Source organism: Thioalkalivibrio nitratireducens DSM 14787, from assembly GCF_000321415.2.
Taxonomy (GTDB): Bacteria; Pseudomonadota; Gammaproteobacteria; order Ectothiorhodospirales; family Ectothiorhodospiraceae; genus Thioalkalivibrio; species Thioalkalivibrio nitratireducens.
This window is the reverse complement of record NC_019902.2, coordinates 2,443,546-2,558,888: the sequence shown is the minus strand read 5'-3', so window position 1 is coordinate 2,558,888 and position 115,343 is coordinate 2,443,546. Positions and strand designations below refer to the sequence as shown.

At 66.2% G+C, this 115,343-nt stretch carries 92 protein-coding genes, 3 pseudogenes and 1 CRISPR repeat array (1 of these 96 running past the window's edge); of the genes and pseudogenes, 55 read left to right on the top strand and 40 right to left on the bottom strand.

Annotation, left to right across the window (positions count from 1 at the left end; genetic code table 11):
- The first annotated feature begins 55 nt into the window (after positions 1-55).
- Positions 56-235 carry a hypothetical protein gene (locus tag TVNIR_RS20760; protein ID WP_083499451.1) on the top strand — a complete coding sequence of 60 codons (180 nt, stop codon included), beginning with the start codon at positions 56-58 and terminating at the stop codon, positions 233-235.
- Between the two features lie 86 nt (positions 236-321).
- On the opposite strand, the gene cydB is transcribed toward TVNIR_RS20760, so the two are convergent.
- Together cydB and TVNIR_RS11655 are read right to left on the bottom strand one after the other, a co-directional pair.
- Positions 322-1,320, bottom strand: coding sequence for a cytochrome d ubiquinol oxidase subunit II (gene cydB, locus TVNIR_RS11660; protein WP_015259235.1), 999 nt, complete (start codon positions 1,318-1,320; stop codon positions 322-324).
- Positions 1,321-1,335: 15 nt separating this feature from the next.
- On the bottom strand, positions 1,336-2,736 hold the full coding sequence (locus tag TVNIR_RS11655) for a cytochrome ubiquinol oxidase subunit I (protein WP_015259234.1): 1,401 nt from the start codon (positions 2,734-2,736) through the stop codon (positions 1,336-1,338).
- 192 nt (positions 2,737-2,928) lie between these two features.
- On the opposite strand from TVNIR_RS11655, the gene TVNIR_RS11650 reads away from it, so the two are divergent.
- From TVNIR_RS11650 to TVNIR_RS11615, 7 genes and pseudogenes are all read left to right on the top strand, one after another.
- Entirely contained in the window at positions 2,929-3,129 is a 201-nt protein-coding gene (locus TVNIR_RS11650) for a (2Fe-2S)-binding protein (RefSeq protein WP_015259233.1), read from the top strand.
- A gap of 90 nt (positions 3,130-3,219) precedes the next feature.
- Positions 3,220-3,696, top strand: a complete 477-nt coding sequence (bfr, locus tag TVNIR_RS11645; RefSeq protein WP_015259232.1) for a bacterioferritin — start codon at positions 3,220-3,222, stop codon at positions 3,694-3,696.
- A 31-nt stretch (positions 3,697-3,727) separates the two neighbouring features.
- Positions 3,728-4,680 (top strand): annotated as a pseudogene (locus TVNIR_RS21300) (energy transducer TonB).
- Between the two features lie 37 nt (positions 4,681-4,717).
- A complete protein-coding gene (locus TVNIR_RS11630; protein WP_015259229.1) occupies positions 4,718-5,461 on the top strand; it encodes a MotA/TolQ/ExbB proton channel family protein in 744 nt (247 codons plus the stop codon).
- A gap of 3 nt (positions 5,462-5,464) precedes the next feature.
- A complete protein-coding gene (locus TVNIR_RS11625; RefSeq protein WP_015259228.1) occupies positions 5,465-5,878 on the top strand; it encodes an ExbD/TolR family protein in 414 nt (137 codons plus the stop codon).
- Entirely contained in the window at positions 5,878-6,081 is a 204-nt protein-coding gene (gene hemP / locus TVNIR_RS11620; protein ID WP_015259227.1) for a hemin uptake protein HemP, read from the top strand. Before TVNIR_RS11625 ends, hemP begins: the two co-directional genes overlap by 1 nt.
- Positions 6,082-6,752: 671 nt before the next feature.
- Positions 6,753-8,894 (top strand): TonB-dependent receptor family protein, encoded by a 2,142-nt coding sequence (locus TVNIR_RS11615; protein ID WP_015259226.1) that lies wholly within the window; start codon positions 6,753-6,755, stop codon positions 8,892-8,894.
- A 285-nt stretch (positions 8,895-9,179) separates the two neighbouring features.
- Here TVNIR_RS11615 and TVNIR_RS11610 read toward each other — a convergent pair whose 3' ends face one another.
- On the bottom strand, positions 9,180-11,384 hold the full coding sequence (locus TVNIR_RS11610) for a sensor domain-containing protein (RefSeq protein WP_015259225.1): 2,205 nt from the start codon (positions 11,382-11,384) through the stop codon (positions 9,180-9,182).
- A 638-nt stretch (positions 11,385-12,022) separates the two neighbouring features.
- Between TVNIR_RS11610 and TVNIR_RS11605 the strand changes: the two genes are divergently transcribed.
- From TVNIR_RS11605 to TVNIR_RS11595, 3 genes and pseudogenes are all read left to right on the top strand, one after another.
- Positions 12,023-12,307, top strand: a complete 285-nt coding sequence (locus TVNIR_RS11605) for a cupin domain-containing protein (RefSeq protein WP_015259224.1) — start codon at positions 12,023-12,025, stop codon at positions 12,305-12,307.
- A 242-nt stretch (positions 12,308-12,549) separates the two neighbouring features.
- Positions 12,550-13,111: pseudogene (locus TVNIR_RS11600) on the top strand (Uma2 family endonuclease).
- A 75-nt stretch (positions 13,112-13,186) separates the two neighbouring features.
- Positions 13,187-15,547: a Tex family protein gene (locus TVNIR_RS11595; RefSeq protein ID WP_015259222.1), complete on the top strand. Its 2,361-nt coding sequence runs from the start codon at positions 13,187-13,189 to the stop codon at positions 15,545-15,547.
- 358 nt (positions 15,548-15,905) lie between these two features.
- Here the strand turns inward: TVNIR_RS11595 and queD are convergent, their stop codons facing one another.
- Both queD and TVNIR_RS11585 read right to left on the bottom strand, forming a co-directional pair.
- On the bottom strand, positions 15,906-16,364 hold the full coding sequence (queD, locus tag TVNIR_RS11590; RefSeq protein ID WP_015259221.1) for a 6-carboxytetrahydropterin synthase QueD: 459 nt from the start codon (positions 16,362-16,364) through the stop codon (positions 15,906-15,908).
- 238 nt (positions 16,365-16,602) lie between these two features.
- Positions 16,603-16,941: a cupin domain-containing protein gene (locus tag TVNIR_RS11585; RefSeq protein ID WP_015259220.1), complete on the bottom strand. Its 339-nt coding sequence runs from the start codon at positions 16,939-16,941 to the stop codon at positions 16,603-16,605.
- A 71-nt stretch (positions 16,942-17,012) separates the two neighbouring features.
- On the opposite strand from TVNIR_RS11585, the gene TVNIR_RS11580 reads away from it, so the two are divergent.
- Positions 17,013-18,371: a TlpA family protein disulfide reductase gene (locus TVNIR_RS11580; protein WP_015259219.1), complete on the top strand. Its 1,359-nt coding sequence runs from the start codon at positions 17,013-17,015 to the stop codon at positions 18,369-18,371.
- A gap of 246 nt (positions 18,372-18,617) precedes the next feature.
- Positions 18,618-19,292: a microcompartments protein gene (locus TVNIR_RS11575; RefSeq protein WP_015259218.1), complete on the top strand. Its 675-nt coding sequence runs from the start codon at positions 18,618-18,620 to the stop codon at positions 19,290-19,292.
- Between the two features lie 72 nt (positions 19,293-19,364).
- On the opposite strand, the gene TVNIR_RS11570 is transcribed toward TVNIR_RS11575, so the two are convergent.
- Positions 19,365-19,763, bottom strand: coding sequence for an HIRAN domain-containing protein (locus tag TVNIR_RS11570; RefSeq protein ID WP_015259217.1), 399 nt, complete (start codon positions 19,761-19,763; stop codon positions 19,365-19,367).
- A gap of 615 nt (positions 19,764-20,378) precedes the next feature.
- Between TVNIR_RS11570 and yjgA the strand changes: the two genes are divergently transcribed.
- Positions 20,379-20,924, top strand: coding sequence for a ribosome biogenesis factor YjgA (gene yjgA / locus TVNIR_RS11565; RefSeq protein ID WP_043739681.1), 546 nt, complete (start codon positions 20,379-20,381; stop codon positions 20,922-20,924).
- On the top strand, positions 20,921-21,145 hold the full coding sequence (locus tag TVNIR_RS11560; RefSeq protein ID WP_015259215.1) for a hypothetical protein: 225 nt from the start codon (positions 20,921-20,923) through the stop codon (positions 21,143-21,145). The genes yjgA and TVNIR_RS11560 overlap by 4 nt, the downstream gene beginning before the upstream one ends.
- Here the strand turns inward: TVNIR_RS11560 and TVNIR_RS11555 are convergent.
- Together TVNIR_RS11555 and TVNIR_RS11550 are read right to left on the bottom strand one after the other, a co-directional pair.
- Positions 21,120-22,883, bottom strand: coding sequence for a hypothetical protein (locus TVNIR_RS11555; RefSeq protein ID WP_015259214.1), 1,764 nt, complete (start codon positions 22,881-22,883; stop codon positions 21,120-21,122). The genes TVNIR_RS11560 and TVNIR_RS11555 overlap by 26 nt on opposite strands.
- On the bottom strand, positions 22,880-24,070 hold the full coding sequence (locus tag TVNIR_RS11550) for a C45 family autoproteolytic acyltransferase/hydolase (protein WP_052316639.1): 1,191 nt from the start codon (positions 24,068-24,070) through the stop codon (positions 22,880-22,882). Before TVNIR_RS11550 ends, TVNIR_RS11555 begins: the two co-directional genes overlap by 4 nt.
- A gap of 1,010 nt (positions 24,071-25,080) precedes the next feature.
- Between TVNIR_RS11550 and TVNIR_RS11545 the strand changes: the two genes are divergently transcribed.
- Together TVNIR_RS11545 and TVNIR_RS11540 are read left to right on the top strand one after the other, a co-directional pair.
- Positions 25,081-25,365 carry a dual-action ribosomal maturation protein DarP gene (locus tag TVNIR_RS11545; RefSeq protein ID WP_052316638.1) on the top strand — a complete coding sequence of 95 codons (285 nt, stop codon included), beginning with the start codon at positions 25,081-25,083 and terminating at the stop codon, positions 25,363-25,365.
- Positions 25,362-25,829 carry an alpha/beta fold hydrolase gene (locus tag TVNIR_RS11540; protein ID WP_015259212.1) on the top strand — a complete coding sequence of 156 codons (468 nt, stop codon included), beginning with the start codon at positions 25,362-25,364 and terminating at the stop codon, positions 25,827-25,829. Before TVNIR_RS11545 ends, TVNIR_RS11540 begins: the two co-directional genes overlap by 4 nt.
- A gap of 10 nt (positions 25,830-25,839) precedes the next feature.
- On the opposite strand, the gene TVNIR_RS11535 is transcribed toward TVNIR_RS11540, so the two are convergent.
- A complete protein-coding gene (locus TVNIR_RS11535; RefSeq protein ID WP_157092271.1) occupies positions 25,840-26,103 on the bottom strand; it encodes a hypothetical protein in 264 nt (87 codons plus the stop codon).
- Positions 26,104-26,382: 279 nt separating this feature from the next.
- Between TVNIR_RS11535 and cas1f the strand changes: the two genes are divergently transcribed.
- The 8 genes from cas1f (at position 26,383) to TVNIR_RS11495 (ending at position 40,948) form a co-directional block, all read left to right on the top strand.
- Positions 26,383-27,360 (top strand): type I-F CRISPR-associated endonuclease Cas1f, encoded by a 978-nt coding sequence (gene cas1f, locus TVNIR_RS11530; RefSeq protein ID WP_015259210.1) that lies wholly within the window; start codon positions 26,383-26,385, stop codon positions 27,358-27,360.
- Complete coding sequence (cas3f, locus tag TVNIR_RS11525; RefSeq protein WP_015259209.1) at positions 27,357-30,722, top strand: type I-F CRISPR-associated helicase Cas3f; 3,366 nt, start codon at positions 27,357-27,359, stop codon at positions 30,720-30,722. Before cas1f ends, cas3f begins: the two co-directional genes overlap by 4 nt.
- A gap of 272 nt (positions 30,723-30,994) precedes the next feature.
- Positions 30,995-32,260 (top strand): type I-F CRISPR-associated protein Csy1, encoded by a 1,266-nt coding sequence (gene csy1 / locus TVNIR_RS11520; RefSeq protein WP_015259208.1) that lies wholly within the window; start codon positions 30,995-30,997, stop codon positions 32,258-32,260.
- Complete coding sequence (gene csy2 / locus TVNIR_RS11515) at positions 32,253-33,248, top strand: type I-F CRISPR-associated protein Csy2 (protein ID WP_015259207.1); 996 nt, start codon at positions 32,253-32,255, stop codon at positions 33,246-33,248. Before csy1 ends, csy2 begins: the two co-directional genes overlap by 8 nt.
- 17 nt (positions 33,249-33,265) lie before the next feature.
- Entirely contained in the window at positions 33,266-34,306 is a 1,041-nt protein-coding gene (csy3, locus tag TVNIR_RS11510; protein ID WP_015259206.1) for a type I-F CRISPR-associated protein Csy3, read from the top strand.
- A 3-nt stretch (positions 34,307-34,309) separates the two neighbouring features.
- Positions 34,310-34,870: a type I-F CRISPR-associated endoribonuclease Cas6/Csy4 gene (cas6f, locus tag TVNIR_RS11505; RefSeq protein WP_015259205.1), complete on the top strand. Its 561-nt coding sequence runs from the start codon at positions 34,310-34,312 to the stop codon at positions 34,868-34,870.
- 132 nt (positions 34,871-35,002) lie between these two features.
- Positions 35,003-38,698: direct repeats of the CRISPR family, unit length 28 nt; unit sequence GTTCGCTGCCGCGCAGGCAGCTCAGAAA.
- A 135-nt stretch (positions 38,699-38,833) separates the two neighbouring features.
- Positions 38,834-39,499, top strand: coding sequence for a DNA adenine methylase (locus TVNIR_RS11500; RefSeq protein WP_015258526.1), 666 nt, complete (start codon positions 38,834-38,836; stop codon positions 39,497-39,499).
- A gap of 15 nt (positions 39,500-39,514) precedes the next feature.
- Entirely contained in the window at positions 39,515-40,948 is a 1,434-nt protein-coding gene (locus tag TVNIR_RS11495; RefSeq protein WP_015259201.1) for an IS66 family transposase, read from the top strand.
- Positions 40,949-41,828: 880 nt separating this feature from the next.
- On the opposite strand, the gene TVNIR_RS11490 is transcribed toward TVNIR_RS11495, so the two are convergent.
- From TVNIR_RS11490 to TVNIR_RS11485, 3 genes are all read right to left on the bottom strand, one after another.
- Positions 41,829-44,144 (bottom strand): IS4 family transposase, encoded by a 2,316-nt coding sequence (locus TVNIR_RS11490; RefSeq protein WP_015259200.1) that lies wholly within the window; start codon positions 44,142-44,144, stop codon positions 41,829-41,831.
- Between the two features lie 566 nt (positions 44,145-44,710).
- Positions 44,711-45,823 carry a hypothetical protein gene (locus tag TVNIR_RS19820; RefSeq protein ID WP_157092270.1) on the bottom strand — a complete coding sequence of 371 codons (1,113 nt, stop codon included), beginning with the start codon at positions 45,821-45,823 and terminating at the stop codon, positions 44,711-44,713.
- 725 nt (positions 45,824-46,548) lie between these two features.
- The gene (locus TVNIR_RS11485; RefSeq protein ID WP_043739680.1) at positions 46,549-46,974 is read right to left on the bottom strand and encodes a MerR family transcriptional regulator; all 426 of its coding nucleotides are present in this window, start codon (positions 46,972-46,974) and stop codon (positions 46,549-46,551) included.
- 120 nt (positions 46,975-47,094) lie between these two features.
- Between TVNIR_RS11485 and TVNIR_RS11480 the strand changes: the two genes are divergently transcribed.
- A complete protein-coding gene (locus TVNIR_RS11480) occupies positions 47,095-48,183 on the top strand; it encodes an SO_0444 family Cu/Zn efflux transporter (protein ID WP_015259198.1) in 1,089 nt (362 codons plus the stop codon).
- A gap of 190 nt (positions 48,184-48,373) precedes the next feature.
- On the opposite strand, the gene mgtE (TVNIR_RS11475) is transcribed toward TVNIR_RS11480, so the two are convergent.
- Both mgtE (TVNIR_RS11475) and mgtE (TVNIR_RS11470) read right to left on the bottom strand, forming a co-directional pair.
- Positions 48,374-49,735, bottom strand: coding sequence for a magnesium transporter (gene mgtE / locus TVNIR_RS11475; protein WP_015259197.1), 1,362 nt, complete (start codon positions 49,733-49,735; stop codon positions 48,374-48,376).
- Positions 49,736-49,748: 13 nt separating this feature from the next.
- Positions 49,749-51,113 carry a magnesium transporter gene (mgtE, locus tag TVNIR_RS11470; protein WP_015259196.1) on the bottom strand — a complete coding sequence of 455 codons (1,365 nt, stop codon included), beginning with the start codon at positions 51,111-51,113 and terminating at the stop codon, positions 49,749-49,751.
- A 607-nt stretch (positions 51,114-51,720) separates the two neighbouring features.
- Here mgtE (TVNIR_RS11470) and TVNIR_RS11465 point away from each other — a divergent pair.
- The gene (locus TVNIR_RS11465) at positions 51,721-52,443 is read left to right on the top strand and encodes an ABC transporter ATP-binding protein (protein ID WP_015259195.1); all 723 of its coding nucleotides are present in this window, start codon (positions 51,721-51,723) and stop codon (positions 52,441-52,443) included.
- 37 nt (positions 52,444-52,480) lie between these two features.
- Positions 52,481-55,012 (top strand): ABC transporter permease, encoded by a 2,532-nt coding sequence (locus TVNIR_RS11460; protein ID WP_015259194.1) that lies wholly within the window; start codon positions 52,481-52,483, stop codon positions 55,010-55,012.
- A gap of 55 nt (positions 55,013-55,067) precedes the next feature.
- Here TVNIR_RS11460 and TVNIR_RS11455 read toward each other — a convergent pair whose 3' ends face one another.
- The 3 genes from TVNIR_RS11455 to TVNIR_RS11445 all read right to left on the bottom strand — a co-directional run bounded on the left by TVNIR_RS11455 (position 55,068) and on the right by TVNIR_RS11445 (position 58,229).
- Positions 55,068-56,483, bottom strand: a complete 1,416-nt coding sequence (locus tag TVNIR_RS11455; protein WP_015259193.1) for a c-type cytochrome — start codon at positions 56,481-56,483, stop codon at positions 55,068-55,070.
- A 2-nt stretch (positions 56,484-56,485) separates the two neighbouring features.
- Complete coding sequence (locus tag TVNIR_RS11450) at positions 56,486-57,598, bottom strand: lipocalin-like domain-containing protein (RefSeq protein ID WP_157092269.1); 1,113 nt, start codon at positions 57,596-57,598, stop codon at positions 56,486-56,488.
- 439 nt (positions 57,599-58,037) lie between these two features.
- Positions 58,038-58,229 carry a PA3496 family putative envelope integrity protein gene (locus TVNIR_RS11445; RefSeq protein WP_015259191.1) on the bottom strand — a complete coding sequence of 64 codons (192 nt, stop codon included), beginning with the start codon at positions 58,227-58,229 and terminating at the stop codon, positions 58,038-58,040.
- Positions 58,230-58,486: 257 nt separating this feature from the next.
- On the opposite strand from TVNIR_RS11445, the gene msrP reads away from it, so the two are divergent.
- The 15 genes from msrP (at position 58,487) to TVNIR_RS11370 (ending at position 79,203) form a co-directional block, all read left to right on the top strand.
- Complete coding sequence (gene msrP / locus TVNIR_RS11440; protein WP_015259190.1) at positions 58,487-59,422, top strand: protein-methionine-sulfoxide reductase catalytic subunit MsrP; 936 nt, start codon at positions 58,487-58,489, stop codon at positions 59,420-59,422.
- Positions 59,423-59,661: 239 nt separating this feature from the next.
- Positions 59,662-60,282, top strand: coding sequence for a protein-methionine-sulfoxide reductase heme-binding subunit MsrQ (locus TVNIR_RS11435; RefSeq protein WP_015259189.1), 621 nt, complete (start codon positions 59,662-59,664; stop codon positions 60,280-60,282).
- A gap of 47 nt (positions 60,283-60,329) precedes the next feature.
- Complete coding sequence (locus TVNIR_RS11430; RefSeq protein WP_043740596.1) at positions 60,330-60,938, top strand: hypothetical protein; 609 nt, start codon at positions 60,330-60,332, stop codon at positions 60,936-60,938.
- A gap of 132 nt (positions 60,939-61,070) precedes the next feature.
- The gene (locus TVNIR_RS11425; RefSeq protein ID WP_015259187.1) at positions 61,071-61,400 is read left to right on the top strand and encodes a putative signal transducing protein; all 330 of its coding nucleotides are present in this window, start codon (positions 61,071-61,073) and stop codon (positions 61,398-61,400) included.
- A 128-nt stretch (positions 61,401-61,528) separates the two neighbouring features.
- On the top strand, positions 61,529-62,083 hold the full coding sequence (locus TVNIR_RS11420; protein ID WP_015259186.1) for an NUDIX domain-containing protein: 555 nt from the start codon (positions 61,529-61,531) through the stop codon (positions 62,081-62,083).
- A 312-nt stretch (positions 62,084-62,395) separates the two neighbouring features.
- Positions 62,396-63,721, top strand: a complete 1,326-nt coding sequence (locus TVNIR_RS11415; protein ID WP_015259185.1) for a nitrate regulatory protein — start codon at positions 62,396-62,398, stop codon at positions 63,719-63,721.
- A 479-nt stretch (positions 63,722-64,200) separates the two neighbouring features.
- Positions 64,201-65,607 carry a CmpA/NrtA family ABC transporter substrate-binding protein gene (locus tag TVNIR_RS11410; protein WP_043740594.1) on the top strand — a complete coding sequence of 469 codons (1,407 nt, stop codon included), beginning with the start codon at positions 64,201-64,203 and terminating at the stop codon, positions 65,605-65,607.
- Positions 65,608-65,635: 28 nt separating this feature from the next.
- On the top strand, positions 65,636-66,607 hold the full coding sequence (gene ntrB / locus TVNIR_RS11405; RefSeq protein ID WP_083499449.1) for a nitrate ABC transporter permease: 972 nt from the start codon (positions 65,636-65,638) through the stop codon (positions 66,605-66,607).
- A gap of 8 nt (positions 66,608-66,615) precedes the next feature.
- Positions 66,616-67,410, top strand: a complete 795-nt coding sequence (locus TVNIR_RS11400) for an ABC transporter ATP-binding protein (protein ID WP_015259182.1) — start codon at positions 66,616-66,618, stop codon at positions 67,408-67,410.
- Positions 67,410-69,890, top strand: a complete 2,481-nt coding sequence (gene nirB, locus TVNIR_RS11395) for a nitrite reductase large subunit NirB (protein ID WP_015259181.1) — start codon at positions 67,410-67,412, stop codon at positions 69,888-69,890. The genes TVNIR_RS11400 and nirB overlap by 1 nt, the downstream gene beginning before the upstream one ends.
- A complete protein-coding gene (gene nirD, locus TVNIR_RS11390; RefSeq protein ID WP_015259180.1) occupies positions 69,887-70,294 on the top strand; it encodes a nitrite reductase small subunit NirD in 408 nt (135 codons plus the stop codon). The genes nirB and nirD overlap by 4 nt, the downstream gene beginning before the upstream one ends.
- Positions 70,291-73,077: a nitrate reductase gene (locus TVNIR_RS11385; protein ID WP_015259179.1), complete on the top strand. Its 2,787-nt coding sequence runs from the start codon at positions 70,291-70,293 to the stop codon at positions 73,075-73,077. Before nirD ends, TVNIR_RS11385 begins: the two co-directional genes overlap by 4 nt.
- 222 nt (positions 73,078-73,299) lie before the next feature.
- Positions 73,300-74,436 carry a response regulator gene (locus TVNIR_RS11380; protein WP_015259178.1) on the top strand — a complete coding sequence of 379 codons (1,137 nt, stop codon included), beginning with the start codon at positions 73,300-73,302 and terminating at the stop codon, positions 74,434-74,436.
- Between the two features lie 6 nt (positions 74,437-74,442).
- Positions 74,443-78,417, top strand: coding sequence for a PAS domain S-box protein (locus tag TVNIR_RS11375; protein WP_015259177.1), 3,975 nt, complete (start codon positions 74,443-74,445; stop codon positions 78,415-78,417).
- A gap of 393 nt (positions 78,418-78,810) precedes the next feature.
- Positions 78,811-79,203 (top strand): hypothetical protein, encoded by a 393-nt coding sequence (locus tag TVNIR_RS11370; RefSeq protein ID WP_157092268.1) that lies wholly within the window; start codon positions 78,811-78,813, stop codon positions 79,201-79,203.
- 126 nt (positions 79,204-79,329) lie between these two features.
- Here the strand turns inward: TVNIR_RS11370 and selD are convergent, their stop codons facing one another.
- The 3 genes from selD to senA are packed head-to-tail and all read right to left on the bottom strand — an operon-like array spanning position 79,330 to position 83,913.
- Entirely contained in the window at positions 79,330-81,594 is a 2,265-nt protein-coding gene (gene selD, locus TVNIR_RS11365; protein WP_015259175.1) for a selenide, water dikinase SelD, read from the bottom strand.
- On the bottom strand, positions 81,594-82,559 hold the full coding sequence (gene egtD, locus TVNIR_RS11360; RefSeq protein ID WP_015259174.1) for an L-histidine N(alpha)-methyltransferase: 966 nt from the start codon (positions 82,557-82,559) through the stop codon (positions 81,594-81,596). The genes selD and egtD overlap by 1 nt, the downstream gene beginning before the upstream one ends.
- A 49-nt stretch (positions 82,560-82,608) precedes the next feature.
- A complete protein-coding gene (gene senA / locus TVNIR_RS11355) occupies positions 82,609-83,913 on the bottom strand; it encodes a selenoneine synthase SenA (protein WP_015259172.1) in 1,305 nt (434 codons plus the stop codon).
- A 173-nt stretch (positions 83,914-84,086) separates the two neighbouring features.
- On the opposite strand from senA, the gene senB reads away from it, so the two are divergent.
- Positions 84,087-85,043, top strand: coding sequence for a selenoneine biosynthesis selenosugar synthase SenB (gene senB / locus TVNIR_RS11350; RefSeq protein ID WP_015259171.1), 957 nt, complete (start codon positions 84,087-84,089; stop codon positions 85,041-85,043).
- Between the two features lie 405 nt (positions 85,044-85,448).
- Here the strand turns inward: senB and TVNIR_RS11345 are convergent.
- Together TVNIR_RS11345 and TVNIR_RS11340 are read right to left on the bottom strand one after the other, a co-directional pair.
- Positions 85,449-86,665: pseudogene (locus tag TVNIR_RS11345) on the bottom strand (IS110 family RNA-guided transposase).
- A gap of 366 nt (positions 86,666-87,031) precedes the next feature.
- Positions 87,032-88,777 carry an IS1182 family transposase gene (locus TVNIR_RS11340; RefSeq protein WP_015259169.1) on the bottom strand — a complete coding sequence of 582 codons (1,746 nt, stop codon included), beginning with the start codon at positions 88,775-88,777 and terminating at the stop codon, positions 87,032-87,034.
- 483 nt (positions 88,778-89,260) lie between these two features.
- Here TVNIR_RS11340 and folE point away from each other — a divergent pair, with 483 nt between their 5' ends.
- The 4 genes from folE (at position 89,261) to TVNIR_RS11320 (ending at position 94,303) form a co-directional block, all read left to right on the top strand.
- Positions 89,261-89,833: a GTP cyclohydrolase I FolE gene (folE, locus tag TVNIR_RS11335; protein ID WP_418081358.1), complete on the top strand. Its 573-nt coding sequence runs from the start codon at positions 89,261-89,263 to the stop codon at positions 89,831-89,833.
- Between the two features lie 245 nt (positions 89,834-90,078).
- Positions 90,079-90,609: a hypothetical protein gene (locus TVNIR_RS11330; protein ID WP_015259165.1), complete on the top strand. Its 531-nt coding sequence runs from the start codon at positions 90,079-90,081 to the stop codon at positions 90,607-90,609.
- Between the two features lie 130 nt (positions 90,610-90,739).
- The gene (locus tag TVNIR_RS11325) at positions 90,740-91,456 is read left to right on the top strand and encodes a DUF1499 domain-containing protein (RefSeq protein ID WP_015259164.1); all 717 of its coding nucleotides are present in this window, start codon (positions 90,740-90,742) and stop codon (positions 91,454-91,456) included.
- A 96-nt stretch (positions 91,457-91,552) separates the two neighbouring features.
- Entirely contained in the window at positions 91,553-94,303 is a 2,751-nt protein-coding gene (locus TVNIR_RS11320) for a cation-transporting P-type ATPase (protein ID WP_015259163.1), read from the top strand.
- A gap of 254 nt (positions 94,304-94,557) precedes the next feature.
- On the opposite strand, the gene TVNIR_RS11315 is transcribed toward TVNIR_RS11320, so the two are convergent.
- Positions 94,558-94,749 carry a hypothetical protein gene (locus tag TVNIR_RS11315; protein ID WP_237251631.1) on the bottom strand — a complete coding sequence of 64 codons (192 nt, stop codon included), beginning with the start codon at positions 94,747-94,749 and terminating at the stop codon, positions 94,558-94,560.
- Positions 94,750-94,986: 237 nt separating this feature from the next.
- Between TVNIR_RS11315 and TVNIR_RS11310 the strand changes: the two genes are divergently transcribed.
- Together TVNIR_RS11310 and TVNIR_RS11305 are read left to right on the top strand one after the other, a co-directional pair.
- Positions 94,987-95,745 (top strand): sulfite exporter TauE/SafE family protein, encoded by a 759-nt coding sequence (locus tag TVNIR_RS11310; protein WP_015259161.1) that lies wholly within the window; start codon positions 94,987-94,989, stop codon positions 95,743-95,745.
- A 187-nt stretch (positions 95,746-95,932) separates the two neighbouring features.
- A complete protein-coding gene (locus tag TVNIR_RS11305) occupies positions 95,933-96,460 on the top strand; it encodes a DUF302 domain-containing protein (protein ID WP_015259160.1) in 528 nt (175 codons plus the stop codon).
- A 288-nt stretch (positions 96,461-96,748) separates the two neighbouring features.
- On the opposite strand, the gene TVNIR_RS11300 is transcribed toward TVNIR_RS11305, so the two are convergent.
- The gene (locus TVNIR_RS11300) at positions 96,749-97,480 is read right to left on the bottom strand and encodes a glutamine amidotransferase (protein WP_015259159.1); all 732 of its coding nucleotides are present in this window, start codon (positions 97,478-97,480) and stop codon (positions 96,749-96,751) included.
- On the bottom strand, positions 97,477-98,034 hold the full coding sequence (locus TVNIR_RS11295; RefSeq protein WP_015259158.1) for a DUF924 family protein: 558 nt from the start codon (positions 98,032-98,034) through the stop codon (positions 97,477-97,479). The genes TVNIR_RS11300 and TVNIR_RS11295 overlap by 4 nt, the downstream gene beginning before the upstream one ends.
- 310 nt (positions 98,035-98,344) lie before the next feature.
- Between TVNIR_RS11295 and TVNIR_RS11290 the strand changes: the two genes are divergently transcribed.
- Positions 98,345-99,682 (top strand): DEAD/DEAH box helicase, encoded by a 1,338-nt coding sequence (locus tag TVNIR_RS11290; RefSeq protein WP_043739676.1) that lies wholly within the window; start codon positions 98,345-98,347, stop codon positions 99,680-99,682.
- 152 nt (positions 99,683-99,834) lie between these two features.
- Here TVNIR_RS11290 and TVNIR_RS11285 read toward each other — a convergent pair whose 3' ends face one another.
- Both TVNIR_RS11285 and TVNIR_RS11280 read right to left on the bottom strand, forming a co-directional pair.
- The gene (locus tag TVNIR_RS11285) at positions 99,835-100,314 is read right to left on the bottom strand and encodes a DUF456 domain-containing protein (RefSeq protein ID WP_015259156.1); all 480 of its coding nucleotides are present in this window, start codon (positions 100,312-100,314) and stop codon (positions 99,835-99,837) included.
- Positions 100,315-100,487: 173 nt separating this feature from the next.
- Positions 100,488-100,832 carry a hypothetical protein gene (locus TVNIR_RS11280; RefSeq protein ID WP_015259155.1) on the bottom strand — a complete coding sequence of 115 codons (345 nt, stop codon included), beginning with the start codon at positions 100,830-100,832 and terminating at the stop codon, positions 100,488-100,490.
- 216 nt (positions 100,833-101,048) lie between these two features.
- On the opposite strand from TVNIR_RS11280, the gene TVNIR_RS21295 reads away from it, so the two are divergent.
- Both TVNIR_RS21295 and TVNIR_RS20755 read left to right on the top strand, forming a co-directional pair.
- Entirely contained in the window at positions 101,049-101,450 is a 402-nt protein-coding gene (locus tag TVNIR_RS21295) for a patatin-like phospholipase family protein (protein ID WP_418081042.1), read from the top strand.
- Positions 101,451-101,547: 97 nt separating this feature from the next.
- Positions 101,548-102,018, top strand: a complete 471-nt coding sequence (locus tag TVNIR_RS20755) for a hypothetical protein (protein ID WP_015259153.1) — start codon at positions 101,548-101,550, stop codon at positions 102,016-102,018.
- On the opposite strand, the gene TVNIR_RS11265 is transcribed toward TVNIR_RS20755, so the two are convergent.
- Both TVNIR_RS11265 and TVNIR_RS11260 read right to left on the bottom strand, forming a co-directional pair.
- A complete protein-coding gene (locus tag TVNIR_RS11265; RefSeq protein WP_015259152.1) occupies positions 101,981-103,450 on the bottom strand; it encodes a cryptochrome/photolyase family protein in 1,470 nt (489 codons plus the stop codon). The genes TVNIR_RS20755 and TVNIR_RS11265 overlap by 38 nt on opposite strands.
- 69 nt (positions 103,451-103,519) lie before the next feature.
- A complete protein-coding gene (locus TVNIR_RS11260; protein ID WP_015259151.1) occupies positions 103,520-104,512 on the bottom strand; it encodes a MerR family transcriptional regulator in 993 nt (330 codons plus the stop codon).
- A 160-nt stretch (positions 104,513-104,672) separates the two neighbouring features.
- Between TVNIR_RS11260 and TVNIR_RS11255 the strand changes: the two genes are divergently transcribed.
- Together TVNIR_RS11255 and TVNIR_RS11250 are read left to right on the top strand one after the other, a co-directional pair.
- Positions 104,673-106,565 (top strand): thioredoxin domain-containing protein, encoded by a 1,893-nt coding sequence (locus tag TVNIR_RS11255; RefSeq protein ID WP_015259150.1) that lies wholly within the window; start codon positions 104,673-104,675, stop codon positions 106,563-106,565.
- 147 nt (positions 106,566-106,712) lie between these two features.
- Complete coding sequence (locus TVNIR_RS11250) at positions 106,713-107,168, top strand: hypothetical protein (RefSeq protein ID WP_043739661.1); 456 nt, start codon at positions 106,713-106,715, stop codon at positions 107,166-107,168.
- Between the two features lie 155 nt (positions 107,169-107,323).
- On the opposite strand, the gene TVNIR_RS11245 is transcribed toward TVNIR_RS11250, so the two are convergent.
- From TVNIR_RS11245 to TVNIR_RS11195, 11 genes are all read right to left on the bottom strand, one after another.
- Positions 107,324-107,746 carry a DUF1841 family protein gene (locus TVNIR_RS11245; RefSeq protein WP_015259148.1) on the bottom strand — a complete coding sequence of 141 codons (423 nt, stop codon included), beginning with the start codon at positions 107,744-107,746 and terminating at the stop codon, positions 107,324-107,326.
- Between the two features lie 29 nt (positions 107,747-107,775).
- On the bottom strand, positions 107,776-108,414 hold the full coding sequence (gene nth / locus TVNIR_RS11240) for an endonuclease III (RefSeq protein WP_015259147.1): 639 nt from the start codon (positions 108,412-108,414) through the stop codon (positions 107,776-107,778).
- A gap of 30 nt (positions 108,415-108,444) precedes the next feature.
- Positions 108,445-108,882 carry a hypothetical protein gene (locus tag TVNIR_RS11235; RefSeq protein WP_015259146.1) on the bottom strand — a complete coding sequence of 146 codons (438 nt, stop codon included), beginning with the start codon at positions 108,880-108,882 and terminating at the stop codon, positions 108,445-108,447.
- 187 nt (positions 108,883-109,069) lie between these two features.
- Entirely contained in the window at positions 109,070-109,762 is a 693-nt protein-coding gene (locus TVNIR_RS11230; protein WP_015259145.1) for an electron transport complex subunit E, read from the bottom strand.
- The gene (gene rsxG, locus TVNIR_RS11225; protein WP_043739659.1) at positions 109,759-110,511 is read right to left on the bottom strand and encodes an electron transport complex subunit RsxG; all 753 of its coding nucleotides are present in this window, start codon (positions 110,509-110,511) and stop codon (positions 109,759-109,761) included. Before rsxG ends, TVNIR_RS11230 begins: the two co-directional genes overlap by 4 nt.
- Positions 110,504-111,547: an electron transport complex subunit RsxD gene (gene rsxD / locus TVNIR_RS11220; RefSeq protein WP_015259143.1), complete on the bottom strand. Its 1,044-nt coding sequence runs from the start codon at positions 111,545-111,547 to the stop codon at positions 110,504-110,506. The genes rsxG and rsxD overlap by 8 nt, the downstream gene beginning before the upstream one ends.
- Positions 111,547-113,112: an electron transport complex subunit RsxC gene (rsxC, locus tag TVNIR_RS11215; RefSeq protein ID WP_043740589.1), complete on the bottom strand. Its 1,566-nt coding sequence runs from the start codon at positions 113,110-113,112 to the stop codon at positions 111,547-111,549. Before rsxC ends, rsxD begins: the two co-directional genes overlap by 1 nt.
- A gap of 27 nt (positions 113,113-113,139) precedes the next feature.
- Entirely contained in the window at positions 113,140-113,724 is a 585-nt protein-coding gene (gene rsxB / locus TVNIR_RS11210) for an electron transport complex subunit RsxB (RefSeq protein WP_015259141.1), read from the bottom strand.
- 2 nt (positions 113,725-113,726) lie between these two features.
- Complete coding sequence (gene rsxA, locus TVNIR_RS11205; RefSeq protein ID WP_015259140.1) at positions 113,727-114,305, bottom strand: electron transport complex subunit RsxA; 579 nt, start codon at positions 114,303-114,305, stop codon at positions 113,727-113,729.
- A gap of 178 nt (positions 114,306-114,483) precedes the next feature.
- A complete protein-coding gene (gene mtnC, locus TVNIR_RS11200; protein ID WP_043739657.1) occupies positions 114,484-115,182 on the bottom strand; it encodes an acireductone synthase in 699 nt (232 codons plus the stop codon).
- A gap of 112 nt (positions 115,183-115,294) precedes the next feature.
- Positions 115,295-115,343: the 3' end of a methylthioribulose 1-phosphate dehydratase gene (locus TVNIR_RS11195; RefSeq protein WP_211263195.1), read on the bottom strand. The gene runs 572 nt beyond the window's last position; 49 of the gene's 621 nt are visible here — the last part of the coding sequence; its start codon lies beyond the right edge, outside the window; it ends in the stop codon at positions 115,295-115,297.

The window sequence follows — 115,343 nt, the reverse complement described above, 5'->3', positions numbered from 1 at the left end:
ACGTGAAAGAACCCGAGGTGGGGACGAGTCCCGTAGGGCGGAATAGCGCAGCGTCATCCGCCACACGGCGTTCGCAGTGCCCAGGCGCCCGCGGCATCCCGGGCGCCGGATGGCGGATGACGGCCTTCGGCCTTTTCCGCCCTACGCATCTTTCATCACCGGGGGTGGTCTCACGGGGCATGGAAGTCAACGTGAAATGATAGCCACGGAAGAACACGGAAATCACGGAAGATGAAACAAATCAAATCCTTATTTCCGTGTCTGTCCGTGCTTTCCGTGGCTCACCTTTTCATGTTGCAGGGTGGCCGCTGGCCATGAGAGCTAGTGATACCCCGCGTCGGCGCGGACCTTGCCCCGGAATACATAGTAGGTCCAGGCCGAGTACATCAGCACGAAGGGAATCACGAACAGTAGCCCGATCAGCAGGAACAGCTGGCTCTCCGGCGCCGAGGCGGCGTCGTGGAACGTGTAGTTCGGCGGGACCACGTACGGCCACTTGCTGAACAGCAGGCCGGCGTAGAACAACGCGAACAGGCCGATCGTGGCGATAAACGGCGTGGCTTCGTAGCAGCAGCTCAGCGAACGCCAAAGGCCAGCGGCGACCAGTACCGTGGCCAGCGGCAGCAGCCACAGCCAGGTCAGGTTGTGGAACCAGCGGCCGCGCACGTATTCGTCGGCCAGCGGCGTCCACAGGCTGACGATCACGAAGAACACCATCATCGCCGCCAGCAGCCGGTAGGCCCAGCGCCGTGCCCACTGCTGCGTCTCGCCGTCGGTCTTCAGCAGCAGCCAGGTCGCGCCGAGCAGTCCGTAGCCGACGACCATGCCGAGGCCGGTCATCACGGTGAACGGGGTCAACCAGTCGAGCGGCCCGCCCACATAGCGGAAATTCTCGGTCTCGAAGCCCTGGATGAACGTGCCTACGACCGCGCCCTGGGCGAAGGTCGCGACCAGCGAGCCACCGAAGAACGCCCAGTTCCAGAAGGCTCGCCGGCCGGGCGCGGACTTGAAGCGGAACTCGAACGCGACGCCGCGGAAGATCAGCCCCGCGAGCATCAGGAACACGCCGATGTACAGCGCCGGCAGGAATACCGTGTAGACCAGCGGGAATGCCGCCAGCAGGCCCGCCCCGCCCAGCACCAGCCAGGTCTCGTTGCCGTCCCAGACCGGGGCGACCGAGTTCATCAGGATGTCCCGGTCCTGCTCGCTGCGTGCGAACGGAAAGAGGATGCCGACACCGAGGTCGAACCCGTCGGTCAGCACATACATCAGCACGCCGAAGCCGATGATCAGTACCCAGAGATAGGTGAAATCAAACATGCCGCATTCTCCCTGTCAAAGCCCGGCCGATGAATCGAGCGGAGTGTCCGCCGCCGACAGCGGCCGCTTCGGGTGTCCCTGCGGGTCCTGTTGCTCTTCGTCGGTTTCCGGCATGCCCTTGCGCACGATTCGGGTCAGATAGTAGATCCCCGCGGTGAAAACCACCGCGTAGACGAGGATGTAGCCGATCAGCGTGAACAGGGCCATGCCACCGGTCAGCGCCGGCGTCAGGCCATCCTGCACCGTGATCACGCCGTAGAGCACATACGGCTGGCGTCCAACCTCGGTCACGAACCAGCCGGCCAGCACCGCCACGAATGGCAGCGGAATCATCCAGGTCAGCAGGCGCAGGTAGCCGCGGCTGTCGAGCAGGCGGCGCCGGTATAGCAGCCACGCGCCCCATAGTGCAGCCACAATCATCAATAGGCCGATCGCAACCATGATCCGGAAGGTCCAGAATACGATGCCGACCGGCGGACGTTCTTCCGCGGACCATTCCTTCAACCCCTGGACTTCGCCGTCCCACTCGTGGGTCAGGATCAGGCTCGCCAGTTTCGGGATTCCGATCTCGAAACGGTTGGTCTCGTTGGCGGCGTCGGGGATCGCGAACAGTAGCAGCGGTAGTCCCTCCTGGGTCTCCCAGGCACCCTCCATCGCCGCGACCTTCGCGGGCTGGTGCTCCAGCGTGTTCAGGCCGTGGAAGTCGCCGATCACGAGCTGGGCCGGAGCGGCGATCGCGAGCATCACCAGCGTCATCTTCAGTGCCCGCTTGCTGGCGGTGACCGCGTGTCCGCGCAGCAGGTACCAGGCGGAGATGCCCGCGACCACGAAGCCGCCGGTCAGCAGTGAGGCGATGGCCATGTGCACAAAGCGGTAGCCGAACGACGGATTGAAGATCGCCTCCAGCCAGCTCGTCACGTGCACGATGCCATCACGAAACTCGAAGCCTGCGGGCGTTTGCATCCACGAGTTCGCGGACAGGATCCAGAACGACGAGATGAAAGTGCCGAGCGCGACCATCACCGCGGCGAACAGATGCACGCCGGGCGGTACCTTCTTGCGGCCGAACAGCAGCACACCGAGGAACGCCGCTTCGAGGAAGAACGCGGTTACGACCTCATAGGCCAGCACCGGTCCGAGGAAATTGGCTGTGCGGTAGGAGAACTCGCTCCAGTTCGTGCCGAACTGGAATGCCATCACCAGCCCGGACACGACACCCATGCCGAAGACCACCGCGAATACCTTGATCCAGAACTGCGACAGGCGGGCCCAGTGATCATCGCCGGTACGGTAGGCGATCGCCTCGAGTAGCGCGATGTAGGTGGCGAGCCCGATGGTGAAGACCGGAAAGATCGCGTGGAAAGACACGACGAACGCGAACTGGATACGGGAGAGGAGTAGGGGATCGAATTCCATGACGCTTCCTGGGGTTGGCGGGTTCCAGCAGCCTGAGTGTAGGTGCGAATGCAGCGCTCTGCATGAGTATATAGGTACATGGCGAATCAGTTGAAGGGCGGCTACGCATTTGGGTGCAGGGAACGGTGTTGCAAACGATTCGCGTTACCAATATGATTGGTGGCCATCGTTCACCGGATGGGGTTGTGCCCGATGTACGTATGTGTCTGCAAGGCCGTTCGCGAGCAGGAAATCCTGTCCCTGGCGGATCTGGAATCGGGGCTGCGGATGCGCGATCTTCGCGAACGTCTTGGCGTATGCTCCGAATGCGGCAAATGCGGAGAACGGGCGCTGGGCCTGCTGCGCAGCCGCGGCCGGTCCTGCTGCGAGACGGGGCAGCAACTAAAGGCCTGAGGCCTCTCTGCCCGGCTTCGACAGGCTGGCGTTCATTGCGAGTAGAAGCCCGGACACACAGACACGACAATTCCCGAGGAGGACGACCAAATGAAGGGTGATTCCGATGTTCTGCGCTACTTGAACCTGGCGCTGAAGAACGAACTGACGGCCATTAACCAGTATTTCCTGCATGCGCGGATGTTCCGCGACTGGGGCCTGAAGAAACTCGACGAGTACGAGTACGGCGAGTCGATCGACGAGATGAAGCATGCCGATTCGCTGATCAACCGGATCCTGTTTCTGGAAGGCCTGCCCAACCTGCAGGATCTCGGGACACTGCGGATCGGCGAGAACACGAAGGAGATCCTGGAATGCGACCTGGCCATGGAGCAGGAAGCGATTCCTCTGCTTCGGGAGGCGATCGCCCACTGTGAAAAGGTGCAGGACTACGTGACCCGAGACCTGCTCCAGAGCATCCTCAACAGCGAGGAGGAGCATGTCGACTGGCTGGAGACCAACCTGGCCCTGATCGAGCGGGTTGGTCTCCAGAACTACGAACAAAGTCAGATGGGCAGCGCTGGCTGAGCGCCGCTGGCCATGCCCACCCCAATCCGTTATGCCGATTACCGACCTTCCCGCATCCCACGCGCCGCGCCGTTCGCGGCTAGCGCTCGGGATTCTTGCGAGCCTCGCGTTGCACGGGGCCGCGGTGGGCGGTCTGGTCGTTTGGCAGGCGAGCCAGGCGACCCTCGATCTCGGACGCGGGGGCATGCAGGCAAGCTGGATCGAGCTGGGGGACCTGACGCTTCCCCCGGCTCCTCCCGAGGATCTGCCGACCACTGACGAAATCGATAACGCACAACTCGGTTCCGAGCCGGAACCCGAGCCGGAACCCGAGCCGGAGCCGGAGCCCGAGCCGGAACCCGAGCCGGAACCCGAGCCGGAACCCGAGCCGGAACCCGAGCCGAAGCCGGAGCCGGAGCCGGAGCCGGAGCCGGAGCCCGAGCCGCGGAACCCGAGCCGGAACCCGAGCCGGAACCCGAGCCGGAACCCGAGCCGGAACCCGAGCCTGAGCCGGAACCCAAGCCTGAGCCGGAACCCGAGCCTGAGCCGGAACCCGAGCCTGAGCCGGAACCCGAGCCCGAGTCCAAGCCCGAGTCAATGCCGCGATCCGAACCGCGTACGCAGAGGCAGCAAGTCGCCACGCCCGAAGAGACTGCGGTCGCAGGGCCCAACGTGGCCGAAGAGCCGGTGCCCGTGGAGAGACTGGGTGAGGCCGACGAACCCTTTGAGGAGCCGGGTTTCGGCGCGGCCTACCTGAACAATCCGCCGCCGGAGTACCCGCGCCTCTCGCAGCGCCGGCGCGAGGAAGGGACGGTGTTGCTGTGGGTTGCGGTCGGAGCCGACGGGCGGCCGGTTTCCTGGCGGGTGGAGAAAAGCAGCGGACACGAACGGCTGGACAACGCGGCACTGGCCGCGGTCGAAGGCTGGCGGTTCGAGCCGGCGAGGCGGGGCACGCGCCCGGTGGCCGGATCGGTGATCGTGCCGATGGAATTCCGTCTGCGGTGAACGACTGAACACGACAACGCCCCGAGGGGCCGATCTTATGACCGAACTCGACATTTTCTATGTCTTTCAGCACGGCGATGTCGTACTGATCGGCGTCTTCCTGACCCTGCTCGTGCTGTCGATCGCGACCTGGGCGATCGCTGCAACCAAGGGTCTGAGCCTGATCGAGACACGTCGGGCGAACCGGCGCTTTCTGCAGGCATTCTGGAATGCGGGGAGCACTCGCGCCCTCCGTGATGCGGTTTTCGACAACCGCGGTCCGCTCGCCGAAATGGCGCGCGACGGCTGGCACGCGGTGGAAACCTATCCGGGTCGCCACGACACCAGTCCGAAGGGCGAACAGCGCCTGGACGATCACATGATCCGCATGATCCGGCAGTCGATGGATCGGCAGCAGTTGCGTCTGCAGGCCGGGCAGACGCTGCTGGCCTCGGTGGGCAGTCTGGCACCGTTCATCGGTCTGTTCGGAACAGTATGGGGCATTCACAACGCGCTGATCGAACTTTCGATCATGGAGAGCGTGTCGATGGATCTGGTTGCGGGTCCGCTGGGCGAGGCGTTGGTCGCGACCGCGGCGGGCCTTGCCGCGGCGATCCCCGCGGTCGCGTTCTTCAATATCTTCAACCGGTTCAACCGGCTGATGCAGCAGGACTTCGAGGCGTTTGCCCACGACCTGCACGCGTTTCTGATGCACTCCGATTACGCACCAGGGTTACACGGGCGGCGGATCGAGCAGCCGCTCCCCGCCAGCGACACGCGGCCATCGGCCGAGGGGGCCTGAGCCATGTCTTTCGGACGCCTGGGCGACACCAATGAGCCGATGTCGGAGATGAACGTGATCCCGCTGGTCGACGTGATGCTGGTGCTGCTGGTGATCTTCATCGTCACCGCGCCGGTGATTACGCATTCGGTGCAACTCGAACTGCCGCGCGCCAGCAGTGCGCCCAGCGAACAGACCATCGACAGCGTCACGCTCGCGCTGGATGCCGCGGGACAGTTGTACTGGGACAACGCCCCGATCGACCAGACGGTACTGGTTGGGCGCCTGCAGGAGGCGGTAGCGGCCAATCCGGACTTGGCGGTCTATCTGCGCGCCGACCGCGACACCCGTTACGAGGCGCTCGCCCGGATCATGGCCGACGCCCGCCGGGCCGGCGTCGCACGCCTCGGCTTCGTCTCGCAGCCGGAGGCGCAGTGATGGCAACGGACTCTGAGAACAATGGCCGGATACGCCGAACCGGCAACGACCAGACGCTGCACGCTGGAGGTTCGGGCCGGCCGATTCCCACCACGCGCAGCGACGTATTGCTAGGCTCGGCGCGGCAGCTCCGTATCGAGCACGAGGGCGAGTGGTATGTGCTGCGGCAGACCAACCGGAACAAATTGATCCTGACCAAGTAGTCCGTCGAACCCGACTCGGACGGGCTACGCGAACCCGGTTCCCCGCGTCGGCCGCATCCTGGTCAACGGCATCACATCGGCGAGGGCCGGAGGGGGTAAATTGATGCCTGATTATCACGGAAGCTCCGCAAGCTGGACTGGGCCATCTTCGAAACCAGCATCATCGCGAGGAGCGAAGCCTTTAGCCGCGAGCGCAGCGTGGCGGGACGTGGCGATCCAAACGGCGTTAGTCCTCCCCGCGCCGCCTGGATTACTCGCTGCGCTCGCCCTTCGGGCCAGCCTGTGGCTGTTCAATGCGCTATGCGCATTAGTGCCGCGCTACGCTCGCAATGACGACCGATGCCGCACGGCGTCGCACTCGCTGCGGAGTTTCGTGATAATCAGGTAGTTCGTTATCAGGCCCGCTCACTCTACCGACCCCAAACAATCTGCGAACGGGGTTGAAAATCGTTCGCATTCGCGATACCGTATGCTACACCCTTCGGGTGACCTCCAGTAGAAGCTGATCCTGACCAAAAAGAACCAGCGTTACATTGCCCGGGGTTATCGCCACGGCACCCGCCAGCCAGGGGACCTGTTCCCTCAGCCAGCCATTTTTTAGTTGTCATTTGAACTGCGGCATCTCACCGGTCGTGGAGGTGCGTTGTCGTGCACATTGAAGGGAGAAAGAAATGGCTCGCAAGACGATATTGGGGCGGCGCTCGGGTGTTGCCCAGATGCCGGTTCGTACCGGGAAGCTCGCACTGGCCGTTGCCGTGGCGATTTCCGGAATGGCTGGCACCGGGACTGTGAAGGCTGAAGAGTCCGATGCCGCTTCCGAAGAAAGGGCTTCGGTCGTGCTGCCACGGATCGACGTGGTGGCGCCGGGCCTTACCGACGTATCCGCAACACCCGGGGCGGTGACGATCGTAACCGAAGACGAGATCAAGGAGACCCGCCCGCGTTCCACCGAGGACGTGTTGCGCCGAGTGCCCGGCATGTACATCAAGCGCGAGGACGACAGCGCGATCGTCACCAACTACGGAGTGCGCGGTATCCCCGCCGATCAGTACAAGACGACGGTGCTGGAGGATGGTGTGCCGGTGCAGCCGGGCATCTTCGTCGGCAACCAGCGTTACTACAATCCGCGTGTTCAGCGCATGGACGGTGTCGAGATCCTCAGAGGCGCCGCTTCGCTCCGCTACGGCCCGGCCAGCAGTGGCGGTGTGATCAACTACCAGACCAGGACCCCGGACGATGGCCTCGCCGTCACCGGCACGGTGGGCTCGTGGAACACGCGCGAGGTGACCGTCGAGGCGGGGGGGAGTTCGCCTTCCGGCGACGCGCTGTTTGGTCTCGTCGTGACCGATGCCAGCAGCGATGGCTGGATGGACAAGGAATGGGACATGACGGATGTCATGATCAAGGTTGGCAGCGCCATCGGCGACAACCAGTTTCTCGGCGCGAAATTCTCCTACTACGAAAACGACGCCGCCATTTCGTATCGCGGCTATTTCCAGGACGCGTTCGACGCAGGCGCGACTTTCAACCCCGCGCCGGATGACCGCTTCGAGACCGAGCGCACGGCCTTCGACGTCAACCACGAGTGGGATATCAATCCCGATATGCGCCTGAAGACGGTGGCGTACTGGATGGAGACGAGTCGTGACTACTGGCGGTTCAATGTGGACGGTACCACCACCAATGCGGATGGCCATACCGTATGGAACTTTACCGACATCCTGGAGGGGCGGAACCGGGACTTCGAACGGATCGGGGTGGACTCTCGTTTGTTCCTGAACCACTCGGCATTCGGGATCAACAACACGGCGGAATTCGGCCTGCGCTATATGGAAGAGGAGATGCATGACACGAGGCCCCGAGCCACCCGGGCCGCACCCCGCAGCCCGATTGCCGTGGACGGCCAGGGACTGCGCCGAGACCGCCTTGACTCGGCCAAGAGCTGGGCAGGCTTTGCGGAGAACCGTTTCGACGTCACCGATCAGCTGTCGGTGACGGCGGGTTTGCGCGTAGAGACCTACGAGCAGAAGCGGAAGGATCGGCAGACGGGCGGTCCTGCGGATACGTTCTCCAATACCGAATTCTTGCCGGGTCTTGGGGCCACCTATCAGCTGAACCCGGCCTTGCAGTTCTATGGGAGCGTATACCGCGCCTTTCAGCCGCCCGTGGTCGGCAGTGTAATCGGAGCCGATGACGCGCCTACCGATGCTGAAACGTCCGTGAATCTCGAGTTGGGCATGCGGGGTGCCACCGGGCCGTGGAACTACGAAGCGGCGGCGTTCCAGATGGACTTCTCCAACCAGGTCGATCCCGGTATCTCGGGAATTCGCAATCCCAACGAGGGAAGTGCGCTGATTCAGGGGTTGGAAGCTGCTATGGGGTATGACCTTCCAGCAGGGTTCCGTCTGGATGGCAATGTCACCTGGGTTCCCACTGCTGAATTTCGTGAGGATCGCGTGGGAGGTATCGCTGCGGGGAATCGCCTGCCGTACTCGCCGGAGTGGGTTGCCAATGTCGCACTGTCGTATGAGCAAGGTCCGCTGAAGACGGCCTTGATGTACAACTACACCGGCTCGGTCTTTGGTACGGGCGATAACCGGCGGGAGATTGATCCGGAGAACCACGGTTTTTCGGGTCTGGTGCCCAGCCACTACACCGTGGATCTGACGGCGAGCTATGACTTCAATCCCCGTTTCGCCGTATTCGGTGCGGTCAAGAATCTCACGGACGAGCGTTACATCGCCGGGTTGCGTCAGGGCATCTATGCCGGACCCGAGCGCAGTTTCGAGATTGGGGCAAGATACGAGTTCTAGCCCTGGGTAAACGCGGATTCACCCGTCAGCGCGAGGCACGCCGCGTCATCCGTCGTTCCGCGTTTGCACTGCCCCGGTGCCTGAGGCAGGCCCGGCGTGGGAACGGCGGATGACGTCCTTCGGCCCCCTGTGCCCGGAGTATGGGTCGCATCGCAACCCTCGGTGCCAAAAGGCCGCTTTCTGGAGTGGGTATCGGCTGATACAGAAGGCATCAACGCTGGTGGTGTTTCACCGCCCGGTGTCGGGGCTTCACGGCCTTCACACGGGTGCGCGTTGTGACGACCGTCAGTCGGCGGTCACGCGCATGGAAGACAGCGTCGCTGTGCGTTCGAGCCAGGCTTCCGCGGGCTCCGGCCTTCCATAGAAATGTCCCTGGTGGACAGCCCTCGCCCGGGAATTCAGGAACGCGGCCTGTTCGGCGGTTTCCACGCCTTCGGCCACCACCGTGAGCCCCAGATCCTTCGCCACGTTCAGTATCGTTTCCACCAGTGCGGCGTCTTCTGGGTCGGTGGGGGCATCCTGGATGAAGCCCTTGTCGATCTTCAGTTCATGGATTGGCAGCCGCTTGAGGTAGGACAGCGACGAGTAGCCGGTGCCGAAATCGTCCACCGAGAAATGGATGCCGAGCTCCTGGAGCGCCGACATTCGGGCAATCACGTCGTCGAAGTTGTCGATCATCAGGCCCTCGGTCACTTCCATCGTCAGTGAATGACCGTCGATCCCTGTCGCCGCGATCAGATCACGCACCCAGGGTACGAAATGCGCTTCTTTGAAATGCCTGGGGCTGATATTCACGGCGATGCGGAGAGGGCGGCCCCGGGCCTTCTCGCGGGCGATCAGCTCGCATGTCTCGGTGAGCACCCAGACGCCGATCTCGACGATCAGGTCGGATTCCTCCGCCACCGGTATGAATGCATTCGGTAGCAGCAGGCCGCGCCCGGGGTGTTGCCACCGGACCAACGCCTCGAAGCCCACGATCTGCCCTTCGGCATCGACCTGCGGCTGAAGGAACAGGCGAAGCTGCCCGGCAGGGATTCCCTCGCGCAGTTCCCGTTCCAGGTGGAAACGCAGCTGCGCCACTTCCCCCATGCCGGCTTCGAAGAATGCGCTCTGGTTTCCGCCCGCACGCTTGGCTTTGTGCAGGGCGGTATCGGCACGGCGCAGGATTTCCTGCGGCGTGTCGCGCGCCGATGCGTTGGACCCGATGCGCGGGACAGCATCCTCGGGCCATAGAGTGATGCCGATGCTGGCAGTGATATTGACTACGTCCTGGTCCAGCGTGAACGGATGGCGCAGGGCGAGATGTATCTTCTCCGCTACCGAGAACGCGCTGCGGCTGGCGCTGCCCTGCTCCGGATCCAGGTTCTGCAGCAGAATCGCGAATTCGTCGGCACCGAGCCGGGCCACCGTGTCGCTCTCTCGGACCAGGGTGTCGAGACGCCGTGCGACGGCCTTCAGCAGCAGGTCGCCGGAGGCCTGTCCGCGGGCCTCGTTCAGAATCTTGAAACGATCGATGTTGCACAGGATCAACGCCGATCGCTGCGGATGGCGGGAACTGCTGGCCAGCGTCTGGGCCAGCCGGTCCATCAGCAGACTGCGATTCGGGAGTTCGGTCAGCCGGTCGTAGTTCGCGAGCCGGTGTACCTCCGCCTCGGCGTGCTTGAGTTCCGAGATGTCCTGCTTCAGTGCCAGAAAGTGGCTGATACGGCCGTTGTGGTCGCGCACCGGGGCAAGCGTGGCGAGTTCGGTGTACTCGTGCCCGTGCTTGTTTCGGTTGATCAGTTCCCCGCGCCAGATCTGCCCGCTGGTGACGGTGTCCCACATCTTTCGATAGGTCTCGGGCGGGGTGCGGCCCGACTGAAACACGCGCGGGTTGGCTCCGAGCAGTTCGACGCGCGAGTAGCCGGACTTGTTTACGCAGGCCTGGTTCACGTACTTGATGCGACCGTCGAGGTCCGTGATCACGATGCTCTCGGGGCTCTGGTCGACCGCCAGCGAAAGCTGGCGCAGCTGCGCCTCTGCGGCCTTGCGTTCGGAGATGTCGCTGAATGCGACCACCGCGCCGGTCACGTGGCCCGCCTCCACCATCGGGGTTACGATCATGTCAGCGGGAAACCCGGTACCATCCTTGCGCAGGAGCCAGCCCTCTTCATGACGGGTGCGGCCGTCCCGGACCGTCTGAAAGACCGAGGATTCCTCCCGGGCACAGGGCTGCCCGTCGGCGCACTGGTAGTGGAACAGGGTGTGCGGATCGCGCCCGATCACCTCCTCCTGGGTGAATCCCAGCATCTTCAGTGCTGCCGGGTTTACGAAAGTGCATTCGAAGTCGGCGTTGGTGCCGTACACGCCCTCGCCCAGCGCTGCGAACACGGCCCTTTGCCGAGATTCGCCGGCGGCAAGACGGTTTCCCTGCGAGCGCAGTTGCCGGTTGCTGCTGTACAGGACCATCACCGCCACGAGCAGTACCAGCACCAGTCCTGCGATGGCCACTGGGCGCAGTTCGTGCAGCTGCGATCCTGGAATGTTAGTACCGCCAGACGAAGCCGTCCGTACTGAAGGCGGGAGACTGGCCGCAGGCGAGGAATCTGTGGGACGCACGGGAATCTCTGCCAGACCCGGCAGCTGCGTCTTCGCCGCAAGGCCAGGATCTGCGGCAGGCGCAGGCCCGGCGACCGAGAGGATTCCGGCCGGTCCCAGGGCGAGAAGAATCCCGAGTGCTAGTGCGAAACACCGGTGTCTGTACATGGAAAGAAGTGCCTCGGGACGGGGCTATGCCAAGTATCTTTTTACCATTTTTTTCTTGGTTCTTGGACTCGACTTCTCAAAGGTCACTTTAACGTCCAGGACACGACGATCGCGGCGCAGCTTCATCCTCCTTTCGGCGTTCGCAGTGTCCCGGTGCCTGTTGCACCGATGACCTCGCATGATGCGCAGGTCGCTCCTGGTCCATGGCGCGGGTTCCGATCCGCCGGGGTCTCTCGACGCCCGCGGCACGGCCGGAGGGAGGGCGCGGGGACGGACGCGCCGAGGGGCGGCTTCCGCATTTTCCCCACCGGGCGCGGCAGACTTGGTCCTCGCCCCCCGGACGCGGCAACATGACGCGCAATCGCCACAGACAGGAGCGGGGCATGAACGACCAGGAAATCTTCTTCGAACGCAATCCGTCCCCAGCCAAGCTGGATGTCCTCGGCGTACCGGGCTGGCCCTACTGGAGCAAGGAGGCATCGACATTCCGGTGGACCTACGACCGTACCGAGGTCTGCTACCTGCTGGAGGGGCGGGTCACGGTGACACCGGACGGCGGCCGGCCGCAGACCTTCGAGCGCGGTGACCTGATCACCTTCCCGAAAGGCATGTCCTGTACCTGGGAGATCCACGAGGATCTGGAGAAGCAGTACACGTTCAAGGACTGAGGAAGGGATTCAAGGCCCGCTCCCCGAGCGGGATGGGCCGATACCGCAAGTCCACCGTCCCGGCCGCCAAGGCGTGTGGGCGAGCGCGCTTCTCGTTGCCCACCCCGCGTCCTCGGCAGCGTAGGCGCGGGGGCTGGCGACCCCACGCCGGCCGAAGGTCCGATCGCGGGTTCCGCGTTGGTGCCCCTGGTGCGCCCGGGGTAGCCTTGACGTAGCCGTTTTCGAGCAAGCACGAGGCAGCCATGAACGCACCCGCGACCCGCGCTTCAACCTACGAGGATCTGCTCCAGGTCCCGGAGAACCTCGTTGCGGAGATCATCCACGGGCAACTGGGCACGCATCCGCGTCCGGCACCGCGCCATGCGGTTGCCAGTTCCGCGCTGGGCATCGAGGTGGGTGGGCCGTTCGACAGGGGCCGCGGCGGCCCCGGTGGCTGGTGGATCCTGGACGGGCCGGAACTCCACCTCGGGCCGCATGTGCTGGTCCCCGGCCTCGCGGGCTGGCGCCGGGAACGTCTTCCGACCCTGCCGGAAACGGCCTGGTTCGAACGGCCACCGGACTGGATCTGCGAGGTGCTCTCACCGTCGACCGCCCGCGTCGACCGGGTGGAAAAGCTACCGATCTATGCCGGCGCCGGGGTGCGCCACGCCTGGCTGATCGATCCCGACCTGCGCACGCTCGAGGCCTTCGAGAACCAAGACGGCCGCTTGGCTGCTGCTCGGGGTGCAAGAGAATGACAATGCCATCCAGCTTCCGCCGTTCGACGCGATTTCGTTTCCGCTGAACGCACTCTGGGCCGACTGACCCGGGTGGGCACGGGCGGCCGCATTGCCTATCATGCCCGACGCCGTGCCCATCCTCCCAAAGGACCGACCGCCCATGTCGCAGCCGCGCCGCAGCATCGAAGCCATCATCGCCGACGAGATCCAGTGCCGCGAGGAGCAGGTGCGCGCCACCGTCGCCTTGCTCGACGAAGGCGCGACCGTGCCGTTCATCGCGCGCTACCGCAAGGAAGTCACCGGCGGGCTCGACGATACTCAACTACGCATGCTCGAAGAGCGCCTGCGCTACCTGCGCGAACTGGAAGAGCGCCGCGAGGCGGTGCTGAAGAGCATCCAGGAGCAGGGCAAGCTGACCCCGGAACTCGAAGCCGACATCCTCGCGGCCGACAGCAAGACTCGCCTCGAGGACCTGTACCTGCCATACAAGCCGAAGCGGCGCACCAAGGCGCAGATCGCCCGCGAGGCCGGGCTGGAGCCGCTGGCCGACGCGCTCTTGGGTGACCCGACGCTGGATCCCGAGGCCACCGCGCAGCAGTATCTCAACGCCGAGCACAAGATCGAGACCGCCAAGGACGCGCTCGACGGCGCGAAGCAGATCCTGATGGAGCGCTTCGCGGAGAACGCCGACCTGTTGACCCGGATGCGCACCTGGCTTTGGGAACATGCGCTGATCCGCGCGCAGGTGGCCGAGGGCAAGGCCGAGGAGGCCAGCAAGTTCCGCGACTACTTCGACCACGCCGAGCCGCTGGCGAAGACCCCGTCGCACCGGGCACTGGCATTGTTCCGCGGTCGCAAGGAGGGCGTGCTGCGCGTCGCGATGGCGCTTCCCGAGGAACTCGAGAACGCCCAGCCACACCCCTGCGAGGCGATGGTCGCGCACAGCATCGGCTGGGCACACCAGCGCCGCGCGGCGGACGACTGGCTGCAGGAAACGGTGCGCTGGACCTGGCGGGTGAAGCTCGCGGTGCACATGGAAACCGAGCTCCTCGGGCGTCTGCGCGAGCTCGCCGAGGCCGACGCGATCACCGTGTTTGCGCGCAACCTGAAGGCCTTGCTGATGGCGCCGCCGGCGGGCATGCGCGCGACGCTGGGACTCGACCCGGGCCTGCGCACCGGCGTGAAGGCGGTCGTGGTCGACCACACCGGCAAGCTGCTGGCCCATACCACGGTGTTCCCGCACGCGCCGCAGAAGCGCTGGGATGCGTCGCTCGCCGAGTTGGGTGCGCTGTGCCAGCAGCACGGCGTTGAATTGATCGCGATCGGCAACGGCACCGCCAGCCGCGAGACCGACAAGCTTGCCGGCGAGCTGCTGCGCAAGCTGCCCGCGCTGCGCATGCAGAAGATCGTCGTCAATGAGTCGGGCGCGTCGGTGTATTCGGCGTCCGAACTCGCCGCGCGCGAGTTCCCGGAGCTCGACGTGTCCTACCGCGGCGCGGTCTCGATCGCGCGGCGGCTGCAGGATCCGCTCGCGGAACTGGTGAAGATCGACCCGGGTTCGATCGGCGTCGGCCAGTACCAGCACGACGTCAGCCAGGTGCAGCTCGCGCGCAGCCTCGATGCGGTGGTCGAGGACTGCGTGAACGGCGTCGGCGTCGACGTGAATACCGCATCGGCACCGCTGCTCGCGCGCATCGCCGGGCTGAACGGCACGCTCGCGAGCAACATCGTCGCGTTCCGCGAACAGCACGGCGCATTCGGCAGTCGCAAAGCGCTGATGGAAGTGCCGCGCCTGGGCGAAAAGACCTTCGAACAGGCGGCGGGCTTTCTGCGCATCATGCGGGGCGACAACCCGCTCGACGGCTCGGCGGTACACCCCGAGGCCTACGTGGTGGTCGAGCGCATCGCTGCGAAGCACGGGCGCCGGGTCGACGACCTGATCGGCGACGCCGCGTTCCTGCGCCGGCTGAATCCGGCCGACTACACCTGCGAGCGCTTCGGTGTGCCGACGGTGAGGGACATCCTCGGCGAACTCGAGAAGCCGGGGCGCGATCCGCGGCCCGAATTCCGCGCCGCCGAGTTCCGCGAGGGCGTGGAAGACCTGAAGGACCTGAAACCCGGCATGGTCCTCGAGGGAACGGTCACCAACGTGACCAACTTCGGCGCGTTCGTCGACATCGGCGTACACCAGGACGGTCTCGTGCACATCTCCGCGCTGGCGGACCGTTTCGTGAAGGATCCGCACGAGGTCGTCGCGCCGGGTGACATCGTCAAGGTGAAGGTGCTCGAGGTCGATCTCGCGCGCAAGCGCATCGCGCTGACCCGGCGCCTGGAGGAGCCCGCCGAACCCGGCACCAGCCGCGGCCCGGCGAACCGGGATGCGAAAGCCCCGCGCGGGGACCGCAACAAGGCGGCCCAGCGACGCCCCGGCAAGCCGAAACCCGAGGCCGCGCCGACCGGCGGCATGGCCGCACTGTTTGCCGAGGCCCAGCAGGCCGCCCAGCGCAAGCGCCAGCGCTAACGGTCAAGGTTGGCTTGCACCTTCCCGTGATCGAAGGGTAGGGCGGAAAAGGCCGAAGGCCGTCAACCGCCAGCCGGCGCTGGGGTGCCCCCCGGCTCCTGGGCGGCATGAACGCCGCACGGCGGATGACGCTGCGCTATTCCGCCCTACGGGACTGATCGAACGGCAGGGCGAACGGTAGGGCGGAAAAGGCCGAAGGCCGTCATCCGCCAGCCGGCGCGGCCCCGAACTTCTGGCCGCACGAACGCCATGCGGCGGATGGCGTTGCGCCGTTCCGTGCAACGCGCCGCGCCAAGGGGCATCTCCTGGGCACCGGTGCTCGCGGTGCAACCTCTTTCCCCGCGATCCCCCGAGTGTGTTACCGGTTTTCCAGGTCTTCGCGCACCGCATCCGCCCAACAGTTCGGGGTTTCGTAAAGACGAACGCGGTCCAGACGCAGCTGATTGCCGTAAGTGTCCCGGTACAGCGGATCCAGGATCCGGAATGCCAGTTGGGCGAGATTCTCCGCGGTCGGCACGCAGTCCAGCACGACCGTTTTGTGGTCCGGCATGCTGGCCAGGAACTCCACGACTCTATGGTCCCCCCGGTAGACGAGGAATGCGTGGTCCCAGCGATCGACCAAGTGGGTCTTGGCGATGGCCTTGACGTCGGAGAAGTCCATGACCATGCCGTTCACGGGTTCCCCCGAAGCTTCGATGATCTCGCCGCGCAGGGTGATCATGATCGTGTAACGGTGTCCGTGCAGGTGTCGGCACTGGCTGCGATGGTCCGGGATGCGGTGGCCCGCGTCGAACTCCAGCTTTCGGGTGATACGCATGATCAACGGGTTCCCTGGGCAGCGTGGGAGTGTATCATCGCGAACGGACTGGCCGGATATCGACCCCGTTCCTGTCCCTTCTAGGCACCTGTCTCACCGGCTACCCAAGGGAGATCAGCCAGCCGCGGCAGCTTGTCGCTGGTACAGGGGTGTACGTCAGTGCCCGCCTGTTGGCGAAGTCACGCCGCTGTGTGGTTCAGGCACGCGTGGGCCCATACAGCGGGCAGGGGGCGCCGATTCAGTTGCCGGGATCGATGTGCACCGCAAGCCAGATGCACGGCGGTTCCGCGGAGGTACGCAGCACGCGGTGCGGCGTGTGCGCCGGGATGAACAGGTAGTCCCCGGCCTGCAGAGGCACACGCTCTTTGCCCAACTGCAGTTCGGCCTCGCCCTGCAGCAGGCACACCCACTCGTCCTGCTCCTGATCGTACAGGGTGGGCTCCGGGCGGCCACTGCTGACGATGCGCTCGATGCGCACCGGGTTGCGCCGCAACAGATCCTCGAACGCCTCACCCCCCGCTAGGGAAGGCAGCCCGCCAAACAGGTTTCCCCGCGTGCCGCCGCGCCACCCGCTCATGGATGCAGCCGCCGGCCGTCTGCGTCTAGACTCCAAACCCCGTTCCGAATCATCCGATGAGAGTGCGCGCCATGCCGATCCTTCGCAACCGCATCGTGAGCGTTTGCCTGTTGCTGCTGCTGGCGACAGGCACCCAGGCCGATTTCGCCGTCGATCTCGACAGCGGCGACCTGCTCGAGGTGTACGAGTTCGGCGGCGAGAACGACGGCCCGCTGTTCCTCTGGCTGGTGAATCAGTACGGCGAACTGGTGACCCCCAACGCGCTGATCGAAACCCTGGCGAGCCGTGGCGCGACGGTCTGGCGCACCGACCTGCTCGATTCGCTGCTGTTGCAGCGCAGCAGCGAGGCCATCCGCAGTCTGGATGGCGGGCCGGTGGCCGCGCTGCTCGACGCTGCGGTGGACTCCGGGCGCGGCCCGATCGTGCTGGTGACCTGTGACCGCATGGCGGTGCCGCTGCTGCGCGGCCTGCACGAGTGGCGTAAGCAGGGTGGTGATGCCGCCGGCGTTGCCGGCGGCATCCTGTTCTTCCCGAACCTCTACCGGGGAACGCCGGTGGCGGGCGAACAGCCCGAGTTGCTCGGCATCGTGGACGCCACCAACATGCCGCTGGCGATCCTCCAGCCCGCACTCGGCGCCAACCGCGATCGCCTGACTGAGGTGCTCGACGCGCTGCACGACGCGGGCAGCCCTGCCTATGGCTGGCTGGTCGACCAGGTGCGCGACTACTACCTGCTGTATTCCGAGGAGCCCGTGAATCGGGCCCTGGAATCCTCCGCCGGCATCATGCCGCCGGAAGTCCGCTCCGCGATCGCGGACACCCCGAACCAGCTGTTGATGGCGACGCAGCTGCTTGCCCGGACACCGCGCCCGGATGCAGTGCTGGCGTTGGACGAAGCGGCCGAGCAGCCGATCGCGCCCGCCTACGGTCTGATCGAGCGGCAGCCTCGCCCGGCACCCGATTACGATCTGGTCGACGCCCGCGGCACCCGTCATGCACTCGACGAAAGTCTCGGGCGCGTCACGCTGGTGAACTTCTGGGCGACCTGGTGCCCGCCGTGCGTGCACGAGATTCCGTCGATGAACCGGCTGGCGGGGGCCTACGATGAGGACGAGTTCGCGATCGTCTCGATCAACTTCCGCGAGGAACCGGAGCATATCCTCGAGTTCATGCGCGAGGTCGACGTCGACTTCCCGGTGCTGATGGACGAGAACGGCGCCGTCTCCCGCGACTGGGGCGTGTTTGCGTTCCCCAGCTCCTTCCTCCTCGACCGCGACGGGCGCATCCGCTACTCGGTCAACACCGCGATCGAGTGGGATACCGACGAAGTGCGCGAGGTGATCGACCGGCTGCGGTCCGAGGATCAGTACACCAGGCTCCCGCACCTGCCGGTTGCGCAGGGGCCGGCCGCAACGATCGAGGCCCGGTGACCGCGCGCAACGCCGCGGGAAGAAACCCTGCAAGTCGTGCTACACTCCGCGCGCATCGTCGATGCGGGCCACGGTCCATCGTGCCTTCCGCGGCTGCCTGAATTCGGGTTGACGCGGGCACAGCGCCCCCGCCGATGCATCGACGGAGCACGAAGCCGGCTGTGGGCAGGCACACCCCGGACGGCATCGCCATCGCACCCGCGGATGTTCCGCGTCCGAACCGACGAGACACCGATTCCAGCCCCCATGTTGCACGAGACGAGTTCACAGCGTACGCGCCCGCATGACCGCGATTCGGCGGTCATCGCGCTGCGTACCTTCGTGTACATCAACTCGCTGCAGCCGCAGCTCGCGTCGTACATGGGCACGGTTTCGCAGGGTTTCCTGCCGAAGCCGGGAGATTCGTGTGCCTGGCTGGAAGTGGAGCCGGGCATGGCGATCCACCGCCTGACCGACGTCGCGCTGAAGGCGGCGCAGGTGCACCTGGGCCAGATGGTCGTCGAACGCGCGTTCGGGTCGATGGTCATCCACCACCGCGACCAGAGCAACGTGCTCGAGTCCTCGCAGGTTGTGTTCGATCGCATGGGCACCACCGCGCGGGCACGCCAGCAGTGCCGGGTCGCCTGGCACGAGATCATCCGCGGCATCAGCCCCGACCACGCGGTGCTGATCAACCGCCAGAACCGCAAGGGGTCGATGATCCTGCCCGGTCAGAGCATCTTCATCCTCGAGACCGAACCAGCCGGCTATATCATCTATGCGGCGAACGAGGCCGAAAAGGCCGCGAACATCACGCTATGCGAGGCCCATGCGGTCGGTGCCTTCGGCCGGCTGACGCTCGCCGGGCGGGAGGCGGACATCGAGGTCGCCGCGCACGCGGCGCTGAGCGCCGTCGACCGCATCAACACACGTGTCGACTGACCGTCGTCCGCGCCTAGTGGGCCGATCTCTGGGGAAATAGCCCCCGCTGCCGGCCACCCTTGCGTACCCGTTTCATCGCCAGTGCTCCAGGTACACGTCCAGGTCGATGCGCGCCCACGGATCCCGGCTTTCGCGCAGGGTGTGGATGCGTGCGATCACCCGGGCACCGCGGTCCAGTAACCCCGCGGCCAGCGCATTGTTGACCCGCGGAAGGTAGCCCAACTGCTCCCCCAGCCAGGTGATCCGAACCGCGCGCGGATCCACCGGATTGCTCAGCTCCCGGCTCAGCAGCAATGCCTGCCCCTTGCGCAGGTATGGCCACAGGCGACCGGCGGCGTGGTGGTCGAACCCGGCCAGCGGCAAACGTTGCAGATAGCGCGCGGGCGGTGCTTCGGGCCGTCGGCGCCGGCGGGTGTATCCGCAGAGCAGCGGGGTGCGCAGGGCCTGGGGCGGACGACGAATCAAATGCATGGCAACCTCCTGGGACGTGGTTCGCTACCGTTATAGCCCGGGCGGTGGCTCAGAAAGTGATCCTGTGCGCGGCCCCTGCCGGCGAACGCCAAAGCTGCGGATCCCTTGAAATGCGCCGGTACGCGGTTCCAATGCTCCATCGCAGGGTGTTGGCATGCTGTGCGCCTTCGGTGACCGGCTCACGATTGGCATACTGCGGAACCGATCGCGTCCCTGTGGGAGCCGCTCAGTGATTTCTTGCCGGGCAGACTCGACCGCAATGATCGTTTCGGCACCGTTCCGGGCGCCAATGCGTGTGCATCCCGGGTCGATCCCGCACAGCCGGCCACGGGGTGGCGGGGGACGCGACCATGTCGTTGCCTGCAGCCGCAGACGGCCGCCGCAGTCGCAATTGCCCCGTTCGCCCGTAGACTCGACAATGCCAGCCTCGGCATCGGGCCGCGGCTTGATCGTTTGCGACCGCCGCGTCCGTGACAGGGATGACATCCCTCCGGGCAACTCGGGCGGGTAGATGCCCGTTCGATTTCAATCGACGCGCCGTCGTGGACGCGGCCTTTCTACAATGGGTCGGACAATGTCGGTCATCAGACGAACCCAACCCACCCGGTGGATTCCATGGAAAACAGCGACCCCGACGCCCGGCGCAGCAAGACTCAACTGAAGCGCGAGAGCCTTGGGCTGCAGAAGCTCGGCGCTGAACTGGTAAAGCTTTCGCCCGAGCGCCTGCGCCGGATAGACCTCCCCGAGAGCCTGCGCGCCGCGGTGCTGGACGCCCAGCACATCACCAGCCGGGGTGCACTGCGCCGGCAACTGCAGTACATCGGCCGGCTGATGCGCGGGGTCGACCCCGCGCCGATCGACGCGCAGCTGGCCGCCCTGCGCGGCGAATCGGAACGGGCGCGCGCCGATTTCCATGCGCTGGAACGCTGGCGCGAGCGCCTGTTGGCCGACGACGCCGCGCTGACCGAGTGGCTGGAAAGCCATCCGGCCGCGGACGCCCAGCACCTGCGTCAACTGATCCGCAACGCCCGCCGGGGAGCGGCCGAGGGCAGGCCGCCGCGCGCCAGCCGCGCGCTGTTCCGGTTCCTGGCGGCATCCCGGCCGGGCGGTGCGCAGGCTCTCGCCGAGCCCGATCCCGACAAGGAGCAGCGAGGCCGATGAAGATCCTTTTCCTCCATGGCTGGCAGTCGCTGCCCGGGGGCGTGAAACCAAGTTATCTGGCGCGCCATGGCCACCAGGTGCTGACCCCTGCGCTGGACGACCATGACTTTACCGCCGCCGTGGCGACCGCGCAGGCGGTGTTCGAGTGGGCCCGGTGCGGTGAGTCGCCGGCTCACGCCGTTGGGCCGGCGGGCCTCAATTCGCAGCGCCTTGCGCGGTGAGCGACGAAAGGGGCCGCATGGTCTCGTCCGGGCAGGGCACGGAATCGCCGCGCATCCGGATTTCGGCCAGGCCCAGCAGTGCATCCAGCGTCAGACCCTGGGCGATGCGGTCCTCGTGCGTGCTCGCGATGGCGGCCAACGGGCCGAAGCGCGCGGGGCAAACCTGGGTGACCAGGGCCATCCGCCGCCATCCGTCGCCCTCGACGGTGCGCACGTTGCTGCCGGGAAGGTGGCGGGACCGCCCCTCGGCGATCCACACCCTTTGACCGCCGAACACCTCTTCGCGCACCTCGAGCGGACCGTCGAACAAGTCGCGCAGAAGATTACGGACCTGTTCCTCGGTGGCACCCGTCACGCGTGTCCTCACAGAGGCATAGGGTACGCCGCGCGGTGTGTCGCTCAGCAAGAGTTCCTCATGGCGGATCCGGCCGTTTTCCGGCACCGACAGGCGCACCATACCTCCCATCAGATCAACGACCTCGCTGATCGGTGCGACCATGGGCGAGGGTGAGCCAAACCCGGACTGAGACACGGAGGCGAGCGTGCGAGCGATCGGTCGCCCGTCGAACAGCGCCTGCAGCGGTGCCATGTAGAGATCGGGGCAGGGTGCGGCATCGTCGGGGAGAGTCAGACGAGGCAGCTTCAGCAGATCCTCCTGGGCCATCGTTTGGTCGGGGCCGACCGCGGCCGACAGCACAACGGGGCCCGCACTCGGTGGGCACAATCGGGTGATCAGGCTGCGGCGCTGCCAGGCCGGACCGGCCTCGTCGCCCGATGCATCGGCGCCGGGCACGTTCAGCGCAGGTCCGTTCAACACCCAGACTGGAATCCCTTCGACCGTGCCTTCGGTGACCCGCGGCAGGACCGCGAAGCGGCTTTCGAGGAACAGCAAGGCGGCGTTCTCGAGTGGACCGAGTTGCTGCATGAGAAGCTCGGCGTGCAACGGACCCCGCCGCCCCTCCCGGAAGCGGATGCTGCCCGGACTCACCCAGCGTCCACCCGGCGGGACGCGGACCTGCACCAGACCCTCGAATTGGCGGGGATCGGGCATCCCGATCTCGATCCCGCCAATGGCATGCAGACTGGCGAGGATCGCCGCGTTCAACTCGGTTGCCCTGCGTTCGGAGAGATTCGTGTGCAGGATCGTCACCATGGGCAGATACCCCCACGAGTTCACCGTCCGCCCCAGATACACGCTCAGGCGGCGACTCGAGAGACCGAACAGCGAACGATCCTCGCCGGAGAGCACGTCGAAATGCTCCCCCAGCAGCGGAACCGTCTCGCCGGTGGCAGCCACGGTGAACGGAAATTGCCGTGACATCGACCGGGCCACCGCCTCGGGCGAGACCAGGCCCGCAACGGCCATCGTCTCGGGCCGCGTGAAATGCAGTCCGATCGCCGTGACACTGCGGAGGGACGCATCGGGATTGCCGAAATAGGCTGCCACCCCGCGGGATTCATCGACCTCGTCCGTCGGCGTGCGGGTAAACCCCTTCGGCAGACCGAGGCGCACACCAAACACCTCGTGCCAGTTCCATTCCTCGGGTAGCTCCGGGGATGACGCCGGTGACGGGATCGGTGCCAGCGGAAAGTCGAACCGGCCCGATGGATCGAAAGGTTTCACCTCCGGCGGGCTGCGCAGAAGCGGCAGGATCGACGCATCCTGCCCCTCGGCAGGTGGTGCTATGCCGACAACACCCACCAGCAGGAACAGCGAAAGAATGCGCATAGCGATCATTGGAAGTAATCGTTCAGGTCCACGTCTGTCCAGTCCTGGTGACCGGGCACCTTTATCCACAGCCTCAGGGTCTCAGGCTCGGCAATAACCTGGTACACTGTACGGATGTCCCCCTCCGGGGGCCAGGTAGCGCCTCCTTGCTGCATGGAAGTGTCCAGAATTTTCATCATTTTGCTGATATTGATTGTACCCTTGTTTTCCCGGCCCAACTTCAGAAGGTTGTCTCTTCTCTTTATCGATTTGAAGCCTGTACCGTCCTGGAGCATCAGTCCCCAGGATGGATGGGCGAAATGGTTGGTGGACACCAGCAGCCCATTTTCCTCGCCGGATCTTCTTTTTAGGCCGAAAGGCGGCCACTCGTAGGAAAAAGCCTTGTTCTGGTCAGCAATATTGATGATAAAAGAAAAGTTGGACCTGGTGCTGTGCATGGCGGCATCCACTTGTTCTATGGTTTCATAATCAAAAAGGAAGGCCAGAAGATTGATGACCGCATGCACCCTGTTAAGGTGAGTCAGCTTGCCGCCCGAAGGCAGGCCGTTGTTCAGTTCAATGAAGATTCCCTCCGAATTTATGCCGGTGGTGGCATAGATGACTCCGGCAAGGGTCACTATGGCGGCGGAGGTACCGGAATGAGGGTTGAACACCGTGAGTGTAAGCGAGCTTGCAAAATCGGTATAGCTTTCAAACCAGTCGTAGTTTCTTCCGGTAATCAGGGGGCTGCCTGCAGTAAAATCATTCCAGGCAAAGATTGCCGAGCAACCGGACAAGGTGCCGTAAAGCTCCAGAGCGTTGAGCATGATCTGCTCTTCCAGATCAAGGCCGGAAGTCTGGGCCATGCCCTGGATAAGGTCCTTGAAACGCCTGGGATAAAATTCGTACAGCCCTTTGGCTGTCTGCAGCATTGTTTCCCGGGAGAGGCCTTTTTTCTCCATGAAATAGTCAACCACAGCCTCCTGATACAGGTCCTGCAGGACATAGGACATGAGGTGACCGTACTGCCGGCCCATTTCTAGGTAAGTTCCCTCAAGCTGAAGCACATTTAGGGTACCCGGCCGGTACAGTTTGCCTCCCTGCCAGGTCTTTGCGGGCTCATTCAGGCTGGTCTCAACCTGTGATGCGGCGGCCTGCACAGGCAAGAACAGAAACAATACAGCAAACGCGACCGGCAGAATTATTTTGTTGAACATGACGTCCCTTGTGTGTTTGTATGGCGTGTTTCAGGACTGAAGAATTGCCGTTCTCCCGCGCCCGGCCATATCCTTGAGAACCACGCGAACCACGCGAACCACGCGAACCACGCGAACCACGCGAACCACGCGAACCACGCGAACCACGCGAACCACGCGAACCACGCAGCACGACGCGTGGACGGCCGACGATCTCCCTTGCCGCATTCCAGGCAGAAAAGTTTTATGGTGCCAGAAGCAGGCCGTGTCTAGTGCGTACAGTAGTCAGCGCATCGCCTTACATCTCTCATGTGGTCTTGCTTGCTGACATTCTCGCGAGCGAGGCCGTAGTTCTCAACTACTGCATCAGGCAAGTGGTCGACCAAGCACGGACGCCACCCCTTCCTGGGCGGGTGATTCGATCAGCTACACCGTCTTCGGCCCTGAGACGCAGGCACGAGGTGCCCATCAGGCAACGAAACAGCATCGCGATGCCGCCGACAAGGCTGCCTTATCCCGACCCTGAACGTCCACCGCGGCTGCCGTGGCGGGGCCGCGCAATGCCAGAAAGCGGTCAGAACTGCACAGACAATTTGGCGGTCAAGGGGTGGCCTGTATGCGACAGAGCGAGACCTGACCCCAGTGCGTTTGTGACCCCAGTGCGTTTGACCCCATTGCGTTGCCTGGCGCGGTCAGCGCCGAGAGGGACCGAATGGTCTTGTGCGGGCAGGGCGCGGAATCACCGCGCATCCGAAGTTCGGGCCGGCCAGCAGCGCCTCCAGCATCAGGCTCTGGGTGCTACGTTCCTCGTGCATGCTCGCGATGGCGAGCTGAAGTGGCCTCCGCTGCACCGACCATTGGGCGGTTAGGGGAAGCTGCATGCTACAGGGCGAGACCTGACCCCGGTGGTATGCGTTCCTCGTGCATGCTCGCGATGGCGAGCTGAAGTGGCCTCCGCTGCACCGACCATTGGGCGGTTAGGGGAAGCTGCATGCTACAGGGCGAGACCTGACCCCGGTGGTATGCGCGCGATGGATCTGCCCGACACCCTCCGCGCCGCGGTGCGCCGGCAACTGCAGTACATCGGCCGGCTGATGCGCGCGGTCGACCCCGCGCTGACCGAGTGGTTGGAAAGCCATCCGGCCACGGACGCCCAGCACCTGCGTCAACTGATCCGCAACGCCCGCAGGGAGGCGGCCGAGGGCAGGCCGCCGCGTTCCAGCCGCGCGCTGTTCCGGTTCCTGGCGGGATCCCGGCCAGCCGGTGCGCAGGCTCTCGCCGAGCCCGATCCCGACAAGGAGCAGCGAGGCCGATGAAGATCCTTTTCCTCCATGGCTGGCAGTCGCTGCCCGGGGGCGTGAAACCAAGTTATCTGGCGCGCCATGGCCACCAGGTGCTGACCCCTGCGCTGGACGACCATGACTTTACCGCCGCCGTGGCGACCGCGCAGGCGGTGTTCGACCGGGAACGCCCCGACGTGATCGTGGGCTCGTCGCGGGGCGGGGCGGTGGCGATGAACCTGGATTCTGGCGAGGTGCCACAAGTGCTGCTGTGCCCCGCATGGAAGCGCTGGGGGTCGGCAACGACGGTGGGTGCTGCGACCCGGGTGCTGCACTCGCGCGACGACGACGTGATCCCTTTCGCCGATTCCGAGGAACTCGTTCGGCGCAGCCGCCTGTCGCCCTCGGTGTTGGTCGAAGTGGGGAACGACCACCGCCTGGCGGACCCGGAACCCCTGCAAGCGATGCTGCGGGCCTGCGAGGCGCTTGTGGGCCGTTGAATGCGGACCATCACCGCAACGCGGGGCCGAGCGCGGGATCCCGGGCCCGGTGCGGCGGGTCGCCGGTGGACGTCGCAGCCCCGGCCGACCTCGGTCCGTAGCGCTTGGCGCGGTCAGCGCCGAGAGAGGCCGAATGGTCTCGTCCGGGCAGGGGCGTGGAATCACCGCGCATCCGGAATTCGCCCCGCCCCAGCAGCGCCTCCAGCGGCAGGCCGTGGGTGCCGCGTTCCTCGTGCATGCTCGCGATGGCGAGCTGAAGTGGTTTCCGCTGCACTGCGCATTGGTGGGTGGAGGGAGGCTGCATGCTACAGGGAGAGACCTGACCCCGCTGTCTCGTTTGACCCCGGTGTCTGCGTGACCCCGGTGTGTGCGTGGGGTCGACCAGCGCTGGGTTCGCCGGGTGATCCTCGTGATCCTGCCCCCCCGGCCATTCGCACTGTCGAGTAGTCGTCACTGGCTCACTCTCTGAGCCAGTGGGGGTGGTATGGTTGGGCGCACGTCTTGCAGAGTACCGCGATATTGATGCTGGATCCGCAGTCGGTGGGCAAAGGATATGGAACCGATACAGCCGTCGTCATTGAAGACGATCCTTCACTCGAAAAGAGCGAATCTTTACTACCTTGAGCACTGTCGGGTACTGGTGAAGGGTGGTCGCGTCGAATACGTGACCGAGCAAGGGAAAGAGTCCTTCTACTGGAACATCCCGATCGCCAACACCACGACCGTGCTATTGGGCACTGGAACGTCGATTACGCAAGCCGCGGTGCGCGAACTCGCCAAGGCGGGCGTGATGCTCGGGTTCTGCGGCGGTGGCGGCACGCCGTTGTTCAGCGCGACCGAGCTTACCGTTGAAGTCGCGTGGCTGTCCCCGCAAAGCGAGTATCGGCCAACCGAGTATCTGCAATCCTGGGTTGGGTTCTGGTTCGACGATACCCTCCGGCTGCAAGCGGCGAAGACCTTTCAGCAGGCCCGTCTACAGCGAATCGCGCAACACTGGAACAACTATCGGGAATTCAGGGATGAGGGCTTCGTGGTGCCTGCCGACCAGCTCGCCAGTACGCTCGATGCCTCGCGCCGCGCGGTTGAAGCAGCGAGGGATAACACCGATCTCCTGACCGAGGAGGCGCGTCTGACCAAGAAGCTGTTCAGGCTCGCTTGTCAGGCAACCGGCTATGGTGATTTTTCCCGCGCGAAACATGGCGGTGGAACCGACCCGGCCAATCGGTTTCTTGATCACGGCAACTATCTGGCCTACGGCCTCGGGGCGACGGCAACCTGGGTGCTGGGCATCCCCCACGGGTTATCGGTACTGCATGGCAAGACCCGGCGCGGGGGTCTGGTTTTCGACGTCGCTGATCTCGTCAAGGATGCGGTGATTCTGCCCCAGGCCTTCGTGTCGGCGGTGCGGGGCGATGAGGAGCAGGAATTCCGACAAGCCTGCATTGAACAACTTACACGCACCGAGGCGCTCGACTTCATGATCGACACCGTGAAGGCCACCGCACGGGTCGTGACGAGCGGTGGGCAGTGAACGTTCTCCTCGTTTCTCAGTGCAACAAGAACGCACTCAAGGAGACGCGCCGCATACTGGACCAGTTCGCCGAGCGGCGCGGAGAACGCACCTGGCAGACCTCGATTACCCAGGCCGGTCTGGACATGCTCCGAAAGCTGCTGCGCCAGTCCGCGCGGCGCAACACGGCGGTGGCCTGTCACTGGATACGCGGTCGTGATCGCAGCGAGTTGCTCTGGATTGTCGGCAATGCCAGCCGATTCAACTTGCGTGGTGCGGTACCCACGAATACCACCGCACGCGATGTGCTGCGTCGCGGCGACGAAAACGACTGGCACACCGGCGAGGATATCCGGCTGCTGAGCAGCCTGGCCGCTCTGCTGCACGATCTCGGCAAGGCATGCGTTGCGTTCCAGCAGCGTTTGACCGCGCACGGCAACCTCAGCCGGAACCAATACCGCCACGAATGGATCAGTCTGCGCCTGTTCCAGGCCTTTGTTGGCAATGACGATGATCGTGGCTGGCTTGAGCGGCTGAAGGATCTTCCCGCCGATGACGATCAGGCATGGACCGCTGCACTCCTGAAGGATGGCCTGGTCGAAGGGCTCGAATCACCATTCCGGACACTACCGCCACTCGCGGCCGCAGTGGGTTGGCTGGTCCTGACTCATCATCGGCTGCCATTGCTGCCCGACGATGACGGTCGTCCCACAGGCCGAGTGACCGGCTTCCGGGCCGAACGCCTCACGGGGTTGCCCGAGATCATTACGCCGAATTGGAACGAATGCCCCAGCGAGACCGCGCCAACAGTGCTCCAGCCGTATTGGCGGTTCGATTACCCTCTGCCGGTAACCACGTCCAAGTGGCGGGGTCGCGCCCGCAACCTGGCCGAGCGACTTCTGGGGCGACTGCCCAGCATGCCGGCTGCCTGGCTCGACAATCCATACGTGATGCATCTGGCGCGCATGAGCCTGATGCTGGCCGACCACCACTATTCCAGCCTCACCGATCCCAAGGATCGAGTGAAGGGCGAACCCGGATACGGTTTGTATGCCAATACGAACCGAGCGACCCGACAACTGAACCAACCCCTCGATGAACATCTGATCGGCGTCGAGGCCATCGCGCGTGCCATTACCCGTTCGTTGCCGGGGCTCGAGCGGCATCTCCCGCGTCTCGCCCGTCACAAGGGATTCCGCAAGCGGACGGCGGACCCGCGCTTCCAGTGGCAGAACAGCGCTTTTGATCTCGCCGCGTCGCTGCGCGAACGCACGACCGCCCAGGGTTTTTTCGGGGTGAACATGGCTTCGACCGGAAGAGGGAAGACCCTCGCCAACGGTCGCATCCTGTATGCCCTGGCCAATCCGGAACAGGGCGCCCGCTTTTCCATCGCGCTGGGTCTGCGAACGCTGACCTTGCAGACCGGGCAGGCTTTCCGGGAGTTGATGCACCTCGGGGACGACGAACTCGCCATCCGGGTCGGCGGTACCGCCAACCGCATCCTCTTCGAGCACTTCGAGGAACAGGCGGAGCGCCACGGCTCGGCGTCAGCACAGGACCTCATGGACGAGGACGGACACGTCTTCTACGAAGGTGACTTCGGCAACCATCCGGTTCTGAAGCACCTGCGGCACGACCCGGCGATCCGATCGCTGATCGCCGCCCCGATCCTCGCCTGCACGGTGGATCATCTGACCCCGGCCACGGAAAGCGTCCGCGGCGGGCGGCAGATCGCGCCCATGCTGCGTCTGATGAGCAGTGATCTGGTGCTGGACGAGATCGACGACTTTGCCCTGGAGGACCTGCCGGCACTCACACGCCTGGTGCACTGGGCGGGCATGCTCGGTTCACGGGTTCTGTTGTCCTCGGCAACGCTGGCGCCGGCGCTGGTGGAAGGCTTGTTTCTGGCCTACCGGGAAGGCCGCGCCGTATTCCAGCGCAACCGTGGCGAGCCGGGCCAGCCGGTCAACATCGTCTGCGCGTGGTTCGATGAATACGGAAAGCTGGCGCAAGACTGCGCGGACGGCCCCGAGCTTGCGGCAGCACACGGGCGGTTTGTGCAAGGCCGCCAGAAGCGCCTGGCGGCGGAGCAGCCTCGGCGCAGCGCCGAACTGGCTTCGCTACCCATCTCCCGCACTGGCTCGCAGGAAGAAATCCGGCAGGAATACGCCCGGCAGCTACGCGGCCATGCACTGGAACTGCACCGACGGCATTGCAGCGTGGACCCCGCAAGCGGGAAACGGGTCAGTTTCGGCCTGATCCGCATGGCCAATATCGAGCCGCTGATTGCCGTCGCGCAAACCCTGTTTCGGGACGGCGCCCCGGAGGGCCATCGCTTTCACCTTTGCGTGTATCACTCCCGTTTCCCGCTGCTGATGCGCTCGGAGATCGAACGGAACCTAGACCGGATCCTCAACCGGAAGCAGCCCGAGGCGGTATTCGAACTGCCCGTGGTCCGCCATCGTATCGATGCCGCGCCGGAGCCGGACCAGTTGTTCATCGTGATCGGCTCCCCCGTGACCGAGGTCGGGCGCGACCACGACTACGATTGGGCAGTGGTCGAGCCTTCGTCGATGCGCTCGATCATCCAGCTTGCCGGTCGCGTCCGGCGGCACCGCGAGCCGACCGACAAGGGTCCCAACCTCGTCCTGCCGAACTTCAACCTGAAAGCGCTCGAACGGCGTGGCCAGCCCGCGTACTGCCGCCCCGGATTCGAGAGTGAGGAATGGATGCTCCGCAGCCATGATCTTGGCGAACTTCTCCGCCCGGAGGAATACGCCACTATCGATTCGCGGCCCCGGATCATCGAACCGCAGCCCCTCGAGCCGGCGGACCGGTTGTTGGACCTGGAACATGCCCGCCTGCGCGATACCCTGCTGCCCCGCAAAGTCGACGTCGTCGCGCAGCCCCTTTCCCGCCGAGAACGCCGGGCGATGAGATCGCCAGCCACTCCGCGCCTGAACGCGGCTTCGTGGTACCAGCTTCCGCGCGCGACCCTTACCGGCACCTTGCAGAAAGTGCAGCGATTTCGCGATCAAACCGGCCAGAACGAAGTCGATCTCGTCCTGATGCCGGACGAAGCGGAAGAAGACTGGGTGCTGCAGAAAATCCACCGGGAACCCGGTAGCCGGGGCCAATCGGTCTACATCGACGTCGAGAAAAGCCTCATGCAGCGCCATAACCTCGAGGCCGTAATCGGGCCTCGTACAGGCGCATGGATTACCCGCCCGTACATGGACGCGCTGGCCCACCTCGCCGAGCAATTGGACATGCCGCTGGAGCACTGCGCCCGCCGCTTCGGCACCGTGTCGGTGCCGGACCGCGATAACGGCTGGAGCTACCACGACGCGTTGGGGTTCTTCCTGTCCCGAAATGACGCGTGAATTGCGACTGCCTGTTCGGCAGGTAAGTCCAAAAAGAAGAGGACAAGTTTCTGAGCTGGCTATGCGCCAGAAAACCTCGCGGGGCAGCCTGAAGTGTATCAGGCAGGCGCAAAGGAAGCGGATGGAGAGGGTTCGCAAGTGCAAAGACAAGGGGGAACTCGTGGGGAGTTTAAAAAAAGAGTACAAGGGATTGACATGAAGAGCGAAGGTCGTTACGGTCCAAGCTCGCCGGGGCAGCTGCCTCCGCTTACCACGAGCACGGAGACGCTCTAATGGGATACCTACTCCGCAATTCCGTTGAGGCCTTTTTGACGGCCCGATTTGAAGTCAAAGCAGAAAAGCTGGCACCCGACGACCCCAAGTATCTAGCGTTGCAACAGCAGTACCAACGCGAGAACTGGCTGGCGGACGCTGCTCGCCGCGTCGCGCAACTTCAGGTCGTCACGCATTCGCTAAAGGCGATTCACCCGGATGCGAGAGGGACCAACCTTTTTCGGCCGCCGACGGAGCTGCCGAAGCATCCGGAAGTCGGCAGCCATGTCCTGAGTTCCGGCTTCAACGAGGACGTGGTCGGTAACGCTGCCGCGCTGGATGTCTACAAGTTCTTGAAGGTGGAGCATGGCGGCCGAACGCTGCTGAGTCGCGTACTGGCGGACGACGACGAACTGGCTGCCGCATTCAGCGATGATCTCGATCAGGGCCGGGAATGGTTGCGGGCCTTCGCCCGTATCGTGGAGCCACGCGGCATCGAGGCCAGTCACACCCGGGCAAAACAGGTGTACTGGCTTGCGGGTGGGGACCCGACTGTAGACACGGACTTTCACCTGCTCGCACCGCTGTACGCGGCTTCACTCGCCCATGTGGTGTACCAAACCATTAATGACCACCGGTTTTCGGAGGAAGCAAAGGCAGCACGCAAGGCGCGGCGTGAAGGGGAATACAGTGAAACGGGTTTTCACGAGTACCCGAATCTAGCTGTCCAGAAGCTGGGTGGAACCAAGCCTCAGAACGTTTCGCAGCTCAACCTCGAACGGCACGGCACCAATTACCTGCTCGCGTCGCTGCCGCCCAACTGGGCCAACCGTGACCTCAGGCCACCGCTATTCGTTGACTCCGTGTTTTCCCGGTCTTCCTTCGGGCGCCGACCAGGCGTTCGGCAGGTGGTCACCGCGCTCAAGCGATTTCTTGCGACAAACCCGCCGCCAAACGTCACGACTCGACAGCGACGCGACAAACATCTCAATAAACTGGTGGACGAGCTGCTCCTGTATGCGGCCGAGCTGCACACCCTGGAGCCGGGATGGAGCGCCTCTCCGGATTGCTCGCTGAACAGGTTTGAGGCCTTGTGGCTCGATCCCCGCCGAGCCGATATCGACCCGGACTTCGCAACCGAATGCGAGAACGAGGAATGGGTGGATAAAGTGAGCCATCGATTCGGCAATTGGCTGAACGCAAGGCTCCAGCATCGGCTTCCATTTGACGATGCGGCATTTCGTTTCTGGAAGGACTCTCTGCGCGAGGTGCTCCTGCATGCTTGAAGAGCCGAATTACCTACTCGAAATCCCGCGATTGCGGGTGCAAAACGCTAATGCGATCTCCAGTCCGCTGACCTGGGGCTTTCCGGCGATGACGGCCTTCGTGGGGCTGATGCACACGCTGGAGCGGAAACTGGATGAACGTAGCTTGGAACTATTCTTCGATTCCGTTGGAGTCATTTGCCACCGTCACGAGCCGCAAATCTCCACAGCGACATTTCCGCGTACGTTCCGGCTGACTCGCAATCCAATATTTCAGAGCAAGCGTGATGTCCAGTCGAATCGACCAGCGGCCATCGTCGAGGAGGGTCGGACTCACCTGGAAATCACCCTTGTATTCAGCGTGCGCGGAGATAGCTGCAAGAGTTCCGAAAACGAGCAAGTGGCGCGGCAGATTGAGGAACTCGTCCACACCCTGCGCATTGCGGGCGGCACGGTACAGCCTACCCGCAACGCGCGCCGGCGCAGCACGCGAATCATCCCAGTGACCGAGGACGCGGAAGCGCGCCCGAAGGAATACCGAAAACTGCTTCGGCAATGGCTTCCCGGATTCGCGCTGGTTGCTCGCGACGACCTGCTGCAAAGCCACTGGAAAACGTTGCGGGAAGAGAGACCGGAATCCACGCTGTTGGACGCCTGGCTGGATCTGTCCCGGCTAACTTGGGAATGCCATGGCGAAGAGTCGGCTGATACCGAACAGGCACCCACGGTTCATTGGGAACCACGTCGGCCACGCGGCTCATCCGGATGGATCGTGCCGATTCCCGTGGGTTATGGCGCACTTGGGCCGCTGCATGATCCGGGCACCGTCGCTGCTGTCCGGGATGCCGAAACCCCGTTCCGGTTTGTCGAAAGCCTTTATTCGATCGGCCAGTGGATTGGCCCGCATCAGCTGACAAGCCCGAAACAACTTCTGTGGTACCCGGAGAGCGAGCCGGATAATGGCCGGTATCGTCTTCGCAATGACTACGAACCCAACGTTTACGCCTGACCAGGGAGGAACCCGACATGGCCAAGAACACTGAACTTCATACTGCTTCCGTCCTTGCCTTTGAACGCAAGCTCGACCCCTCCGACGCATTGCTCTATTCCGGACAGTGGTCCGACAGGGGCAATCCCGACCAATGGATCGCCATTCCGGTACGGGAAAAATCCGTGCGCGGCACCATCTCCAACCGCCTGAAGGCCAACAAGCAGGATCCGGCCAAGCTGGACGCGGCGATCCAGAACCCCAACCTGCAGACGGTCGATGTCGCAATGCTGCCCAACGACCGGGACACCTTGATGGCGCGGTTCACGCTGAAGGTGCTGGGTGGTGCAGGAAAGCCGTCGGCCTGTAACAGCGCGCCGTACCAGGCGAAGCTCGAAAGCGTGGTCAGCGGCTACGTGGATAGACATGGTTTCTCCGCGTTGGCGCGCCGATATGCGCAGAACATCGCCAATGCCCGATTCCTGTGGCGCAATCGCATGGGCGCCGAGGCCGTCGAGGTTCGCGTCGAACGCAAGGAGAATGGTGCAACGACGCAAACCTGGGCCTTCAACGCGCTGGAGATTCCGGTGCGAGAATTCACGGCCCAAGGGGATGCGGAAACGGATCTTCAGGAACTCGCGGAGGTCATCCGCCAGGGGCTTGCGGGCGAAAGCTTCGTGTTGCTGGAAGTCACGGCGTTCGCGCGGATGGGTGCCGGACAGGAGGTGTTCCCCTCGCAGGAGCTGATCCTCGATCGTGGTCAGGGCAACAAGAGCAAGACCCTCTACACGGTCGATCAGATCGCAGGGATCCATTCCCAGAAACTGGGCAACGCCATCCGCACCATCGACACCTGGTACCCGGACGCCACCGAACGCGGAACGGGGCCAATCGCCGTTGAGCCCTATGGTTCGGTGACCACCCAAGGCACCGCATTCCGCCAGCCCAAGGAAAAGGCAGACTTCTACTCGCTGCTCGACAACTGGATTCTCAAGGACCAGGAACCCGCGGAAGAGCAGCAGCATTTCGTGCTCGCAACTATCGTTCGCGGCGGTGTGTTTGGCGAAAAGGCGGACTGAACCATGGACCACTATCTGGACTTCACCGTGCTTCCAGACCCCGAGTTCAGAGAAACCACCTTGCTCGGAGCGCTGGTCAGCAAGCTTCATCGTCGGCTGGTAGTCCTGGAAGCTGACGATATCGGCATCAGCCTCCCCGATTTTGAAAAAGCCCCGCCTCTTGGGAACCGGTTGCGAGTCCATGGAACCCAAGAGCGCATCGAAACACTGATGCAGGAGGAATGGCTGGGCGGTATGCGGGGCCAACTGGAAATCGCCCCTCTTCGCGCGGTCCCGGCCGAAGTCTTACACAGAGGCGTCCGCCGCCGACAATACAAGACCAACGTCGAACGGCTTCGACGACGGCGCATGCGCCGACACGGAGAAACCCACGAAGAGGCGCGTGAGCGTATCCCGGACACCGTTGCTCGCAAGGTGAAGACCCCGTTCCTCACCGTGTACAGCACCAGCTCCGGCCAGCGTTTCAGCCTTTTCATCGAACACGAACCAGTACAGACTCGCTGCGTGGTGGGCGCGTTCAACAGCTACGGGATCAGCCGGGAAGCCACCATTCCGTGGTTTTGACCCTTTTTTCCAAGTGGCTCAGCGGACGCTTGAAAAATCAACACGTTATAATCCTATGGGCCTACTTGGGTGAAACGTGCAGTGAGCCGATTTATTCTTTAACAATCAGGAATATAGAGAAGTAGAGCGCTAGTTCGCTGCCGCGCAGGCAGCTCAGAAATGGCTGCCGACCTTGGCGGCTTCCTCGATGATGTTCGCTGCCGCGCAGGCAGCTCAGAAAGTTTGCGGCGATGTCCTCGGCCAAGGCTTGCAGTTCGCTGCCGCGCAGGCAGCTCAGAAACGGCAGTTCTCCGCGCCGTTCTCGCTGTCTCGCGTTCGCTGCCGCGCAGGCAGCTCAGAAATGATTGGGCCGCTCGTCGCGCTCGATTTTTTCCGTTCGCTGCCGCGCAGGCAGCTCAGAAACTCGAGCTCCGCCTGCAGCTCCCGGGCGCGTCGGTTCGCTGCCGCGCAGGCAGCTCAGAAATGAGCCAGAGCATGCAGCGCCTCGTGGCCCTGGTTCGCTGCCGCGCAGGCAGCTCAGAAAACTTCTTCCATGTGTCGGTGGGGCGGCTGCACGTTCGCTGCCGCGCAGGCAGCTCAGAAAACGAACTCGACCAGGCTATCCAGCCCACCGCTGTTCGCTGCCGCGCAGGCAGCTCAGAAAACCGCCTTGAACAGCTTGTCCTTGCCCTTCTGGTTCGCTGCCGCGCAGGCAGCTCAGAAACGCTCCCGGCACCATCAGCGCGCCCCACAATTGTTCGCTGCCGCGCAGGCAGCTCAGAAATCGTCCGGGTCCACCACGCCGGAGAACCCAAAGTTCGCTGCCGCGCAGGCAGCTCAGAAATTGGTATTCGAATTCTCCCTCCGGGTCTGGAAGTTCGCTGCCGCGCAGGCAGCTCAGAAAACGTCGCCGCTGGCGTAACTGCACTTGATATGCGTTCGCTGCCGCGCAGGCAGCTCAGAAATTACAGTCGGCGCTTTAACTCAAGCGTTCGGCGTTCGCTGCCGCGCAGGCAGCTCAGAAATTTGTTCATCGCGGCGGCCATTGAGCGGTCAGGTTCGCTGCCGCGCAGGCAGCTCAGAAACTGTTGCGTAGGTGTCTCCGGCATCAGATTTTTGTTCGCTGCCGCGCAGGCAGCTCAGAAATTGTCAATCATGAAGGCGAAACCGCCCACAGTGTTCGCTGCCGCGCAGGCAGCTCAGAAAATCCCATGCGCCAAGCCGCCGAGCGTGTCGTCTGTTCGCTGCCGCGCAGGCAGCTCAGAAATCTTCGCCGTCGTCGTCTACACCGGTGGCCGTGTTCGCTGCCGCGCAGGCAGCTCAGAAAAAAGACGATGTTGTCAGTGGAGGTCATTTCTTGTTCGCTGCCGCGCAGGCAGCTCAGAAATTATGGCCTCCTGACCGGCGGCGCGATCACGCGTTCGCTGCCGCGCAGGCAGCTCAGAAAGCCCGACTGGAAGGCTGCCGCGTCGGTCTGCGGTTCGCTGCCGCGCAGGCAGCTCAGAAAAACACCGACGCCGAAGCGTATGCGGAGATTGCGTTCGCTGCCGCGCAGGCAGCTCAGAAATCTCGGTCAGATCAGGGGATGGCGGGGGCTCGGTTCGCTGCCGCGCAGGCAGCTCAGAAATGCTGGAGAAGTGGCAACGGACGTGTGCCTACGTTCGCTGCCGCGCAGGCAGCTCAGAAAGGTAACGCCGACTCCAGGTACGGCAATCCAGGGTTCGCTGCCGCGCAGGCAGCTCAGAAATATGGGATGCCGCGGTGGCTGTCGATGTACGCGTTCGCTGCCGCGCAGGCAGCTCAGAAACTCGAGCGCATGACGCCGAGCCAGATCCAGGCGTTCGCTGCCGCGCAGGCAGCTCAGAAATGATCAAACGTCAGAGCCAGTGCGTCGCCGCTGTTCGCTGCCGCGCAGGCAGCTCAGAAATGTAGGTGATCCTTGGCGGCCTGCTGCTCCTCGTTCGCTGCCGCGCAGGCAGCTCAGAAACCTGAAACACGGCCGCGGCGTGCCGGCCCCGGGTTCGCTGCCGCGCAGGCAGCTCAGAAAACGTAGGGAGTGCCCTTGGTGACCGCGATCAGGTTCGCTGCCGCGCAGGCAGCTCAGAAACGCTGGGCTGCGTGTCCAAGCGCGGCGTGGTGGGTTCGCTGCCGCGCAGGCAGCTCAGAAATGTGGCGTTCGAAGGCGCTTCTGGAGCCGACCGTTCGCTGCCGCGCAGGCAGCTCAGAAAACGTCCGCATCGAGATCGATCCGCAGCTTCACGTTCGCTGCCGCGCAGGCAGCTCAGAAAACGGGGGTCAAATTGATCGAGCAGGTGCTCGCGTTCGCTGCCGCGCAGGCAGCTCAGAAAAGCGAGACGAACGCCGCGGGGTCCGCCTCGTCGTTCGCTGCCGCGCAGGCAGCTCAGAAAAGGTTCCTCTGCATCTCCCGGGCGGGGTAACGGTTCGCTGCCGCGCAGGCAGCTCAGAAACTCGAGCACGACGTACCGCCAGCAGACGCTGAGTTCGCTGCCGCGCAGGCAGCTCAGAAAATCTGCAGGAGCATTTCCCGCGTGATCTCGAAGTTCGCTGCCGCGCAGGCAGCTCAGAAATCGAGGCTCGCCGCGGTCATGTCGCCGCCGTCGTTCGCTGCCGCGCAGGCAGCTCAGAAAACCAGGTCAGGTTCCGACGTAGCCGCACGATCGTTCGCTGCCGCGCAGGCAGCTCAGAAAAGCGGCTGAGGTGGCTGTGGGTGTAGTGCCGCGTTCGCTGCCGCGCAGGCAGCTCAGAAATGCGTGTCGGAACGGAGCTCCATCAGCAGGCCGTTCGCTGCCGCGCAGGCAGCTCAGAAAAGACGTCGCGGGAGGCATCGAGGTAGGGCCGGGTTCGCTGCCGCGCAGGCAGCTCAGAAATTGATCTCGGCGGGATCCAGGCCGGCGACTTTGTTCGCTGCCGCGCAGGCAGCTCAGAAAGCAACTACAAGACGATCAACGAGATGGAAATCGTTCGCTGCCGCGCAGGCAGCTCAGAAATGAACGTCGTGCAGACGCTAACCGACCCCACCGTTCGCTGCCGCGCAGGCAGCTCAGAAATCTTGCAGCTTCTTCGCGCCGTTGTCCTGGCCGTTCGCTGCCGCGCAGGCAGCTCAGAAATCCTGTTTGGGGACCGCCGCGCCCGCGTGTCCGTTCGCTGCCGCGCAGGCAGCTCAGAAATGTGGCGCATGGACCGTATCTATTCCCGTCAAGTTCGCTGCCGCGCAGGCAGCTCAGAAAGTCATCCCCCCGATCACGAAACGAATGCTGTTGTTCGCTGCCGCGCAGGCAGCTCAGAAAACACCAGCACAAGACATTGCCAATATCGACACCGTTCGCTGCCGCGCAGGCAGCTCAGAAATCTACGGCGGGGCCAAGCTGGTCGTGACCCAGGTTCGCTGCCGCGCAGGCAGCTCAGAAAATGCGCCGCGAGCTATCCAATCTCGGGATCACGTTCGCTGCCGCGCAGGCAGCTCAGAAAATGTAGCGGGTGGAGAAGCCCTTCTGATTGAGGTTCGCTGCCGCGCAGGCAGCTCAGAAAGCATTGTAAAGGCCTACGAATGAATATCCCCCGTTCGCTGCCGCGCAGGCAGCTCAGAAAATCGTCGCCGAAGCGCTTGGTCGGGCCATAACGTTCGCTGCCGCGCAGGCAGCTCAGAAATTTGCACCAGCTCGCGGAGCCGGTCTTTGTTCGTTCGCTGCCGCGCAGGCAGCTCAGAAATATGAGTGACCTGTTCGGAAACAGCGAAATCCGTTCGCTGCCGCGCAGGCAGCTCAGAAACATAACCGTAATAGAACCATCACCTATCCCTGGTTCGCTGCCGCGCAGGCAGCTCAGAAATCTTTCGCTCGCGCATTCGCTATCCGGACAGCGTTGTATCCGTTCAGCCCCCCCTGGAGAAAGCTGCGATGACTTGACGGTATAGCGCGTCGCGGCTATGGTGGTCTCCATGATCACGGGGATGGGAGGCGTGCGATGGGCGGCTATTTCGGTTCGAAGGCGACGGTCGGGTTGTGCCAATCGATCATTGCCTTGATGCCGCCGCACGACACCTACATCGAAACCCATCTCGGTGGTGGGGCGATCATGCAGCGCAAGCCGGCGGCGTTGCGCAATATTGGCATCGACCTGGACCCGCAAGCACTGCGGGAGTTTGCGGGCCCCTATCCGATCGAGAAGGTGAACGCCTGCGCGCATGCGTTTCTGGCCGGGTTCGATTTCCAGGGCCGGGAATTGGTCTACAGTGATCCGCCGTATCTGCATGCCACCCGCACCTCGCGGCGGCGCTATCGATTTGAATACCAGGAGGCCGACCATCTCGAGCTGCTTGCGCTGCTCCAGTCGCTCCCCTGTTCGGTCATCCTGTCGGGCTACCCCTCGGCGCTGTACGACGAGCATCTGACGGGTTGGCGGAGCCTGGAAGTGCAGGTGATGATCCAGGGTCGGGTGCGCACCGAGAAACTCTGGTTCAACTTCACGCCCGATCGGGTGCATTGGCCGCGCTATGCGGGCAAGAACTTCACCGACCGGCAACGGATCAAGCGCAAGGCCGCGAGCTGGGGCGAGCGCTACCGGGCCATGCCCGCGGCGGAGCGCCTGGCGGTGCTCTCGGCCCTGATGGCGGTTGAGGCCGAGGATTGAGGTGGGTCGCGGAGGATGCGCCTGAGCCCACACGATCTTCGGCAGATCGACGAGGCGTTCATCGCGGCCCTGAGCGAAGCCGCGCTGCGCGTGCTTGCGGTGAATCTGCTGGTGGATTTGAAAGAGGCGCATGATCGCCTGGGGCAAAACCCGGCCAACAGTTCCCGGCCATCGAGCAGCCAGCCCCCTTGGGAAGCCGCCAGCGCAGCAGAGACGGAGGACCCAACCGAAGATCCGACGGCGCCCGCGTCAGAACCCCCGTCATCTGCGGCGACCACGCCCGCCTCCGACAAGAACAAGGCGCCCGCCGGCAAACCCGGCAAGCGCCCCGGCGCACCCGGTTGCGGCCGTCTGGTCACGTTGCCGGTGCAGGAGGAGATCCTGCACAGCCCCGATCGCTGCCGATGCTGCGGCACGCCCTTTCCCGCGGATGCTCCGACCAAGGGCTACAATGGTCGCTATGCACTCGATGTGGTCGCCCCCACTTCGGGTTCCCCAGGCCTTGAAGTCCGTCACACCAAGCACGTCTATCTGCAACGGCAATGTTCCTGCGGCCATTGGACGCATGCGGAACCGGGACGCTGTGCAGAGAATACGGATTGGCAGGTCGAACTGACCGAATGGCACCTGGCCGGTCCGATGCTGGTGGCGCTGATCTGCGCCTTGTCGCTGCGCCAGCGCGTTTCGCGCCGGGGTGTCCAGGAGTTTCTGGCCGATTGGCTGGGCGTATCCCTGAGCATCGCGGCGATCCACCAATGCCTGCACGAAGCCGGTCGCGCGGTCGCGCCGGTGATCGAGCGCGATATCGTGCCGTTGATTCGCGAGGCCGAACTGCTGCATGTCGACGAAACCGGCTGGAAAGAGGGAAACCAGCTCTTGTGGCTGTGGGTCTTTACCTGCACCACCGCCACCCTGTTTGCCATCGGCAGGCGTTCCCGCAGGATGCTGCACAAGATCCTGGGCGAAGCGTTCGTTGGCTGGTTGATGAGCGATGGCTTCTGGGCCTATCGCGATTACGATCGCCGCTTGCGCTGCCTGGCGCATCTCATCCGCAAGGCCCATGGGCTGGACCAGAGCCTCGACCCACTGGCGCGACCGTTTGGTGCCGCCACCCTGGCCCTGTTCGAGGACCTGCTCCAGCAAGTCTACCAGGCCCGGGAAGGACCACAGCCTCCGGCCGATCTGTACCAGAAAAACCGCGGCAAGCTCGACGCCTTCAACGACCTATGCGTGGATCACTGGGACTGTGCGCACGAAAAGACGCGGCAACTGGCGCGCGAGTTCACCCATGACTGGGAGGCGATCTGGGCCGTTCTGGAGTTTCCGCGGTTGCCCATCACGAACAATTGGGCCGAACAGGCCTTGCGGCACTGGGTGATCAGCCGTCGCATCAGCCAGGGCACCCGGACCGAGCAGGGTCTTTGGCCTTCGCGCTCCTCGTCAGCGTGATCGAAACCTGCCGCAAGCGCGGGGTCTCGCCCTGGCCCTACCTGGCTCAGGTGGTCCAGCAGCGGCGCAAAGGCGAGCCGGCCCCCGTTCTGCCTGAACCCGCCCCGGCACCATGACCTTTCGCCGCATGCGGTTGTAATACCAGCACTCAAGCCTGGGGGAGTGAACGCATACGTTTCCAGCCCTCGAGACACCACATATACCTTGGTGTTGAAGGCTGTGGACGTACGAGGCCAGCCTATTGCCGGGCTGCGGATCGAGCCCTTTGACAAGGATCCGGAGTCGCTTGACGATCCGTTAGGAGAGCCAGCGACTACGGATGAGGGTGGTCTTGCGACCTTTCGCTTCAAACGCTCCGATTACATCGAACACCCAGAGGAGCCGGGTCCGAATCTCTCCTTCAAGGTTTATCGAGGCGAAACCCTGCTGGATCATGTGTTATCCAACATACGTGATGTTCGCAGCTTCCAGCCGCCACGGCAGCCAGTAATGTTGCGCGTAGAGAAACACCAGGTTGTCAGCGGCGTGGTCGCCCAGCCATCGCGTGTTCCAGCGGGGAAACTAAGATTGGTGTTACATTACGTGTCTTCGGCAGACGAGAGGCGGTTCCTGGCAGAGACGTTTGTCGACGCCCGAGGCCATTATACGTTCCGCTACGATCCAGGCGATGGTCGCGTGAACCTGCAAGTTAGCGTGATCGACCCAAGGACCCAACAACGGGCAATACCCCTGATGAAGCCCCGATACGGGGCTTCACCGCTGGAGATTATCAATCTGGTTGTCCCTTCTGAGTAAGACTTCATAAACAGCCAGGAGGTCGTTCAAGACTAGCTCTGCCCTTTACCCACAAGTTGCGCAGACCAGTCGATACGGGGCGGTGTCATTCGATTTCATCTCGTAAAGCGTAGGCAAAGGACATGGTGGTGAGTTTGGCGTAGCCGTGCCACATCAGTTGGTGGCCAGGCGGCGGATCGTGATTGCGGTTGGTGTAGCCGCCCAGGATGGCGACTTCGCGAACCGCTTCCTGGAGACGGGTGGGGCGGGGTCGGCGCCGGGACTGCGCGTAGTCGCCGAGCACCCGCAGTTCGACGTCCGAGAACAGCAGTTCCGGCGGCAACGCCGGGGCCTCGCGGCCCAGCAGGGTCATCAGCATCACGCGCCAGGCGATGACCAGCCGGATCGCGATGGCGCGTTCCAGGCGCTCGACGCTGTGATGGCCGAGTTCGTCGATCTTGCAACCCGATTTCAGCACCCGGTGCCAGTCCTCGATGCGCCAGCGCAGGCGGTACCAGCGCAGAATCTCGGCGGCCTGTTCGGCCGAGGCGACGGTCAGGGTGGTGAGCACGAACCACTCAAGCGGCTTTTCCCCTTTCGGCGGATCCCGTTCCAGCGCGTGCACCACGGTCAGTTCCAGGGTGACCGGCTGATCGGCATCGGCGGGTGTGCCACGGAGCGTGATCGGGGTGTAGCGCAGTTCCAGTTCCGCGGTCCGTGCCGCTCGGCCCAGGCGCTCGGGGCGCTTGCTGGTCTTGGTGCGCAGGCTCTGGCCATCGACCGGGAGTTCGACCGAGCCGCGGCTCGCCGTCGCCCGGGCGACCTCGAACAGGCGCCGCCCGTCGGCAAGCCGGCGGTTGTGCTGGGCGCGGATCACCAGCTCCACCGCGGGGTGACGCTGCTGCTCGACATAGAGCTCGAACGCATCGGCCTCCCGGTCGGCGACACTGATCACCCGGGTATTGGGGAGGGTCGCCGCCAGTGCCGCTGCATCGCGCAGACCGGCGATCCAGCGGAAGCTCTTTTTCTCTTCCTGCGCCGGTTCCGCGTCGCCCCGCGGCTGCGGCGCCTCGAACTGCGCTTGCAGCACGCCCAGCGGCAGCCCGTCGGCGTTGACCGCCAGCGTCGAGTGCAGATGCAGCCCCAGACTCTCGGCACCGGTTTGGTTGCGGCCGATGACCCCGACGCCGCGCGTCTGCGGGCGGGTGGTGAAGTTCAGATCGGTGCCATCCTGCAGGCACAGCACCGTTGCCTGCGCCTGCATCCGGCGCTGCGTGCACGCCCGATGCGGCGCCAGGATATGCTCCGGCGTCACGTCGGAGTCCTCCGGCTGGTCGATCAGCCGGTAGTAGCCCTTCACCGCCGCCCAGTCGTCGCGGGCCACCGCGGTGAACGCGCGCAGCGGATCCTCGCCCTGGCGCCGGGCGCTGTCCACCAGTCGTTTCGTCAATCGCTTGTCCCCCAGGGGCGCACCCCCGAACTCGTGTTCAGCCCACTGCTGCGCATCCAGACCCTCGGCGGGTTCCAGCGGCGTGTCGCCTCGTGCCGGTGCCGGACCGACGCCCAACCGTGCGCGCCAGTCGGGTTCGAGTTCATAGACATAGATCGCCTTGCGTGTCTCTTCCGCGGCGTGGCCGCGATCCTGGCGACCCCGGCCACAGGTCTCGCCCACAAAACGCCAGTTCGACGCCCGCAGGCTGACCCCGGTGTGCGGAGGCTCGATGAAGGTCTCCACCAGCCAGGGACGATACCCATGGCAGGCCTCGAAGTCAGCCCCCAGCCGCCGAAACGCCCGACCCAGTGTCCACGAGGCGAGGTTCCGACAGGAAACGCCCGGACGCAGCAGGAACCGATTCAAGCCAACAACACGATGCCGATGGCGTTCCCGCAGCGCCGGATCCCAGCCGATCCAGGCATCGCGGGCGGCCAGCTGTAGTGCCGACGCCGCGAACCCCAGCGCCCCCAGCCAGCCCTGTGCCGAACCCACCAGATAGCGCACCTGCGCGCCCACCAGCGGCCCCATCCCGCGCGGGTGCTCACGCGCCATCAGCTCATTCCAGAGCGCCCGGTGTTCGGCGGTGTCCACCCGTACCAGCTCCAGGCCCTCCAGCTCGGTGACCTCGCGGCCCACGCCTTGCGGTGCCGGCACCGCCTCCCCCAGACGCCGGCCCTGGCCCCCGCGCCCCGGGGTGCTGCGCGCAGGCGGCAGCGTGATCCGGCCTGCACGCTCCAGCGCCCGCAGCGCCTTCAAACAGCCCGCCCGCTGCACGCGCCCACGCGCATCGAGAAAACCCAACGTGGCACAGACCCGGTCCGCAAGCCCCGTGCGGTGCAACTCCGGCGCTTCCCGGATCAGCGCCTGCACCCGAGCCAGGTTCGCCGGCGCGCTCAACGTGCGCTTGATCTGGCTCTGCTCCCACATGCCCGGCACGGTACCCGGCCGGCAGGCGTTTGTCCAGCACTAGATGTGGGTATAGGGCAGCGCTAGGGATGCCTGGATTATTGACTTCGAATACGGCGAGAGGGAAAGAAAGCGCTTATTCGAACCCCACTACGTTCGTCCCGTTCGCGGGGGGCGAGCATCATGGGGTCTTCGCGGTTTAGTGTAGGGTGAACGGCTCCGGTCGGCTACCGCCTGGGTCCGATTCGAGTCAAGTTTCATGCAATGCCACGAGCTTTACCGGCAGACTTTCGGTGTTCCAATACCATGGTAGGTCTCCGGGGTGGCAGTCGATCTGCCCGGCATCGGTATCACAGGCGAGATTGGTTGCTCCGGCGAAGGGCTGGGTGACCGCTCAGGCCGACTCGCCCGCGCTTCTTATTTGCCGCCGCACCTCACCTCACGAACTCTGGCGGACTCACCGAGGCTCGTCTGCCGCTTGAGCCTCCCGGAGACCATTTTGTCAAAAGCCCCAGGTCGTCTGCATCAGTTCAGGTTGTCTCCCGCGGCGAACCGACCGCGAATAAGGTCATCCAAATAACGAGTCGTCATCTTGTTGCTTCGGTCCATTCCGGATCTTCAAATATCCGATATTTCATGCTAGATTGGGTTATATTTCGGAAAATATATCTTCTTGATTCGCTTCTTCTGGTTATCGTTACGTCGAACACGTCATTTTCAAGCAATCGTATACTACTATACTGCCAATTACGATTACCTGTTCTGAAGCTCTCTTCTCGAATAACAAACCGGTGTACACGGTAACCCGCTTTCATGTCATACCAATTCCCAAAAAACGCATTCGGCATTTCGTTTATTTGCAGTAACTGTGGCACCGGTTTGGTGCCTGGCTTGCCTTCCATACAGGCCAGAATACGAGCCTCATTTTCTTGGATGCAGCGCTCGCACTCAGGGTGTGCCATGCGGACGCCGAGCAGCGATATCGTCTCCCGACACACCGGGCACACCTTCTCCTCGCATGCTGCTCGACTGGGTGGCACGGGGTCCGGCGGGTCGTCCGGATCACCCCACGTGCTGCGCAGATCCTCAGGTCCGCAAGGGATCGCCCCCCGAGGGGTAGGGTCCGTGATCCGCGAGGCAAGGCCCTGTTCGACCAGATTCTCATTCCACCAAGCATGACAGTACTCGAACGAAACATTCTCCAGAATGATGTCACGACCGATTTGCTGGAGCGCTCGCGTCGCCGGCACATGACCGTCATAGGCACGCCCCCACATGGCCCAACGCCCTACTTCCTGCTCGCGATGATCGGGAAAGCGCCCGATCGCGCAACACGTCTCCCCGGTCTCACAGCGTGGGTCACAGGCCGGCGGCGGGTCGTAGGGATACCCAGGTAACGCCTCCCCTTCCCAGCGGGGAATCTGGGCGTTCGCCATCCAACCAGCGATGGCACGACCTCGCTTCGGTCCGAAAACGCGGATGGGATGGGTTGCTGAGGGCAAGTTGGGATCACATACCATCGCGTACCGATACGGATGGGTGTTCGTGCGGACCACTTCGCAACAGTTGACGCCGGAGGTGCATTCGAAATCCCACGGGTTCAACCGTTCGACGCCTGAGCCGCTGGGCTGAGCAAGCGCGGGTAGGAGCCACGCGAAAAATCCGACAGTCACCAGCCAAAGTAGCGCGTGCTTAACCATTACACCCACCTTCCGCCATGCAGACAGACTTAAACCATACCACCATTGGTGTAATTATAGGCCATTTCTTGGTCCGGGCTTGCAGCTTGAACTGGCCAACGGCTGCCTTCCTCAACGTCGTCCCTACACGCGTAGCGGGTCGGTCGTTCAAGAGGCTGCTTTTCTATCCGCAGGAGCGAATGCGGCCGATACGCCAATTCTCCAGCCCTTTCACCCGAGCTTCGCGACATCCGGATCTGGGGTAGCATCCTGGCTCGACCATTTGATGCCGCCACCGGCCAACGAAGGTTCCAGTCAATTGGCGGCTGATACGAGCGCGACCATGAAGCGGCACGCGATGGCCGGGACTGAGGTTTGGTTTGAGGGTGTTGATCATCGGTTTGGGCACTCCGGGCGAAGTCGGTTACCCCTTCGAGACCAGCCAATACTGCGTGCCCGGCTCCCACATCGTCTCACCCGTAGGACAATCAGCGTTGAGCAATACGAGTAACGGGAAGCGACAGCTCTTAGCAGTGCAGCAGGCGGTCGCTGATCATTGCGCACTGCCCGCTTCGGGCCGACTACTGCCAATAGCTGTCTCTGGACGACCCTGGACAGGCGGTCGCCGGGGATCGATGACTGGCTGGGATCGGCCGCAGGACCGACATCCGACCCATGGTCTAAGCATGGACGCCGACAAACCGGTGTGTGTACGACGCCGTGATACATCCAGTCTGAACGAAGGGTCATTCCGGTGATTGGATTTCGGTCCCGCGCCTGAACAAGGCCTCGATGATCCGGCACTCGGCCACCCGTCCGCCGCGGCATTGGGTCACCATCGCACGCAGCTCTTCGGCGAGCTGCTGAAGTGAGGCGATGCGTGCCTCGATCCGTTCCAGATGCCTGGATGCGATTCTGTCGACCGCGCGGCAGTCGGCATCGGGATGGTCGGCCAGCGCAAGCAACTCGCCGATCGCGCGCAGATCCAGTCCCAGTTCACGCCCGTGGCGGATGAAGCCCAGGCGATCGACCGCAGCGACATCGTAGCGACGATAACCGCTGGTCGACCGGAGCGGGGTCTCAAGCAGACCCAGCTTCTCGTAATGCCGGATCGTTTCCGGCGAGCATCCGCTGAGTCGCGCCACTTCGCCAATCCGCAACGACGCTTTCATCCGGCTTGACCTTGTAAGCGTTACAGGGTTTAGCCTGCTCCCCTGTCCGCCATCACGCAAGTCTGCAGCCGCCGCGTGTCGGCCGTTCGGCCCCTGTGTGAATGGCATTGGAGCGGTTCGATGAATGTGTTGCACGAGATTCTCGGGGTGGCATTGGCCGCGGCGCCGTGGCTGTTGCTGGGGCTGTTCGTTTCCGGCCTGATCCGCGCGTTCGTGGATGATGCGGTCCTGCAGCGTTGGGTGGGTGGCGAGGAACCCGGGAGCATCGGGCGCGCGGCCGTGATCGGGGCGCCGCTGCCCTTGTGCTCCTGCGGTGCGATTCCGACGGCGCTGACATTGCACCGCGCCGGAGCCGGCCGTGGCCCGACGACCGCCTTTCTGATTGGTACGCCGGGCATCGGGGTCGATTCGCTGGCCATCACCTATGCGTTGCTGGGCCCGTTCATGATGCTTGTGCGGGCGCTGGGCGCTGTTGTCACGGCGGTGGTCACTGGGCTGCTGGTCGCGATGGGGACGCGCGGAACGCCGATGCCGGTTTCCTCATCGGACGGTCGCTGCGCCTGCAACGCCGGCGGGTGCGGCTCGGAGCCGGCCGAACCCGGTCCCCCGGGTTCGGTGCCTGCGGCACCCGCCCAGCCCCCACCCGCGCGCCGTCTGCACGAGGGCATGCGGTATGCGTTCGGAGATCTTCTCGAAGACATCGGGCCCTGGCTCCTCGGGGGGCTGGTGGTGGCCGGGGTTCTGATTGCGCTGGTTCCGGCGCAGGTGCTGTCGACCTACGGTAGTGGTCCGGTTGCGATGCTGGTGATGGCCGTGATCGGTATCCCCATGTACATCTGTGCGGCGGCGGCGACCCCGATCGCAGCGGGGATGCTGGTCGCCGGTGTATCTCCGGGCACGGTACTCGTGTTTCTTCTGGCCGGTCCGATCACCAGCGCGGCAACGCTCGGGCTGCTCCGGCGGGAGTTCACCAACGTCGGACTGGCCTGGTATCTGGGCGGCATCGTGGCGAGCACCATTGCCGTCGGGATGGCGACCGACGGAGTGATCGGCCTGGCCGGACTCGACATTGCCGCCCAGGCCGGTGCGGCGCGGGAGTTGCTGCCGGCGTGGCTGGAAGCTGTAGCGCTGATCGTGCTTCTGTGGTTGGGCAGCCGACCGGTGCGGCAGTGGGTGGGCCGTCGCCTGGGGAGTGCGGCGCCCCGTTGACCCACCCACAGCGGCGTCACCGAACTCCGTGGCCAAACGAGCCGGGGGTCGAGGCGTTGCAGGGGTAGGCGGGTGCGCGGTGGAGCGGGGTGAGGTCAACGCACGGTGTGGAAGGACACGCCCCCTCCTCAGCCCTCGCCGACAAGTGGGGGAGGGAGCTTGATCCGCTCCCGGCCGTGCAGGGGAGCGGTCACGCCAGCTGCAGGATCGCGGTGGCCACGCCGAAGTAGATGATGATGCCGATCACGTCGACGACCGAGGTGATCAGCGGCGCGCTCGCCGTGGCCGGATCCAGCCGGAGCCTGGTCAGCAGGAACGGCAGGCTCATCCCGAACATCGACCCGAACAGCACCACGAGGAACATCGCGAGCGCGATCGCGTTCGCGACTTCGAGGTTGCCGAGCCAGTTGCCGGTCAGCCAGATTGCGGCGGCCATCGATATGCCCAGGCCCGCGGAGACGCTGACCTCCTTGGCCGCCATCCGGAACCAGTCGCGGGTCTGGATGTCGCCGGTCGCGAGTGCGCGCACCATCAGCGTCGACGCCTGGGCTCCGGCATTGCCCCCGGAGGCGATGACCATCGGCAGGAAGAACACCAGCGCGACGACCGCCTCGATCGAGGCTTCGAAGAACGCGATCGCGGTACCGGAAAGCAGGTTCACCAGCACCAGGATCACCAGCCAGCCGACGCGCTTGCGGTACAGCAGCCGCATACTCGCATCGCGCAGCGACAGCGGCATGTCGCCGACTGCGGCCATTCGGTGGAAGTCCTCGGTCGTTTCGTCGCGGATGATGTCGAGCACGTCGTCCACGGTGATGATGCCGAGGATCACGCCGCGTTCGTCTACCACGGGGAGCACGTCGAGGTCGTAGTGGCTGATGCGCCGGGCAGCCTCCTCCTGGTCTTCCTGCGCCTCGATGCTGACGATGTCGGTATGGATCCGCGACTCCACGGTCACGCTGGGCCGGCTCAGCAGCAGTTCCTTCAACCGCATCCAGCCGAGCAGCTGGCCTTCGGGTGAAACCGCGAAGATGGTGTTGACCGTCTCCGCGATCTCGCTGTGCTCGCGCAGATGATCGAGCGCTTCGGCGACGGTCCACTCGGGGCGCACGGTCGCGAACTCCGGTGTCATGATCCGCCCGGCGCTTTCTTCCGGGTAGGCGAGAAGCGACGAGAGCGCCTGCTGGTCGCCTTCCGGCAGCGCCGCGAGGATCGCCTCGGCGTGGTCGTCCTCGAGTTCGTCGAGGACTGCGGCCGCGTCGTCGTAGGACAGTTCGCCGATTAGCCGGGTCGCCTCGGCCGGGTCGAGCTGCTCGAGGAGCACGGTCTGGTGCTCGGTGGGAAGGTGCGCATAGATCTCGGCGGTGCGTTCGTGGTTCAGACGCTCGAACAGCGCGTGCCAGTGCTGGCGCGGCAACTCGCCGAGCGCCAGCGCGATGTCCTGCGCCGGGTTCTCGTCGATCAGCTCGGCCAGGTGCTCGACGGCGTCGTGCTCCAGCGCGTCACGCAGGCGGTCGGCGAGCGTCGGGCTTTCTTCGATGATGGCATTCATGGCGGCACCGACGTCATGCACCGGCAATGGTGAGGTTGAAGATCGCGACGGCGAGCGCGAAGTAGATCAGGATGCCGAAGACGTCCGCGAGCGAGGTCACCAGCGGCACGCTCGCGGTGGCGGGATCCAGCTTGAAGCGGTTCAGGATCAGCGGCAGCAGCATGCCGAGGATGCTCGCCGCCGCCACAATCAGCGACATCGCGATTGCCACCAGCAGCGCGAGGTCGAATCCGCCGCGCCAAAGGCCGACCATCGACACCGCGATCCCCATCGTCGCTCCCAGCGATACCGACACACCGATTTCCTTGCCCCAGAGCTTCAGCCAATCGCGGGCACTCACATCGCCCGTCGCCAGTGCGCGCACCATCAGCGTGGAGCTCTGCGCGCCGGCGTTGCCCGCCGACGCGATGATCAGTGGCAGGAAGAACACCAGCGCGACCAGCGCCTCGATCGCCTCCTCGTAACGCGAGATCACGTAGCCGCCCATCGCGTTGAACGCGACCAGCACCAGCAGCCAGCCCACCCGCTTCTGAAAGAGCAGGAGGGGGCTTGCGTTCTGAAGGCTCAGGGGCAGCACGCCGACCGAGCCCATCTTGTGAAAGTCCTCGGTGGACTCGGCCTCGAGCAGGTCGACCACGTCGTCGACCGTCACGACGCCGAGGAGTACCCCGTCCTCGCCGACCACCGGCAGGGTTTCGAGGTCGTAGTGCTGGATGCGGCGGGCTGCCTCGATCGGGTCGTCGAGCACCGACACCGTCACCGGCGGGTTCGGCGGCAGCAGGGTTTCGACCGGGTCGTCGGGACGCCCGCGCAGGAAATGACGGATCGGGATCGATGCGACCAGGCGGCGCTCATCATCGACCACGAAGATTACGTTGTTCGTATGTTCGTCTGCGTTGCGCCGGATGAAGGCCAGCGCACGTTTTGTGCTCCAGTCGAGTTCCACGGCCACGACGTCGGACGACATGACGCGGCCGACCGAGTTGCCGGGGTAGTTCAGCTGCTTCAGCGCTCGGCGGATTGCGCGAAAGGGCAGCAGGCGCAGATAATCGCGCAGCTGTTCTTCGTCCAGATCCTGCAGCAGGGCGGTCAGGTCGTCGGTGTCCATCTCGGACAGCAGGAAGCGGGCATCGGCGCGCGGGCTCTGGCCGAGGAGGCGGACTTGGTACCCGGGGGCAAGGTAGCCGAAAACATCGGCCTTCCGGCCGGGAGGGAGACGGTTGAACACGGTTGGTAAATCGTCGCCACCGAGCTCCATCAGCACCCAGGCGATGTCCTGGACGCGCATGAAGTCTAGCGTCTCGCGCAGGCCGTCGCGGTCGTCCAGACGCAGCAGTTCCTGGATCTCGACGACGAATTGCTCCAGATTGTGTTCCATACCGCTCCTCCGGGCCGGCCCCGGTCGTGCACCGGGGGTGGGTACGCTGTGCGGGCAGCGCGGGTTCGGTGTGGGCGCGGGCGCGGTTCGGTGTTCCCTCCCTTGCGGTGCAGCAGCCCCGAGGGGTGCCTGCCGCAGGGCAAAGCAGGGTGATGACGAACTTCGGTTCTGGCCCGGCCGTTGGTTCCACATGCCCTGCGGACGACGACCGAACCGGGAGGGGCTGGGTCTGCTACCGCAAGGCGTGGCTAGATCGACTGCGTCGGTTGCGCTTCAAGGCAGAAACCCATGTTTCGGATGACGGCGGAATTGTACCGGAGGACCCGCTACCGTGGAACCGGAATTTGCTCACGAGTGGCTGGCGCCATGGTGCGCTCGCCAGGCTGGGCGGGAAGCCATCGATCGAAGGCCAGTGGGGTGTCCGGGCGCCGAACGGCGGATGACGGCCTTTGGCCTCCATCCTGCGCGTGCAGGCACCGGAGTCGCGGGCATCGAAACGGAACGGACCACATAGGGCCGCCATCGGAGCCAAGTGCAGTATCGTACCCAGCGGTATGCGAACCCATTGCGGGCGGGTGCGGTCCGATGGTGGACACGGGAGGGGCCCATGGCCAGCGAACCGAACTCAGTGCTCGATTGCCGCGCCCTCGGTTTTTCCTATTTCGGGGGCGGAGGCAGCATCCCCGTGTTGCATGCGCTCGACCTGCAACTCGCGCCTGGCGAGCGCGTCGCGATCGTCGGCGAGAGCGGCAGCGGCAAATCGACACTGCTGCACCTCGCCGCGGGTCTCGAACGCCCGACCTCGGGAAGCGTGCGTCTGAACGGGGTCGACCTGGGAACCCTGGACGAGCGGGAACGCACGCTGCGCCGCCGGCGGGAAGTCGGGATCGTGTTCCAGGCGTTCCACCTGATTCCGACACTTACCGCCGCCGAGAACGTGGCACTGCCGTTGGAACTCGCCGGCCTGGCGCTTGGACGCGAGGCGCGAACCCGGGGGCACTCCGAACTTGCGGGCGTGGGCCTGGCGGACAAGGCGGATCGTTACTCCGAACAACTCTCCGGCGGCGAGCAGCAGCGGGTCGCGATTGCCCGGGCGCTGGTGCACCGCCCCCGCCTGATCTTGGCCGACGAGCCCACGGGGAACCTTGACTCGAACACCGGCGAGGCGGTGTTTCGCCTGCTGCTCGCGCGGGTGGAGGCAGCCGGAAGCGCGCTGCTGATGGTCACCCACAGCGACGCCCTCGCCGCGCGGCTGGACCGCACCGTGCGGATGGTCGACGGACGCCTGCTGGACCACCCGTCGCGAGCTGCGGTCGGTACTGAACGATGACCCGCTGCCCGTCCGTCACCCGTCGCCGGGAACCCGCGTGAACGGTAACGCGCTGCTGCTGAAGGCCTGGCTGCGCGACTGGCACCGGCATCCGCTGCAGCGGGCGCTGACGATCCTCGGCGTGGTGATCGCGGTGGCGGTGGTGCTCGCGGTCGACCTGGCCAACCAGTCCGCGCAGCGCGCCTTCGACCGCTCGATGCTCGAGGTCGCCGGGGCTGCGACGCACCAGATCCTGGGGCCGGCCGAAGGGTTCGACGAACTGTATTACCGGGATCTGCGCCTCGCCGGATGGCGCGACCTCGCCCCGGTCGTCGAAGGGGCACTGCGGCTCGAGTCCGGCGAGACGGTGTACCTGCTCGGCGTCGACCCGCTGGCCGAGGCTCCGTTTCGCGAGGCCGCGTCCGGCTTCGGCTCGATCCCGGTGCAGCGTCTGATGACCGAGCCGGGCACGGTGCTGGTGCCGCCCGAATGGCTGCAGCGGCAGGGCATCGACGGCGAATCGACGCTGCGCGCGCACGGCGCGACGGGTCTGCACAGGCTGACCGCGCTTCCTGCCCCCGCGGGCGCGGCACAGGGCCAGATCTGGGTTGCCGACATCGCGACCGCTCAATTGCTGTTGGATCGGGCCGGGCGGCTCGATCGGATCGACGTGCGCCTCGACCGCGGCGGTCGCGCAGAAGACCTCGAGGCGCAACTGCCGCCGGGGCTGGAGTTGATCGCTGTGGGCGCGCGCGACGCCGCCGCCCGCGAGCTGGCGCAGGCGTTTCGGATCAACCTGACCGCGATGAGCCTGCTCGCGCTATTGATCGCGGTGTTCCTCGTCTACAACACGCAGACCTTTTCCGTGCTGCGCAGGCTCCAGGTGCTGGGTTCCCTGCACCTGGTCGGCGTCGGGCGCGGGCAGGTGATCGGCGTGGTGCTGTTCGAGGCCTTCCTGGTTGGGCTGATCGGCACGGTGCTCGGGATCCTGTTCGGGATCTGGCTCGCACAGGGGCTGGTGGGGCAGGTGGCGCGCACCGTATCGGATCACTTTTTCACAGTCGCGGTGACCGCCGTCGAGCCGCGCCCGCTGGCGCTGGCGGCCGTGCTGGCACTGGGGCTGGGGCTTACGGTGCTGGCGGCATTGGCGCCGGCGCTGGAGGCGGCCGGCAGCCGCGGGATGGGCGCGTCCGGCCGGGCGGCGGTGGAACGCCGCGCCCGCAACCTGACCGGCTACCTGTTCGCGACCGGATTGCTGGGACTACTGGCCGGCGCGTTGATTGCGGCGCTGGGTCTCGGGGGACTCGTCGGCGGCTTCGTCGCGCTGTTCCTGATGATCACCGGTTTCCTGCTATTGCTGCCGCGGCTGCTCGTGTTGGCGCTGCGCTGGCTCGGCGGCCCGATCGCGGACCGCTTCGACAGCCCGCTGCCGCGGCTCGCCGGGCGCAGCCTCGAGCGCAGCCTCGAGCGCAGCCTGTCGCGCAGCGGCCCGGCGGTGGTCGCGCTGACGCTGGCGCTGGCAGCGGCGATCGGCGTCAGCGTGCTGGTCGGGAGTTTCCGCGTCAGCGTCGCCGACTGGCTGGGACAGACGCTGACCTCTGACGTCTACCTGGTCTCGGCCGGGCCGGCGGCGGCACGCAGCTCCTCCCGGCTGCCCGGCGACTGGGCGGACACTGTGCGGCAGTGGGCGGAGGTCGCGTCGGTCAGTACCGCGATCACGCTGGAGACGCCTTCCGGGCTTGGCGTGATCGATCTATTCCTGCTGTCCCCGCATGCCGACTGGCTCGGCCACCTGCCGCTGGTCGCAGGCGCTGCCCCGGACCTCGACGCGCGCCTGCGCGAGAGCGACGCAGTGCTGATCACCGAGGGGTTCGCTGCACACCACGCGCTGAATCTCGGTGACCGGATCGAGATCGCAACCCCACAGGGCCGGCGCAGCTTCGACGTGGCCGGGATCTACCGCGACTACAGCAACCCCAGCGGTACCGTATTGATGCGCGCTGAACGCTACGACCCCGGGTCTGCCCGCGAGTTTGCCTCGATGGGGCTGCGTGCCTCCGAGGGTGTGACCGTTGAGGCTCTGGAGGCCAGGCTGGAAGCCTGGGCGCGGGAGCAGGACCGGCCGGCGCTGGTGACCCGCCCCGAGGCGATCGAGGCCGAATCCTTGGCGATCTTCGACCGAACGTTCGCGATCACGCACCTGCTGCGGCTGATCACGCTGTTCGTCGCGTTCGTCGCGATCCTCAGCGCGCTGGTCGCGTTGCAGATGGAGCGGGCCCGCGAGTATGCGGTGCTGCGCAGCACCGGGCTCCCGCCCGCCGGGGTCACGCAGCTCGTATTCCTTCAGGGCGGGCTGCTGGGCCTGTACGCGGCGCTTGCGGCGATCCCGCTGGGGCTCGGTATGGGCTGGATATTGATCGAGGTGATCAACCGCGAGGCCTTCGGCTGGCGCATGGACGTGCTGCTGCCGGGAATGCCGCTGGCCGAGAACGTCGCGCTCGGCATCGGCGCGGCGTTGTTGGCCTCGATCTACCCGGCCTGGCGTTTGGCGCGGATGCCGGTGGTGCCCGCGCTACGGGTCAACGCCTGACCCAATCGGTATGTCTACCTCCCGTCTGGCGGGCGCGGCGCGCACCTTTTTCAACCTATAACGTCTTCAGGTATTCGATCAGCGCGCGGCGCTCGTCAGGGTCTAGCGAGTCACCGAACCGGTGTCCCGCGTTGCCATAGCCGTGCCGGGTCGTGTCGTAGATGGCTTTCGCTTCCTTCGGATCGGCGGCGCCGTCCTTGCCATGCGGCAACTCCTGGTATCGCCAGCCCAGCGTTTTCGGATCGTAGACCGGGGGATCGGTCTGCAGGCGCCAGAAGGTGGGCCGGCTGTCGCTGTCGAACAGCGCGGTGATGCTGGGAACCGACCCGTTGTGCAGGTACGGGGCGGTGGCCCAAACCCCGTCGAGCGGCGGGGCGACGTATCCCAGAGCCGGTTTGGCTTCGGCACCCTGCCCATAGAAGGACCCGTTGAACCAGCTCAGGAAACGATCTGCCTCGACAGCCTGGCGGGCGTAGGCCGGATCGGTGCCGACGGTTTCCAGGTCGACGATGAGATTTGGGTAGGTCGGCGAGTCGTCGTAGGTTCCGTGGCAGGCAGCGCAATGCCGTTCGAACACGGCGCTACCGGTCTTGGCGAGTGTTCGGTCGATTTCGAAAGGGAACTCCGGTGGCTCGAGGCTGGCGATGAACGCCCGCACGTCGGCAAACCACCGGTCGATCTCGCGTGCCTCCTCCAGGTCGTCGGTGCAGACCAGCGACTTCATCATCATGAAGCGAACGTGGTCGCCGCGGCCCGCGCCGTGGTGGAACATCGCATGTTTATGCTGCATGCGCCACCAAGGGGGAACCTTGGTTGGCAGCGGTTCCCGTGGGGGCGGCGCGAGCCGCGGCTCGTCATTCCAGGCGAGGGTATCCGGGTCCCGGTGCGCGATCAGTGCCATGGTGAGGTTGGGAGCCGGATTCACGCCTACGGTGTTGGTAATCATGTAGGGCGCAATCGCGCCGACTCGGTCGGCCCATTTCGCCCAGGCTGCCGCGGCCGGCCCATCGTCGACAAAGGCGCCGAAGGCTTCGGCCCAAACCGCGGGGTCGCTGGTGAAGTCGAGGAACGCATTGCCCAGCCCGACCACCAGCTCGCCCTCGAAGTCGGCCGCGTGGCAGGTTAGGCAGTTGCTCACTACCAGTTCGACCCCGTCCGCATTGACCGTGGCGTTGAACGCATGGGGCAGCTCCGCGTTAAGGCCCTCGCGTCCTGGAAGGGAATGGCCCGGCTCTGTCGGCGCCGGGCTGGCCTGGAAGGCTTCGACCGGGATGCCGCAACTGACGTAGCCGCGATTGACCAGCGTGTGATAGCCGGCATCGGGATCGCCGGGGCGTTGCGCGCTCGCCGGAATCGGCCCCGGCTCGGCGATCGTCACGGCGGGCGGTTTCGGTGCGTCGCTGCCGCAGGCGAGGACCGCGAAGGAAGCGAGGCCCAGGAATACGAGTATTTTCCAGTCGGTCGTGTTCACAGTCAGTATCCGCCGAGCTCCAGCCAGCCCCAGCCCTGTACCGGCTGACCGCCGCTCGTTCCATCGGTCTGCAGCAGGCCGCTCCAGCCTGGCAGCAGCAAGTCGGGCGGCGGCCTCGGCTGAGCGGCCTCGGCCTGCAGGGCCAGGGCCGCCGCGGGGGACTCCAGTGTCCAACGAAGCGGATGGTCGTACAAGCTGGGGCCCGTAGGCGCCAACGCTTCACGCGGCAGCAGCGCCGGTTCATTCCCAGACGACAGCCACAGGCACTGGCCGAGCGGAATCCCGCCTGCTCCCCGGCGGCGCAGTTGCAGACAGCGCAGGGCTGAACCGTCTGCCAGTTCCAGCCAGAGCCGATTCAGGGTCAACTGCCCCTGCGCAAGCGGAAGGCGGCGGCCCCAGAAGTGCTCTACCAGCGCCTGGCCTTCGACAGCATGCTGGTCTGCGTCACGCTTGATGTAGCCTTCGGCCTGCCATCCGGACCACCAGTATCCGTGGCTGCCGGGCTGGTCGGTGCCGAGTCCGGGAATGCCGGCAATCGGAACGGCGTCGTGTGGTGGTGGCCACAGCGTGAGTTGAAGCTGCGTGCCGCCAGCATTGGCACGCAGGCGAAAGCATCGGCAGTCCAAGTCGTGCTCCGCCGCCCAGTCTTCCACCCAGACGCGCAGTTCGTCGGACCCAGCGAGGCCCAGTGCGCCTCGGCCGACGCGTTCGTCGGCATGCGCCCACGACGCGCTTGGCTCCTCCAGAACGAGGCTTGCCCAGTACATCTGGTGTGCGGCCCAGGCGGATTCTCGCGCCGGTGGGTCCGGTGCCAATGCGAGCCGGTAAAACGCCAGCCGGAAGCCGAGGCTGTTGTCAGCGATCCCGTTCAGACGGCCGGCGAAGAACCAATACTCGCCAAACTGCTCGGGATGGTCGCCGTGATCTTCCGGGAAACGGTGGGTCCACTTGGCCGGTGGATCGGGAAACCGGTCAGCAGCCTCGGACAAGCCCGCCCAGGGCGAGGGTTCGGCCGCATTGGGTACCGCGGTCGGTCCTCGCGATTGCATCCATGCCAAGGCCGCCAATGCGGTCAGTGCGAGGACGACCGTCCCGGCTGTCAACCAGATTCGCACGCGGATCGACTCCTGCAAGAACGGGTTCGAAAACCGGGAATTCCCGCCGATCGGTTCTAGGGGAAGAAGAATACGTCAGGGCGCCGATTGGACACACGGCCCTCCAATAGCCAGGCCCATGCAAGGTGGACCCGCATGCCGGCCACGGGGTTCAGTGTCCAAACGGGAACCAGCCCGTTCGGCGGGCAAGGCGACAATCAGAAAACGGATGCCGGCTAAGCCCAATACGAGGAGGGCTCAGGCCGTCGTTCCACGTCAGGGAAGCTTTCCGGGACGCGCCGCGACCGCGCTTTCGGTGGCGGTCTCGGTGCCCCTTCCTCGTGCACCTTCGGCCATGGCCTGAGGTGCCGCCAAGCCCGCGTCGACCGCCAGCGCCGCAACGCGGGTCCTTGCAGGTGGTCTGATGCGCGGCGCCGAGTGGGCCGGCGCCGCGCGGGGGTCACCAGTCCAGGTCGTCCAGCGCACCGCCCTCGTCGAGGTCGTCGCGTAGGCGGCTGCGCAGTGCCCGCTGTTCGAGCAGGCGTTCGAGCGAGCGCCGTGCAGCCAAGGGATTCGTCTGGGGGCGCTGCATCGCTCCGATGTCCACGGTGTCGTCGTCGTATTCCAGGTTCAGGTCGTCGTTCAGGCTCATCGTTCGATTCTCTCGTAAAGTTGAATTTCTCCCCTTTATAAGGATTCGCTGATAAAGATCAACCAGAAAAAACTTATCCCGGATCAACCTGGTTTATTGTCCATTTCCCATGTGTGGGAAGACTGCGTGCGCGGCCGAACTCCGTTACAGGGGTGCGTGTCTCAGGGATGCCGGAGTACGGGCCCGAACCAGCGAGTGCCGTTCCTCCTCCGGGGCTGTACCCTTTACCATCGGCCATGCACGCGAGGAACCCGCCCATGCTGATCCGCACCCGTCGTCGATCCGAGGCCAATCCCAGCGAGATCACACCCAGGGAGGTCTATCAGCGCAGACGCGATTTCCTCCGTGGCGGCCTCGCCCTCGGCGCCGGGCTCGTTCTGCCTGCGGCGGGGCAGGGGAGCGCGGCGCTCGAGTACACGCCCGGATCGTTCTCGACCGACGAGAAACCCACTCCGTACGAGGACGTAACGACCTACAACAACTTCTTCGAACTGGGTACGGGCAAGGCGGACCCGGCGCGCAACGCGCATCTTCTGACGACCGAACCCTGGACAGTCGTGGTCGACGGGGCGTGTTCCAACCCTGGGCGTTACGCGCTCGAAGATTTCCTGCGGCCCTGGGAGCTGGAGGAGCGGATTTATCGCCTGCGCTGCGTCGAGGGCTGGTCGATGGTGATCCCCTGGGTTGGTTTCGAACTGAACCGGGTGCTGAGGAAGGCCGAACCCGACGGCTCGGCGCGCTACGTCGCGTTCGAGTCCGTGCTGGATCCTGACAACCTGCCCGGGCAGCGGCGCCCGGTATTGGAGTGGCCGTATACCGAGGGACTCCGGCTGGACGAGGCAAAGCATCCGCTGACCCTGCTCGCGGTGGGCCTGTACGGCGATGCGCTGCCGAACCAGAACGGTGCACCGCTGCGACTGGTAGTGCCGTGGAAATACGGCTTCAAGAGCATCAAGTCGATCGTTCGTATCCGCTTCACCGAGGTCGAGCCGACGACCGCGTGGAACCTGGCACAGCCGAACGAGTACGGTTTCTACAGCAACGTGAACCCCGATGTCCCGCATCCGCGGTGGTCGCAGCGCACCGAGCGCCGGATCGGCGAATTGCGCCGGCGCCGGACGCTGATGTTCAACGGCTACGGGGACGAGGTCGCGCATCTCTACGAGGGGATGGACCTGAAACGGTATTTCTAGGGGAAACGTGAATCATGGTTCTGGTCATTGCGAGCGAAGCGCTCCACTCCATATGGAACAGGCGAAATCCACTCCTTGTGGATCGCGCCTTGTGGATCGCTATGTCCCGCCGCGCTGCGCTCGCGGCCGCAGGCCGCCCGTGGCGATGACACCGAACCCCGAGCTTTCCTGAGGGACCCGTGGGTTCGTCGTTCCGTGGGACGCACGACCGGGCGCGGTCCGGCCGGCGATCGGCCGTAGTGCCACCGTTCGTGTGGTGGCTGGCACTGTCGGCCGGCCTGCTGCCAGGCGCGTGGCTTGCCGCCCGGATCGGCGGTGCTTTCGGCGGGCTGGGCGTCAATCCGATCGAACGGCTCCTCGCGGATACGGGCACCGTGGCGATGATCGTGCTGCTGGTGGCGCTGGCGGTGACCCCGCTGCGGCGGCTGACTGGGTGGGCCGCGATCGGCCGGCTGCGGCGCATGCTGGGGCTGCTGGCGTTCGCGTACGCCAGCACGCACTTCGTGGTCTGGTTCGGGGTTGACCTGTTCTTCGACCTGCTGCTGATCCTGGATGACCTGACCACGCGGCCGTATGCGATGGCGGGATTCGGTGCCTGGCTGATCCTGCTGCTGCTCGCGCTGACCTCGACCCGGCGCGCGGTGGCACTGTTGGGACGCAACTGGGTCCGCCTGCACCGGGCGGTGTATCTGGCCGGGGTACTTGCGGTCGTGCACATCGTCTGGCTGACCCGCGCCGATTACCGTGACGCCATGCTGTACACGCTGGTCCTCGGACTTCTGCTCAGCCTTCGGGTCGTCTGGGCACTGAACCAACGCCGCAGAGCCCGCGGAGAACCCGCGCGAAATGGGGTCGTATGATCGGCAGGGCTATACTCGCGGGCATGCATTCTGTGTCGGAGCCGTTCTTGCCCAGCTTCATCCTGCAGTTCCTGCTACCGGCGCCTGATCGCCCGCAACGTACGCCGGTCGCGATCCGCGCCGAGGGTGAATTGCCCGAGTATGCCCAGATCTGGATCTGGGACATGCTCTATGCCCGGCAGCTGTACGCGATGGCCGAGGGTCCGCTTGCTGCGGAATTGCGCGAGACGCTGGAGATCTGGGCTGTGAACATGTCCAGCAAGGTTTTCCAGCCGCGCGATCACGTGCGTTCCAAGGGGCACCTGCAGTTGTCGGACGATCTGGAATGGGTCGTTGATGCAGACGCGGAGCAGGTCGCCCAGAGCGTTCGGGTCGAGGTCGAGGGTAGGGGCGGCGCCGGCGATCTGCCGCGGATTCGCGTGAGCCCGGATATCCTGCCCAACGAAACCCGTTTCTGGCTGGTTCTGGCGCTGGCACAGTATTTCATCGACGAGAACGACCTGTTCGCGCGCGAGCTGCCGATCCACGTGCTGGCGTTCCGCAAGTACCACGCCGACATCCATCGGCCGGACACGCCGGAAGCCGCCGAGGAGGCACCGTTCTACGCGATCCAGAAGGCGCTGGAATATTTCCAAAGCGCGGGTCATGCCCGCTGAGGAGCGAAAGGTGTACGAACGCTGTATTCGCCGCGGGGGCCGGGTCCTGCACGTGTCGCCGGTGAGCCGTTGCACCGCCCGATCGGTACTGCTGGTGCGGTGTGCGCCCACCGGCTGGGGCCGGGTCGCGTCATGAAGACCGTGTACACCGCCGCCGACCCGATCATGGCCGGGTTCATCGAAGGTGTATTGCAGAACGCCGGCATCCAGGCCCACGTGTTGCAGGCCGGGCTCTACGGCGCGGCAGGCGAGATCCCTCCGAACGAATGCTGGGCCCGGGTCGTGGTCGTGCACGAGGAACAGGCCGAGCAGGCGCGTGCGGTGATCAAGGAATACCTGGAAGCCGAGGCGGATCCTACTGCCTGCGACTGGACCTGTCCGCGCTGCAAGGAAAGGAGCGAGGCCCAGTTCACCCAGTGCTGGAACTGCGGCTACGAGCGCGAAACCCCGCCGGGTCGCTAGCGCCTTACCCCCTTCCCAACCCTCTCTCCCTGGAACGGCGGAGGGGCGTGTTTTCCGAGCCAACTTCAGGCCTTTATCCGCCACCACATGGGTGCCATCATGCCGCGGAACCCGACCGGAGGGACCCTATGCGCAACCCCGAAGACGATCACCTGTACGAGGCGACCCTCTCCTCGGAGACCGTGTTCGACGGCGTAGTGATCAAGCTTTTCCGCGACCGCATTCGCCTGCCCGACGGGAGCGAAGGAATACGCGAATACATCCGGCACCCGGGTGCGGTGCTGATTGTCGCCCAACTCCCGGACACCCGCCTGCTGTTCGTTCGCCAGTTCCGCTATGCCCTGGGGCGTTCCGTGCTCGAACTGCCCGCGGGGCGCATCGATCCCGGTGAGGCGCCTGGCGACTGCGCTCGCCGCGAGTTGCTGGAAGAGACCGGCTACGAAGCCCGGGACTGGCGGCCGCTCGGGTCGATTCACACCTGCGTCGGCTACTCCGACGAGCGGATCGACGTGTACTTGGCCCGCGAGCTGACCGAGGTCGGCGCCGAGCCCGACGACGGCGAGTTTCTGGAGATTCTCAGCCTGACTCCGGACGCCGCCGAACAGGCGGCCCGGGACGGGCGCGTCACCGACGCCAAGACACTTTCCGCGCTGTTCCTGGCGCTGCCGCACCTACGCGGCTGACCGACCGGAGACGGGCCACTACGCGCGGCCCTCGACGCTGCTCGGCGGTAGGCACCCGGAACGGGCGGAAGAGACCGCAGGCCGTCACCCGCCGTTCCCACGCCAGGGTTGCCGCGAGCGTTGCAGTGCTGCCAACGCTGGTTGGCGAGGGTGGGGGGCGGACCGTGCCGGCCTTCGTCACCCCGTTGTGAGTCCGCTGGGCGTGGTGGCTCCGAGGCGACTTTCCCGGTACGGATCGTGCATCCCGCTGGACGATGGGTCCGGATCGGTGCGCGGCATCGGTCGCGCAGCCGGGCTGGGGGGACACGCGGAATGGACACGGCGGAACGCAGCGCACTGGAGTTTCTGGTTGCGGCGCGGCGCTGCGAGGTGGCGGCGCTGGAGCAGCTCGCGCAGGCGGTGCAACTGGTCGCGGTCGTTCGCGCGCTGATGCACAGCCTGCAGCGCGAACGTGGGGCGTCGAACCTGTACCTCGGGTCATCTGGCCGTCGGTACGGCGAACGGCTCCAGCAGTACCGCGAAGATTCGGAACGGGCCCAGGCCAGTTTTCTGGAGCACCTGTCGACCTGGTTGAATCCGGGATCCCGCGGGTTGCAGTGTAGCCGCCTGCTCGGTGGCATCGCGCTGGCGGTGGACGGGCTTTCGCGGCTCCCCGAGTTGCGTGCTGCGATCCTGCGGCAGGATGTCGACGCGCCCGAGGTGATCGAGCGGTTCACCGAACTGCTCGGCCACCTTCTGGGGGTGGTGTTCGAGGCGGCCGACACGGCCGTGGATCCGGAGGTGTCCCGAGCACTCGTTGCGTTGTTCAACCTGATGCAGGGGAAAGAACTTTCGGGCCAGGAGCGCGCGATCGGCGTGGCAGGGTTCAGCCGCGGCTGGGGCGACGAGACGCTGCGCCAATCGCTGGTGCACCGCATCGATGCCCAGGAGCGCTGCTTCCGGATCTTCACCGAGTTCTGCGACGAGGATTCGCTGCGTCTCTGGCAGGAGTGCCAGACCGTGCCCCACACGGCCGAACTGGAACGGCTGCGCCGGATCGCCTGTACCGGCAGCCGGGATGGACTGCTAGAAGGATCGCTGGACCTCGCCGAACTCTGGTTCGCCCAGGCGACCCATCGCATCGACGCGTTGTGGGGGGTAGAGGAGCAACTGGAGGCCCATTTGCGCGGCCTCTGCGAGCGCCGGCTTTTGGAAGTGCGCGCGGTTCTGGAGGATGCAACCGCGTTGACGGGCGGTGGGGAAGCCGATTCCCGCGGGCGGGAACAGCCATCGGCGGTGATCCTCGGCAGGCCGCTGCCGGTCACTGGCGAGGCGGGTGCGGCACGGTTGATCGAGCTGGAACGCCAGCGGCTGGAGGGCAACGGTGGCCTGCTGCAGACCTCGTTGATGGACCTGGTGCATGTCCAGTCGCGGCAGTTGCACGCGATCGCGGACGAGCTGACCGCAGCGCGCGAGGCGCTGGCCGAGCGCAAGCTGATCGAGCGGGCGAAGTCTCTGCTGATGAAGCACCGCAACCTGTCCGAGGAGCAGGCCTACCGTCTGCTGCGCCAGACGGCGATGAACCAGAACCGGAGGCTTGCCGAGGTCGCGGAAGCGACCGTGGCCATGGCCGATGTGCTGGCCTCCCCGGTCACGTAGACCAGCCCCCCAGCCGAACCGGCGGTGGCCGAATCCCCTTGGCCCGATGGTTCACACGCGACACCCCATTGGCGAGAGGGCTCGCTTCCTAAAGGTAGACATCCCCGCGCCTGCAAACGCGGCGGGGGCGCACCACAGGCGGGCACGGTGAAGGTAATGGCACCAGCCTAGTGCGGTGACTGCCATGTCCCGGCGGTGCGGCGCCTGCGGTGCCGCACTTCGTGTTCGACCGGCGTTACCGCGATTTCTGGCGCCAAGTCGTTGAAGGAACAATGAGCACCGTATGGCAACGGATTGTGTCGGCACGGCCGTGACCGAGTTGGCACGGTGTCTGCTTGGCTTATCGCGAGCAGGACCAACGGCGGTCCTTCGCTTTGGATTCGGACAAAGGCGTCCACCCGCAGGTTGCGTTCTTCGCGGCCTGCACGGTGCGACGCCTTTTTGTTGCGCAGGTTTTCCAACAGACAAGGGGGCAGTTCATGAACGATCAGAAGCAGCCGGGCAATCCTTCACGGCGTCGATTCCTCGGTGCGCTCGCCGCTGGTGCGGGCGCGATTACGTTGGGTACGCACCCGGACTTCTTCCGCGCCGCGGCCTGGGCGGGGGGTGCCGAAGGCCTGGAACGAACGAAGCTCAGCCTGGGGTTCATCCCGCTGACCGATTGTGCACCGCTGGTGATGGCCTACGAGAAGGGGTACTTCAGGAAATACGGCCTCGACGTGACGGTGGCGAAGGAGGCCTCCTGGGCCAATATCCGCGACAAGGTCTCCGTCGGAGAACTGGATGGCGGGCACATGTTGGCGGGCATGCCGATCGCGGCCAGTCTCGGCGTGGGCGCGACGCGCAGGCCGACCGTCACCGCGTTCAGCATGGACCTGAACGGCAATGCCATCACGGTCTCGAACGACCTGTACGACCGGATGCTGGAGGCCGACCCGGAGGCGATGGCCGAGCGCCCGATGACCGCCCGCGCGCTGAAGAAGGTGATCGACGCCGACAAGGCCGCGGGACGCGAGCCGATGACCTTCGCGATGGTGTTCCCGGTGTCGACTCACAACTACGAGCTGCGCTACTGGATGGCCGCCGCCGGCATCGACCCGGACCAGGACATCCGGCTGATCGTGATCCCGCCGCCGCAGATGGTCGCGAACCTGCGCGCGCGCAACATCGATGGCTACTGCGTCGGCGAGCCCTGGAACGAGCGCGCGGTGGACGCCGGGATCGGGCGGGTAGTGATCACCAACTACGAGATCTGGAACAACAATCCCGAGAAGGTGCTGGGGTTCAACCAGGACTGGGTGGAACGGTACCCGACCACCCACAAGGCGCTGCTGATGGCGCTGATCGAGACCAACCGCTGGATGGATGATCCGGCCAACCGCATGGAGGTGGTCGAGACGATCTCGCAGAGGCGCTGGGTGAATGCCCCGGTGGACGTGGTGAAGATGTCGATGACCGGCACCTTCAAGTACGCGCCCGACGAGGAACCGCGCCAGCTCCCGGACTTCAACGTCTTCTACCGCTATGCCGCCACCTTCCCCTGGCGCTCCCACGCCGAGTGGTTCCTGACCCAGATGATCCGCTGGGGCCAGGTCGAGACGCCGATCGACATCCGTGCCGAGGCGGCCCGCGTGTACCGCACCGACCTCTACCGCGAGGCGGCGCGGGCGCTGGGCATCGCGTATCCGACCGTGGACCACAAGACCGAGGGCGACCGTGCCGAGCCCTGGATGCTCGAGGCCGCGAGCGCGCCGATTGCGATGGGCCCGGACCGGTTCTTCGACGGCAACCGCTTCGACCCGACCGATCTGCTCGCGTACATCGACGGCTTCGCAGTGCACAACCGCAAGGTCGCGATGGCCGATCTCGCCGCGATGAACGCCTGAACCGGACCCGGATACTGGAGGAACACCCATGAGCCTCTCTCTTACCACCATTCCGGCCGCCGGATCCCCGCGGCCCGATGCCGTTCCGCGTCGGGACACGGTTTCGCCGGGCCCCGCGATTGCTGGGCCCGCTCGCGAGGAACCGGCCCGGCCTGCCGATGCCGCCGTGGGGCGGCCGCAGGAACGGATCGCGGTGGACCGGCGTTTCGAGACGATGGTCGAGAAACTGCGACCGCTGACCCTCGCGATCCTGCTGCCGACGATCACCTTCCTGATCGTGCTCGGCGCCTGGCTGTTCGTGCACCAGGAAATCGCCCCCGACTTCCCGTCGCCGGCCGCGACCTTCGAACACGGCGTCGAGATGCTGTCGGACCCCTTCTACGACTACGGTCCGAACGACAAGGGCGTGGGCTACCAGTTGCTGTACTCCATCGGCCGGGTCCTGGTCGGTTTCGGCATCGCGGTGGCGGTGGCGATCCCGATCGGCATCCTGATGGGACTGTCGCGGACCTTCGACCGCGCCTGGCAGCCGCTGATCCAGATCCTGCGCCCGGTGTCGCCGCTGGCCTGGCTGCCGATCGGGCTGCTGTTGTTCAAGGCGGTGGACCCGTCGGCGATCTTCGTGATCTTCATCACCAGCATCTGGCCCACACTGCTGAACACCGCGGCCGGGGTGCGCGCGATCCCGCAGGACTACATGAACGTGGCCCGGGTGCTGCGCCTGTCGCGGACCGAGCTGCTGTTCAAGGTCGTACTCCCGGCGATCCGGCCCTACGTGATCACCGGCATGAAGCTGTCGCTCGGCATCGCCTGGATGGTGATCGTCGCGGCCGAGATGCTGACCGGCGGCGTGGGCATCGGCTTCTACATCTGGGACGAGTGGAACAACCTCAAGGTGGAATCGATCATCGTCGCGATCCTGCTGATCGGCCTCGTCGGGATCGTGTTCGACACCGTCATGACCCTGATCCAGAACCATTTCGACTACGAGCGCAAGTGAGGTCCGACATGCAGGCACAGTTGCTGATCGAACGCGCGGGCATCGAGTTTCCCGCCCGCACCGGCCCGTTCCGGGCATTGGAAAACATCGATCTCCGTGTCGACAAGGGCGAGTTCCTGTCGATCATCGGCCACTCCGGCTGCGGCAAGTCGACGATCCTGAACATCGTCGCCGGCCTGCTGCGCGCCACCGAGGGCGTGGTGCTGATGGACGGCCGCGAGGTCTGCGAGCCGGGCCCGGAACGGGCGGTGGTGTTCCAGAACCACTCGCTGCTGCCCTGGCTGACGGTCTACGAGAACGTCCGGCTGGCCGTGGACAAGGTCTGGCGCGGCCGAAGCCGGGACGAACGCGACCAGTGGACCCGGCACAACCTCGAGCGGGTGCACATGGGGCATGCGCTGGACAAGCGTCCGAGCGAGATCTCCGGCGGCATGAAACAGCGCGTGGGTATCGCTCGGGCGCTGGCGATGGAGCCGCACCTGTTGCTGCTCGACGAGCCCTTCGGCGCGCTCGACGCGCTGACCCGGGCGCATCTGCAGGACACACTGATGCAGATCCATGCGGAACTGGGCAACACCGTGCTGATGGTCACTCACGACGTCGACGAGGCGGTGCTGCTGTCGGACCGCATCGTGATGATGACCAACGGCCCCGCCGCGACCATCGGCGAGATCCTGAGGATCGACCTGCCGCGCCCGCGCCGGCGCCTGGAGATGGCGGATTCCCCCGAATACAACCACTACCGGGCCGAAGTGCTGCGTTTCCTGTACGAACGCCACCGCCAGCCCCAGGAGGCCGCGTGATGCTGACCCGAACCGGACAAAAACCACGGCTGGTGCTGGTTGGCAACGGCATGGCCGGCATGCGCACCGTCGAGGAACTGCTGAAGCTGAAACCGGACATGTACGAGATCACCGTGTTCGGCGCCGAGCCGCATGGCAACTACAACCGCATCCTGCTCTCGCCGGTGCTCGCGGGCGAGAAGACCGTCGACGAGATCCTGCTGAATGACGACGGCTGGTACGCCGAGCGCGGCATCCGGCTGCACAAGGGCCGTCGGGTCGCGCACATCCACCGCGGCCGCCGCGAGGTGGTCGCGGAAGACGGCACCCGCGAACCCTATGACCGCCTGCTGCTCGCGACCGGATCGACGCCGTTCGTGATCCCGGTGCCGGGGCACGATCTGCCGGGCGTGGTCAGCTTCCGCGACCTGCAGGACGTCGATGCGATGCTTGCCGCGAGCCGCTCGCACCGCCGCGCGGTGGTGATCGGCGGCGGACTGCTTGGGCTCGAGGCCGCGAACGGCCTGCTGCGCCAGGGCATGGAGGTCACCGTGGTGCATCTGATGGACACCTTGATGGAGCGCCAGATCGATCCGCCGGCGGCGGCGCTGCTGCAGCGCTCGCTGGAGGCGAAGGGCCTGCAGTTCCGCCTCGCGGCGCAGACCGAGGCGATTCTGGGCGACGGGCGGGTCACCGGCGTGCGTTTCCGCGACGGCACCGAGGTCCCGGCCGACCTGGTGGTGATGGCGGTCGGCATCCGGCCCAACGTCGAGCTGGCGAAGGCCTCCGGGATCCATTGCGAGCGCGGCGTGGTGGTGAACGACACCCTGCAGACCTACGATCCGGTCGTGTACGCGGTCGGCGAGTGCGTGCAGCACCGTGGGCAGTGCTACGGGCTGGTGGCGCCATTGTGGGAGCAGGCGAAGGTCTGCGCGAACCACCTCGCCGAGTACGGCATCGCGCGCTACGAAGGCTCGGTGACCGCGACCCGGCTGAAGGTCACCGGCATCGACCTGTTCTCGGCCGGGGACTTCCTCGGGGACGAGCACAGCGAGGATCTCGTGTTCCAGGACGCGGCACGCGGCGTGTACAAGAAGCTGGTGCTGCGCGACGGCGTCGTGCGCGGCGCGGTGCTCTATGGCGACACGATCGACGGCTCCTGGTACTTCCAGCTGCTGCGCGAGGGCACACCGGTCAACGATCTGCGCGACGGCCTGCTGTTCGGGCAGGCGCACCTCGGCGATTCCGGGCACGGCGACGACAAGACCCGGGTCGCGGCATTGCCGGACGCCGCCGAGATCTGCGGCTGCAACGGCGTCTGCAAGGGCGCGATCGTGCAGGCGATCACCGAAAAGAAGCTGTTCACGCTCGACGACGTGCGCGCGCATACCAAGGCGTCGAGTTCCTGCGGCTCCTGCACTGGCCTGGTCGAGTCGCTGCTCGCGACCACGCTCGGTGGCGACTATTCGCAGACGCCCGCGAAGAAGCCGGTCTGCGCCTGCACCGAGCACAGCCACGACGAGGTCCGGGCCGCGATCACCGAGCAGGGTCTGAAGACGATGGCAGCGGTGTTCGAGGCGCTCGACTGGAAAACCCCGGACGGCTGTCACGTCTGCCGCCCGGCGCTGAACTACTACCTGCTCGCAGCGTGGCCAGGCGAGTACCGAGACGATGCCCAGTCGCGGTTCATCAACGAACGCGCGCACGGCAACATCCAGAAGGACGGGACCTACTCGGTGGTGCCGCGCATCTGGGGCGGGGTGACCACGCCGACCGAGTTGCGCGCGATCGCTGCCGTCGCGGAGAAGTACCGGGTGCCGACGGTCAAGTTCACCGGCGGTCAGCGCATCGACCTGCTCGGCGTGAAGAAAAAGGACCTCCCCGCGATGTGGCGCGACCTCGGTGCCGCAGGGTTCGTGTCCGGGCACGCCTACGGCAAGGCGCTGCGCACGGTGAAGACCTGCGTCGGTTCCGAATGGTGCCGCTTCGGCACCCAGGACTCGACCGGTCTCGGCATTCAGATGGAGAAACTGACCTGGGGATCCTGGACCCCGCACAAGTTCAAGATGGGCGTCTCGGGCTGCCCGCGCAACTGCGCGGAAGCGACGATCAAGGATCTCGGCGTCGTCTGTGTCGACTCGGGCTACGAGATCCATGTCGGCGGCAATGGCGGTGTGAAGGTGCGGGTCACCGACTTCCTCTGCAAGGTCGCGACCGAGGCCGAGGTGCTCGAGATGACCGGCGCGTTCATGCAGCTCTACCGCGAGGAGGCGCGCTACCTGGAGCGCACCGCGCCGTGGATCGAGCGGGTGGGGCTGACCCACGTGCAGCAGGCGATCGTCGAGGACGCGGACAACCGCGCGCGGCTGCACCGGCGCTTTCTGGAGTCCCAGGGTCCAGCGCAGGTGGACCCCTGGGCGGAACGGGCCGCGGGGCACGCGGCGCAGGAGTTCCAGCCGCTCACGCCGATCGCAGAACGCCACGAGGAGGTGCCGGCATGAACTGGGTGAAACTGGGCGCGCTGGAGACGATTCCGCGGCTCGGTGCGCGGGTGGTCGCAGGCCCGAACGGCGACATCGCGGTGTTCCGCACCGCGGCCGACGGGGTATTCGCACTGGCCGACCGCTGCCCGCACAAGGGCGGGCCGTTGTCGCAGGGCATTGTGCACGGCGAGCGGGTGACCTGCCCGCTGCACAACTGGGTGATCGATCTGGCCTCGGGATCCGCGACCGGCCCCGACACCGGCTGCACCGGTGCCTACCGGGTGCGGGTCGACCAGGGGCAGGTCTGGCTGGATCTCGACCCGGTCGTCTCCGCCCCGGTCCACGCGGCCGCGGCGGATCCAGAGGAGGCAGCCGAGGCGGGGACGCAGGCCCCGACCCCGGCGCAGCGGGAGGCGGTATGAGCCCGCGGCCGGAAAGCCCGATGACCCGCAGCACCTGCCCGTACTGCGGGGTGGGCTGCGGGGTCGTCGTGCAGCCCACACCCGGCACGACGGCAGCGGGCGACTGCGAGCCGTCCGCGCCACCGGTGCTCGTTTCGGGCGACCCCGAGCACCCGGCGAACCGCGGCCGGCTCTGCTCGAAGGGCGCGGCGCTGGCCGAGACCCTGGGCCGGGAGACCCGGCTGCTCGAGCCGCGCATCGGGGATCGGGCAGCGTCCTGGGACGAGGCGCTCGATCATGTCGCGCGCGGTTTTCTCGACGTGATCGAGTCGGACGGTCCGGAGGCGGTCGCGTTCTACGTCTCCGGGCAGTTGCTGACCGAGGACTACTATGTCGCGAACAAGCTGATGAAGGGCTTCATCGGTGCCGCGAACATCGATACCAATTCCCGGCTGTGCATGTCGAGCGCGGTCGCCGCCCATCTGCGCGCGTTCGGTGCCGATGCCGTTCCGGGCAACTACGAGGATCTGGAACTCGCCGATCTGGTGGTTCTCGCGGGGTCGAACCTCGCCTGGACGCACCCGGTGCTGTTCCAGCGCCTGCAGGCCGCCCGCGAACGGCGCCCGCAGATGCGCGTGGTGGTGATCGACCCGCGCCGCACCGCCACCGCCGAGGCCGCCGATCTGCACCTCGCGCTGGCGCCGGGTACCGACGGCTGGCTGTTCAACGGCCTGTTGCACCACCTGTACCGCGAGGATCGGCTCGACCTGCAGTTCCTCGAGGACCATGTGGACGGCTTCGCCGCGACGCTGCGCGCGGCGCGGGACACCGCCGGCTCGGTGCCGCGCGTCGCCTCCGCCTGCGGGCTGCCCGAGGCCGACGTGGCGCAGTTCTTCCGCTGGTTCGCGCAGACCGAACGGACCGTCACATTGTTCTCGCAGGGAATCAACCAGTCCGACAGCGGCACCGACAAGGCCAACGCGATCCTGAACCTGCACCTCGCGACGGGTCGCATCGGCCAACCCGCACAGGCGCCGTTCTCGGTGACCGGACAGCCGAACGCAATGGGTGGGCGCGAGGTCGGCGGGCTCGCGAACCAGCTCGCCGCGCATATGGGCTTCGACGATCCCGGTGCGCACGATCGGCTGCGGCGTTTCTGGCGGGCGCCCCGGCTGGCGGCACGACCGGGCCTGAAAGCCGTCGAGCTGTTCCAGGCAATCGAAAGCGGGCGGGTGAAGGCGGTCTGGATCATGGGCACCAACCCGGCGTTCAGTCTGCCCGAGGCCGAACGGGTCTCCGATGCGCTGCGCCGCTGCCCGCTGGTGGTCGTGTCCGACTGCGTGGCCGACACCGAGACGACGCGGCTCGCCGACGTGCGGCTGCCCGCGTCGGCCTGGGGCGAGAAGGACGGCACGGTCACCAACTCGGAGCGGCGCATCTCGCGCCAGCGCGCGTTCCTGCCGCCGGCCGGGCAGGCGCGGCCGGACTGGTGGATCGTCTGCGAGGTCGCGCGGCGGATGGGCTTCGGCTCGGCTTTCCCCTACACCCGGCCGGTGGAAATCTTTCGCGAACACGCCCGCCTGTCGGCGTTCGAGAACGACGGGGAACGCGCGTTCGACATCGGCCCGCTGGCAGGGCTGAGCGACGCCGGCTATGACGCGCTGGCGCCGGTGCAATGGCCGGTGTTTGCGGCGCGTGCAGCCGGGGACCCGGCAATCGGATCGGCGCCAAGCGAGCCGGACCGTGCCGGCCTGCGGGGGACGGCCCGGCTCTTTTCGGACGGGCGTTTCTTCCATGCCGGAGGCCGCGCGCGGCTGATGCCGGTCGCGCCCCAGGGGCCGAGTCTGGCCATCGGCGCGGATTTCCCGCTGCGCATGAACACCGGCCGCATTCGGGATCACTGGCACAGCATGACGCGCACCGCGCTGTCGGCACGGCTCAGCGCACACCGGCCGGAGCCCTTCGTCGAGATTCACCCGACCGATGCCGCGGCCCATGGGATCGGCGACGGGCAGCTCGCACGCCTGTCCGGACCCGGCGGGCAGGCCGCGCTGCTGCGGGTCCGGGTCACCGCGGCGCAGCCGCCCGGCTCGGTGTTCGTGCCGATGCATTGGAGCGCGCCCCAGGCGCCGGCTGCACGGGTCAATGCGCTGGTGCCCGCGTCGACCGATCCGATCTCGGGGCAGCCGGCGTTCAAGGCGATACCAGTCGACCTGCGGCCGCTCGTCGCGGACTGGGTGGGATTCCTGCTGTCGCGCGAACGTCGGGTTCTGCCGGAACTGCCGTACCGAGCCGAATCCCGCGGCTTCGGTTTTTTCCGCTACGAACTGGCCGGAACGACAGCGGTGCCGGACTGGGTCCTCTGGGCCGACCGGATCCTCGGTTCCGCGGGCGATCGTCTGCAATTCTCCGATCAAGGGGCCGGCGTGTTCCGCGCGGCACGGATCCAGAGCGGGCGTTTGATGGCCGTGCTGTTCATCGGACCGGACCCGGCGCGGCTGCCGCCGCGCGAGGCACTGGGTCAGCTCTTCGGCCAGGCGGTGCTCGACGACCGGGCGCGAATCGGCCTGCTGTCGGGCCACCCGGAGACGGCCGCCCCGGCGCAGGGACGTCTGGTCTGTGCCTGCCATGGTGTGGGCGAAGAACGCATTCGCCAAGCGATCCGCGAGAGCGGGCTGTCCACGCAAGCGGAATTGGCCGACACCCTGGGTGCGGGAACCGGCTGCGGATCCTGCATCCCGGAACTGCGCGGTCTGCTCGGCGAGACGGTTTCAGCCGCTGGCGCGCGCGCCGGAATCCCGTGACCCGGTGCTCCAGTTTTTCGGCAGCCATTGGCCCCGTTTTCCAAGGCCAGTGCCGGGTTCCGCTGCGCCCTGCGCCTGGAACGCGGACCAGGGGCCGGAACCCATGGATCCCAGTGCCTGAGGGCGCCTACCCACTTGACGGACCCTGAAATCCGCACGGATACTGTGAATAATGCGACACAGTTCACATTGCGTTCGCGCGCGCTATGGTGGAGCGAAGTTATGCGGTCCGATTCCCGGGCGACTGTGCTGATCGTTGACGATGTCCCCGAGAATCTCGCGGTGCTCGGCGCGCTGCTGCGGCCCGAGTACCGGGTGCTGGCGGCGACTCGCGGCGAGGAGGCGCTGAAGCTCGTGCGGGGTCCGACCCGGCCCGACCTGATCCTGCTCGACGTGATGATGCCGGAGATGGACGGCTACAGCGTGCTTGCGTGCTTGCGCGGTGACTCGGCTACCAGCGATATCCCGGTGCTGTTTCTGACCGCTCTGGCCGACCCTGGCGAAGAGGAGCGTGGGCTCCGGGCCGGCGCCAGCGACTATCTGACCAAGCCGATCAAGCCGGCGGTGGTTCTGGCGCGTGTGCGTACCCAGCTCGAGGCAAAGCGTGCCCGGGACGGGCTGCTGGACCAGAACGCCGTGCTCGAGGCCGAGGTTGCGCGCCGCATGCGCGAGAACGACACAACCCAGTTGGTCGCGATCCGGGCGCTTGCCCATCTGGCCGAAACCCGGGATCCGGAAACCGGAAACCATATCCTGCGCACGCAGAGCTACGTGCAGCATCTCGCGAGCCGTCTCCAGTTCCATCCGCGTTTCGCCGCGACTCTCACCGATCATTACATCGATCTGCTGACCCGCTCGGCGCCTTTGCATGACATCGGCAAGGTCGGGATCCCCGATCACATCCTGCTGAAACCCGGCCCGCTGACGCCCAGCGAATGGGCGATCATGCAGACGCACGCGGCGCTGGGAAGCGATGCGATCGAGCACGCACAACAGGATGTCGGGGATCCGATCGAGTTTCTGTCGGCGGCGCAGCAGATCGCACGCTGGCATCACGAAAAATGGGACGGCAGCGGCTACCCGGACGGACTGGCCGGTGATGCGATCCCGGTCTCGGCCCGAATCATGGCCGTCGCCGACGTGTTCGATGCACTGATCTCGCCGCGGCCCTACAAGCCCGCATTACCCTTCGACGAGGCGCGCAGGATCATTGCCGAGGGTTCCGGGACTCACTTCGACCCCGATGTCGCCGCGGCCTTTCTCGACGGCTTCGATACCTTCTGCAATATCGCGCTGCGTTACCGGGATCCGGGAGAGGCCACCGCCAACCCCGCGCCCGCGGTCGCCCCGCGCGTTTGATCCCCGATGGCTGCGCCCGAGCCCAGCTCGAATCAGGCGGAGCCGCGCAGCGATCCTCAGGTAGCGGACGCACGCCTGCCGCCGAGGGACACCCCCGGCGACCCCTGGTGGGCGCTGCGCATCGCGCTGATCTATGCGGTGGGCGCGGGCCTGTGGATCCTGCTGTCGGACCAGGTGCTGGCGATCTGGCTGGGCGCGCCAGGGGAGGACGCGCTGGCGGCGACGCTGAAGGGCTGGCTGTTCGTCGCGGTGACCGCGGTGCTGCTGTTCCTGTTGTTGTCCCGTCCGCGTGCCGCGTCGCCGGCGCTGGGGCGGGTGCGGCTGCCCGATCGGGATCTGCGGCTGCCGTTGGTGCTGGCAGCGCTGGTGACCCTGGCGGTGACTGCGGGCATCGTGTTGCACCTCTATCACGAGCAGACAGAGCGCCTGCGCCAGGATGCCGGTACCGTGGCCGAGCTGAAGGCGCAGCAACTGGAGGCCTGGCTGACCGAGCGCCTGCTCAGTGCCGGCCTGCACGCAACGAGCTTCCCGCAGGCGAATCTGTACCGGAACTGGCAGGAGGAGGGTGACGAGGCCGCCCGCGACCGGTTGTTCCTGCGTCTGACCCCGTTTGCGGAGGCCGGGCGGTTCACATCCGTGCGCCTGCTGGCCCCGGATGGCGATCTGCTGTGGGAACAGGACTCGGACGCTACCGATTTCGCGCCGCCGGATCGGGTATCGGAGCGGATCCTGGAAGTTGCCCGGTCGGGCCAGACCGGCTTCGTCGGCCCGTACCTCGATCGGACCGGTGAATTGCACCTGGACTTCATTGCGACGCTGCCGGTCGAGGGGCCGGATTCGCCGATCGTGGTGCTGCACACCGGGGGCGCCGACTACCTCCCGAAGGGCCTGCTCGAATGGCCGCTCCCGAACATCCGGGGCAACGTGGTACTGGTACGCCGGGACGGCGACGCGGTCGTGTTGCTGGCTGTCACTGACGAGGATCCGGGTGTTCCGCTTCGGCGGATTCCATTGGCCGACGACACCGTATTGGCGGTCCAGCTTGCCCGCGAACCGGTGGAGCGTCCCGCCTGGGTTGAAGGAATCGGTCACCGCGGCGAGCCGGCGTTCGGTGCCGGGCGCGCGATCGCAAACACCGACTGGCACTTGCTGGCCAGCATGGACCGCAGCGCGCACTGGGCCTCGGTGGCCGCGAATCTGGTCTGGGTGGTCGTGGCCGGGCTCCTGTTCTACTTCGTCCTGGCGTCCGCGCTGTACCTGTCGCTGCAGCGGCGCCGAATGGCGGTCGCGCAGGTCGTGCAGGACGTATTGCGCGAAAGCGAGGCGCGGCTGCGCGCGATCAGCGACAACCTCCCCGACAGTTATATCTACCGCTACACGTTCGACGGGGACCGACCCCGATTCCTGTTTCTGAGTGCGAACTTCGAATCGGTGCACGGCGTTACGATCGAATCGGCCCTCGAGGACGCCCAGCAGATCCTGCGGCAGATGCTGCCCGAGGACCGGCTGCAGTGGCAGGCCGCGCAGGACCACAGCCGCGAAACGCTGAGCGACATGAGCTGCGAGATAAGATTCCGCGTTGCCGACGGTCGGGTGCGCTGGCTGCGCAACCGCACCCGACCGACCCGTGCCCCCGACGGCCGGTTGATCTGGGACGGGGTGGTGATGGATGTCACATCCTTGAAGGAATCCGAGCAGCAGCTGCGCAAGCTGGCGCAGGCGGTCGAGCAGAGCCCGGACAGCATCGTGATCGCAAACCTCGATGCCGAGATCGAATACGTGAACGAAGCCTTCGAGCGCGTGACCGGGTACCGGCGCGACGAAGTGGTCGGCGAGAATCCGCGCATCCTGCATTCGGGCAAGACGCCGGAGTCGACCTACGAGGCGCTGTGGTCCACCGTGACCCGCGGCGAGGTCTGGAAGGGCGAGTTCGTGAACCAGCGCAAGGACGGCAGCGAGTACACCGAGTTCGCGATCGTCGCACCGTTACGCCAGCCGGATGGGCGCATCACCCATTACGTGGCGGTGAAGGAGGACATCACCGAGAAGAAACGCGTCGCCCGAGAACTCGACCGCCACCGCCATCACCTGGAGGAAATGGTCGAGCGGCGCACCGCGGAGCTTCGCGACGCGCGCGAGCAGGCCGAGGCCGCGAATCGTGCCAAAAGCGCGTTTCTGGCCAACATGAGCCACGAGATCCGCACGCCATTGAACGCGATCGTCGGCCTCACGCACCTGCTGCGCCGCGATGGGGTGCGCCCTGAACAGGTTGCCCGGCTGGATCGGATCGACAACGCGGGCCGCCATCTGTTGTCGATCATCAACGACATCCTCGACCTGTCGAAGATCGAGGCCGGCCGGTTGGAACTCGAAACGACCGACTTCCACCTATCGGCAATCCTGGACAACGTGGCGTCGATCATCGGCGATCCGGCCCGGGAGAAGGGCCTTGCGATCGAAATCGACCCCGATGCCGTGCCGGTCTGGCTGCGGGGCGATCCGACCCGGCTGCGCCAGGCGTTGTTGAACTACGCCGGTAATGCGGTCAAGTTCACCGACGCGGGCTCGATCACGCTGCGTGCCGAATTGCTCGAGGAGAACGAACAGGGCCTGCAGGTGCGTTTCGAGGTCGTCGACACCGGCATCGGGGTGCCGGAAGGCGAGTTGCAACGTCTTTTCCACGAGGACTTCGCGCAGGTCGCGAACGCGGGGGATCGCGCACGGGGCGGTACCGGTCTCGGGCTGTCCATCGTGCGCCGTCTGGCCGAGATGATGGGAGGCGAAGTCGGTGCCGACAGCGAGCCGGGAACCGGCAGCCGCTTCTGGTTCACCGTGCGCCTGCAGCGCGGGCGCGGTGCGGTACCGGAGGTGAGACACGCCGTTCGTGCCGATGCCGATGCCGACCTGCGCGCCCGGTACGCGGGCGCGCGCGTGCTGCTGGCCGAGGACAACCCGATCAACCGGGAGGTCGCGCTCGAGCTGTTGCACGCGGTCGGGTTCGCGGTCGACACCGCGGACGACGGGCGCGAGGCGGTGCACAAGGCACAGGAGCAGGTGTACGACCTCGTGTTGATGGACTTGCAGATGCCGCAGATGGATGGCCTGGAAGCGGCGCGGCTGATCCGCGCGCTGCCGGGCTGGGAGAGGCAACCGATCCTCGCGATGACCGCGAACGCCTTTGAGGAGGATCGCAAGGCCTGCGAGCAGGCCGGGATGGACGGCTTCCTCCCCAAGCCGGTCGATCCGGAGGATCTCTATGCCACGTTGCTCGACTGGCTGGAACGGCGCCCGCCGACGTCGCATGGCGCGGGCACGGTCGGGAAGAGTTGGGAACCGCGTGCCGGGAAACCAGACGCCGAACCCGCGGCCGGGCCGGTGCTCGAGCAGCTGAGCGAGCGGCTCCCCTGGCTCGATGCTGTGCGGGGCGTCGCGGCACTCGGCGGCGACGCGGCGAAGTATCTCGCGCTGCTTCGCAAACTGGTCGAGCGCCACGCGGACGACGCCAGGCAGGCCGCCGCGGCCGTTGCCGATGAACGCAGGCAAGACGCGCGTGCGATCGTCCACGGTCTCAAAGGGGCGGCGGCCACCCTGGGAGCGAAGTCCGTGTCCGATGCCTGCGGGCGCATCGAGCGTGCGCTCGATTACGCCCCTGCCGCGCCTGAAGCGCTGCGCGCCGAGATCGAATCGCTGAGCCACGTCCTTGCGGATCTTGCGGGCGCGCTGGACGAGACTACGAAGATCCAGGAAACCGGGGCGCTCGAGCAGGGAACGTCCGTTCCCGAACACCGCGCGCGGGCGTCGGTCGATGAACTCGCAGTGCTGCTGGAGGCGGCCGACACTGCGGCGCTGGAGCTGCTTGAGCGTCAGGAAACCGAGCTGCGGGCCGGGCTTGGTGCCGATTTCGATGCGGTCGCGCGGGAAATTCATGCGTTCCGGTTCGTGAACGCGCTCGGGATCCTGCGCGAGCGGAACGCGCGGTGAGGCGGATTCCGGCGGGGGGCTGAGCCGCGTTCCCGGGTCGGGTCGGCCGATGATTGCGGCGCAATGTGCCGCAGGTCGCATTTCCGCGCGCCGGTATGCGTCTAGACTCGCTCCAGGGTGCTTGGCGTCCGACGCCCGGTACCCGGCCCGCATTCCGCTTCCCCGCTGGAAGGAGATCGTTGATCGTGCACCGAGTCGTCGCCGTTGTGCTGTTGGTCGCTGCGTCCTTTGCCTGTGCGAAGCCGATGCCGCCCGATCCGGGGCCGTCGCCGTTCGAATTCGAGCGGGTCAACGAGCTGGAGCGAGCGATGGTCGAGCGCATCTGGAGTCAGATCGACGACCCGGTGTCCCCCGGAGAATGCGGTCGAGAACTATGCCCGCGCGCAGGCCTTTTTGCACACGCTGACGTCGCGACCCGCAACGCGCAGCGGCGCGGTGCATCCCGCGGTGCTGGGTCGGGGGCCGGTAACGTCGCCACTGATGGAGCAGCGGCTCGGGCCGGCCTATACGACCGAGCTGTATCAGCGGGCGCTGGCCTGGCGCGAGCGCAACAAGCCCGCGCTGATGGAACGCCTGCAGCTCAGCGAGCGCGAGGTCGACCGCGTGCTGAACGGGGCTTTCCGGGTCGGGGATCCCTGGGAGTACGCGGTGATCGCCTGGGGCAGCCCCAACCGCGTGAATCGAAACGCCGCCCGGTCCGGGGCGGGTCTGGAACTGCTCTATGCCAACGGCAAACTGCGCCGGGTGCTCGTGGCCGACGGCGTGGTCGCCCGCGTCGTGGACTGAACTCCCGAGCCGGACGCACACCGGCTTCCGCGACTGGGCTGCGTCCTAGATCAGCGACAGCTGCCCGTTACGGTTGCTGAGCGCGCCGCGTCTCGGCAGTGGACCGGGAGGACGAACCATGGTCGTTCAGAGCGCGATGCGCACCGGTTCGGCGACCGAGCCGCGCGCCTCGATGGCGCCGATCACCGCGGCGGCCGGGTAGCCCAGGCGGCGCAGTTCGTCGACACAGGCGGCAGCGCGCTCGGCCGGCACGCCGGCGAGCAGGCCGCCGGCGGTCTGCGGGTCGAACAGCAGCGGAAAATGCGGGTGCTTCGCCGCCCGTTCCAGGTCGGCGACGCCGCGCCGCAGGCGCAGGTTCTGCGGCTGGAGCGACGACACGATGCCGGCGGCCACGGTCTCGCCGGCCCCGTCCAGCAGCGGCACAGCGCCGACCTCCAGCACCGCGTCGACGTTGGAGGCGCGGGTCATCTCCAGCAGGTGACCAAGCAGCCCGAACCCGGTCACGTCGGTGCAGGCGGTGGCGCCGAAGCGCCGCAGGCAGTCTCCCGCCTGCTGGTTGCTGACGCACATCGACGCGATCGCATCGCTGATCCAGCGGCCCTTGGCCTTGCCGCGCATGTCGGCCGCGAACAGCGTGCCGGTGCCCAGCGGTTTCGTCAGCACCAACGCGTCGCCGGCCTGCAGTCCGCCCTTGCGCCAGATCGCATCCGGGTCGACCAGTCCGTTCACCGTCAGGCCGAAGGCGAGTTCTGCGCCCTCGCTGGAATGCCCGCCGGCAAGGACCGCTCCGGCCGGTTCGAGCACCGCCAGTGCGCCGGCCAGCAGTTCGTACAGCGCCTCCTCGACCACGCGTTCGCGCCCGTAGGGCACGGTTGCGATCGCCAGCGCCGACTGCGCCTCGGCGCCCATCGCGAACAGGTCGCCGAGGGCGTGGTTGGCCGCAATCCGGCCGAAGGTGTAGCTGTCGTCGATGAACGCCCGGAAGTAGTCGACACTCTGCACCAGCAACCGACCCTCCGGCACCGAGAGTACGGTTGCGTCGTCCGGTGCGTCGATGCCGAGGACGACGTCGTCTCGACGGGTCACCGGCAGGCGCTGCATCACCCGGGTCAGCACGGTGCTGCCGACTTTCGCCCCACAGCCGCCGCAGCGCATCGCCAGCGTCGAGAGTTCCCGGATGGCCTGTTCGTCCGCGACACCCGAGGCCAGTTCAGGGCCTTTTGTTTCATCCATTTGTGGAAGGTTGTTATATCGCTCCATGAAGCGACGGTCGATCCGGTCCTTCAGTCGCCAGAGCCACGCCCCTTCCATCGACCAGGCGCCGCGCGACGCTACCGCGTAACGGTCGCCGGTGCTGATCAGCCCGAGGAAACGACGCTGCGCGCGGTAGGGACGCAGCGGCCGTCCGGTGGCGGCACGGCGCAGGTTGTCGGTCAGGACCGGCCCCTGACGGACCGCGAAGACGCCCGACTTCGGGCGGGGATCGGGCAGCGCGGCGACATCGCCGGCGGCGAACACGCCGGGGTGCGACAGCGACTGCAGCCGATCGTCGACCCGGATGAAGCCGGCCGCGTCGACCGCCAGCCCGGACTCGCGCGGCCAGGCCGGCGCAGAGGCCGAGGTCACCCACAGCACCGCGTCGGCGTTCACCTCCGGTCGACCGTCCGCCCGCACCGTTCCCTCGCGGACCTCGACCACGGTGTGCCCGGTGAGCACGCGGATGCCGCGCTCGCCGAGCACCCGCTGGAAACGGCGGCGCACGCCCGGGCTGTGCGTCGGCAGGATCTCGGGGCCCTGGGTCAGCAGCAGGTATTCCAGGCGGTTCGGGTCGTCGCCGTGCTCGGCCAGTAGGCGGCGCAGCCGGTACCGGGTCGCGAGGGCAAGCTCGACGCCGCCTGCGCCACCACCGACCACCGCAACGCGGAACCGGCCCTGGCTCGCGGCGACACGATCGATCAGGCGCTCCCAGCCTTCGAGGAACCGATCGATCGGCTTCACCGGCAGCGTGTGTTCCGCGGCGCCGGGCACCTGCATCGTGCCCGGCCGGGAGCCCGTGTTGATCGACAGCAGGTCGAAGGCGACCGGAGGCCGACCGGCGACCCGGACGCTGCGCTGTTCCAGGTCCAGCGCTTCCACCTCGCCGTGGTAGAGCCGGGCGCCGGCGAAGCGGGCCAGCGGCCCGAGGTCGATGTGGCACTCGTCGAAGTCGTAGTGGCCGGCGACGTAGCCCGGGAGCATGCCGGAATAGGGCGTGTGGATGTCCCGAGTGATCAGCGTCAGGCGCAGGCCGGGCAGCGGCCGCATGCCGAAGCGGCGCAGCACCGCGACATGCGAGTGGCCACCGCCGACGAGCACCAGATCCTTCGCGACGGGGGCGGACGAAGTCTGCATCAGGAACCCTCCACCGCGAGGAGTTGCACGCTGAACAGCGCGTCGGGATCGAGCCAGACCGCGTCGGGCCAGAACCCGGCCCGGCGAGCCAGCGCCTGGAACTCGTCGACGTGATACTTGTAGGAATTCTCGGTGTGAATGGTCTCGCCGGCGTCGAACTCGAAGCGCTCCCCGGCCAGCTGCACGGCCTGCGGCCGGACGCTGGCCAGGTGCATCTCGACGCGTCCGTGTTCCGCGTTGTAACGAACCTGGTGTCGCCAGGCCTGCAGGTCGAAGTCTGCCCCGAGTTCCCGGTTGATCCGTCGCAGCAGGTTCAGGTTGAATGCCGCGGTCACGCCGTCGGCGTCGTCGTAGGCGGCCTCGAGCCGCTCCGGATCCTTCTTCAGGTCGACGCCGATCAGCAGGTATCCGCCCGGGCCCACCAGTTCGGCGACGGTGGTCAGAAACGCAACCGCGTCGTCGGGGTTGAAGTTGCCGATGCTCGAGCCCGGGAAAAACGCGACCCGGACCCCGGGAGGGGTGTTCGGCGGCAGCTCGAGCAGGCGCGTGAAGTCGGTACACGCCGCGTGGACCTCGAGCCAGGGATACTCGGCCGCGACCTGCTCGGCCGCGACCCACAGATGATCCCGGGAGATGTCCATCGGCACGTAGGCGCAGGGCTGCAGCCCATCGAACAGCAGGCGGGCTTTCGCTGGAGTGGCCCCGCCAGGCTCGACCAGCAGTGCGCCGGTCCCGACGCGCGCGGCGATCTCGGGGGCATGGGTTTGCAGGATGCCCATCTCGGTCCGGGTCGGGTAATACTCGGGCAGCCGGGTGATTGCGTCGAACAGGCGCGAACCCTCGGCGTCGTAGAAGAACTTCGGCGGAATGCAGCGCGGTTTCTGCCGCAGCCCGGCCAGCACCTCGGCGGCGAGATCGGCGGGCGTGGGATGGAGGTCGTGATACTGGATCCGTGGCGTCGGCACCTGGCGGTTCTCCTCGTTCGCGGCAGGACGGGACGGTTTCGCGGAACGGTCAGCGATCGGCCGCACAGGTCCGGAACCCGGCGAACACGTCGTTGCGCTCCGGACCATAGTAGTTGCGCCAGGTATTGCGGATCAGCCTCGATCGGGTCGCCCACGCGCCTCCGCGCAGCACCCGGGTCTGGCCGAACAGCGGCTGCGAATAGTCCTGGTACATATCCGGGGTGAAGCCGGGGTAGGGCGCGAACACGGTGTCGGTCCATTCCCAGGCGTTTCCGAGCATCTGGCGACAACCGAAGGCGCTGTCGCCAGCAGGCAGCGCGCCCACGTCGAGCGTATCCAGCGCGCCGCCGTCCAGGTTCGCTCTCGAAGGATCGGGTGCCGCCTCGCCCCAAGGGTACCGCCGCTTCACCGGAGCCAGCTGCGTGCCGTTTGCAGCCGGTTCGCCGGCAGCCGCGACCTCCCACTCGAGTTCCGTCGGCAGCCGCCGGCCCGCCCAGCGGCACCAGGCCCTCGCTTCGTACCAGCTGACGTGGATCACCGCGGCATCGGGGGGCAGCGGCTCCCAGCGGTCGAAGCGTCGCCGTTCCCAACCGTCGCTGCCTGGCCGCCAGTAGACCGGATGCTCGAGGCCCGTCGCCTCGCGCCAGCGCCAGCCGTCCTCGTCCCAGTACTCGCGCCTGCGGTATCCGCCATCCTCGACGAAGGCGGCGAACTCGGCATTGCTGACCGCCGCGCGGGCAATGCGGAACGGCGCCACCTCCATCGGGTGCGCCCATTTCTCGTTGTCGAACGCGAACGCGCCGTCCGGGGATGCGCCGAGCTGGAACAGCCCGCCCGGTATCTCGGCGTCGCCGGCGAGTCCCCCGGCGGTCCACGCGCGATCGCGCGGGCGTCCGATCTCCGGTGGCGGGTAGGCCAACGTCTGGCGGGTGTAGGTGAAAGCCTCGGTGTGCATGTCCTCGTGGAACACCGCGTACTGCACCAGGTAGTCGCGCCGGGGCGCCGCGCCGCCCTGCTCGAGGTGGGTACAGACCCTCCGCTGCACGTCGTCCATGTAGGCGAGGGTGTCATCGAGTGTGGGCAACGGCAGATCCCAGCGGCTGTCGTGCGCAATGCTGATCGAATCGAACAGCCGGTCGACGTCCGGCCGCGCGGGAGCCTCTCCGAAGTGGTGGCGCAGCACCCAATACTCGTGAAAATAGGCGGCATGGCCGATTTCCCACCGCAGGGGGTTCACGACCGGCAGTCGCGGGCCCATCAGCTGCCGGTCGTCCAGGCCGCGGATCAGCGTCAGCGTCCGGGCCCGGGCGTCTTTGATCTGCGCGATCAGTTGCTGTGGGTCGGGCAGGTCCATGGCATATCTCGTGGGGTTCGGTCGAAGGGCGCGACGCTTGGGCACGGCCCCAGGGGTTGCTGTCGTGTTTCCTGCGTCGGCACAACCTACGGGGTATCGCTGCCGATGGCCAGCATTGTAGAGTCGGCGCGCACGTTCCGGTACGCCGAAATATCGCGCATCATACGTCCCAGATGCGAATACACTTGATCACGCCGTCTCCGTCGCCGTCCCGGGGAGGGAACTGGACGACCGCGGCACGCTGGGCCCGGATCCTGCGAGGGCTTGGGCACCGCGTGCGGGTCGCGCGAACCTACCGGGGGGAGGCGGCGGACCTGATGGTGGCCCTGCACGCATGGCGCAGCGCGGATTCGATCGCGGGTTTCGCCGATCGGCATCCCTCGCGCCCGCTGGTGGTGGCCCTGACCGGGACCGACGCCTACCGCTTCATCCACAGCCACCCGGAGCCGACGCTGCGCTCGCTGGAGTTGGCCGACCGCCTGGTCGGGCTGCACGACCGGATCGGGGACGTGCTGCCGCCCGAGCAGATCGGCAAGCTGCGGGTCATTTTCCAATCGGCTCCGCCCGGACTGCCGCGCGATCCGTACCGGCGTGGGTTTCGCGTCTGCGTGGCCGGGCACCTGCGCGAGGAGAAGGATCCGCTGCGCCCGGCCCTGGCGCTGCGCGGGCTGCCCACCGCCAGCCGCCTGCGCGTCGACCATTACGGCGGCGCACACAGCCCCGACTGGGCCGATGCGGCCCGTGCCGAGATGGCCGCCAACCCGCGCTACCGCTGGCACGGGGAGGTGCCGCACCATCGCCTGCGGCGGGTGTTCGCCCGGTCCCAGCTGCTGGTGTTGCCCTCGCGCATGGAGGGCGGGGCGAACGTGATCTCGGAAGCGGTGATGGCAGGCCTGCCGGTGATCGCTTCGCGCATCGCCGGGTCTGTCGGGCTGCTGGGAGACGATTATCCCGGCTACTACCCGGTGGCCGACACCGGGGCGCTGCGCGCACTGTTGCTGCGCGCGGAGTCGGACAAGCAGTTCCTCCAAATGCTGGAACGGGCCTGCGCCGCGTGCCGGCCGCGGTTCGAGCCACGGCGTGAACACCGTGCCTGGGAGGCACTGCTGCGTGACATAGGCTGTTATTAATCTTTGCGAAAGTTCGCGCAGTTTGAATGATCGCTTGATCGGATTCCAAGTTACTGATTGCGAAGAGTATTGTGCGGGCGCGATCGATCATCCTATGACGCACCACCCTGCGGGCACTTACGCAAACATTGATAGCGTGAAAATACGGCCACGGAAGCACACGGAAGGCACGGACAAGGGCCGAAAGGCGTTCGTTGCCACGGATGAACACGGATGAACACGGATGTTTATTGGTTGAAACCCTATCCGTGTTCATCCGTGGCTCGCTTTTTCATCCTGCAGGGTGGCCGCTGGCCATGGTAGTTAGCGTGAAAGAACCTGACGTTGGGGCGAGCGAGATTCTGGCGTGACGCATGCCGGTGCGCAAATGCCTGCTTGCGGGACTCGAAGAGCCTGTGTGGCGGCTCAGGTGGCGGTGAGATAGCCGTGCTTTTCCAGCATCTTCAGCCAGCGCGGCGCGTTGCGCTGCACGACGAGAGCCTCGTAATCGACGGTGCGGTCCTGGTAGGGGGTCGCATGATTGAGCATGGCGTAGACGATGCGCAGGAGCTTGTGCGCCAGGGCCACGATGGAGCGCTTGTGTCCCTTGCGGATGGACAAGGCCGAAAACTTGTCCTTGAGCGCACAGCGGGTGCGGAGGCGGCTTGCGCGAACTCGCACAGCAGGCGACGGACCCAGGCGTTGCCCTTGCGCGTGCGTCCGCTTTTGCGTTTGCCGGCGCTCTCGTGGTTGCCGGGGCAGATGCCGACCCAGGACGCGAGGCGTTCGGCGCTGCCGAAGCTCGCCATGTCGGTACCGATTTCGACGAGCAGCATGGCGGCGCCAATGCGGTCGATGCCGGGCACGGTTTCCAGCAGGCACACCTGCGGCTCCCAGGGGGCCAGACCCGCAAGCAGTTCCTGTTCGAAGCGGGCGATCATGGCCTCGAGGTACTCGATGTGCGCCAGAACCTCGTTGAGCACGAAGCGGTGCCTGGTGCTCAGTTCCTCCGGTTGCAGGGCTTCGAACAGTTCTTCGCGGGAAGCCCGCAGGCGGCCGGCGAGGTCGAGGATTGCGTGCATGGGGGCATCGGCGAGCAGGGCCTTGATCATGGCCCGTGCCGACGCGCCGTGTACGTCGGAGACCAGCACGTTCAGGCGAATCCCGGCATCGGTCAGCACCTTGTGCAGCCGGTTCTTCTCCGCGGCCAGCATCCCGACCAGCTTCTGGCGCTGCCGGGCGATCAGGCGCAGATGGCGGATCTCGGCCGGAGGAATGAACGAAGCCCGCAGCAGACCGGCACGGGCCAGCGTGGCCAGCCACTGGGCATCGGAGAGGTCGGTCTTGCGGCCAGGCACGTTTCGGGCGTGACGGGCATTGACCACCCAGGCCATGACGCCCACACGCTCAAGGGCCGCATAGGGGCTCTTCCAGTAGATCCCAGTGCTCTCCATCACCACGACCTCGGGGTCAAACCCGCGAACCCACTCGGCCAACGCCCGCCGATCGCGCTTGAAACCACCAAACTCCCGGTGCTCCACCGCCACACTGCCATCGGGCTGCTCGATCAGCGCACAGGCCGTGATCTTGCTCTGGTGCACATCCAGACCGACAACGCGCCGGTGAATCGGGGTAATGTCCATGCTGACCTCCTCGGGCAAACGCACTATCCTTCACGATGTGCTGTCGCCAAGGGCGCCGTCCTTCAACGGCCTGTCGGGACTCGACGGCTCTTTTTAGCGTGCGCTGTCCATGACCCTTCCAGGCCATGCCAGGCAATCCGGGGTACGAGTGAAGGGCAGCGGGTCGAGTTAGCGTGCGCGGTCAGGCGCCATCAAGAATTATCGCGACCTCAGCCCGACGCGACAGCACGCCCATTATCTTTCATCATCGGGGGTGCCGCGCGCCCGGCGGCATGACAGTTAGCGTGAAAGTCACGGCCTGTCTCGTGTCCCTGGCGACCCGTAGGGCGGAAAAGCGCAGAGACCGTGAAAGAATGGGCACCGATGCTAGGGAGCAGGCGTGAAACGCACTGGGACGAACGGAGCCGCGCGTGGACGGTGCGAGCCGCTAACGGTCCCGGCCATGGGCCACGGGTCATCGCGACCCCAGAACGGCTGGCAGAGGCGCTCGAGGAGCCCGTACCAAGCCGCAAGAAAGCCGCGCGCAACGCCCCGCGCCTGGCAGTAGGCGATGAAGGCCGCAACCCCCAGGATGCTGAGCACGCGGCGGAAGTTGTAACTGTGCACGATCATCGCCATCTCACCGCGCACCTTGTCAAACCCCCGTACCAGGAAGTGGTCCCACCCCAGCCAGCGCTTCAGGGTTCCGAACGGGTGTTCGCAGAGCGCCGCGCGCTGGCGCATCACCTGCGGCGCCGCCGCCATCCGTTCCCGATGCCGCTCCACCGCCTCGGCGTGCTCGGAGCGGAGAATCTCCCGACGCTTGCCGGCCGGCGGCAGGCACTGCGCCTTCAGAGGACAGGACTGGCAGACCGACGCGCGGCTGCGATAGCGCCGGTAGTTCACGCCGTTACGGGTATCCGGCTGGCCGTACGGATGCAGGGCTTCCCCACCCGGACAGCGGTACCGGTCCTGCTCGGCGTCGTAGACAAACTCCCGGGCGCTCAGACGGCCGGCCCGCTCGGCCGCACCGGTCTTCTCCGGAACCGGCACATACGGCACGATGCCCCGCGACGCGCAGGCCGCGATGTCGGACTCGGTGAAATAACCGGCATCCGCCAACACCTCGAGCGGCTGTGCGGCTTCCGTGGTCTGCCCATCGAGCAGCATCTGCCGGGCCTGTTCCGCCATCGGCACCAGTTGGCCCAGGTCGTTTCCGGCGTTGGTGACCTCGTGGGTCAGGATCAGGTGGTGCTGGTCATCGACCACGCTCTGCACGTTGTAGCCGGTCACTTTCTGCCCGTTCTTGCTCAGGCGCCGGGCGTCCGGATCGGTCCGCGAGATCTGGGTCTCGCCGGTCCGGGCCAACTCCTCGAGTTGCTCTCGCCGGCGCTGCGCGCGCGCCTGCAGATCCGCAAGCTGCTGCGCGCTGACCGTTGTCGCTTCGGCCGCCGCTGCGTCGGCGTCCCCTCGCTCCAGCGCTGCCAAGTAGCCGTCGATGTCCTGTTCCAGTGCGGCCAGCTCCGCTTCCAACTGCTTCTTGGTCTTGACGCTGGCGGCACTCGCATTGCCGTGGAAGAAGCTCCCGTCCACCCCCACCCGGGTCCCGCTGATCAGCCCCAGCTCCCGGCACAGCAGCACAAACTCCCGGTTCGCCGCCTTCAGTGCCGCGGCGTTGTTCTTACGAAAATCAGCGATCGTGTGATAGTTTGGGCGCAGCCCGTTCAGCAACCACATCACCTCGAGGTTGCGGCGGCACTCGGCCTCCAGACGCCGGCTGGAATGCACCCGCTCCTGATAGCCATAGAGATACAACTTCAGCAGATCGCCGGGCGCGTACGCCGGCTGCCCCACCGTGAGCGCACCCCCGGCATGCCGAAAGCCCAACCGCTCCAGGTCCAGCATCTCCACGTAGGCCGCGATCGCCCGCACCGGATGGTTCGCCGCCACGTAGTCGTCCACGCACGCCGGCAGCAGCAGCGGCTGCTCTCCCGACGGCCCTTCCTTGTACCGCCGCGACCGGGGCAACGGCGGGCGCGGCTCCGGACCGGCCGCCGCCGGGGGTCCACCGTCCTCCGGGGACGGCCACAGGGTCAACGCTTCCGGTGGTGCAGACTCAGGCTCGCTCAGCATCGGCTTTCCTCAATCGCCCCATGCACGTGGGGGGGGCATCACAGCGTGCGCCAATTCTACCAAGCCCCCACCCCCGAACCGAGACTCGGGGCGAATACTTTCACAGTCTCGCAGCGTCATCCGCCACATGGCGTTCGCAGTGCCCAGACGCCCGCGGCACCCCGGGCGCCGGCTGGCGGATGACGGCCTTCGGCCTTTTCCGCCCTACGCCACTTTCATCCTCAGGGGTGGCCGCGTGTGCCATGAGAGTTAGCGCTGGTGTTCATCGTCGATCGCGTGAGCCTGATTCGGCACGCGCCGGCTCCCGGATACATCGCGCTGCGAGGGTATTTGACCCTGGGGGCGATGCTTTCCCTATCATCTGGCGCGATTGCCAGCCTGGTATTGCCCTGATGTCTGCCGCCCATACCTGGCGTCGACAAGGAGATTGTGATGACTGCCGTAACCCGACCGATTAAGATCGAGCAAAACGAGACCGAGCCGATGACCGTTCCGCTGGCCAGCGTGGAGACCCTTTCCGAGCACTATCGGCAGCTCCTTCGGGGGTTGGGCGAAGATGTCGAGCGCGAGGGGTTGCTGGATACACCCGCTCGCGCGGTGAAGGCGATGAAATACCTGACCCGTGGGTACCACCAGAATCTCGATGAAATCGTGAACAACGCGCTGTTCACCTCCGAGAACGACGAGATGGTGCTGCTGAAGGACATCGAGCTCTATTCGCTGTGCGAGCATCACGTACTGCCGATCATCGGCAAGGCGCACGTCGCCTACCTGCCGAATGGCCGGGTGATTGGCCTGTCGAAGATCGCCCGCATCGTGGACATGTTCGCGGCCCGCCTGCAGATCCAGGAGAACCTGACCCGGCAGGTCGCCGAGGCGCTGATGAAGGTGACCAACGCCCGCGGTGTCGGGGTGGTGATCGATGCCAAGCACATGTGCATGACCATGCGCGGGGTCGAGAAGCAGAATTCGTCGATGGCCACTTCGGTGATGCTCGGCGCGTTCCGCGAGGATCAGCGCACTCGCGAGGAATTCCTTGATCTGATTCGGCGCTGAATCCCCGCGGCCACCGGCTGGCAGCGGGCGTTCCTTTGCCCGGTGGGACCGGTTCCGGCGGGTGCACGGCGAAGATCCTGTCGAATCCCGATGGTTCCTGCCGCCGCTTCGGGTGTCAGGGCGAGTGCACGATGATTGACCCCAACACCCGCGGGTGCTACGAGTAGGTTGGGAACCGTCTCGGCTCCCGGGCTCGTGGCGGCTGCTTGCCTCCCCGGGTCCCCACACACCCTTGGAGACAGGTGATGGACAACAGAACATTCAGGCGCAGCGGGATGCTGGTCCTTGCGATTCTCGGCATGGCCGTGATGGCGCCTGCGCAGGCGATCAACTTCGGCGACGTGATGAGTCCGGGCCGCTGGTTCGGCGGTCAGGACCACGACCGGGACTATGGCTACGGCCACCCCTACGGCGCACCGGGTTACTATGGGCACCCCTATGGTCAACCCTACGGTCAACCGCACGGCTACCAACAACCCTATGGGCAGCCGGGCCTGCCGATGGAGGGCGCAGCACCCTACGGCTATGGCACTCCGCCGATGGGTCTGCCGGAGGAATACCGCGGAATCGACCCCGGCTACGGCTACCCGGGTCTCTACGGGGATCCGGGCATGGGTCTGCCGGGCGAGTACCGTGATCCCTGGGCAGCCGACGATGCCGCGCAGCAGCGCATCCGCGAACTCGAGAAACGGATCGAGGAGCTCGAGCGAAGACAGTGGGAGGGACGTCAGCCCGAGGGCCCCGCCTACCAGCCCGTCTATCCGCCACTGCGCTGACACGGGTGTTCGGGCTTCCCGCTGTCTGCCGGCCCAGTCCCGCGCTTGCTGCTGACGCCACCGGGATCGTGGCCACGCAGTGGTACCGTCGGGTGGTGGTCCCGGAGTCCGTCCCCACCTGGGGGCGTTGATGACAGGTGCCCGGGTCGCGTTCCTGATCGCGCTGCTGGCAGCGCTGTTGCTCCTCGTTTCGGGCCCGGGTACCCGGCTGAGCCTCTGGGAGTTCTCCACCGGCTTCCTGTTGATGCGCTGGTCCGTCCACCTGGGCCTCGCGGCATTGGCATTGGTCGTCGTTTTTACGCTGGCGCCCCGGCTCAGGCGGCGCGACGTGGGGTGGCGGGCAGCGGCCCTGGTACTGGCGCTGGGGAGCGTCTATATCCCTTGGCAGGCGCTGGAGCGTGCGCGGGAAGTCCCACCGATCCACGACATCACGACCGATACTGCCGATCCCCCGCGTTTCGAGGCGATCCTCGAACTGCGCGCAACTGCGCCGAATCCCGCCGCATATCCCGGCGAGACCGTGGCGCAACAGCAGCGCCAGGCCTATCCCGATATCCGGACCTTGGTTCTCGAGGCCCCACCGGAACGCGTGTTGGAGCAGGCGCTGGATGCGGCGCAGACCATGGGCTGGGACATCGTCGCAGTCGACCCGCGGGAAGGGCGCATCGAGGCAGTGGCCACCACCTTCTGGTACGGTTTCAAGGACGACGTCGTGATCCGGGTCACTCCGGATGGCGCGACCACCCGTGTCGATGTGCGCTCGGTGTCGCGAGTCGGGCGCAGCGATGCGGGCACCAACGCGCGGCGTATCCGCACCTATTTCGAACGGCTGCAGGAATCCAACTGAGCCGAACGCTTCGTTTGTCCGTGAGGCCAACGGCCGGGTGTGGTTCCCGGGCAGTACTGCGGCCCGGAATTGGAATGAAAAAGCCTTCCCAAGAGGATGATCATGACAGAGCGCAGGCCGGAAGCGGGCGGGAACTCGGATCCGTGGCATCACCTGAGCCCGGATGAGGTAGAACGGCGCCTCGAAAGCGGCGAGGACGGGCTCGACGAGGGTGAAGTCAAGCGCCGGCGTGAGCGTTACGGCCAGAACAAATTGCCGCCGCCCCAGGTGCGCGGCCCGCTGCGCCGGTTCCTTGCCCAGTTCAACAACCTGCTGATCTACGTGCTCCTCGGTGCGGCCTTCGTGACCGCTATGATGCAGCACTGGGTCGACACCGGCGTGATCCTGGCCGTGGTGCTGGTCAACTCCATCATCGGCTTCATCCAGGAGGGCAAGGCGGAGAAGGCACTGGAGGCAATCCGCGAAATGCTTTCACCCCAGGCCTCGGTGATCCGCGGCGGGCACCGTATCACGATCCCGGCCGAGGACCTGGTACCGGGTGACCGGGTACTGCTGGAGGCGGGGGACAAGGTCCCAGCTGACGTGCGCTTGCTTCGCGTCAAGGGGCTGCAGGTGCAGGAAGCCGCCCTTACAGGAGAGTCGGTGCCCGTGGAGAAACGGGTCGACCCGGTCGACGAGGACACCGCTCTCGGGGATCGTTTCAGCATGGCCTACTCGAGCACGCTGGTCACCAGCGGGCGGGGTACCGGGCTGGTGGTTGCAACCGGTGTAGAGACCGAGATCGGGCGCATCAGCACCATGCTCGCCGAGGTGGAGCCGCTGACCACGCCGCTACTGCGGGCGATGAACGTGTTCGCCCGCTGGCTGACGGTCGCGATCATCGGTTTCGCGGCATTGGTGTTCTTCTTCGCGTTCGTGCTTCGCGATTTCGGCGCGGTGGACAGTTTCATGGCCTCGGTCGCGCTGGCGGTGGCGGCGATCCCCGAGGGGCTGCCCGCGATCCTGACCGTGACGCTGGCGATCGGGGTGCAGCGCATGGCCTCGCGCAACGCGATCATCCGCCGCCTGCCTGCGGTCGAGACGCTGGGCTCGGTGTCGATCATCTGTTCCGACAAGACCGGTACCCTCACCCGCAACGAGATGACGGTGCGCTCAGTCGCGGTCGGCGAGAGAACCTACGAGGTCACCGGGGTCGGGTATGCACCCCGTGGGGGGTTCGAGCACGAGGGGCGTGAACTCGAACCCGACAGCGACCCGGCGCTTGAATTCGCACTACGGGCGATGATCCTCTGCAACGACGCGACCCTGCGCGAGAACGGGGGCGAATGGACCGTGGACGGCGACCCGATGGAAGGCGCGCTGCTGACGGTGGGGTACAAGGCGGCACTCGACGCCGAGTTCGAACACAAGGCGTGGCCACGGATCGACGTGATCCCGTTCGAGTCCGAACACCAGTTCATGGCCACCCTGAATCATGATCACGAGGGCCATGCGCATGTCTATGTAAAGGGCGCACCGGAAAAGGTGCTGGAGATGTGCGCCTCGGTGCATGCGGCCGACGAATGCACGACGCTCGATCGAGATGCCTGGATGCGCCGTGTCGACGAACTCGCCGCGAAAGGGGAACGGGTGCTGGCAGTGGCCTACCGCCCGGCCGACGAGGGTCAGCGGGAACTGCGCTTCGATGGGATTGGCGAGGATTTCCGGCTGCTGGGGCTGTTTGGACTGATCGACCCGCCGCGTGATGAGGCCATCAGCGCAGTGGCCGAATGCCAGTCGGCGGGCATCAATGTCAAGATGATCACCGGAGACCATGCCGGTACCGCGCAGGCGATCGGCCGGCAGCTGGGCCTGGCACGCCCGGATAAGGTGCTGACCGGCCGCGAACTCGACACACTCAGCGACGAGGCATTGCGCAAGACGGTGCCCGAGGTCGACGTGTTCGCGCGCACCACGCCCGAACACAAGCTGCGGCTGGTGCGCGCATTGCAGTCGCACGGACTGGTGGTCGCGATGACCGGGGACGGGGTCAATGACGCACCGGCGCTGAAACAGGCCGACGTGGGCGTGGCGATGGGCAACAACGGTACCGAAACCGCGAAGGAGGCGGCGGAGATGGTGCTGGCCGACGACAACTTCGCCTCGATCGCGAACGCGGTCCGCGAGGGACGGACCGTCTACGATAACCTGAAGAAAGCCATCACCTTCCTGTTGCCGATCAACGGCGGCGAGTCGGGGTCGATCATCGCGGCGATCATGCTGGGTCTGGCGCTGCCGATCACGCCGCTTCAGGTGCTGTGGGTCAACATGGTCAGCTCGGTCGGTCTGGCGATGGCTCTGGCCTTCGAGCCGGCCGAGAAGGACATCATGCAGCGGCCCCCGCGACCGCCCGGCGAGCCGATCCTGTCCGCGTTCGTGGTCTGGCGCATCGTGTTCGTGTCCCTGCTCTTCCTGGTCGGCATATTCGGGATGTACACCTGGTCCATCGGGCAAGGCTTCAGCGTGGAGATGGCCCGCACCCACGCGGTCAACACGCTGGTGGTGATGGAGGTCTTCTACCTGTTCAGCGTGCGCTCGCTGCGCACGCGCACGCTGACCGTGACCGGGATCATTGGCACCAAGGCGGTGCTGATCGCGGTAGTCGTCGTGTCCACGCTGCAGCTGATCTTCACTTACGCCCCGTTCATGCAGTTCTTCTTCGACAGCCGTCCGATGGCACTGCGCGAGGGCTTGATCATTCTGGGGGTGGGGGTCCTGGTGTTCGCAGTGCTGGAACTGGAGAAGTCGGTGCGCAATCGGCTCACGGCCCATCGCGCCCGGGCACGAGGCTTGTCGGACACCCCGTAGATCCATGGATTGCGTCGAAGAACGGGGAATCTCCGGAACTGGCCAATATCGGCACCCGAAAAAGAGTTTCTGGGACAAATGGTTGCGATGCAGTCCGTATCAGGGTGGAACCGCGCAGCGGTCATCCACCTGCGGTGCCAGGAAGAACCAGGCGCTCCTGTGTAACCCCGGGCGCCGCAATGGAGGATGGTGGCCTGCACGCTGACCGTCGCACGCGTCTTGCGTGGTCGGGGGCTGGCCCAGGCGGGTGATCATCAGGCCGGAGCGTCTTCGTCCAGCCACTCGAGCAGGTAGTAGAGGTACTGGCCCTCGGAGGACTTCGACGGCCCGAGGACGATGGCCGCGAACTGCCGTTGGGCGGCATCCGCTTCGGCCAGGGCCTGCTCGCGGGATTCCAGCACGCGCACACAGCCGGCCGGGAACCGCTTGCGGGTGCGACCGGGCATGAAGACCACCGCGTAGCTGGGGGTCGAGACGCCGCCTTCGGGATCAGGAGGTACGAGTCCGCGCATGCGAGCAAGGATAGCAGGGCCTGACTCCGAACGGGGCCACGGTGCTCGGCCGGGCTGCTCGTGCAACCGGCCGGCGGACTGCGCCACAGTGGCTGAGGTGTGCGTCGGACCCCTACGGCCGCGCAGGCAGTATGATGTCCCATCCCTTGTCGCTTCGTTGACCCCGATGCGTTGGACGCCTATTCGCTGAACGAGATCCTGGTTGCGCTGCTGGTCGTCGCCTTCGCCGGTGCGGTTCACGGCACCTTCGGTCTCGGATTCCCGATGGTGGCCACGCCAGTGCTGGCGCTGCTGACCGATGTTCAGACCGCAATCCTGCTGACGCTGGCGCCGAATATTGCGGTGAACCTGTGGAGCATGCTGCGGGGCGGCAATCTGGGGGCCAGCATCGGGCGTTTCTGGTTCGTGGCAGTATGGATGCTGGCGGGGTCGGCCGTGGGCACCCTGATCCTGGTCGCGCTCGATCCGAATCCGTTCCGCCTGCTGCTGGCGCTGGTGATCGTGCTGTATCTGCTCGGGGACCGCCTGACGCAGGTCGACTGGAACGGAATTCGCCGCTATCCGCGCGCCAGTGGCGCCGGGGCGGGGCTGCTCGGCGGGCTGCTGGGCGGTACCGTGAACGTCGGTGGTCCGGCACTGATGGTCTACTTCCTCGAGATGCGGGTGCCAGCGCTGGTGGTGGTGCAGGCGATCAACCTGGCGTTCCTGCTCGGCAAGTCCACCCAGGCGGTGACGTTTGCCGCGCTGGGCGCGCTGACTCCGGCGCTGCTGCTCGTGTCGCTGCCGCTCGGGGTGTTCGCGCTGGCCGGGTTGCGTGCCGGCATGTGGCTGAGCGACCGGTTCTCCGCCGAAGCCTACCGTCACTGGCTGCGCGGCCTGCTGTGGCTCCTGGCCGGCCTGCTCGTGGTGCAGTTCCTGCGTGATCTCTAGCGGGCGGCCCGGGCCGGCGCGGCGACCGCGTACCGGCGGTACACTGTTCTGGCGGTTTGCCTTGACGGTGGTCCGGGTGTTGCCTACGTTCAGAGGGTATACCGGGTTCAAGAATCGACGATCTGCGTGGAATCGCCGCAAGGCGTGAACAGGCGGTGTCGTGCCGCCAGGGTTGAGGAGGTGAATGATGTCACGAGTGAAACATCTGAAGACGCTGCTGTTGGTGCCGCTGTTGCTGCTTGCATGGAGTGCCCAGGCGGTGGCCAGCGAGGTGCAGACGCGGGGCGGTGCCTTCTACCTGTATCTGTCCCCCGCGGTCGAGTTCAGCGAGGTGCTGGAGCGCTTGTACACTGAAATCGAGGCCCAGAGTTGGGAGGTGTTGCGGGTCCAGGATATCGACGATGGCCTGCGCGAGCACTATGGGATCGATATCCAGAACAAGGTCATCTACGCCTGCAGGTCCAAGTATCTCGCGGAGGCGATCAAGGAGAACCCCAACGTCACGCTGTTGGTGCCCTGCCGCATCGCGATTTACCGGGTCGATTACGCCGGCCGTGCAGCCGGGGCCGGGGCCGAGGGCGGCAAGATCGTGATCGGCGTGGCGAATCCGATGCACGAGGCCGACTTGTTGGGCATCGAGGAACGCGAGACGATCAAGATCGTCGCGGACGAACTGCGCGGCATGCTGGAGGGCGTGGCCGAATTCTACCGCTGATTCCCTCGAAACCGCTGCTCGGTTTCTGACGTCGCATCCCGACCCAGGGTAGGGCGGACAAGGCCTCGGGCCGTCATCCGCCATCCGGGTTCGGGTTGCGCGCCAGATGGAACTTCGGCTGGCGCCGGTCGGACACTGCGCTCCTGCGCCCTCCAGGTGATGGTCCACGGGGGCACGAGCCCGAAGAGCCGTTATCTGCCGTGCGCACCTGGTGTGGGGAAGCGCCCATGGGGCCCGCTCCAAGGTCGTCAGCCGCTTCTGCTCCACCGGCGTCGGGAGGAGCCCCGCTCAGCCCCCGGCGTCGACCACGAGTTCCCCAAAGCGCCGCAACACGTGCCGGCTCTGCGGCGCTGGGCGGATCGCAGCGTGCAGCGCGTCCGCCGAGGCTCCCTGTTCCGCAAGGATCTCGCGGTAGTGTTCCACGAAACAGCCGACGATCCGGTGGTCGAACTCGGGATGGAACTGAACGCCCCAGGCCCGCGGGCCGAACGCGAAGCCCTGATGCGCCTCCATCGCGCTGCGACCGAGCAATCGTGCACCCGGCGGCAGCGCCAGCACGGACTGGCGGTGGCTCAGTTGCGCGGGCATCCGTTCGGGCAGGACAGAGAACAGGGGGTCGTCGGCGGCTTCCCGCGACAGCTTGAGATCCACCGTGCCGACCTCGACCCCCTGCGGGTTGTAGCCCACCCGGCCGCCGAGCGCATGGGCGAGCAGCTGGTGGCCGAAGCAGATGCCCAGGACCGGAACCTGCTGCTCGACCGCCTGCGCCAGCCATTCCGATGCCCTCGAGATCCATAGAGCCTGATCGGTGACCATCGCGCCGGAACCGGTGATCGCGATCCCCGAGATGCGATGCAGGTCAGGGAGCATGTCGCCAGCGGCTGCGTCGACCACGCGGACCTGCGCCGGATCCCAGCCCATGCCGGCGGCAATCCAGTCCTCGTAGTCGCCGGGGAGCGGGTTCAGGCAGGGGGTCTTGCGCCCGGTCTTGAGAATCAGCAGCGGTCTGTCGGCACTCATCCGCGAAACGCCTCCTTCGACGCGAGCCATGCGACTTCTTCCGGTGTGTTGACCCGCCCCAGCGCGGTGTTGCGGTGTGGAAAGCGTCCGAAGCGGCGAATGATGCCGCGGTGGTGCCCGGCCCAGCGCAGGCTGCCGGTCAGGCCGGCCTCGCGGTAGAGCCGGACCGAGCGGTCCTGATCGTCGAGCGACTCGCTATGCATGAACGGGAGATACAGAAATCCCTTGCGAGCATCGTCCATCGCGCGATCCCAGCCCTGCCGGATCGCGTGGTCTGCCGCGTCCCGCGCGCGCGCCTCGGTCGAGAACGCCTTTGCGTGGCCCCGGAACATGTTCAGCGGGAACTGATCCAGCACGATCACCAGCGCCAGCGTCCCGTCCGCGCTGCCGAGCCAGGCCTCGAGCCCACCCCGTGCCGCGGTCTCCCAGACCCCCCGGAAACGCCCGCGCAGCTGCTGGTCGAACTCGGGAGTCGACCGAAACCAGAATGGCCGTACGTCTTCCGAGAACCAGAACTCGAGGATCTCGCGACAATCCTGCTGCACCGTGCGCATCTCCTTCCGGTTTGCAGCAGCCATTGTACGTGGACGGCGCAATGCGATGCTGCCTGTCGCGCCGCTTGAGCCTTTCCGCCACCGCGAATGATAGTCCAGCGCAGGGTGCGTGTGCGGTTGCGGACGCGTGTCCGTCGCGATTCTTTTCTTGGAATATGTTTCTTTTCTGATTCATTCCCCGTATGCTGCAGCGCATCGAACGCCCCGCCCGTCGGCGTCCGTTCACCCGATCGTTTCGATCACCCCGATTTCGTCTGCCTCGATGGGCGCCTCTCCCCGGTGGAGTGGCGGGCCGCCGTTGGAGATGTCCATGTCTGCTGTTTCCCCGTTTGCCAGCCTCGGGTTGGCCGATCCCCTGTTGCGCGCACTCGCCGAGGCCGGCTATGCGGCGCCCACGCCGATCCAGGCCAAGGCCGTTCCCGAGATCCTGAGAGGCCGGGATCTGCTCGCCGCCGCCCAGACCGGCACCGGCAAGACCGCTGCGTTCACGCTGCCGATCCTGCAACGGCTGTCCGAGCGGTCGGCAGCGGCCGCCCGTGCCGGCCGCCCGCGCTGTCTGGTGCTGACCCCGACGCGCGAACTGGCGGCCCAGGTCCAGGCGTCGGTCACCGACTACGGCCGCTACCTGAAGATGCGCTCGATGGTCGTTTTCGGTGGAGTGAACATCAATCCCCAGATCAAGGCGCTGCGCGGGCCGATGGACATCGTCGTCGCGACCCCGGGCCGCCTGCTCGACCACGTGGGCCAGAAAACCCTCGACCTGTCCGGCATCGAGATCCTGGTGCTGGACGAGGCCGATCGGATGCTGGACATGGGCTTCATTCACGATATCCGTCGGATCCTGAAGCTGCTCCCCGGCAAGCGCCAGAACTTGCTGTTCTCGGCGACGTTCTCCGACGAGATCCGCCGCCTGTCCGACGGTATCCTGAACAGCCCGGTCCAGGTCGAAGTTGCGCCGCGAAACACCGCTTCCGAACTCGTGCGGCAGTCCGTCCACCTCGTCCAATCCGACCAGAAACGCGATCTCCTGAGCCATCTGATCCGCAAGCACAGCTGGGAGCAGGTGCTGGTGTTTACGCGTACCAAGCACGGCGCGAACCGGCTCGCCGATAAGCTCTCGAAAGACGGCATCCCGGCCGCCGCAATCCACGGCAACAAGAGCCAGGCTGCGCGCACCAAGGCGCTGGACCAGTTCAAGAGCAGACGGATTCCGGTGCTGGTGGCCACCGACATTGCCGCACGCGGGTTGGATATCGACCAGTTGCCGCAGGTGGTCAACTTCGAGCTGCCGAACGTACCCGAAGACTACGTGCACCGCATTGGCCGTACCGGCCGTGCGGGCAGTGCCGGTTCTGCGCTGTCGCTGGTCGATGCCGGCGAGCTGAAACTACTCTCCGGAATCGAGCGCCTGATCCGGCGTCCGATCGACCGGGTCCAGACCGAGGGGTTCGAGGCGCCTGCGGTGTCTGTCGGGGCCGCTGCGTCCCGTCCCAACAGCGCTGCCGGCCGCGGCGCGCCGAAGGCTGCGCCCCGCAGCGCCCGGTCTGGTAATCCCGGCAAGGGGCCCCGGCCTGGCAACGCGGGCGCCCGGCGCCCGCCACGGGGCACCGGCCGCGGTGGTGCGTCACGCGGCACTCGCGCCCGCTGAGCCGCCGGCAGGGCTGTGGGTGTCCCCGGTCGGCGGGGCGGTCGCCGGGACGGTCTCGGTCGCCAGGAGTCGATCGTCGCGGGGATCCCCGCGCTATCACCAGGCGCATTCAGGCGCGGCGGCAGCCGTTGGGCGCCGATTCCGAGAGCCTCTCAGAGGAACCGCACGGTCAGAAACAGCGCCACCATCATGAAGCCCAGTGCAACCTTCGCGGCGGTCCCGAGCACCAGTCCGATCGTCGCGCCCCAGCCGGCGCGGCCCGCGGCCAGTAGATCCCTGCGGGCCGAGAGTTCGCCCAGCAGGGCGCCGATGAACGGGCCGAGCAGCAGGCCGGCCAGGCCGAAGAACAGGCCGACCACGGCCCCGATGGCGGCACCTGCCACCGAGCGCGGCGACGCGCCGTAGCGGCGCGCGCCGAACGCGCCAGCGATGAAGTCCGCCAGCGAGGCCAGCGCGGCCATGCCCCCGAGCACGATCAGGGTCTTCGCACCCACGTATGCGAATCCTTCGGCCCAGGCGGCCGCCCATAGGCCGGCGAACAGCAGCAGCGGGCCCGGAAGCGCGGGTAGCACCAGTCCGGCTAGGCCGGCGATCACCAGCAGGGCGGCGAGCAGCCAGGTGAGGAGCGTCATGCCTGCGCACTATAGCCGACCGGAGACCCTGGCGCGGGGCAGTGCTGCCGGGGTCGTGCATGCCCGAAGCGAGACCGGCGCTGCCGGTTTCCGCGCGGGTCGCCACGGCGCGGGGCTGGGTCCACGATGCGTGATTGCAATGGCCTGCGGTGTCGCGGCTGGTCGTGCTGTGGCTATTCGGTAACCGGGGCGATGCGCACCTCGCCGGTATTACGTTCGATCTCGAGGTCGATCTCGCAATACTCGGCGTTCTCGTTCTCCGGCGTAGGGTCGTCGGCGCAGGCACAGCCCGAAAGGATGCTGTTGAAGAAGATGCCGGCACGCACGCATATGGCCGCCGGGGAGTCGGTCACACGCAGCGGCATCACGCCCAGGTTCTCGCCAAGACTGATGCTGCCCGCGGTCAGCCCCTGCTGCAGGCCCAGCACGTCCGGACCGAGGGCCGCGAGTTCCTCTTTCAGCGTCGCCTCGAAATCGGGGGTTCCGTAGGCCTGAAGACTGCGGTTCAAACGTGGCATCGCGGTTCGCTTCCCGGTGGGTTCTCAGGGAGTCTAGACTGCTTTCCCGTCGGTCCGAAGGGCCAGATGGTCGACAGGCGATCCTCCCGTTCTTCGGGGCCGGTTTTCGTTGTGTGGCAGTGTGATAGGGGGACAATCTCGAAATTCACTTCAGGATTCGGTCTTGAGTGCCCATAAAACTGATGCTTGTTGAAGAAATCGAATAGATAACCTCAGGTGGTGGCTGGGTTGGAGCACGCCGGTCAGTGCCGCCTGCCGATCCTGGACCGGGTCGACCCGGGTCCGGTACTGGGCAGGGCACTGTGCCTGGGCTACGGTGGAGTCCTGACGGAATCGGGGAGCGGGGGCATGGAACCGGACCGAAAGCCAGTCGACGTCGCACTGCAGGACGGCGGGGCTCACGGAGCGCTGACCTCGGGCGTGCTCGACCGGCTGCTTGAGGACGCGCGCATCCGCATTGCCAGCGTCAGTGGAACCAGCGCGGGAGCGATGAACGCGGTGGTGATGGCCGATGGGCTTGACCGGCCCGGCCGTGACCGCACCCGCGAGGCACTCTCGGGTTTCTGGAAAGCGACCAGGTCCCGCAGCGGGTTGAGATTCAGAGGGTTCAACTCGTAGGGCGAGAACTGCCGCGTCAGATGTTCGAAGAACAGGTAGCCCGGGGACTGGTCCATGCTGTAGTTGTTCGTAAGCCGGTCCCAGAGCGAGCGCAGGATTGGCGAGAACAGCGCTGCTGCACCAGTTGATCGAGGCGGAAGGCCTGGAGTCCGAGCGCTACCGGGACGTCTACGTGCACCTGATCCATGCCCACGAGGAACTGAAGGATCTGGCCGCGTCGAGCAAGATGAACGCCGAGTGGGGTTACCTGGTGCACCTGAAGGACCGCGGCCGCGCCTGGGCCGACCGCTTCCTGAAACGCCGTTTCGACGACCTCGGGGTCCGGTCGACCTTCGACCTCGGCAGCCTGTTCACCGACAGCTTCCGGCCGCCGGGCGCTGTCAACGCTCGGCGAGACCTACCTGGAGATGGCCCGGACCCACGGCATCAGCCCCGAGCTGCTGCACCGCGTTGCCGCGGTGGCCACCGGGGGCCTCGACACCCTGCCACAGAACGGCGCGGTGATCACCCTGCTCGCGATCACCGGCGCGTCAAGACCGGCCCGCGCCGGGCGGCGGCAATCGCCTGAAGGCTTCCAGGGCCGCTTCCCGGCTCTGCCGCAGGTCGACGATCGGGGACGGATAGTCGTGCATGAGCGCCGGATCCAACGATCGTCCCCGGCCTGCGCGGGGCGCGTGAATGGCGCTGGCGGGTACCCGCCCGAGCTCGGGCACGTAGCGGCGCACGTAGCAGCCGTCGGGGTCGAACCGCTCGCCCTGGAGCACCGGGTTGAACACCCGGAAGTAGGGTGCGGCATCGGCGCCGCTGCCGGCGGTCCACTGCCAGCCCAGCGTGTTCGAGGCGAGGTCGGCATCCACCAGCGTGTCCCAGAACCAGCGTGCGCCGTGCAGCCAGTGCATGCGCAGGTTCTTCGTGAGCAACGATGCAACGATCATCCGGGTGCGGTTGTGCATCCAGCCGGTCTGCCACAGTTCGCGCATGCCGGCGTCGACGATCGGTATCCCGGTCCGGCCCTGCTGCCAGGCGTGCAGGTCCCGGTCCGATTCGCGCCAGGGAAACGCCTCGAAACGTGGGTTCAGCGGTGCCCCCGTGGTGTGCGGGAAGTGGAACAGCAGGTGATGGGCGAACTCGCGCCAGCCGATCTCGCTCAGGAACTGATCGGCACCGCCGGAATCCGGGTCGAACCCCGCGTCGCGCAGCGCGCGCACGATCTGGCGCGGCGAGATCTCGCCGAAGTGCAGGTGCGGCGACACCCGCGACGTGCCCGGCTGCCCAGGGAGATCCCGCATCGCGTGGTAACGCTCCGCTGAGGTCTCGAGAAAATCCCGCAGGCGCACCAGCGCCCCGGCTTCCCCGGGTGTCCAGGTCTCGGCGAGACCCGCGTCCCAGCGGATCCGGGGCAGGAGTGCGAGCGCGGCGAGCGGTTCCGACGCGGGCCAGCGCGCGGCGCGCGGTTGCGTTCCGGCCGTGGACGCGGAAGGTGCCGGGATCGCCTGCGGTTCGGGCAGCGGAGTGTCATCGATGCCCGCCTGCCGGCAGGATTTCCAGAACGGCGAGAACACCCGGTAGGGGTTTCCGCTGCCGGATCGGATGCACCAGGGTTCGTGCAACAACGCAGCGTTGAAGCTCTCGACCCGCAGACCCGATTCACGCAGGTGGTGCTTGATCTCGCGGTCGCGCGGGATCAGCGCGGGTTCGTAGAGGCGGTTCCAGAATACCGCGTCGGCCCCGGTGTCCCGCACCAGTTCGCGAAGGGTTCCCAGAGTGGGCCCGCGGCGCAGGATCAGCTGGCTGCCGCGGCGCTCCAGCGCTTCTGACAGCCGCGCAAGACTATGATGCAGCCACCAGTTGGAGGCAGCACCGGGCTGCCATGGGGTCTCTTCTTCCGGGGCGTGAACGAACACCGGAATCACCGGCGCCCCGCGTTCGACTGCCGCGTGCAGCGCCGGCTGGTCCGCGAGGCGCAGATCACGGCGCAGCCAGACCAGGGTCGCGGTCATCGGTGCCCCAGCGACCGAAGGCCTGTCCTGGTCGGCGGCGCGACGGGTTGCGGTCCTCGACCGCGGCCGTCAGGCGCGTGCCGGACCCAGGAGCGCACGGGTAAGGACATCTGCTGCCTCCAGCGGAGATTCGGGCAACAGGGACAGCTGCCGGTTGCCGTGCAGCGGGGAGAGCTCGCGGGCACCCGGTCCGGCCGCGAAGCAGGGGATGCCGTCCTGGTCCAGCAGTTCGCGGACTCGGTCCCGATCGAGACCCTGAGCGGAGAGGGACGGAAGGTATACCGTGATGGCCGGCGCCGCGACCCCGTCGACCAGCCGCTGCAGCGCCTCCGGCGACACGACGTCGAGCAGCGGCAGCACCCGCAGGCCCTGGCGCGCACTGGCGAGCAGGAACAGCATCCCGGCGACCCGCCGGTGGCCGCTGCCCAGGGTCAGGGCGGGGCAGGTAGGGCCCTCACAGAGTAGCAGGGCCGAACGCAGCTGCTCGGCGAACGAGGCGTTGGCCCAGGTCGCGAACACCGCCAGGCGCGCTTCCGCCGCAGGATCGCGCCGGGCCTCCTCGCGCAGCGCGTGGTAGGCGTTCAGGAAGGCGTGTTCATGCACGCCCTCCCAGCCGTGACGCATGACCAGGCGCGCGTAGCTGCGCTCAAGCCGAACCGTGGTCAGTTCCCGACTTGCGTCGAGCAGGGCGCCGGCGACCGGATCCTGCAGCGAAATCGTCGAACCTTTATCCGGCGCCGTGCCGGCATCCTGCCCGTTGCCGTTTCGCCGGTCGGGGTGCGGCGGCGCTGCGGGGCCGGACCGCGGGTTGCGTTCGAGCACCCGGCCGACCTGTGACACCGCCACCCCCTCGTCGAGAAGCGCGAGGATGCGCTTGATACGCGCGATGTCCTCAGTGCTGTAGAGCCGGTGACCCTTGGGGGTGCGCAGGGGGCGGATCAGACCGTACCGACGCTCCCAGGCGCGCAGCGTGACCGGGTTGACACCGGTCTCCGCGCACACATGGCGGATCGGGAAGAGGCCATCGTCGGGCGGCAGGTCAGGATCGGTTGGTCGCGACATGCGCATCAGTGTATAACATTTGTACATTCTTTCCATCGACGGGCCGCTGGATGCCGAGCTCCGGTGTGGCCGTTCGGCACATGCACCCGATTCAATCGGGACACGGAATTTTTCGTGCTCGCGGGGAATCCATAGCAGCAAGTCCCCGAGGAGTGCCGGCATGTCCCAGGCCCGTATCCTTTCGGCATCGGCGGCGCCGTGCCTGCGGCCCGGCCTGGCGCTGCTGACGCTGCTGCTGGTGCTGATCCTTGGCGCTCCTGTGGCGGTCGCCGCCGACGCCCGGTCGCCGCTGGCCGAGAGCATCTCGCCCTACCTGCGGCTGCACGCGGACGACCCGGTACGCTGGCGGGATTGGAGCCCGGAATTGTTCGACGAGGCGCAGACCACCGGCCGCCCACTGCTGATCTCCAGCGGCTACTACGCCTGCCACTGGTGCCACGTAATGCAGGAGGAGAGCTTCAAGGATGCCGGTATCGGGGAACGTCTGAACCGGGACTTCATCCCGGTGAAGATCGACCGCGAATTGCACGGAGCGCTCGACCACTACCTGCTCGAGTTCCTGCGGGCGACCCGAGGCAGCGCCGGCTGGCCGCTGAACGTCGTGGTGTTGCCGACCGGCGATGCGCTGACCGGGGTGGTCTACGCTCCCCGGGACGATTTCGCTGCCTTCCTGGACCGGATCAGCGCGCGCCTGAGCGCCGAACGCGAGGCGCTGACTGCGCTTGCACGGGAGGGACGCCTGGAGTTGATCGCGCGGATGCGGGCCGGCGAAGAGCCGTTGTCGGCATCCCGGGCGGCGCGGTTGCCGCAGGCGCTCTGGACCGCGATGGAGCGCGAGGCCGATCTGCTCGGCGGTGGGTTCGGCATGCAGTCGAAGTTTCCCCGTGCGCCGGCGCTGGCGGCGCTGCTCCAGGCCCGCGACCAGGGCAGGGCGCCCGGGTGGGCCGACGAGTTCCTCGCCGTGACGCTGGACGAGATGGCGCGGGCGGGCCTTCGGGACGTGATCGGCGGTGGTTTCTTCCGGTACTCGGAAACGCCGGACTGGGCCCGGCCGCATTTCGAGATCATGCTCGACGACCAGGCCCAGCTGGCGCGTCTCTACCTGCGCGCCGGCCGCTCATTCGACCGGCCGGACTGGATCCGCGTGGGCCGTGAGACCCTGCAGTTCGTGTTGCGGGAGATGGCGCTGGATGCACCGGCGGCCTTTGCGTCTGGACTCTCGGCACTGGATGGCGACGGGCGCGAGGGCGGGGTGTACTTGTGGACTCCGCAACAGGTCGAAGCGGCACTCGCAGGGCATCCCGAACCGGCGCTTGTGAAGGCGTACTTCGGGCTGGAAAGCGCCCCGACCTTCGACCATGGCCACCTTCCGAAGTGGCGGGGAACGGTGGCGGAGCTGGCCGGGCGCTTCGGCCTGACCGAAACGCAGGCCGGTGCGCAGCTGGAGCAGGGCCGTGCCCTGCTGCTCGAAGCCCGCGGGACGCGCGGGCGGCCGCGCGACGACAAGCAGGTTACCGGCCTGCACGGGCTATTGCTGTCGGCACTGGCCGAGGTGGCCGAGGTGGCCGGGGAGCCCGCATTCGCCGCTGCGGGCACCGAGCTTGCGCAGAGGCTGTGCGACCTGGGACGGCATCCGCAGGATCTTTCACGGCTATTGGATCTCTCGGCCGATGTTGCCGGCGCGGCCGAACTCGCCGACTACGCCTGGCTTGCGCAGGGCCTGCACGACTGGGCACGGGCCACCGGAGAGGAAGGCGTCGAAAAGGCCGTGATTCCGTTGCTGGAGACGGCCTGGGAGACCTTCGCCGACCCGCACGGCTGGCGTGCCGCGCGCGATCAACCGCTGCCCGGGATGGTGTCCCGGCGTTTCCATCCCGGAGTGCACGAGCCATCGCCCACCACGACGCTGCTGGCGCTGACCCGCAGCTACCGCGAGCAAAGCGAAACGCTGAACGACCGGCTGGCGGCGTTCGACCTGCGGCCCGGTCGCGAGATCGAGGCCGAACCGATACCGCATGCAGACCTGATCCTGCTCGTCGCCAGCGACGACTGAGCCGACGATGGGGTCGCAGCGTTTGCCGGGGATCCCGCATCCGGTGCCGCGTCCCGCTGCGGGAAGCGGCTGGTGCGCGGCGGAAACGTGCACCGGCGCCGTGGCTGCGGGATAATCGCGGCCGATTTCAAAGAAGGACAGAACGGCATGACGACCTCCGTCGAGGCCGGGATCGGCGACGAATTCCTGGAACGATTCAACGGCGGCTTCACCGGCATTCTGCACTGGCATCAGCTGGACGCCCTTTGGGAGCGCTTGCGGGCGCAGCTGGACGGCACCTGGCACGTCTACGCGATTGGCGAGCCGCCGCCGGTCGAGCCGGTCACTGCCGCGGAACTCGACCGGTTCATCCGCGAGCTGGACGCGCTGCTGCGCGCGGAGCACGACGAGGAGTACTGCGGCGTGGTCTATGTCGATTCCACCGATGTGCCGAGCCTGGTGAAGATCTTTGATCCCAACAATCTCGGCTCGAGCTGCGGTTCCTCCGGGCTGCGGGTGCTGCCGGGCTGGGTGCTGTCACGCGACATTCCGGTCGACCTGGAAGCCGCGATGCCGCCGACCCGCAGCCGTCGCCGTTGGTGGCGCTCGTTGTTCCCGGGCTGAGCAGCCCCTGCACGGGTTGCCTCCGCCACTCCGTCGCAAGCCTCAACGCCGGGAGAAGCCCCGACAGTCGTGGGTTGTGCCGCCAGGCACCACGCCGCGTCACAAACCTCACCGCCCGGTTCCCCCGGGGCAGAACGCGGGCCGGACACCAGCGCTCAGCCGTCGATGCGGCGCAGGCACTCCAGGTAGGCACGCTCGTCCGGCATCGCGCCGGCCCGCTGTGCTTCCCAGAGCACCTGCCCCAGGCATTCGAGCATCCGGTGCTCCGCCTCCATCACACCGAGGTGCCGGCCCAGGCGCCGGTGGATCTCGCGGATGCCCGCGGGGCGGTCGGTTGCCGCCTGTTCGCGGATGCTGAGGTGCATGGCCAGATGCAGGAAAGGGTTGCTCTGGCCCGCCTCGGGGGGGAACTCGGCCTGCAGTGCCTTCTCGGGCTCCGCGAGCAGGTCGTGGTACTCGGGGTGCTCGCGGATGATCTGTGCGAGCTGCGCGTCAAGGCCATCAAGCGACCGACCGTCGCGTGCCTTCGCCCAGGCTTCGATGAACTGCCGGCGGAGCTGGTCCCGGTTGCCGAACATGTTGCCTCCCGATCGTCCTGGCCGATGGCTCAGCCGGCGGGCGTCTTGTTGCGGAATTCGCAGAGATCCATGATCACGCACTCGCCGCAGAGCGGACGTCGGGCCCGGCAGGTGTAGCGGCCGTGCAGGATCAGCCAGTGATGGGCTTCCTTGCGGAACTCCGCCGGCGTGAACCGCAGCAGTTTGTGTTCGACCTCCAGCGGCGTCTTGCCGGGCGCTAGCCCGGTCCGGTTCGCCACCCGGAAGATATGGGTGTCCACCGCGATGGTGGGTTCCCCAAACGCGGTGTTCAGCACCACGTTTGCGGTCTTGCGGCCGACTCCCGGCAGCGCCTCCAGCGCCGCGCGGTCCCGTGGAACCTCGCTGCGATGGTCGCGCACCAGGATTTCGCAGGCCTTCAGGATGTTCTCGGCCTTGGCGTTGTACAGCCCGATCGTGCGGATGTGGGATTTCAGCCCGTCGAGTCCCAGGTGCAGCATGGCCTCGGGGGTGTTCGCGGCGGCGAACAGCCCACGCGTGGCGCGGTTTACGCCGACATCGGTCGCCTGCGCCGACAAGATCACCGCCACCAGCAGTTCGAACGGCGTGCGGTATTCGAGTTCCGTGGTCGGTGCCGGGTTGCGCGCGCGCAGGCGCTCGAAGATCGCGCGCCGCTTCGTGGCATTCACGGGTCCCCCCGGGCACCACCAGCGGTGCACTCAGACGTGCCGGAACAGGCCGACATCCGGGGGCGCCTCGCGCGGGTTGGTCTTGGCCTCCTCCCGGAGGGTATCCAGCAGTGCCCGGTGTTTTGCCTCGAGCCCGTGCAGGGTATCGGCGTCGAGTTTCGGCAGGATCAGGTTGCTGATGAACGATCCTAGCTCCTCCATGTTCACAGCCCAGAACTTGCCGTTCAGGTGGAACGAATGCCGCGCGTGGGTGCCCATCGGGTAGAAGTGGAAGCGCACGCCGACCGTGGCGGAAAGATCGGGATCATTCGCCACGAAATCATTCGCGTAGTCGTACCACCAGCGGTAGTACTTCTCCTGCAGTTCGTCGTTGAACCCGTGGTTCTCGAAAAACGCGGCGAGGGTTCCGCGCGGCGCCAGGCCGTAGCGCGTTCCCCGTTCGCCGGCAAAGGGGAAATGTCCTGACATGCCATTCTCCTGCGGTCGGAACCCCGGGCCACGGGGCCCGCGCCGGTCCATCGTTGGGACCGGTATTCTAGCGCCCGCCCGGGGCCGGTCGGCCATGACCCCAGTCGGCATCCGGAAGCCGGGCCGCGGGCGGGGGTGGGAACGACGCGCTCTGCCGTAGCAGGTACCGGAGTGGCATCAGCGTCCATCAGGTCGCGGATTCCACGGGCCGCGGTTCCGGTGCCGGGGATCCGACCGGTTTCTGCTCCAGACGCGCATCGATCAGGTTCTTCAGTGCGATCAAGAGACCCATCGCGAGAAAAGCGCCCGGCGGCAGCAGCGCGAGCAGGAAGCCGTGTTCCTCGGGGAAGATCTCGATGCGCAACCCGCGTCCCCATTCGCCGAACAGCAAATGGGCGTTGACGAGCAGGCTGCCCTGTCCCACGACCTCGCGCATTGCTCCGATCGCGACCAGTACGCCGGTGAAGCCGACGCCCATCGCGAGCCCGTCCAGGCCCGCGCGCGGGACCGAGTTGCGCGAGGCAAAGGCCTCGGCGCGGCCGATGATCGCGCAGTTGGTCACGATCAGCGGGATGAAGATGCCCAGGACCAGGAACAGGCCGTGGAAATACGCGTTCATCACCAGTTCGATCGCGGTGACGACCGAGGCGATGATCAGCACGTAGACCGGGATCCGGATCTCCGGCCGCACATACTCGCGCAGCAGCGAGACCAGCGAGTTCGATAGCACCAGCGTGGCGATGGTCGCAATCCCGAGCCCGAGCGCATTGACCACCGTGCCGGAGATCGCCAGCAGCGGGCACAGCCCCAGCAGCTGTACCAGTCCCGGGTTGTTGGTCCAGAGCCCCTCGCGGAGGATGTCGGTGTAGCTCTCGTTCATGGCGGGGCTATCTCAGTCGGGTTCTGAGCAGGAGCTGCGCCCGGGACTTCGGCGGCGCCCGCAGGCGTCATCGGATCCGTCGCGCCGGTCGCCGGTTCGAGCGGCTGGGGCTCGGCCGGACGCTCCGGTGGCGGAGTGGCCAGCAGTGGGTCGGCATGATCCCTGAAATATAGCAGGGCGTCGCGCACGGCCTGCACGACTGCACGTGGGGTGATAGTGGCGCCGGTGAACTGGTCGAAGATGCCGCCGTCGCGGCGCACCCGCCAAAGCTCGATCGGCGGGTTCTCCAGCGAGCGTCCCCGGAAGCCCAGGATCCAGTCCGAGCGGTCGACTTCGATGTCATCGCCCAGACCCGGGGTCTCCCGGTGCTGGGTGACACGGACGCCCAGCAGGTTGCCGGCGGTATCCAGGCCCACGAGCAGGTGGATGTTGCCGCTGTAGCCTTGCGCGGTGACTGCCGACAGCACCAGCCCTACCACGTCGTCGCCTTTGCGCGCGAACCAGACCGGAAGGTCCTCTCCGCCGAGCAGGGGATCGCTCACGGTCGTGTGGTCGCCGACCGGGTCGTTGTCGTAGTCAAGGCCCTCCAGCGCCGCGGTCACGCGCAAGCGTGTGACCGCGAGCCGGTTCTCGGCAATCCGCGCCTCGGTGCCGGAATGGACCCAGGCCACCAGACCCGTCCCGGCGGCCGCGAACAGACCCAGCAGCAGCGTGGTGATGATCACATCCCGGGCAATGATCCTAGCCATGCCGGTCCCGCGAGTGGCCGAAGATCCGGGGACGGGTGTAATGATCCAGCGTCGGCGCGACCATGTTCATGAGCAGCACCGCGAACGCAACCGCGTCGGGATATCCGCCCCAGGTGCGGATCACGTAGGTCAGCAGGCCGATTCCGGCGCCGTAGAGGATGCGTCCGAGCGGGGTGGTCGCGGCGGACACCGGGTCGGTGGCGATGAAGAAGGCGCCGATGATCGCGGCGCCGCTGAACACATGGAACGCGGGCGACGCGAACTGGTCTGGATCGATCACCCAGAACACGCCGGCGGTGGTGGCCAGCGTCAGCACCATCGCCGCGGGGATGTGCCAGGTGATCACGCGCCGGTACAGCAGCCAGAGCCCACCCAGCAGGAACAGGTTCCCGGTCCATTCCCAGCCGGTCTCGGAGAACGAGCCGAACACCGGGCTGCGGGTCACCTCGCCGACGGTTTGGCCGGCAACCAGGCCGTCCCGCATCAGGTCCAGGGGCGACGCTCGCGTGATCGCATCCCACTCCATTCCGTCGGGCAGTCTCCCGGTCAGCGAGGTCTGCAGCGTCTGCAACAGCGTCAGCGATCCGTGCAGCAGGCCTTCGGGAGCGGGCCAGAGCGAGATCTCGCGCGGGAACGAGACCAGCACCACGACGTAACCGACCATCGCCGGGTTGAACGGGTTGTAGCCGAGTCCCCCGTAGAGGTGCTTCGCGACCACGATCGCGAACGCGGTGCCGGTGAGCAGCACCCAGAACGGCGCCAGCGGCGGGATCGCGAGTGCGAACAGCCACCCGGCCAGGATTGCGCTGGAATCCGCCAGCGTTGCCCCGACCGGGCGCCGGCGCAGCGCCACCATCAACGCCTCGAAGCCGACCGCGAATAGAACGGCGAGCATCACGTTGACCAGTACCCCCCAGCCGAAGAACCAGGTCATCGCCAGCGTGCCGGGTACCAGCGCATACAGCACCTGGCGCATCACGCCGCCCACGCTGTGACTGGGAATCAGATGCGGAGACGTGCGGGTCTCGAAGCGCATCAGGTGTCGGGCCTTCCGTTGTCCGCCGGGTTCTCGCCAGTCTGGGCGGCCTTCTTCGCGCGCGCCCGCTCCAGCGCGGCATCGATCGCCGCCTTCTTCTCGCCTTCGGGCGCCTGTTTCGCGACCGCGGCCTTCTTGCGCGCGAGCCGCTCGGCCTTCTCCTGTTCCTCGCGCTGTTGGCGCAGCTGCCGGAACTCGAAGCGCTCGCGGGCGAGGTCGGCTTTCTGCCGTTCCTTCTCGCGCGCCCAGATCTCGTTCTTCGCAAAACGGTAGTACTGCACCAGCGGAATGTTGCTGGGGCAGACCCGGGCACAGCAGCCGCATTCGATGCAGTCGAACAGCCCGTAATCCTGGATCGCGTCGAAGTTCTTGCTCTTGGCGAACCAGTACAGCTGTTGCGGCAGCAGGTTGGCCGGACAGACCCGGGTGCATTCGCCGCAGCGGATGCATGGCATCAGCGGTCCCGGCTCCGGCGTATCCTGGGGGCGGGTCGCCAGCAGGCAGTTGGTGCCCTTGATCACCGGCACTGCATCGTCGCCGACCGCAAAGCCCATCATCGGGCCGCCCATCACCAGCCGGTTCACCTCGGGTGCGTAGCCGCCGGCTGCGGCAACCAGATCGGCGAACGGGGTTCCGATCAGCGCCTCGACGTTGCGCGGTTCGCGCACGCCGGGGCCGGTCACGGTCACGATCCGCGAAATCAGCGGGTGGCCGTCGAGCACCGCGTCCGCTACAGCCTTCAGCGTGCCGGGATTGTGGCAGACGATGCCCAGGTCCGCCGGCAGGCCGGCGCTGGGCACCTCGCGCCCGGTGAGCACCCGGATCAGCTGGCGTTCGCCGCCAGTGGGGTAAATGCTTGGAATCCCCACCAGTTGAATTCGGCTGCGATCATGGCTGGAAAGGGCGTCGCGCAAGGCGCGCAGGGCTTCGGGCTTGTTGTCCTCGACCGCGAACAGCACCCGTTCCACGCCTAGCAGGTGAGCGACGATGCGGACGCCGGCCAGCACCGATTTGGGGCGCTCGCGCATCAGGGTGTCGTCGCAGCTGATGTAGGGTTCGCACTCGGCGCCGTTGACCACCAGGGTGTGGATGGCTTTCCCGGGACGCGGGTTCAGTTTCACCGCGGTCGGGAAGGCCGCGCCGCCGAGCCCGACGATTCCTGCATCGCGGATGCGTTCGCGCAGGCTCCGGGCGTCGCGTTCATGCCAGTCCGGCCAGCCCCGCAGCCGGTCGTCGTGCCAGCGGTCGTCGCCGTCGGCTTCGATCACGATGCAAGGCGCGGTGAGGCCGGACGGGTGCGGCACTGGGTATTCCGCGATCTCGCGCACCCGGCCCGACGTCGGCGCATGCAGGTGGGCGGCGATGTAGTCGTTGGCGTGGCCGATCCGCTGGCCCTTCAGCACGGTATCGCCGGGACCGACCAGGGGTTCGGCGGGTTCGCCGATGTGCTGCGACAACGGCAGGAAAAGAACTTGCGGGATGTCCAGCGCCAGCAGGGGGCGGACGGTACTTTCGGTCTTGTGGTCGGGCAGCTTCAGGCCGCCGTGAAAACGGTGCAGGTGCATGGTGCGCATTGTAGGGGAATCGCGCCGTCAGGCGGATTCCCCCCCGGCGTCGGCGGGCCTGCGCGAGGGCCGCGGCGCTTCGATCGGCGAGGGGGGCGGCTGCGCCCAGCGCCAGTCCCGGATGTCGCGGTGCACGGGGACCATTTCGACGCAGTCCACCGGGCAGGGTTCCAAGCACAGCTCGCAGCCGGTGCATTCGCTCTCGATCACGGTATGCATCTGCTTCGCCGCGCCGACGATCGCGTCCACCGGGCAGGCCTGGATGCACAGCGTGCAGCCGATGCAGGTGTTCTCGTCGATCACGGCCACCGCCTTTTCGCGGACCTCGGCCTCCAGAGGTTTCGGGTCGCGGCCGAGCAGGTCGGCGAGCGCCAGCACCGTAGCCTCGCCACCGGGTGGGCAGTGGTTGATGTCGGCCTGGTTTCCGGCGATGGCCTCGGCGTAAGGCCGGCAGCCGGGATAGCCGCACTGTCCGCACTGGGTCTGCGGCAGTAATGCGTCGACCTGGTCTGCGATCGGGTCTCCTTCAACACGGAAGCGCTGCGCCGAGTAGCCCAGGATCAATCCGAAGGCAGTAGCGAGGCCGGCAATGGTCAGGACGGCGGCGAGCATCGCTAGAGGCGCACCAGCCCGTAGAAGCCCATGAACCCGAGTGACATCAGGCCGGCGGTGATCATCGCGATGGCGCTGCCTCGGAACGGAGCGGGAACGTCGGCGGCGGCGATGCGCTCGCGGATCGCGGAGAACAGGATCAGCACGATGGAGAAGCCCACCGCAGCGCCGAAACCGTACAGAGCCGATTCGACGAAGCCGTGCGCTTCCTGCACGTTCAAGAGCGCGACGCCGAGCACGGCACAGTTGGTGGTGATCAGCGGCAGGAAGATTCCCAGCACGTTGTACAGCAGCGGGCTGGTCTTGTGCACGACCATCTCGGTGAACTGGACGACCGCGGCGATGACCAGGATGAACGCGATCGTGCGCAGGTACTCGAGCCCGAGCGGGATCAGCAGGTATTCGTTGATCAAGTAGCTGCTCACCGCCGACAGGGTCAGCACGAAGGTGGTGGCCAGGCCCATGCCGGTGGCGGTCTCGACCTTCCGGGAAACGCCCATGAACGGGCACAGGCCCAGGAACTTCACCAGCACGAAGTTGTTGACCAGGATCGTACTAACGAGGATCAGGGCATATTCCACGGCAATTCCGAGTGGGAAAGTCAACGATAGTATCGGCCAGCCCGCCGGCTGGGCTCAACCCGACGCGACGCGTGCCTTTCGGGGCGTGTCCGGGGCTCTGCGAGGATCCGGTGGCCACTCCAACCCTTCACCGGGATGTGCTGCCCGGAGCCGGTCGCCCCGGGCGTTACCCGTCATTCTAGTGCATCGGCTCGGGGGTGCCGGGTAGATCCAGCGCGGTGAAGTCGGGGACCGTTCGATGCGGGCCGAACGGGCCGTGCACGCCCTCGCGCAGCACCGCCGCGGTGGCCATGCGGACCTGCGCCGCGGCATCGAGCTCGTGGCGGCGGTCTGACAGGAACAGGATCTGTTCGGGCGGCAGGCCGATCTGAGCGGCGATCCGGCGGTAGCTGTCGGCGTCTCGCTTCCCGCCGATCCGGGTGTCGAAGTGGCCGGAGAACAGCGGATTCAAGTCGCCCGCCGGCGTATGTCCGAACAGTAGTTTCTGTGCGTGTACCGACCCCGACGAGAACACGTACAGGCGAATACCGGCCTGTGCCCAGCGGTGCAGGCTTTCGGGAACATCGGGGTAGACGTGTCCGTGGAAGTGGCCCTGGCGATAGCCGTCTTCCCAGATCAGGCCCTGCAGGCCCTTCAGCGGGGTGATCTGCTGATCGGCCGCGATCCAGGCCCGCATCCGCTCGACCAGCGCGTCGTCGTCGAGGTCGCCACCGGCATAGGCGCGCGCATCTGCCAGCAGCCGGGCGACCTCGGGCACGTTCCGGTGTCTGCGCACGTAGTCCCCGAGGTGCTCGGCCGCATACGGAAACAGCGTGTCGTGGACAAACGAGAGGCTGGTCGTGGTGCCCTCGATGTCCAGCAGCACCGCACGAATCACGACATCGGTCCGGGGGGCTGGCCCCGTGTCGGAAAGCGCCGGATGATCCCGGCCGGGTCGGCAACGCGGGCGCACGGGCGCGGGTCGGTGTCCGGGTTTGCGTGGCGCGTGGTCATGGGCTCAGCCTCCTGGAGAGGATCTCGCACTCGAACAGGAACTCG

What these genes read in the sequence shown, in the direction of transcription:
- cydB (WP_015259235.1), bottom strand. Translation starts at nt 1,320, where the DNA reads ATGTTTGATTTCACCTATCTCTGGGTACTGATCATCGGCTTCGGCGTG.
- TVNIR_RS11655 (WP_015259234.1), bottom strand. Translation starts at nt 2,736, where the DNA reads ATGGAATTCGATCCCCTACTCCTCTCCCGTATCCAGTTCGCGTTCGTC.
- TVNIR_RS11650 (WP_015259233.1), top strand. Translation starts at nt 2,929, where the DNA reads ATGTACGTATGTGTCTGCAAGGCCGTTCGCGAGCAGGAAATCCTGTCC.
- bfr (WP_015259232.1), top strand. Translation starts at nt 3,220, where the DNA reads ATGAAGGGTGATTCCGATGTTCTGCGCTACTTGAACCTGGCGCTGAAG.
- TVNIR_RS11630 (WP_015259229.1), top strand. Translation starts at nt 4,718, where the DNA reads ATGACCGAACTCGACATTTTCTATGTCTTTCAGCACGGCGATGTCGTA.
- TVNIR_RS11625 (WP_015259228.1), top strand. Translation starts at nt 5,465, where the DNA reads ATGTCTTTCGGACGCCTGGGCGACACCAATGAGCCGATGTCGGAGATG.
- hemP (WP_015259227.1), top strand. Translation starts at nt 5,878, where the DNA reads ATGGCAACGGACTCTGAGAACAATGGCCGGATACGCCGAACCGGCAAC.
- TVNIR_RS11615 (WP_015259226.1), top strand. Translation starts at nt 6,753, where the DNA reads ATGGCTCGCAAGACGATATTGGGGCGGCGCTCGGGTGTTGCCCAGATG.
- TVNIR_RS11605 (WP_015259224.1), top strand. Translation starts at nt 12,023, where the DNA reads ATGAACGACCAGGAAATCTTCTTCGAACGCAATCCGTCCCCAGCCAAG.
- TVNIR_RS11595 (WP_015259222.1), top strand. Translation starts at nt 13,187, where the DNA reads ATGTCGCAGCCGCGCCGCAGCATCGAAGCCATCATCGCCGACGAGATC.
- queD (WP_015259221.1), bottom strand. Translation starts at nt 16,364, where the DNA reads ATGCGTATCACCCGAAAGCTGGAGTTCGACGCGGGCCACCGCATCCCG.
- TVNIR_RS11585 (WP_015259220.1), bottom strand. Translation starts at nt 16,941, where the DNA reads ATGAGCGGGTGGCGCGGCGGCACGCGGGGAAACCTGTTTGGCGGGCTG.
- TVNIR_RS11580 (WP_015259219.1), top strand. Translation starts at nt 17,013, where the DNA reads ATGCCGATCCTTCGCAACCGCATCGTGAGCGTTTGCCTGTTGCTGCTG.
- TVNIR_RS11575 (WP_015259218.1), top strand. Translation starts at nt 18,618, where the DNA reads ATGTTGCACGAGACGAGTTCACAGCGTACGCGCCCGCATGACCGCGAT.
- TVNIR_RS11570 (WP_015259217.1), bottom strand. Translation starts at nt 19,763, where the DNA reads ATGCATTTGATTCGTCGTCCGCCCCAGGCCCTGCGCACCCCGCTGCTC.
- yjgA (WP_043739681.1), top strand. Translation starts at nt 20,379, where the DNA reads ATGGAAAACAGCGACCCCGACGCCCGGCGCAGCAAGACTCAACTGAAG.
- TVNIR_RS11560 (WP_015259215.1), top strand. Translation starts at nt 20,921, where the DNA reads ATGAAGATCCTTTTCCTCCATGGCTGGCAGTCGCTGCCCGGGGGCGTG.
- TVNIR_RS11555 (WP_015259214.1), bottom strand. Translation starts at nt 22,883, where the DNA reads ATGATCGCTATGCGCATTCTTTCGCTGTTCCTGCTGGTGGGTGTTGTC.
- TVNIR_RS11550 (WP_052316639.1), bottom strand. Translation starts at nt 24,070, where the DNA reads ATGTTCAACAAAATAATTCTGCCGGTCGCGTTTGCTGTATTGTTTCTG.
- TVNIR_RS11545 (WP_052316638.1), top strand. Translation starts at nt 25,081, where the DNA reads ATGGATCTGCCCGACACCCTCCGCGCCGCGGTGCGCCGGCAACTGCAG.
- TVNIR_RS11540 (WP_015259212.1), top strand. Translation starts at nt 25,362, where the DNA reads ATGAAGATCCTTTTCCTCCATGGCTGGCAGTCGCTGCCCGGGGGCGTG.
- cas1f (WP_015259210.1), top strand. Translation starts at nt 26,383, where the DNA reads ATGGAACCGATACAGCCGTCGTCATTGAAGACGATCCTTCACTCGAAA.
- csy1 (WP_015259208.1), top strand. Translation starts at nt 30,995, where the DNA reads ATGGGATACCTACTCCGCAATTCCGTTGAGGCCTTTTTGACGGCCCGA.
- csy2 (WP_015259207.1), top strand. Translation starts at nt 32,253, where the DNA reads ATGCTTGAAGAGCCGAATTACCTACTCGAAATCCCGCGATTGCGGGTG.
- csy3 (WP_015259206.1), top strand. Translation starts at nt 33,266, where the DNA reads ATGGCCAAGAACACTGAACTTCATACTGCTTCCGTCCTTGCCTTTGAA.
- cas6f (WP_015259205.1), top strand. Translation starts at nt 34,310, where the DNA reads ATGGACCACTATCTGGACTTCACCGTGCTTCCAGACCCCGAGTTCAGA.
- TVNIR_RS11500 (WP_015258526.1), top strand. Translation starts at nt 38,834, where the DNA reads ATGGGCGGCTATTTCGGTTCGAAGGCGACGGTCGGGTTGTGCCAATCG.
- TVNIR_RS11495 (WP_015259201.1), top strand. Translation starts at nt 39,515, where the DNA reads ATGCGCCTGAGCCCACACGATCTTCGGCAGATCGACGAGGCGTTCATC.
- TVNIR_RS11490 (WP_015259200.1), bottom strand. Translation starts at nt 44,144, where the DNA reads ATGTGGGAGCAGAGCCAGATCAAGCGCACGTTGAGCGCGCCGGCGAAC.
- TVNIR_RS19820 (WP_157092270.1), bottom strand. Translation starts at nt 45,823, where the DNA reads ATGGTTAAGCACGCGCTACTTTGGCTGGTGACTGTCGGATTTTTCGCG.
- TVNIR_RS11485 (WP_043739680.1), bottom strand. Translation starts at nt 46,974, where the DNA reads ATGAAAGCGTCGTTGCGGATTGGCGAAGTGGCGCGACTCAGCGGATGC.
- TVNIR_RS11480 (WP_015259198.1), top strand. Translation starts at nt 47,095, where the DNA reads ATGAATGTGTTGCACGAGATTCTCGGGGTGGCATTGGCCGCGGCGCCG.
- mgtE (WP_015259197.1), bottom strand. Translation starts at nt 49,735, where the DNA reads ATGAATGCCATCATCGAAGAAAGCCCGACGCTCGCCGACCGCCTGCGT.
- mgtE (WP_015259196.1), bottom strand. Translation starts at nt 51,113, where the DNA reads ATGGAACACAATCTGGAGCAATTCGTCGTCGAGATCCAGGAACTGCTG.
- TVNIR_RS11465 (WP_015259195.1), top strand. Translation starts at nt 51,721, where the DNA reads ATGGCCAGCGAACCGAACTCAGTGCTCGATTGCCGCGCCCTCGGTTTT.
- TVNIR_RS11445 (WP_015259191.1), bottom strand. Translation starts at nt 58,229, where the DNA reads ATGAGCCTGAACGACGACCTGAACCTGGAATACGACGACGACACCGTG.
- msrP (WP_015259190.1), top strand. Translation starts at nt 58,487, where the DNA reads ATGCTGATCCGCACCCGTCGTCGATCCGAGGCCAATCCCAGCGAGATC.
- TVNIR_RS11425 (WP_015259187.1), top strand. Translation starts at nt 61,071, where the DNA reads ATGAAGACCGTGTACACCGCCGCCGACCCGATCATGGCCGGGTTCATC.
- TVNIR_RS11420 (WP_015259186.1), top strand. Translation starts at nt 61,529, where the DNA reads ATGCGCAACCCCGAAGACGATCACCTGTACGAGGCGACCCTCTCCTCG.
- TVNIR_RS11415 (WP_015259185.1), top strand. Translation starts at nt 62,396, where the DNA reads ATGGACACGGCGGAACGCAGCGCACTGGAGTTTCTGGTTGCGGCGCGG.
- TVNIR_RS11410 (WP_043740594.1), top strand. Translation starts at nt 64,201, where the DNA reads ATGAACGATCAGAAGCAGCCGGGCAATCCTTCACGGCGTCGATTCCTC.
- ntrB (WP_083499449.1), top strand. Translation starts at nt 65,636, where the DNA reads ATGAGCCTCTCTCTTACCACCATTCCGGCCGCCGGATCCCCGCGGCCC.
- TVNIR_RS11400 (WP_015259182.1), top strand. Translation starts at nt 66,616, where the DNA reads ATGCAGGCACAGTTGCTGATCGAACGCGCGGGCATCGAGTTTCCCGCC.
- nirB (WP_015259181.1), top strand. Translation starts at nt 67,410, where the DNA reads ATGCTGACCCGAACCGGACAAAAACCACGGCTGGTGCTGGTTGGCAAC.
- nirD (WP_015259180.1), top strand. Translation starts at nt 69,887, where the DNA reads ATGAACTGGGTGAAACTGGGCGCGCTGGAGACGATTCCGCGGCTCGGT.
- TVNIR_RS11385 (WP_015259179.1), top strand. Translation starts at nt 70,291, where the DNA reads ATGAGCCCGCGGCCGGAAAGCCCGATGACCCGCAGCACCTGCCCGTAC.
- TVNIR_RS11380 (WP_015259178.1), top strand. Translation starts at nt 73,300, where the DNA reads ATGCGGTCCGATTCCCGGGCGACTGTGCTGATCGTTGACGATGTCCCC.
- TVNIR_RS11375 (WP_015259177.1), top strand. Translation starts at nt 74,443, where the DNA reads ATGGCTGCGCCCGAGCCCAGCTCGAATCAGGCGGAGCCGCGCAGCGAT.
- selD (WP_015259175.1), bottom strand. Translation starts at nt 81,594, where the DNA reads ATGCAGACTTCGTCCGCCCCCGTCGCGAAGGATCTGGTGCTCGTCGGC.
- senA (WP_015259172.1), bottom strand. Translation starts at nt 83,913, where the DNA reads ATGGACCTGCCCGACCCACAGCAACTGATCGCGCAGATCAAAGACGCC.
- senB (WP_015259171.1), top strand. Translation starts at nt 84,087, where the DNA reads ATGCGAATACACTTGATCACGCCGTCTCCGTCGCCGTCCCGGGGAGGG.
- TVNIR_RS11340 (WP_015259169.1), bottom strand. Translation starts at nt 88,777, where the DNA reads ATGCTGAGCGAGCCTGAGTCTGCACCACCGGAAGCGTTGACCCTGTGG.
- folE (WP_418081358.1), top strand. Translation starts at nt 89,261, where the DNA reads ATGACCGTTCCGCTGGCCAGCGTGGAGACCCTTTCCGAGCACTATCGG.
- TVNIR_RS11330 (WP_015259165.1), top strand. Translation starts at nt 90,079, where the DNA reads ATGGACAACAGAACATTCAGGCGCAGCGGGATGCTGGTCCTTGCGATT.
- TVNIR_RS11325 (WP_015259164.1), top strand. Translation starts at nt 90,740, where the DNA reads ATGACAGGTGCCCGGGTCGCGTTCCTGATCGCGCTGCTGGCAGCGCTG.
- TVNIR_RS11320 (WP_015259163.1), top strand. Translation starts at nt 91,553, where the DNA reads ATGATCATGACAGAGCGCAGGCCGGAAGCGGGCGGGAACTCGGATCCG.
- TVNIR_RS11315 (WP_237251631.1), bottom strand. Translation starts at nt 94,749, where the DNA reads ATGCCCGGTCGCACCCGCAAGCGGTTCCCGGCCGGCTGTGTGCGCGTG.
- TVNIR_RS11305 (WP_015259160.1), top strand. Translation starts at nt 95,933, where the DNA reads ATGTCACGAGTGAAACATCTGAAGACGCTGCTGTTGGTGCCGCTGTTG.
- TVNIR_RS11300 (WP_015259159.1), bottom strand. Translation starts at nt 97,480, where the DNA reads ATGAGTGCCGACAGACCGCTGCTGATTCTCAAGACCGGGCGCAAGACC.
- TVNIR_RS11295 (WP_015259158.1), bottom strand. Translation starts at nt 98,034, where the DNA reads ATGCGCACGGTGCAGCAGGATTGTCGCGAGATCCTCGAGTTCTGGTTC.
- TVNIR_RS11290 (WP_043739676.1), top strand. Translation starts at nt 98,345, where the DNA reads ATGTCTGCTGTTTCCCCGTTTGCCAGCCTCGGGTTGGCCGATCCCCTG.
- TVNIR_RS11285 (WP_015259156.1), bottom strand. Translation starts at nt 100,314, where the DNA reads ATGACGCTCCTCACCTGGCTGCTCGCCGCCCTGCTGGTGATCGCCGGC.
- TVNIR_RS11280 (WP_015259155.1), bottom strand. Translation starts at nt 100,832, where the DNA reads ATGCCACGTTTGAACCGCAGTCTTCAGGCCTACGGAACCCCCGATTTC.
- TVNIR_RS11265 (WP_015259152.1), bottom strand. Translation starts at nt 103,450, where the DNA reads ATGACCGCGACCCTGGTCTGGCTGCGCCGTGATCTGCGCCTCGCGGAC.
- TVNIR_RS11260 (WP_015259151.1), bottom strand. Translation starts at nt 104,512, where the DNA reads ATGTCGCGACCAACCGATCCTGACCTGCCGCCCGACGATGGCCTCTTC.
- TVNIR_RS11255 (WP_015259150.1), top strand. Translation starts at nt 104,673, where the DNA reads ATGTCCCAGGCCCGTATCCTTTCGGCATCGGCGGCGCCGTGCCTGCGG.
- TVNIR_RS11250 (WP_043739661.1), top strand. Translation starts at nt 106,713, where the DNA reads ATGACGACCTCCGTCGAGGCCGGGATCGGCGACGAATTCCTGGAACGA.
- TVNIR_RS11245 (WP_015259148.1), bottom strand. Translation starts at nt 107,746, where the DNA reads ATGTTCGGCAACCGGGACCAGCTCCGCCGGCAGTTCATCGAAGCCTGG.
- TVNIR_RS11235 (WP_015259146.1), bottom strand. Translation starts at nt 108,882, where the DNA reads ATGTCAGGACATTTCCCCTTTGCCGGCGAACGGGGAACGCGCTACGGC.
- TVNIR_RS11230 (WP_015259145.1), bottom strand. Translation starts at nt 109,762, where the DNA reads ATGAACGAGAGCTACACCGACATCCTCCGCGAGGGGCTCTGGACCAAC.
- rsxG (WP_043739659.1), bottom strand. Translation starts at nt 110,511, where the DNA reads ATGGCTAGGATCATTGCCCGGGATGTGATCATCACCACGCTGCTGCTG.
- rsxD (WP_015259143.1), bottom strand. Translation starts at nt 111,547, where the DNA reads ATGCGCTTCGAGACCCGCACGTCTCCGCATCTGATTCCCAGTCACAGC.
- rsxC (WP_043740589.1), bottom strand. Translation starts at nt 113,112, where the DNA reads ATGCACCTGCACCGTTTTCACGGCGGCCTGAAGCTGCCCGACCACAAG.
- rsxB (WP_015259141.1), bottom strand. Translation starts at nt 113,724, where the DNA reads ATGCTCGCCGCCGTCCTGACCATTGCCGGCCTCGCTACTGCCTTCGGA.